Source organism: Vibrio nigripulchritudo, from assembly GCF_027924785.1.
Classification (GTDB): Bacteria; Pseudomonadota; Gammaproteobacteria; order Enterobacterales; family Vibrionaceae; genus Vibrio; species Vibrio nigripulchritudo.
The window spans coordinates 1-115,343 of sequence record NZ_AP027050.1 but is presented as its reverse complement, the minus strand read 5'-3'; the positions used below and the strand labels follow the sequence as shown (position 1 = coordinate 115,343).

95 protein-coding genes and 1 pseudogene (1 of these 96 running past the window's edge) are annotated in these 115,343 nt (G+C 46.5%); 44 read left to right on the top strand and 52 right to left on the bottom strand.

Going from position 1 to position 115,343, the window contains the following annotated elements:
* The 5 genes and pseudogenes from QMG91_RS18840 to QMG91_RS18820 form a co-directional block, all read left to right on the top strand.
* Window positions 1–59, top strand: a pseudogene (locus QMG91_RS18840) (1-acyl-sn-glycerol-3-phosphate acyltransferase); its annotated part reaches 532 nt to the left of the window's first position; the annotation flags it as partial.
* 1 nt (window position 60) lies between these two features.
* Window positions 61–750, top strand: a complete 690-nt coding sequence (locus QMG91_RS18835; RefSeq protein ID WP_052703979.1) for a hypothetical protein — start codon at window positions 61–63, stop codon at window positions 748–750.
* Between the two features lie 145 nt (window positions 751–895).
* A complete protein-coding gene (locus QMG91_RS18830) occupies window positions 896–1,519 on the top strand; it encodes an esterase/lipase family protein (RefSeq protein ID WP_281831458.1) in 624 nt (207 codons plus the stop codon).
* 152 nt (window positions 1,520–1,671) lie between these two features.
* Window positions 1,672–2,748: a hypothetical protein gene (locus tag QMG91_RS18825; RefSeq protein WP_281831456.1), complete on the top strand. Its 1,077-nt coding sequence runs from the start codon at window positions 1,672–1,674 to the stop codon at window positions 2,746–2,748.
* Complete coding sequence (locus tag QMG91_RS18820) at window positions 2,745–4,646, top strand: DUF3857 domain-containing transglutaminase family protein (RefSeq protein WP_281831454.1); 1,902 nt, start codon at window positions 2,745–2,747, stop codon at window positions 4,644–4,646. The genes QMG91_RS18825 and QMG91_RS18820 overlap by 4 nt, the downstream gene beginning before the upstream one ends.
* 66 nt (window positions 4,647–4,712) lie before the next feature.
* Here QMG91_RS18820 and QMG91_RS18815 read toward each other — a convergent pair whose 3' ends face one another.
* Window positions 4,713–5,522: a S1 family peptidase gene (locus QMG91_RS18815; RefSeq protein ID WP_281831453.1), complete on the bottom strand. Its 810-nt coding sequence runs from the start codon at window positions 5,520–5,522 to the stop codon at window positions 4,713–4,715.
* 426 nt (window positions 5,523–5,948) lie between these two features.
* Between QMG91_RS18815 and QMG91_RS18810 the strand changes: the two genes are divergently transcribed.
* The 3 genes from QMG91_RS18810 to QMG91_RS18800 all read left to right on the top strand — a co-directional run bounded on the left by QMG91_RS18810 (window position 5,949) and on the right by QMG91_RS18800 (window position 10,584).
* Window positions 5,949–7,715 (top strand): flavin monoamine oxidase family protein, encoded by a 1,767-nt coding sequence (locus QMG91_RS18810; protein WP_281831451.1) that lies wholly within the window; start codon window positions 5,949–5,951, stop codon window positions 7,713–7,715.
* Window positions 7,716–7,808: 93 nt separating this feature from the next.
* Entirely contained in the window at window positions 7,809–9,617 is a 1,809-nt protein-coding gene (locus QMG91_RS18805; protein ID WP_281831449.1) for an alpha-keto acid decarboxylase family protein, read from the top strand.
* A gap of 19 nt (window positions 9,618–9,636) precedes the next feature.
* Window positions 9,637–10,584: a hypothetical protein gene (locus tag QMG91_RS18800; RefSeq protein WP_281831447.1), complete on the top strand. Its 948-nt coding sequence runs from the start codon at window positions 9,637–9,639 to the stop codon at window positions 10,582–10,584.
* Between the two features lie 89 nt (window positions 10,585–10,673).
* Here the strand turns inward: QMG91_RS18800 and QMG91_RS18795 are convergent, their stop codons facing one another.
* Window positions 10,674–11,432, bottom strand: a complete 759-nt coding sequence (locus QMG91_RS18795) for a GntR family transcriptional regulator (RefSeq protein ID WP_281831445.1) — start codon at window positions 11,430–11,432, stop codon at window positions 10,674–10,676.
* Window positions 11,433–12,317 carry a glucosamine kinase nucleotide-binding domain-containing protein gene (locus tag QMG91_RS18790; protein WP_281831444.1) on the bottom strand — a complete coding sequence of 295 codons (885 nt, stop codon included), beginning with the start codon at window positions 12,315–12,317 and terminating at the stop codon, window positions 11,433–11,435.
* Window positions 12,318–12,582: 265 nt separating this feature from the next.
* Between QMG91_RS18790 and QMG91_RS18785 the strand changes: the two genes are divergently transcribed.
* The 4 genes from QMG91_RS18785 to QMG91_RS18770 all read left to right on the top strand — a co-directional run bounded on the left by QMG91_RS18785 (window position 12,583) and on the right by QMG91_RS18770 (window position 16,836).
* Window positions 12,583–13,803 (top strand): extracellular solute-binding protein, encoded by a 1,221-nt coding sequence (locus QMG91_RS18785; RefSeq protein ID WP_045962747.1) that lies wholly within the window; start codon window positions 12,583–12,585, stop codon window positions 13,801–13,803.
* A gap of 137 nt (window positions 13,804–13,940) precedes the next feature.
* Window positions 13,941–15,029 carry an ABC transporter ATP-binding protein gene (locus QMG91_RS18780; RefSeq protein ID WP_281831441.1) on the top strand — a complete coding sequence of 363 codons (1,089 nt, stop codon included), beginning with the start codon at window positions 13,941–13,943 and terminating at the stop codon, window positions 15,027–15,029.
* 10 nt (window positions 15,030–15,039) lie between these two features.
* Window positions 15,040–15,993: a carbohydrate ABC transporter permease gene (locus QMG91_RS18775; RefSeq protein WP_022560595.1), complete on the top strand. Its 954-nt coding sequence runs from the start codon at window positions 15,040–15,042 to the stop codon at window positions 15,991–15,993.
* A gap of 9 nt (window positions 15,994–16,002) precedes the next feature.
* Window positions 16,003–16,836 (top strand): carbohydrate ABC transporter permease, encoded by an 834-nt coding sequence (locus QMG91_RS18770; protein WP_223098982.1) that lies wholly within the window; start codon window positions 16,003–16,005, stop codon window positions 16,834–16,836.
* Between the two features lie 157 nt (window positions 16,837–16,993).
* Here QMG91_RS18770 and murQ read toward each other — a convergent pair whose 3' ends face one another.
* A complete protein-coding gene (murQ, locus tag QMG91_RS18765; protein ID WP_281831438.1) occupies window positions 16,994–17,908 on the bottom strand; it encodes an N-acetylmuramic acid 6-phosphate etherase in 915 nt (304 codons plus the stop codon).
* A gap of 228 nt (window positions 17,909–18,136) precedes the next feature.
* Here murQ and QMG91_RS18760 point away from each other — a divergent pair, with 228 nt between their 5' ends.
* The 5 genes from QMG91_RS18760 to QMG91_RS18740 all read left to right on the top strand — a co-directional run bounded on the left by QMG91_RS18760 (window position 18,137) and on the right by QMG91_RS18740 (window position 23,279).
* Window positions 18,137–18,988 (top strand): SIS domain-containing protein, encoded by an 852-nt coding sequence (locus tag QMG91_RS18760; protein WP_281831436.1) that lies wholly within the window; start codon window positions 18,137–18,139, stop codon window positions 18,986–18,988.
* A 205-nt stretch (window positions 18,989–19,193) separates the two neighbouring features.
* Window positions 19,194–20,336, top strand: a complete 1,143-nt coding sequence (locus tag QMG91_RS18755; protein ID WP_004408055.1) for an ABC transporter substrate-binding protein — start codon at window positions 19,194–19,196, stop codon at window positions 20,334–20,336.
* 64 nt (window positions 20,337–20,400) lie between these two features.
* Complete coding sequence (locus QMG91_RS18750) at window positions 20,401–21,459, top strand: FecCD family ABC transporter permease (protein WP_281831434.1); 1,059 nt, start codon at window positions 20,401–20,403, stop codon at window positions 21,457–21,459.
* A complete protein-coding gene (locus QMG91_RS18745) occupies window positions 21,456–22,226 on the top strand; it encodes an ABC transporter ATP-binding protein (RefSeq protein ID WP_281831432.1) in 771 nt (256 codons plus the stop codon). The genes QMG91_RS18750 and QMG91_RS18745 overlap by 4 nt, the downstream gene beginning before the upstream one ends.
* 276 nt (window positions 22,227–22,502) lie before the next feature.
* Window positions 22,503–23,279 (top strand): hypothetical protein, encoded by a 777-nt coding sequence (locus QMG91_RS18740; protein WP_281831431.1) that lies wholly within the window; start codon window positions 22,503–22,505, stop codon window positions 23,277–23,279.
* A 101-nt stretch (window positions 23,280–23,380) separates the two neighbouring features.
* Here QMG91_RS18740 and QMG91_RS18735 read toward each other — a convergent pair whose 3' ends face one another.
* Together QMG91_RS18735 and nfsA are read right to left on the bottom strand one after the other, a co-directional pair.
* Window positions 23,381–24,595 carry an MFS transporter gene (locus QMG91_RS18735; protein ID WP_281831430.1) on the bottom strand — a complete coding sequence of 405 codons (1,215 nt, stop codon included), beginning with the start codon at window positions 24,593–24,595 and terminating at the stop codon, window positions 23,381–23,383.
* Between the two features lie 82 nt (window positions 24,596–24,677).
* Window positions 24,678–25,400, bottom strand: coding sequence for an oxygen-insensitive NADPH nitroreductase (gene nfsA / locus QMG91_RS18730; protein WP_281831428.1), 723 nt, complete (start codon window positions 25,398–25,400; stop codon window positions 24,678–24,680).
* Between the two features lie 205 nt (window positions 25,401–25,605).
* Between nfsA and QMG91_RS18725 the strand changes: the two genes are divergently transcribed.
* On the top strand, window positions 25,606–26,016 hold the full coding sequence (locus tag QMG91_RS18725) for a DUF4893 domain-containing protein (RefSeq protein WP_281831426.1): 411 nt from the start codon (window positions 25,606–25,608) through the stop codon (window positions 26,014–26,016).
* Between the two features lie 32 nt (window positions 26,017–26,048).
* Here the strand turns inward: QMG91_RS18725 and QMG91_RS18720 are convergent, their stop codons facing one another.
* The gene (locus QMG91_RS18720) at window positions 26,049–27,647 is read right to left on the bottom strand and encodes an MFS transporter (protein ID WP_038125001.1); all 1,599 of its coding nucleotides are present in this window, start codon (window positions 27,645–27,647) and stop codon (window positions 26,049–26,051) included.
* A gap of 244 nt (window positions 27,648–27,891) precedes the next feature.
* On the opposite strand from QMG91_RS18720, the gene QMG91_RS18715 reads away from it, so the two are divergent.
* The 3 genes from QMG91_RS18715 to QMG91_RS18705 all read left to right on the top strand — a co-directional run bounded on the left by QMG91_RS18715 (window position 27,892) and on the right by QMG91_RS18705 (window position 30,446).
* Window positions 27,892–28,548 carry an alpha/beta hydrolase gene (locus QMG91_RS18715; RefSeq protein ID WP_281831425.1) on the top strand — a complete coding sequence of 219 codons (657 nt, stop codon included), beginning with the start codon at window positions 27,892–27,894 and terminating at the stop codon, window positions 28,546–28,548.
* Window positions 28,549–28,749: 201 nt separating this feature from the next.
* Window positions 28,750–29,820 (top strand): SGNH/GDSL hydrolase family protein, encoded by a 1,071-nt coding sequence (locus tag QMG91_RS18710; protein WP_281831423.1) that lies wholly within the window; start codon window positions 28,750–28,752, stop codon window positions 29,818–29,820.
* Window positions 29,821–29,900: 80 nt separating this feature from the next.
* Complete coding sequence (locus QMG91_RS18705) at window positions 29,901–30,446, top strand: hypothetical protein (protein ID WP_281831421.1); 546 nt, start codon at window positions 29,901–29,903, stop codon at window positions 30,444–30,446.
* A 45-nt stretch (window positions 30,447–30,491) separates the two neighbouring features.
* Here QMG91_RS18705 and QMG91_RS18700 read toward each other — a convergent pair whose 3' ends face one another.
* Window positions 30,492–31,637: an alpha/beta hydrolase gene (locus QMG91_RS18700; protein ID WP_281831420.1), complete on the bottom strand. Its 1,146-nt coding sequence runs from the start codon at window positions 31,635–31,637 to the stop codon at window positions 30,492–30,494.
* An 84-nt stretch (window positions 31,638–31,721) separates the two neighbouring features.
* Window positions 31,722–32,753 carry a helix-turn-helix domain-containing protein gene (locus tag QMG91_RS18695; protein WP_281831418.1) on the bottom strand — a complete coding sequence of 344 codons (1,032 nt, stop codon included), beginning with the start codon at window positions 32,751–32,753 and terminating at the stop codon, window positions 31,722–31,724.
* Window positions 32,754–33,200: 447 nt separating this feature from the next.
* On the opposite strand from QMG91_RS18695, the gene QMG91_RS18690 reads away from it, so the two are divergent.
* The 6 genes from QMG91_RS18690 to QMG91_RS18665 all read left to right on the top strand — a co-directional run bounded on the left by QMG91_RS18690 (window position 33,201) and on the right by QMG91_RS18665 (window position 39,631).
* Window positions 33,201–34,214, top strand: coding sequence for a TRAP transporter substrate-binding protein (locus tag QMG91_RS18690; protein WP_281831417.1), 1,014 nt, complete (start codon window positions 33,201–33,203; stop codon window positions 34,212–34,214).
* A 57-nt stretch (window positions 34,215–34,271) separates the two neighbouring features.
* The gene (locus tag QMG91_RS18685; protein WP_022608114.1) at window positions 34,272–34,829 is read left to right on the top strand and encodes a TRAP transporter small permease subunit; all 558 of its coding nucleotides are present in this window, start codon (window positions 34,272–34,274) and stop codon (window positions 34,827–34,829) included.
* A 2-nt stretch (window positions 34,830–34,831) separates the two neighbouring features.
* Entirely contained in the window at window positions 34,832–36,139 is a 1,308-nt protein-coding gene (locus tag QMG91_RS18680; protein WP_281831416.1) for a TRAP transporter large permease, read from the top strand.
* 15 nt (window positions 36,140–36,154) lie between these two features.
* Window positions 36,155–37,177: an aminoglycoside phosphotransferase family protein gene (locus tag QMG91_RS18675; RefSeq protein ID WP_281831414.1), complete on the top strand. Its 1,023-nt coding sequence runs from the start codon at window positions 36,155–36,157 to the stop codon at window positions 37,175–37,177.
* Complete coding sequence (gene eno, locus QMG91_RS18670) at window positions 37,164–38,477, top strand: phosphopyruvate hydratase (RefSeq protein ID WP_281831412.1); 1,314 nt, start codon at window positions 37,164–37,166, stop codon at window positions 38,475–38,477. Before QMG91_RS18675 ends, eno begins: the two co-directional genes overlap by 14 nt.
* 152 nt (window positions 38,478–38,629) lie before the next feature.
* On the top strand, window positions 38,630–39,631 hold the full coding sequence (locus tag QMG91_RS18665; protein ID WP_281831411.1) for a LacI family DNA-binding transcriptional regulator: 1,002 nt from the start codon (window positions 38,630–38,632) through the stop codon (window positions 39,629–39,631).
* A 77-nt stretch (window positions 39,632–39,708) separates the two neighbouring features.
* Here the strand turns inward: QMG91_RS18665 and QMG91_RS18660 are convergent, their stop codons facing one another.
* The 6 genes from QMG91_RS18660 to QMG91_RS18635 form a co-directional block, all read right to left on the bottom strand.
* A complete protein-coding gene (locus QMG91_RS18660) occupies window positions 39,709–40,461 on the bottom strand; it encodes an SDR family NAD(P)-dependent oxidoreductase (protein ID WP_022592016.1) in 753 nt (250 codons plus the stop codon).
* A gap of 42 nt (window positions 40,462–40,503) precedes the next feature.
* Window positions 40,504–42,285 carry an IlvD/Edd family dehydratase gene (locus QMG91_RS18655; protein ID WP_281831410.1) on the bottom strand — a complete coding sequence of 594 codons (1,782 nt, stop codon included), beginning with the start codon at window positions 42,283–42,285 and terminating at the stop codon, window positions 40,504–40,506.
* Window positions 42,282–43,142 (bottom strand): fumarylacetoacetate hydrolase family protein, encoded by an 861-nt coding sequence (locus tag QMG91_RS18650; protein ID WP_281831408.1) that lies wholly within the window; start codon window positions 43,140–43,142, stop codon window positions 42,282–42,284. Before QMG91_RS18650 ends, QMG91_RS18655 begins: the two co-directional genes overlap by 4 nt.
* 337 nt (window positions 43,143–43,479) lie before the next feature.
* Window positions 43,480–43,908, bottom strand: coding sequence for a redox-sensitive transcriptional activator SoxR (soxR, locus tag QMG91_RS18645; protein ID WP_022600036.1), 429 nt, complete (start codon window positions 43,906–43,908; stop codon window positions 43,480–43,482).
* A gap of 49 nt (window positions 43,909–43,957) precedes the next feature.
* The gene (locus QMG91_RS18640) at window positions 43,958–45,808 is read right to left on the bottom strand and encodes a hypothetical protein (protein ID WP_281831406.1); all 1,851 of its coding nucleotides are present in this window, start codon (window positions 45,806–45,808) and stop codon (window positions 43,958–43,960) included.
* A 136-nt stretch (window positions 45,809–45,944) separates the two neighbouring features.
* Window positions 45,945–46,601 (bottom strand): hypothetical protein, encoded by a 657-nt coding sequence (locus QMG91_RS18635; RefSeq protein ID WP_281831405.1) that lies wholly within the window; start codon window positions 46,599–46,601, stop codon window positions 45,945–45,947.
* Between the two features lie 299 nt (window positions 46,602–46,900).
* On the opposite strand from QMG91_RS18635, the gene QMG91_RS18630 reads away from it, so the two are divergent.
* The gene (locus QMG91_RS18630; RefSeq protein ID WP_281831403.1) at window positions 46,901–48,100 is read left to right on the top strand and encodes an MFS transporter; all 1,200 of its coding nucleotides are present in this window, start codon (window positions 46,901–46,903) and stop codon (window positions 48,098–48,100) included.
* Between the two features lie 36 nt (window positions 48,101–48,136).
* On the opposite strand, the gene QMG91_RS18625 is transcribed toward QMG91_RS18630, so the two are convergent.
* Together QMG91_RS18625 and QMG91_RS18620 are read right to left on the bottom strand one after the other, a co-directional pair.
* The gene (locus QMG91_RS18625) at window positions 48,137–48,790 is read right to left on the bottom strand and encodes a flavin reductase family protein (protein ID WP_281831401.1); all 654 of its coding nucleotides are present in this window, start codon (window positions 48,788–48,790) and stop codon (window positions 48,137–48,139) included.
* 90 nt (window positions 48,791–48,880) lie between these two features.
* Entirely contained in the window at window positions 48,881–49,366 is a 486-nt protein-coding gene (locus tag QMG91_RS18620; protein ID WP_022592010.1) for a fasciclin domain-containing protein, read from the bottom strand.
* Between the two features lie 168 nt (window positions 49,367–49,534).
* Between QMG91_RS18620 and QMG91_RS18615 the strand changes: the two genes are divergently transcribed.
* From QMG91_RS18615 to QMG91_RS18605, 3 genes are all read left to right on the top strand, one after another.
* Window positions 49,535–49,840, top strand: a complete 306-nt coding sequence (locus QMG91_RS18615; RefSeq protein ID WP_004404575.1) for a DUF6482 family protein — start codon at window positions 49,535–49,537, stop codon at window positions 49,838–49,840.
* A gap of 134 nt (window positions 49,841–49,974) precedes the next feature.
* Window positions 49,975–50,325: a transcriptional regulator gene (locus QMG91_RS18610; protein WP_004404577.1), complete on the top strand. Its 351-nt coding sequence runs from the start codon at window positions 49,975–49,977 to the stop codon at window positions 50,323–50,325.
* Window positions 50,326–50,554: 229 nt separating this feature from the next.
* Entirely contained in the window at window positions 50,555–51,808 is a 1,254-nt protein-coding gene (locus QMG91_RS18605; RefSeq protein ID WP_281831400.1) for an SGNH/GDSL hydrolase family protein, read from the top strand.
* A 24-nt stretch (window positions 51,809–51,832) separates the two neighbouring features.
* Here QMG91_RS18605 and QMG91_RS18600 read toward each other — a convergent pair whose 3' ends face one another.
* Window positions 51,833–52,687, bottom strand: coding sequence for a LysR family transcriptional regulator (locus QMG91_RS18600; protein ID WP_281831398.1), 855 nt, complete (start codon window positions 52,685–52,687; stop codon window positions 51,833–51,835).
* A gap of 118 nt (window positions 52,688–52,805) precedes the next feature.
* Between QMG91_RS18600 and QMG91_RS18595 the strand changes: the two genes are divergently transcribed.
* Entirely contained in the window at window positions 52,806–53,459 is a 654-nt protein-coding gene (locus QMG91_RS18595) for an FMN-dependent NADH-azoreductase (RefSeq protein ID WP_281831396.1), read from the top strand.
* A gap of 74 nt (window positions 53,460–53,533) precedes the next feature.
* Here the strand turns inward: QMG91_RS18595 and yghU are convergent, their stop codons facing one another.
* Both yghU and QMG91_RS18585 read right to left on the bottom strand, forming a co-directional pair.
* Window positions 53,534–54,394, bottom strand: coding sequence for a glutathione-dependent disulfide-bond oxidoreductase (yghU, locus tag QMG91_RS18590; protein ID WP_004404589.1), 861 nt, complete (start codon window positions 54,392–54,394; stop codon window positions 53,534–53,536).
* Window positions 54,395–54,830: 436 nt separating this feature from the next.
* Window positions 54,831–55,724 carry an alpha/beta hydrolase gene (locus tag QMG91_RS18585; protein WP_281831395.1) on the bottom strand — a complete coding sequence of 298 codons (894 nt, stop codon included), beginning with the start codon at window positions 55,722–55,724 and terminating at the stop codon, window positions 54,831–54,833.
* Window positions 55,725–55,830: 106 nt separating this feature from the next.
* Between QMG91_RS18585 and QMG91_RS18580 the strand changes: the two genes are divergently transcribed.
* The gene (locus QMG91_RS18580) at window positions 55,831–56,727 is read left to right on the top strand and encodes a LysR family transcriptional regulator (protein WP_281831394.1); all 897 of its coding nucleotides are present in this window, start codon (window positions 55,831–55,833) and stop codon (window positions 56,725–56,727) included.
* 59 nt (window positions 56,728–56,786) lie between these two features.
* Here QMG91_RS18580 and QMG91_RS18575 read toward each other — a convergent pair whose 3' ends face one another.
* Window positions 56,787–58,547 carry a diflavin oxidoreductase gene (locus QMG91_RS18575; RefSeq protein ID WP_022592004.1) on the bottom strand — a complete coding sequence of 587 codons (1,761 nt, stop codon included), beginning with the start codon at window positions 58,545–58,547 and terminating at the stop codon, window positions 56,787–56,789.
* Window positions 58,548–58,577: 30 nt separating this feature from the next.
* Complete coding sequence (locus QMG91_RS18570) at window positions 58,578–64,034, bottom strand: glutamate synthase-related protein (RefSeq protein ID WP_281831392.1); 5,457 nt, start codon at window positions 64,032–64,034, stop codon at window positions 58,578–58,580.
* Window positions 64,035–64,550: 516 nt separating this feature from the next.
* Here QMG91_RS18570 and QMG91_RS18565 point away from each other — a divergent pair.
* Window positions 64,551–65,258 (top strand): DUF445 domain-containing protein, encoded by a 708-nt coding sequence (locus tag QMG91_RS18565; RefSeq protein ID WP_281831390.1) that lies wholly within the window; start codon window positions 64,551–64,553, stop codon window positions 65,256–65,258.
* A 66-nt stretch (window positions 65,259–65,324) separates the two neighbouring features.
* Here QMG91_RS18565 and QMG91_RS18560 read toward each other — a convergent pair whose 3' ends face one another.
* Window positions 65,325–65,810: an Lrp/AsnC family transcriptional regulator gene (locus QMG91_RS18560; protein WP_004404597.1), complete on the bottom strand. Its 486-nt coding sequence runs from the start codon at window positions 65,808–65,810 to the stop codon at window positions 65,325–65,327.
* A 700-nt stretch (window positions 65,811–66,510) separates the two neighbouring features.
* Between QMG91_RS18560 and QMG91_RS18555 the strand changes: the two genes are divergently transcribed.
* On the top strand, window positions 66,511–68,151 hold the full coding sequence (locus tag QMG91_RS18555; RefSeq protein WP_022606521.1) for a GGDEF domain-containing protein: 1,641 nt from the start codon (window positions 66,511–66,513) through the stop codon (window positions 68,149–68,151).
* Window positions 68,152–68,184: 33 nt separating this feature from the next.
* Here the strand turns inward: QMG91_RS18555 and QMG91_RS18550 are convergent, their stop codons facing one another.
* From QMG91_RS18550 to QMG91_RS18530, 5 genes are all read right to left on the bottom strand, one after another.
* On the bottom strand, window positions 68,185–68,418 hold the full coding sequence (locus QMG91_RS18550; RefSeq protein WP_223098886.1) for a hypothetical protein: 234 nt from the start codon (window positions 68,416–68,418) through the stop codon (window positions 68,185–68,187).
* 296 nt (window positions 68,419–68,714) lie between these two features.
* Window positions 68,715–70,202, bottom strand: a complete 1,488-nt coding sequence (gene putP / locus QMG91_RS18545; RefSeq protein ID WP_281832662.1) for a sodium/proline symporter PutP — start codon at window positions 70,200–70,202, stop codon at window positions 68,715–68,717.
* 89 nt (window positions 70,203–70,291) lie between these two features.
* Complete coding sequence (locus tag QMG91_RS18540) at window positions 70,292–70,990, bottom strand: 1-pyrroline-5-carboxylate dehydrogenase (protein ID WP_281831388.1); 699 nt, start codon at window positions 70,988–70,990, stop codon at window positions 70,292–70,294.
* An 11-nt stretch (window positions 70,991–71,001) separates the two neighbouring features.
* On the bottom strand, window positions 71,002–74,124 hold the full coding sequence (gene putA / locus QMG91_RS18535) for a bifunctional proline dehydrogenase/L-glutamate gamma-semialdehyde dehydrogenase PutA (protein ID WP_281831387.1): 3,123 nt from the start codon (window positions 74,122–74,124) through the stop codon (window positions 71,002–71,004).
* 296 nt (window positions 74,125–74,420) lie between these two features.
* A complete protein-coding gene (locus tag QMG91_RS18530) occupies window positions 74,421–75,215 on the bottom strand; it encodes an AraC family transcriptional regulator (RefSeq protein WP_004404613.1) in 795 nt (264 codons plus the stop codon).
* Between the two features lie 419 nt (window positions 75,216–75,634).
* Between QMG91_RS18530 and QMG91_RS18525 the strand changes: the two genes are divergently transcribed.
* Both QMG91_RS18525 and QMG91_RS18520 read left to right on the top strand, forming a co-directional pair.
* Complete coding sequence (locus QMG91_RS18525; protein ID WP_281831386.1) at window positions 75,635–76,738, top strand: PEGA domain-containing protein; 1,104 nt, start codon at window positions 75,635–75,637, stop codon at window positions 76,736–76,738.
* Between the two features lie 130 nt (window positions 76,739–76,868).
* A complete protein-coding gene (locus QMG91_RS18520) occupies window positions 76,869–78,692 on the top strand; it encodes an SUMF1/EgtB/PvdO family nonheme iron enzyme (protein WP_281831385.1) in 1,824 nt (607 codons plus the stop codon).
* A 77-nt stretch (window positions 78,693–78,769) separates the two neighbouring features.
* Here the strand turns inward: QMG91_RS18520 and QMG91_RS18515 are convergent, their stop codons facing one another.
* Genes QMG91_RS18515 through QMG91_RS18500 form a run of 4 tightly spaced genes read right to left on the bottom strand, consistent with a single transcriptional unit; the run spans window position 78,770 to window position 82,282 of the window.
* Window positions 78,770–79,642, bottom strand: a complete 873-nt coding sequence (locus tag QMG91_RS18515) for a metal ABC transporter permease (RefSeq protein WP_281831384.1) — start codon at window positions 79,640–79,642, stop codon at window positions 78,770–78,772.
* Window positions 79,642–80,517, bottom strand: coding sequence for a metal ABC transporter permease (locus QMG91_RS18510; protein ID WP_269190034.1), 876 nt, complete (start codon window positions 80,515–80,517; stop codon window positions 79,642–79,644). Before QMG91_RS18510 ends, QMG91_RS18515 begins: the two co-directional genes overlap by 1 nt.
* A 2-nt stretch (window positions 80,518–80,519) precedes the next feature.
* Window positions 80,520–81,404, bottom strand: coding sequence for a metal ABC transporter ATP-binding protein (locus QMG91_RS18505; protein WP_004404620.1), 885 nt, complete (start codon window positions 81,402–81,404; stop codon window positions 80,520–80,522).
* Window positions 81,401–82,282, bottom strand: a complete 882-nt coding sequence (locus QMG91_RS18500; protein ID WP_004404621.1) for a metal ABC transporter substrate-binding protein — start codon at window positions 82,280–82,282, stop codon at window positions 81,401–81,403. Before QMG91_RS18500 ends, QMG91_RS18505 begins: the two co-directional genes overlap by 4 nt.
* Window positions 82,283–82,741: 459 nt before the next feature.
* Here QMG91_RS18500 and QMG91_RS18495 point away from each other — a divergent pair, with 459 nt between their 5' ends.
* A complete protein-coding gene (locus QMG91_RS18495) occupies window positions 82,742–83,446 on the top strand; it encodes a helix-turn-helix transcriptional regulator (protein ID WP_022560554.1) in 705 nt (234 codons plus the stop codon).
* A 1,074-nt stretch (window positions 83,447–84,520) separates the two neighbouring features.
* Window positions 84,521–85,282 carry a heparin lyase I family protein gene (locus QMG91_RS18490; RefSeq protein WP_004404626.1) on the top strand — a complete coding sequence of 254 codons (762 nt, stop codon included), beginning with the start codon at window positions 84,521–84,523 and terminating at the stop codon, window positions 85,280–85,282.
* Between the two features lie 76 nt (window positions 85,283–85,358).
* On the opposite strand, the gene pdxH is transcribed toward QMG91_RS18490, so the two are convergent.
* Window positions 85,359–85,997 carry a pyridoxamine 5'-phosphate oxidase gene (gene pdxH / locus QMG91_RS18485; RefSeq protein WP_004404628.1) on the bottom strand — a complete coding sequence of 213 codons (639 nt, stop codon included), beginning with the start codon at window positions 85,995–85,997 and terminating at the stop codon, window positions 85,359–85,361.
* Window positions 85,998–86,343: 346 nt separating this feature from the next.
* On the opposite strand from pdxH, the gene QMG91_RS18480 reads away from it, so the two are divergent.
* The 4 genes from QMG91_RS18480 to QMG91_RS18465 all read left to right on the top strand — a co-directional run bounded on the left by QMG91_RS18480 (window position 86,344) and on the right by QMG91_RS18465 (window position 92,547).
* Window positions 86,344–87,735, top strand: a complete 1,392-nt coding sequence (locus QMG91_RS18480; protein WP_004404631.1) for an HlyD family type I secretion periplasmic adaptor subunit — start codon at window positions 86,344–86,346, stop codon at window positions 87,733–87,735.
* A 112-nt stretch (window positions 87,736–87,847) separates the two neighbouring features.
* Window positions 87,848–88,501: a transglutaminase-like cysteine peptidase gene (locus QMG91_RS18475; protein ID WP_404819622.1), complete on the top strand. Its 654-nt coding sequence runs from the start codon at window positions 87,848–87,850 to the stop codon at window positions 88,499–88,501.
* 5 nt (window positions 88,502–88,506) lie between these two features.
* Window positions 88,507–90,417 carry a bifunctional diguanylate cyclase/phosphodiesterase gene (locus tag QMG91_RS18470; protein WP_281831379.1) on the top strand — a complete coding sequence of 637 codons (1,911 nt, stop codon included), beginning with the start codon at window positions 88,507–88,509 and terminating at the stop codon, window positions 90,415–90,417.
* An 18-nt stretch (window positions 90,418–90,435) separates the two neighbouring features.
* Entirely contained in the window at window positions 90,436–92,547 is a 2,112-nt protein-coding gene (locus QMG91_RS18465) for a type I secretion system permease/ATPase (protein ID WP_022560551.1), read from the top strand.
* 59 nt (window positions 92,548–92,606) lie between these two features.
* Here the strand turns inward: QMG91_RS18465 and QMG91_RS18460 are convergent, their stop codons facing one another.
* Entirely contained in the window at window positions 92,607–93,566 is a 960-nt protein-coding gene (locus QMG91_RS18460) for an NAD(P)-dependent alcohol dehydrogenase (protein WP_281831376.1), read from the bottom strand.
* A 128-nt stretch (window positions 93,567–93,694) separates the two neighbouring features.
* On the opposite strand from QMG91_RS18460, the gene QMG91_RS18455 reads away from it, so the two are divergent.
* Window positions 93,695–94,588 carry an AraC family transcriptional regulator gene (locus tag QMG91_RS18455; protein ID WP_281831374.1) on the top strand — a complete coding sequence of 298 codons (894 nt, stop codon included), beginning with the start codon at window positions 93,695–93,697 and terminating at the stop codon, window positions 94,586–94,588.
* 59 nt (window positions 94,589–94,647) lie between these two features.
* Here the strand turns inward: QMG91_RS18455 and QMG91_RS18450 are convergent, their stop codons facing one another.
* The 18 genes from QMG91_RS18450 to QMG91_RS18365 all read right to left on the bottom strand — a co-directional run bounded on the left by QMG91_RS18450 (window position 94,648) and on the right by QMG91_RS18365 (window position 115,343).
* Entirely contained in the window at window positions 94,648–95,685 is a 1,038-nt protein-coding gene (locus QMG91_RS18450; protein WP_281831372.1) for a porin, read from the bottom strand.
* 206 nt (window positions 95,686–95,891) lie between these two features.
* Window positions 95,892–96,236, bottom strand: coding sequence for a DUF1294 domain-containing protein (locus QMG91_RS18445; protein ID WP_022560547.1), 345 nt, complete (start codon window positions 96,234–96,236; stop codon window positions 95,892–95,894).
* Window positions 96,237–96,289: 53 nt separating this feature from the next.
* Window positions 96,290–97,954, bottom strand: a complete 1,665-nt coding sequence (locus QMG91_RS18440; protein WP_022591990.1) for a DUF342 domain-containing protein — start codon at window positions 97,952–97,954, stop codon at window positions 96,290–96,292.
* A 278-nt stretch (window positions 97,955–98,232) separates the two neighbouring features.
* The gene (locus QMG91_RS18435; protein WP_281831370.1) at window positions 98,233–99,903 is read right to left on the bottom strand and encodes an ATP-binding SpoIIE family protein phosphatase; all 1,671 of its coding nucleotides are present in this window, start codon (window positions 99,901–99,903) and stop codon (window positions 98,233–98,235) included.
* 21 nt (window positions 99,904–99,924) lie between these two features.
* Window positions 99,925–100,224 (bottom strand): STAS domain-containing protein, encoded by a 300-nt coding sequence (locus QMG91_RS18430; RefSeq protein WP_004403952.1) that lies wholly within the window; start codon window positions 100,222–100,224, stop codon window positions 99,925–99,927.
* An 11-nt stretch (window positions 100,225–100,235) separates the two neighbouring features.
* Window positions 100,236–101,405: a methyl-accepting chemotaxis protein gene (locus QMG91_RS18425; protein ID WP_004403953.1), complete on the bottom strand. Its 1,170-nt coding sequence runs from the start codon at window positions 101,403–101,405 to the stop codon at window positions 100,236–100,238.
* A 29-nt stretch (window positions 101,406–101,434) separates the two neighbouring features.
* Entirely contained in the window at window positions 101,435–102,478 is a 1,044-nt protein-coding gene (locus QMG91_RS18420; RefSeq protein WP_004403954.1) for a protein-glutamate methylesterase/protein-glutamine glutaminase, read from the bottom strand.
* Window positions 102,478–103,122, bottom strand: a complete 645-nt coding sequence (locus tag QMG91_RS18415; RefSeq protein ID WP_004403955.1) for a chemotaxis protein CheD — start codon at window positions 103,120–103,122, stop codon at window positions 102,478–102,480. The genes QMG91_RS18420 and QMG91_RS18415 overlap by 1 nt, the downstream gene beginning before the upstream one ends.
* 7 nt (window positions 103,123–103,129) lie before the next feature.
* Window positions 103,130–103,990 carry a CheR family methyltransferase gene (locus QMG91_RS18410; protein ID WP_022560542.1) on the bottom strand — a complete coding sequence of 287 codons (861 nt, stop codon included), beginning with the start codon at window positions 103,988–103,990 and terminating at the stop codon, window positions 103,130–103,132.
* The gene (aer2, locus tag QMG91_RS18405) at window positions 103,975–106,779 is read right to left on the bottom strand and encodes an aerotaxis transducer Aer2 (RefSeq protein ID WP_281831367.1); all 2,805 of its coding nucleotides are present in this window, start codon (window positions 106,777–106,779) and stop codon (window positions 103,975–103,977) included. The genes QMG91_RS18410 and aer2 overlap by 16 nt, the downstream gene beginning before the upstream one ends.
* Window positions 106,780–106,790: 11 nt before the next feature.
* The gene (locus tag QMG91_RS18400) at window positions 106,791–107,255 is read right to left on the bottom strand and encodes a chemotaxis protein CheW (RefSeq protein ID WP_004403958.1); all 465 of its coding nucleotides are present in this window, start codon (window positions 107,253–107,255) and stop codon (window positions 106,791–106,793) included.
* A 3-nt stretch (window positions 107,256–107,258) separates the two neighbouring features.
* Window positions 107,259–107,762, bottom strand: a complete 504-nt coding sequence (locus tag QMG91_RS18395; RefSeq protein ID WP_281831366.1) for a chemotaxis protein CheW — start codon at window positions 107,760–107,762, stop codon at window positions 107,259–107,261.
* 9 nt (window positions 107,763–107,771) lie between these two features.
* On the bottom strand, window positions 107,772–109,877 hold the full coding sequence (locus tag QMG91_RS18390) for a chemotaxis protein CheA (RefSeq protein WP_281831364.1): 2,106 nt from the start codon (window positions 109,875–109,877) through the stop codon (window positions 107,772–107,774).
* A gap of 47 nt (window positions 109,878–109,924) precedes the next feature.
* Window positions 109,925–110,284, bottom strand: coding sequence for a response regulator (locus QMG91_RS18385; RefSeq protein WP_004403961.1), 360 nt, complete (start codon window positions 110,282–110,284; stop codon window positions 109,925–109,927).
* A gap of 18 nt (window positions 110,285–110,302) precedes the next feature.
* Window positions 110,303–110,566, bottom strand: a complete 264-nt coding sequence (locus QMG91_RS18380) for an STAS domain-containing protein (RefSeq protein ID WP_281831362.1) — start codon at window positions 110,564–110,566, stop codon at window positions 110,303–110,305.
* Window positions 110,567–110,985: 419 nt separating this feature from the next.
* Window positions 110,986–113,016: a tRNA(Met) cytidine acetyltransferase TmcA gene (locus QMG91_RS18375; protein WP_281831360.1), complete on the bottom strand. Its 2,031-nt coding sequence runs from the start codon at window positions 113,014–113,016 to the stop codon at window positions 110,986–110,988.
* Between the two features lie 128 nt (window positions 113,017–113,144).
* Window positions 113,145–114,119, bottom strand: coding sequence for a ParB/RepB/Spo0J family partition protein (locus QMG91_RS18370; protein ID WP_004403966.1), 975 nt, complete (start codon window positions 114,117–114,119; stop codon window positions 113,145–113,147).
* A 3-nt stretch (window positions 114,120–114,122) separates the two neighbouring features.
* Window positions 114,123–115,343, bottom strand: coding sequence for a ParA family protein (locus QMG91_RS18365; protein ID WP_004403967.1), 1,221 nt, complete (start codon window positions 115,341–115,343; stop codon window positions 114,123–114,125).

The window sequence follows — 115,343 nt, the reverse complement described above, 5'->3', positions numbered from 1 at the left end:
GTGCCACAACCGATCGCATTAGCCTTCAAAAGCACGTTCAGCAACTGGCGGAGCAATAACATGTCGACACCATCAGATCACTCAAAAACTAGCCGATTGAAGCACCCACTTAGCCAACGTGCGTCGGCTCTGGTCATTGCCATCAGCATTGTGTTTATGATTTCAGGCGTGGTGAATCAGGGATTCAGTCGCTTTACCTTTGCAATCCCATTTGCCATCACCTTTATTTTTGCCATTCGTCAGTTTAGTCACTTAACCAAAGCCGTTATCACCGTTCCTACACTGCTGGTAATGCTGACACTCAGCTTAAACCAAGGCAAAAGCAAACTCTTTTACCCCTGGATAGGGAACGGATTCATCGCATCTTGCGGCTGGTCCATTGTAGAAGATTCAAGCTCTCCGTGGGGTTCAAACATCCTCTCACTTGAGCATGAAAGTGAATTTATTAATGGGCAAGAAGGTAGGAAGGTTCGCCCACTTCCATGCGGAAGCATTCTTGTTCTGGAGGAAGTGAAGGTCAGGCATCCCGAGCTGAGTGAACTTTATTACCCGGTGTTTGCGACCAGCAAAGGAGAGAAAGTGACCTTTTCTCACTGGGCATTTAACAAAGCAATGAAGAGCAACACACTCATTAACGACGGCATTAATGTCGAGAACGGTTTTCAGTCTAAGTGGTCGTTATACCTTGGGAAACTGATGATGTGGCCAATGATACCGCTGATACCATTGTGGGTCATTCTGCCCTTTTAGAGTTTGGTGACTTTCTAAGCGATCACAGATTTGATACCCAATCTGAAGCATAATATTACGGTCAATATGTATTAACTCATCTGTCTAAATTCTTAGGCTGAATAGCGTCAGAGACAGAGAGAAAGCTGGAGTACAGGAGGCAACAATGAAAATTATCATCCTACATGGTTTATACATGCACGGCGTCGTCATGCAGCCACTAAGTCAGAGGCTAAAAACTCTGGGTTACGATACGCAAGTGATCAGTTATAACTCGGTGTCCATTGATGAAGATAAATTGTTCGCCTCTATTGATTCTGCCATTGATGAAAGTGAGATAAACGTTCTTGTCGGGCATAGCCTTGGGGGTGTGGTCATCAAAAACTATCTCGCTTCGCGTCACCCTTCTTCTAACCTGATTTCTCACGTCATAGCCGTTGGTTCTCCGCTTAAAGGCGCATCCATAATCTGTCGAATTCAGGAACTGGGGCTGGGTGCGGTGCTAGGTAATGCACCGGAATTTGGGTTGAAGAAACACCACGATGTCTGGTCACACCCACAAAAGCTGGGCAGCATTGCCGGAACCATACCACTCGGCATGCGACCACTTCTGCTAATGGACAACGAAACACTGTCTGATGGCACTGTGACTGTGGAAGAAACCAAAATAGACGGAATGACGGATCATCTGGAAACCAAATCCAGCCACACCAGCATGATTTACAGCCAATATATTCCCAACCAAATAGATCACTTTATTCGACAAGATCAGTTTCGGCATATTCACTAATATCAAGTGATCAGATATGCCCATATTCAATTGACTTCCTTGATGTTGAGAAGTCAATCAGGGATATGAGAGGATTTATCGGGAATCTCTTGATCAACAGTGATGTAAGGCTTAATTTTGTCAGCTAGAAACTATGGACGGACACGCTGATCATGCAGGAAATTAGTGGTACCCTTTCCGAAGAAAATTCCGATATTTCTCCAGAAATTGAAAACACCCCCAAAATAACCATACGAGCGCCAAGAAAACCTATTTGGGAATTTTTTCTGGCGTTCAGTACCTTAGGTCTTTACTCCAATATTTGGCTGTGTCGCAGAGCCAAAGAATTAAACCTATTATCTCAATCTAAATTTATCCCATGGCTTTGGCTGTTGGTTCCGTTTTTCGCTCTTGCCCAAATTTTCGCGTTTAAAAAGTTTGGCGAAACTCTGGAGACGTTTGAGCAGGATGATAAAGCGAAAAAAAGTCGAAACCGTTACTTTCTAGGGTGTTGCGGTTTTGTCTTTTCGACCATGTATTACTCAATATCTTCCAATTGGTCGATTGCCTTATGGATTGATTTTGCAGTTTATATCACTTTTTCCCTTTCATTTATGTTCATTGCCAACCGATTTAACGAGGTTCGGAAAGAACTGAGTCATGTCGAGTTCAAAGGAAAAAGTGGCTATTCACCTTTTGAATGGGTGATTGTCGCTATTTTTTTCCCTCTGATATTTGCAGGGTTCTCATATACCGCAATAAGCCCACTGTTTATTGAACAGCATGAAAGTTACGCAAACAGGGAAAAGTACACGATTGAAAATGAAGAATTCGTTCTGACCTTTCAGGGTGACAACTGGCACCGTGTTGAGGTAGGCACTTTCAGTGATGGCAGCGCACTGGCAGAATTCTCGAACTCGGTCCCCGATTCGTACTTCTTACTATTCAAAAATAATGAAATTGAAGATATGAATGAGCATCTTCAATTTCGTCGAGACTGGATAAAGGAAAATATAAAACAACTCAAGTGTACAGAAAGACGCAGTTTCGTCCGTCCGACGCTTCACGTCAAAACTCAACTCAAATGCCATGGAACCATGTCTCTTGATCCTTCTACGGCACTTATCACCGTCATTCAGACACCGAATAACAACTACGAGTTAATTGGATTTATCTCGGCTCGTAAAAACACCTATCGCGAGTCAGTTCGCTCATTCGAAACAATGGCATGGGAGTTTACTACTCAATGAAACGACACACCCTCCCATTAATTACGGCACTAGTAATGAGCTCTTCTCATGTATATAGCGCCGATAATATATCTTGGTCTTTGAGTAATGCTGGCTTAGAGAAAAACATGGCACTACTGACAGGTGAAGCCAAGCCAACAGAAATGACTCAGCTGTTACTTCAAACTGACTTCAAAGTTGAATCAGATATCGTCACTATGACGAGAAAGACGGTCAATTATTTTCCGCGATTTGTTGACGCTGAAAACTACGGCTCACGAAGTATTTACTACAACCCAAATTATCAGAGTTTAAAGATAATCTCAGCGGCATCCATTTCTCCGAGTGGAGAATCGAAGCAGCTCGATCCTTCACATGTCCAGATACTGGATACCAGCGAATACAATACATTCAGCAGTGAAAAAGAGGTGGTACTGGCAATTCCAGGGTTGGTTGAGGGAAGTTTATCCGTTCTGGAATACGAACTGGTTACCACTAAATCGCGGATGGAGTCAGACTGGTCAGAAGAACTCTTCACGCAAAGAACTTACCCAATTCAGCAATACACGTTAGATGTCACATGGGAAGAAGACTCCCCAGTTAACTGGATTGCTGATACTGATTCTGTCACCTGCTCAGCAAGCACAGGTTCACTTAAGTGCAGTGGAACCGACTTGCCAACCTACGTTTCGGATGAGCAGTCTTTTTGGCGAGATCATATAGACAGAATTTCTCTTGGCGAGTTTGAAAACTGGAATCAGGTGATTATTAAAGGTCTGCTCACAATGGAGAAGGCTAATCTGGACACTCGAGGGCTTGAACCACTCACAGAAGACATCCTGAAAGGGCAGTCTACAGTGGAAGAAAAAATTGCAGCTATCCTCGACTTCGTTTCACGCGACATTCGTTATGTGTCGCGGTCAGAATATGGCAACGCCATGACTCCTCACACCATAGCCGAGACCATTGAGAATCGATTTGGTGACTGCAAAGATAAGTCCGTTCTGCTTAAAGCACTGTTGGAAAAAATTGGATTAAAAACCAACCTTGTACTTGTTTCAACTCAGCGAACCGACCAGAGCAAACTGCTGATCCCGACCATGAACACTTATAACCATGTGGTCGTCTGCTTCAAATTAGACGGTAAAGAGTACTGCATAGACCCGACAGATACACAAACTCACTGGCGATACACGCCGTCCTGGATTCAGAATAAAGTCATTCTCCCGTTAGACCCCGGTTACATCCCTCATACAATGGAGGAAAGTCGTTATCGTTGGAAATTCGATACGCACACCGACATCACTTTTAATGACCAGGGCGGGCAGGAAGAGGTTCAGACACGCACGTATTGGGGCGAGTATGCCGCTTACTTCCGTTCAAAGATCTATGAAATGAATGATGAAGAGCGACAAAGCTCTTTATTGGAGCAGTATCAGGACGTTGTTTCCGACCTTGGAGATCCAGCGTTTAAATTTGAGCATATTGATGCAATGGAAGAAAAAGTAGTTATCTCATCTGAAGCTACTCTTGCTCCATTTCTGGAAGTGGGTCAAGCGCTGAATTACAACGAAAATGACGCCTGGATTCGAAGTGAACTATCGGACCTGAAGTTGAGTAACGAGCACTACGATGAAGCCTTTCCTGGTGTAAAGGTCGTTTCCGAGTTTTCTTATGATACTAAAGGGCTCTGGACAATAACGGACTTGCCACCGACTCTCCATTTCGATCATAAGTTCGGCACGCTCAAGCGCACGATCGAAAAAATTTCGGAAAACAAAATTCAAGTGCGCACCATTCTGGAGATGCCGTCGCAATCTATTAAAGTGGCTGAAATAAGTCAGTTCAACACGTTAATTGACATCTATTCACGACAGTCTCTGATTCACTTTAACGGGTCACCACAAACAGAAAACTGATCCTAGATAGCTACGCCACTCTAAATAAGCCTCCGAAACAACCATCGTTGCTTCGGAGGTTTTTGCTTACTTGTTAGCGGCCACCGTTGAATTTATCCAGCCAACAAATTTAGGGACATCGGCGTAAATCCCATACATATTTGGTTTGGCGCAGCTAATTCCAAAGCTTACAATTCCGAGTTGTACAAGTTTATCACCGTCTCTTAATATTAGTGGTCCACCGCTATCACCTGTGCATGTATCTTTTAGTCCAGCACCTGTTGAGTCTCCCGCGCAAAAGTTTGTGACACCAATATTGGTTTCATTCAGCGCCTCATGAGAATCGATACATGTTTTATTAGAAACATATTCAATTGAAACCTCATTGAGCTTTGAGGGTTTAAGGTTACCTATCACTTCGGTGCCCAAGCCAGCGACATCCAGTGACGTTCCTGGCGCTACGTATTGCTCTAACGGTAGGTTTGGTAGGGTGATAGTTTCAACCCCAGCGATTACCTTATCAATCTTAAGCAAAGCGACATCATGGGAATTGAACCCCTTACTGTTATAGCTAGGGTGTACGATAATTTTGGTCACATTGACCACGTTTTCGGGCTCATCAGTGTAGTTGTTTGGGCTAAATTTGATTCTAATGCTTTTTGGATCGCGCACCCTATCCACACAATGAGCCGCTGTCAGCATAAAATTGTTACCAATGTAGCTGGCGCCACATCGACTGTGACTGGCTCCTTCGCTATTCCCAATTATTTGCCCGAAAAACTTCCAGTTGTTGTAGTCCGCTTTGGTTCCGCCAATGATTCTGGCGTCTCTCGCTTCGAGCGTTCCAGAAGCCAGTATCGCACCCAAAACCAGTGCCGACGTTGAAAGATAATTCATGATTAATCCTCATTTTATAAAATTCAGCCGAAAGATACGGTTATGCCCTCCAGAAAAGAATTCAAAAATGACAATTTATGAACCGCGGTAAAAGAGAATCGTCAGGAATGAAAATGAATATCAAATTTTGAACCCGTGTTTTCCAGACTAATCACAACCCTTCGCAAGTAACATTTCCGTCAACAAGCCGAGAGAAAATAATACGTACTCACCATTAAATTCATGCCACAACACTCATCTTTTATTGAATATTTTTTCCTTTAAAAACAATGAGTATTGATGACCAAATTGACGCTAACAATTGATAGAGAAGAAATTAAAACAATATGCATTTCAATAAATTGCATATGCACATAAAGCGATTACTCTTTAAGTGTTGAAAAATTGTAAAGACGCTGTTTGTGTACATTAATAAAGGAATAGAAAATGACTAAAACACTCGATGATGCCTACCATGGATTACTGCCATTCGATCAGGACCAAATAAGCCAAGCCTACTTGAGCTATCTGCAAAATGGACTTCCAACCAGTCAAGCTCAAGCTAAAAACATCCTGATAGTCGGTTGTGGAATCTCCGGTATGGTCTCAGCTACTCTGTTACGTCAGGCAGGTCATAACGTCACCATAGTTGAAGCGAATACCCGAGTTGGTGGACGAGTGAAAACTTTCCGCAATACCAATGAAAAGACCTATTTTGAAGACTCGAATTTGACAGGCGAAGCAGGTGCCATGCGTATCCCTGATATGCACAAGCTGGTGCAGTATCTGATTGATCAGACGGGTGTAGACAAACAACTGTTTTTGAATAAAACCGTCTCTAAAGCTGATGCCACATCTGAGCAAATCGACAATCCTGATCGTGATGAAAACGGAGACATCATCCTCCCACCTTCAACAGGTAAAAACTTTCTGCACGTTAACTATCGCCATGTTTTGCGCAAAGACTACGACGCCGAAGGCGCAGACGTTAACGCACTTCTGAACTACAACCTGGAAGACAATGAGAATACTCAGGCGAGCGTTTTATTGGACAATGCAATTAGTGAACTCACCAAGATGGTAGAAGAAGATCCAAAAACCGCCTGGGCATACATCATCGATACCTATGGTGAGTATTCGATGCGTCGATACTTGCTGGAATACGTAGAAAACAGCGAGCACTATTCTGAAAATGCCATTGAAATGATTGGCGTGATCGAGAACCTAGCGTCTCGCATGTCCTACTCCTTCATCCAGAGCTTTATCGAACTTGCCATCATCAAACCCGATACCGCATTCTGGCTGATCAAGGGCGGAACAGATCTGTTTACCACAGCTTACTATGAGCAAAACAACCTAGCTGACGTAACTCTAAGCAACCAGACCCTGACTGACCTTTATCTTGATGAAAATACGGGCAAAGTGCGCATTCATACTTCTGTGTCTGAGGCGATTGCTTCGCGCGAAGAGCAAGACAAAAATGTTCAGGCGGATCTGGCACAGCGAGAGTGGGATGAAGTCGTGGTCACCGTTCCGTTCCCAAGCTTCCGTACCGTTCACGTATGGCCAGAATTCAGCCAGCGCAAACGTCAGGCTATCCGCGAGCTGCATTACGACGCAGCCACCAAAGTACTGCTTGAATTCCGTGAGCGATTCTGGGAAACCGAAAACGACATTTACGGTGGCGGTTCCTGCACCGACTTAATCAACCGCTTTATGTACTACCCAAGCGAGCGCATGGGTTCAACTGGCGGTGGAGTCATGTTGGTGAGCTATTCCTGGGCTGATGATGCCCGTAAGTGGGATTCCATGCCTCACTATGAGCGCTTCTGTTATGCGCTTGAGAATGTCGCCATTACCCACGCAGTTCACGCCCCTGACGCCAGCTACGAAGAGCGTTTGATTGCCCAGCAAAAGATCAAAGATCTGTGTGTATTTGACCCTGAGAAATACGTCGACGACCAAGACAACATCGTAGGAGCCGCAACCGTAAGCTGGATGCAGAACCCTTATGCGTTCGGTGAAGCCGCCATCTATTACCCCGGACAGCTTGAGTTGTTCCACAAATCCATCATCGCCAGCGAGTGGCAAGGAAAAGCGCACTTTGCCGGTGAGCATGCGTCACTCAAACATGCATGGATAGAAGGGGCAATCGAATCGGCGGTAAATGCGGCGTTGCTGGTGAATGAAAACCCACTTCCAACACTTTCCTAACCCCTTGTTATAAAACACTTCTAATAAGCCATGGCTACTCCGTAGCCATGGTAAAGGTCTTTTGACCTCATGTTGGCTAAAAAAGGAATAATGATGAGCACACAACAAGTCACGGTCGCCCAGTATCTAAAAATCCGTCTGGAAGAGCTGGGTTGTGAACATATCTTTGGCGTCGCTGGCAACTACAGCGCCCCCTTTCTGAACACCATCGAAGAAGATCCTGAATCGACGATTCAGATATCAGGCAATACCAACGAAATCAATGCCGGGCACTGTGCCGACGGTTATGCCAGAGTAAGCGGCAAAATTGCCCCTGTCGGAGTCACATACGGTGTAGGGGCATTCAGCCTGCTCAACCCAGTGGCTGGTTCCTACGTTGAACACAACCGAGTGTTAGTTCTCAATGGCGCACCCACCTACTCTGATCAAAAACGTCAGCGAGTTGAAGGGATTCTTTACTCTCACATGACAGGTGATGAGAAAAGTAACATTGATGCCTATCGCTCGGTTACGGTTGCGGCGGAGCAAATTAGAAATGCTTCACAAGCGCCTGCCAAGATAGACACCGTTCTCACAGCGATTATTTCTGAAGGTCGCCCAGGGTATCTTGAAGTGTATGAAGATGTCTGGCGTAAGTCCTGCGATGCGCCCGTTTCTAACCTAGATTCAGAGCCTCATCAGGGAGACGAAAGTGAAACCGACAAGGCAGTGACTGCAACCCTAGACATGATAAAGCAGCGAGGCACACCCATCTTCTGGGCTGGAATCGAGCTTCAGCGTCAGCAGCTACAAAGCGATTTTCAGTCTCTGGTCGAAACCACTAACAACCCTTTTGTTACCAGCATCCTGGCGAAATCTGTACTGCCTGAAAGCCACGAGCTGTTCCGCGGTGTTTACAACGGAAACGCCACCCCAGAGAGCACAAAAGCCCTGTTCAACAACGCAGGGTGTCGTATCGCGCTTGGAGTCTGGAACACCAGTAAAAACCTTGGTGGAACCTCTTCCTGGTCGGCTGGCATGGTAATGGCGAACAACGAAGGTGTGAAAGTCGGACACCACATTGACAGTGTAGGCCAGGAAGTCGGAACTCAGTACTTCCCTAATGTCGTGCTGAAAGATTTTATTGCCAAACTGAATGCAAAAATCGCAGACATGGAGTACCAACGCTATCAGCCTACAATGACTCTGCTGATGGAAAAAGTGCCGCAAGACTGCACGCAACCTCTCAGCTACGACAGCTTCTTTAGCGTCATTGATGACTATTTGACTGACGAACACCGTGTTGTCGTTGATGCTGGGTTCCCACTATTGGGCGCACAGAACTTACGCATCAATCAGGCAGACGGATTTGTCAGTGCGGCAGCATGGCTGTCTATTGGCTATTCTGTACCCGCTTCGCTGGGTGTGAAATTCGCCGATCAGAGCAAACGTCCTCTTGTGTTTGTGGGAGACGGTGCTTTCCAAGAGACCTGTCAGTCTGTATCCGGGCACAACTACTACAAAACAAACAACGTGGTATTCGTGCTGGACAACGGGATTTACGGTATCGAGCAGATGTTGGTGAACCCGAACCCATTCCGCTCCGAAGACGAAAAAGTTCACTACGAATCTCGCCCGCAACAAAATGATGTGTACAAGTACAACCGCTTAAACAAGTGGAATTACGAAAAAATCGTCGAGATGGTTGGTGGTCGTGGTGCCGTGGTCAGCACTCATGATGAACTTCGAAATGCTCTCACGGAAGTGGACCAGCACCCAGAAGATAACTTTGTTATCCGAGTCATGCTAAGCGAAACCAATATCCCTCACTCCATCGCTTATCGCACTCAGTCGCTTGGCGAAGATGAGCAGCCAGACAGTGTTCCTGTGGTGATCACCGAGCAAACGGACCCAAATAATTAAATCGAATGAAGGAATCATTATGAAAACCATGTTCCAATTTTTGCTGCGCTTGATTGTGATCGCGGTAATCGCCCCATTGTCGTTTCAGGTTATGGCATCGGATCACCGCAGCCCGCTTGATCCACCAGAAATCTGGAGAGAAGAAGCTCGCTTAACTGACCTGTTCTTCTGGAAAGAAGAAGACCATTACATTATGGCGCTGACCTTCTTCCGCGACGTTGATAGAACGGAAAATCCCGACTTTAGCGAACTGACTTACTACATCCACTGGGATCTGGACGCGGATGTAAAATTCGACAGCGAATTCGATAACATGCTTTACGGGGGTACGGTTGAAAACAGCGAGAACATCAAAGAAGACGCCACCATCAGCTTTAAAATGAACGACGACTTAACCCTCAAATCGTGGGAATCAGAAGGCTTAAAAAATCGGGAAGGTATTGAAGTGTTTACCGGGTTGCGAGCGGATCCGTTTATTTTCCCGCTCACAAAGGGATACAACGTGATGGGTTTTGTGGTCAAAATTCCAGTCAGTTCATTCCCGGAGGATCAACGCATCTTCACCCTTTGGGCAAACTCCATTCTTGGCGACAGTCATCCCCATCAGGTGGATCACGCTGGTCGAGCGCTGCGAACCTTTCAACCTCGCATGCAGAAGCTGAATTTTCTTCCACCGCATTTGCACGTTGAGTGGATCAAAACTCAGCCTACGTACAGCAACTCCAACACCGAAGGTATTCGCCCGTTCGATTACCACCCCGATGTGGTGATTTACGATTCAAGTCGACCAGCTAAATACCCGAATGGTCGCTATATCGAAGACGATTTGATCCCGACATTGTGTGAAGCTTCAGACTGTGTCACCTATGAACGAACCATCATTTTTGGTGGCTGGCCAAGACGCACAACGCCGTTCAAACCTTTCTTGTCAGACTTCCCGTACCTGGCGGAACCGTATGAGAAGTAGAAGCTTTTGCTGAATGGTAAGATTTAAAAATGTCAGAGCCAAATCATTTGGCTCTGACATTTTTTATTCGTGCGCGTCTTTGGGAAAGGTTAAGAACTTTGAAGATTTAACTCCGCAACGAAGTCATACGCATCGCCGCGATAAATGGATTTGGTGAGTTCCACGACCGAGCCCGAAGCCAGATAAGATACTCGGGTAACCTGCAACCCAGCCACACCTTCATTCACTTCCAGCAGTTGTGCATCTTCTTCATTCAGGTTGGATGCCATGATGTGCTGAATTGCTCGCACGGGTTTTTGGTCGAGTTCGTCGAGCACCGCGTAAAGCGAGTGCTGTACTTTCATAGGGTCATTCAGAATGGATTGAGGTAATACCGCCCGTTCTATTGCCATTGGTTGTCCATCAGCAAAACGTAGGCGTTCTAAACGCACAACGGACTCCGAAGGGCTGATGCCCAGCGTCATGATTTCTTCTGGTGAGGGTTTCACAACTTGCCGAGATAACCAGACTGAACTGACTTTCATCCCCCGACCTGCCATATCTTCCGTAAATGACGTCAGGCGAGAAAGCGACTGTTCCACGCGCGTCATTCGCTCTGCTACCACGGTGCCGGCTCCCTGACGCTGATCCAGATATCCGTCCTCGACCAAAGGGGCAAACGCTTTTCTTACTGTGACTCGTGAAAGACCGGTGATCTTTGCAATTTCACGTTCTGACGGCAGTTGAGTACCGGGAGGTAATGATCGATCCAGAATCGCACGCTCCAACACCTTCTTCAGTTGCAGGTAACGAAGCCCACCACTTTCAGTCAGCCAGTTGGAAGGATCTAGGACATCCGAAACGTTCATTCAAAGTGCTCCCGTCGAGGTATTCAAGGTTATAGAGGTTATCCCATCCAGAACATTTCCTTTGGGCTCTGCAAATATGGCTTGATAAGACTCAGGCATAAGAGACTGATAAAAAGCGGCTAAACCACCGTTCATACATAGGTTCCCTGTTTTTTGCGCATTCAGAAACTCAAGGATTTCAACCAGCCTTGAAACAGAGGAACACACCAGCTGCCGTGCGACCGGATCCCCCTTCTGATAGGCGGACACAATGTCGGATGCAAACTCGGCGCAGTCTTTAGGAGAAGCCTGAAGGGAGAAGTTCACCAATTTCCGAATTTGGCTGTCAAATTTCGCAAACGTCTCATCAACCAAAGGGCTGGAAGGTAACATACCGTCGTGAACATTTGCAACATAGCGCATAAGGACTTTCCCTAGTGCCGCGCCACTGCAATCGTCAGAAAGAAACAGCCCCCAGCCACCAACACGCTGATATGCACCATTCTGCTGCGACAGAAAAAACGACCCAGTCCCAATGCTTGCAACAACGCCATCTTCATCACCGAGAGCCCCTTTTAAGGTGGCTTCAAGATCGGAACAAATCACCACCTGAGCAAAATTCAGGGATTCTCGCAGCTCTCCAACCCGATCACTGCTTTCAGCTCCCGCAAGGGCAAGCCCGATGATATCCCCTTTGCTTTGATTAAGTGCACGCCCGGCTTCAGCATAAGCTTGAGAAATACCTTCCATGATATTTTGTCTTGCGACTTCAAAATTAGTCGCCACATTTGCTGAGCCCGTCTGCACCTGACTCAGTACGCGACCACTCTGGTCTGATAACCGCACAATGCATTTCGTACCACCACCATCGACGGCAATAACAAAGGGGGAATCCAGGTCGTGCATATTGCTCCTTCCAGTCAGATTTTCTCAAGATACGACTTGAGCATTTGTAATACCTATAACAATACCAAATATGATGTTTAACACACTTTTTACGCCAAATCGATCAATAAATAGACAAATGGTATTTTAAAGGTATTATCAAAAACAGAGTAAAGGGAGTCAAATTTGCGCGTACGTATTGGTAAAGCCGTCACAAACGTAGCGCAGTTGGATGAAAGAAAACCGGCTAGTCGCTGAATTAGCTGTCTGAACAAGGAAGTAGAAAATGAATCGATCAAAATTGACTACTCGCACCATTCTTGCTGCCGCTGCCCTGTTGTGCAGTGCTTCCACTTTTGCCAAAGCTGAGCTCGATTTCTGGAGCTGGCGACAAGAAGACGCCAAAGCCTACAACGAGATCATCGCAGCATTTGAAAAGTCCAACCCGGATATTTCAATCAACTACACCGCCCATGAAGCGAAGAGCTACGCCACCGTATTAACCACGGCGCTCACGGGCGGAGCAGGACCCGACATTATCCACACCCGAGCCTACGGGGCATTTGAAAGTGTTGCCGCACCCGGTTACCTCGAACCATTAAATGGCAAAGTGGATCTTTCCGGCTTCTCCAAGGACGAACTGTTAGGTGTAACACTCCGCTCTGATGGCAAGGTGTATTCCGTACCTATGGCATCGCAGACCATTCTTGTTTACTACAACGCGGATTTGCTGGCGGCTCAGAAGATTACCCCACCCACCACCTGGGATGAGTTTGTCGCAGCAGCTAAGAAACTAAAAAGCTCGGGCATCATGCCTTTAGCCAACGGCACTAAAGACGGATGGACGGTGGAAGTCATGTCGGGCGCGTTTATGCCTAACTTTTACGGTGAATCGTTTTTTGGCGAAGTGACCGCAGGTTCGACAGACTTTGAAGATGCGCGTTACGTCGGTGCTATGGAGAAATTCGGCGAATTGAGAGAGTTCCTGCCTCAGGGTCATGAGGGTGTCGACTACGCGACTATGAAGCAGTTATTTACGTCTGGAGCTGCAGCTATGTTCGTTGGTGGTTCTTGGGAGATCGCTGGCTTTAGAAAAGCGGGAATCAATTTCGACATCATGCCAGGACCAGCAGCGAAAGCGGGGGGTTCCCAAATGGTCGCAACCTGGCTCGATGGTGGCTACGCGGTTAACTCTGGCTCTGAAAACAAAGAAGCAGCACTCAAATTTGCCCGCTTCCTGGCGACGCAGGAATTCGGACAAATGCTTACCGACAAACTGGCCAATGTTGCCGCAGTAGACGGCGCAGTGTCTTCTGATCCAATGCTGGCGAAAATCTCTGAGTTTCATGGCAGCGCAACGCCATACATCATGCTGGTAGGTTATCGCTTTAAGAAACCAACAGGCTCCACACTGCTACAAAATGGTTTGCAGGAACTGATGGCAGGTAAGAAATCTGCGGCTGCCGTGGCAAAAGAAGTGTCTGACGGCATTAAAGCGTCGAAGTAATAAGAACTAAACAAAAAAATAAGAACCTAGTCCGGCTTTCCACGCAGTTGATGCAGATGAAAAACACTCATCATGTCGCTGGAAAGTCAGACTCGTTTTCTAAAGGATTTATTTAGCTTTGCTGTAAGGAGAAATGAGTGGCAGGTATTGAGTTGCGCAGTGTGAAAAAGCGCTTTGGTGATGTTGAAGTCATTCCGGGGGCAAACCTCAGCATCAAAGACAACGAGTTTGTGGTATTTGTAGGACCTTCAGGCTGCGGAAAATCCACTCTATTACGCCTTCTGGCAGGGTTAGAAGATCTTACGGACGGTGCGATTGAAATCGATGGCGACCGAGTCGATCACCTTCCTCCGTCAAAACGCGGGCTGGCAATGGTATTCCAGACCTACGCACTCTACCCGCACATGACGGTTTATCAGAACATGTCTTACGCGCTGAAAGTGGCAAAAGCCCCCAAAGCAGAGATAGACCAGAAGGTTCGGCAAGCCGCAGAGATTTTGCAGTTAACCGACTACCTCGACCGCAAACCCAAAGCGCTCTCGGGCGGGCAACGTCAGCGAGTAGCCATTGGTCGAGCGATTGTTCGCAACCCGAAAGTGTTTCTGTTTGACGAACCCCTGTCTAATCTGGATGCCAAGCTGCGCGTGCAAATGCGCATCGAGATAACCAAGCTTCATAAACGCCTAAATGCCACCATGATATACGTGACCCACGATCAGGTTGAAGCCATGACCATGGCAGACAAAATTGTGGTTCTTAAAGATGGCGTTATCGAGCAGGTGGGTCCCCCATTAGAACTTTATAAAAAGCCCAACAACCGATTTGTTGCCGGGTTTATTGGTTCACCAGCCATGAATTTCTTTCCTGCGGAGATCGTGGGCAAAACCGATAGTGGAGTAACGTTAAAGCTGGAAGGCTGTGACGATACCATTCCGTTTCCGTGCTCCGACCCAAGCTCTCTCACATCGGGGGATAAAGTCACGTTTGGTGTCAGGCCAGAGCACGTTGTGCTGGAAGGGCAATCCGACGGTCAGGTAAGCGGCGAAGTGTATGCAGTGGAAAGGCTCGGCGGAGAAACCTACTTGTATGCCATGTCGCCGACGGGGCAAGATATCACGGTTCATGCACCCGGCGATCAAGAGTTTGAGGTTGGCGAAACCATAAAAATCGGATTCCTGATCGAAAACTGCCACCTGTTTGGCTCCGACGACAACGCGGTGCGATAAGGGGGAGTTCATGAAAGAAGACGATCTCGTTATAAAGCGCGAAATAGCGCGGCGTAAACGTAATCGCAGGCTCTGGCTTGCGTTCTTACTTTTTCCTCCTGCGGCGATTCTGTTTGTGTTCGTTTTTCTGCCAATGGGATCGGCGCTGTGGTACAGCGTTTACGACTGGAATGGTCTGATACGAGGAGAGTTTGTCGGCCTTCAAAATTTCAAAGACGTACTGCTCGATCCGAATCGCAACTGGTATCTGTTTAATGCGTTAAAGAACAATGTGATTGTGTTTGTCACTCTGATGATCATTCAGAATGGCATCGCTTTGATCCTCGCACTTCTGCTGGCACGCGATCCAAAAGGCGGGCGGTTTTATCAGGTGGTGTTTTTCCTGCCTGTGATTCTTTCCACCGTCATTATTGGTTTCCAGTGGAAAATGTTCCTTAACCCGTTTTTTGGTCTGATAAACAAAGGGCTGAATTTCATCGGACTCAACGAGTGGGCATTGCCCTGGCTGGGTCTAACGGAAACCGCCTTGCCCTCTATGTTACTGGTCAATGCCTGGGCCTGGGTCGGTTTTCCGACTCTGGTATTTCTTGCAGCCATTCACCGTATCCCCAAAGATTTTATTGAAGCCGCTCGACTGGATGGTGCGAGTGAATGGCAGATCGCCAAAGACATTATCTGGCCTCTGATGGCACCTGCGGTCACCATTATTGTGGTGCTGACATTTATTGGCTCGTTTAACTGGTTCGAACTGCCATTCATCATGTCTGGGCTGGAAGGCTCTCCTTCCTATTCAACTGACATGCTGGGGCTGCTTTTCTACCGAACAGCATTTGGCTCGGTAAGCGCTGGTGGCACGGAATTTGGAGCAGGGTCTGCACTCGCGGTGCTGATCTTTATTTTTATCTTTGTCTTCTCAATCATCGCGACCAAGTTACTGACGGCGCGTGAAGTTAAGATGGATTAGGAGGCAGAAATGAAACAGGCAAATACAAGTTCGCTCGAACAATGGCTTATTCATATCTTTCTGGGTGCAGGTGCACTCATCATGCTGTACCCGATATTAATGATGGTTCTATCAGGGTTCAAAACCAATCCGGAGATTTTTTCTACGCCATTTTCTCTGCCGAACAGCTTTAATCTGGATAACTTCAATGTCATCTGGAACGAAACGGATGTACCCAGATACTTCCTCAACTCCATCATTGTGACGCTGCTTTCGGTCGTTTTCCTCTTAACCACTGGAACCATGGCCGCGTATGCGATTGCTCGCTACCGATTCAGTGGCTCTTTGATGGTATCTCTGTTCTTTTTATCCGGGCTGATGCTGCCACTTAGGCTGGCAATTATCCCACTGTTTATCCAGCTCAAATATCTTGGATTGGTGGACAGCTTAGTCGGGCTGATCTGCATCTACACGGCAATGAGTTTGCCCGCCACCGTGTTTATTCTTACCGGGTTCTTGCGAACGCTCCCTAAAGATTTGGAAGACAGTGCACGTATAGATGGTGCAAGTGAACTGAGGATCATGATTCAGATTATGGTGCCATTGATTTCACCTGCGTTGGTGATTGCTGGTATCTACAACGCGGTTCCCATCTGGAATGACTTCTTCTTTCCGCTTATTTTCATTCAATCGCCAGAATGGAAAACACTGGCACAAGGCTTAACCGCATTCTTTGGCGAATACTCAATCAACTATGGCGTTCTTTATGCCGGATTAACGCTTGCGGCATTGCCGATGATCGTCATATTTATCGTCCAGTCACGTCGCTTTATCGCTGGCATGACAGCAGGCGCGATTAAGTAGCCACCTAAATCAGATTACTTTCAAAACAAAAGAAAACGCTCTTGAATCATCAAGAGCGTTAGCTATTTCATTCCTATATGAGGGGGAGGAGGGTGAATGAGTTAGCTTAATAATTTCATGTCTATCTTATGGTTTTAATTCTTAAATCGGGTTCGTATTAAAAACTCTGCTGTGCCTCCAATGCGGAACGAATGAAGCCGTTATGCTCTTTGAGACGCGATTTCGCCTGTTCTGCATCCAGCCCTGCGAGAATCATAAAGATGGCGGTTTTGCATTGACGACCACACTGCTCAAGCGCCTGACTGGCTTCCTCCGCCGAAACCCCAGTCGCCTCTATAACAATATTGATTTGCCTTTGAACCAGCTTGGCATTGTTGGCTTCAACATTGACCATCAGGTTTCCAAACACTTTTCCACTGCGAATCATTGCTCCTGTGGTGAGCATGTTCAGCACCAGTTTTTGTGCCGTCCCCGCTTTCATTCGCGATGACCCCGTGACGACTTCAGGTCCTACAATGGGCGTGATTGCGATGTCGGCAACGTCTGCCATTGCACTCGCCGCATTGCAGGAAATCGATACCGTGGTCGCACCCAATTCATTCGCGTAGTCCAGACCGCTAAGCACGTAGGGTGTCTGACCGCTTGCTGCGATACCCACGACCACATCCCGATTGCTCAGTTTAATTTGCATCAAATCTTGTTTGCCCATGCTTACGTTATCTTCCGCATTTTCGACTGCATTCAGTATTGCCTGACGACCTCCAGCTATCACTCCTACCACCAAATCTGGTGAGGTGCCATAGGTTGGTGGGCACTCGCTTGCATCTAAAATACCTAGCCGACCAGACGTTCCCGCTCCGGTATAAATCAACCGCCCATTATTCGCCAGCGCGTTTGTAATGGCGTCCACCGCTTCCGCGATTTGTGGCAAAACATCCTTCACTGCCAGTGCTACTTTTTGATCCTCATTGTTGATGACCTTTAACATTTCGAGAGTGGATAGTGTGTCAATCTCGGCACTGTTCGGGTTGCGGCTTTCCGTCGTTAAGCGGATTAACTCGTCGCGGTTCATTCCTTGTTCTCAGCATCCTAAATTCGACCCAATTTTATTGAATAAAATATTCAACCATAGTGATAAAAATCACAATAAAGGTTATTCTTTGTACAGCTAAACATTGGAATAATTGACAAGCTTTTCAGCCAAAACGCCTTTCATACTTAGATTATTTGCCAGTATTCATTACATTAGATTGGCGGTCATTATTTCTTAGTTGGAATAATTTATTAGGAATTTTTTGTTATGTCCGTTATCCATCGAATCGTCGCCAGACGCACTCAGCTTTCTCAAAGTGGACGTCTGGTTGGAGACTGGATTATTGAAAATTCAGAAAAGGCAGCATCACTCACCAGCCAGGAACTCGCGGCGCAGGTAAACGTTAGCCAGTCGAGCATCGTTAAGTTTACTCAGCGAATTGGATACAAAGGGTACAGCGCATTCAAACTGGCTTTGAATGAAGAAATTGTGCGCAAACAGGCGCTGGGGCAAACGCCCCTACACAGTAATATTCTGGCAGATGACCCTTTAGCCGTTAGTGCTCAGAAACTCGTTAAAACCAAGACAGACGCGATGTTTCAGACCACTAATGCGTTGTCTTATGAAGCTTGTTATCAGGCAGTGAAATGGCTCGATGAAGCCCGACGGGTGCAAGTGGTAGGGATTGGCGTTTCTGCGCTAACCGCCAAAGACCTGAGTTATAAACTGCTCAAGCTCGGCATTACCACTCTGGTAGAGCAAGATAGCCACGTGCAGATTGCGGTAGCAAGAACCCTAACTTCTGAGGATGTGCAAATCGCTATCTCATTTTCAGGCGACAGAAAAGAAATTCTGGTTGCCGCTGAAGCTGCCAAAGAACAAGGCGCAAAAGTCATCGCCATTACCTCCCCGCGAAAAAGCCACCTTCGCGACACGGCGGATATTATCTTTGACACCATCGCCGATGAAACTCGTCATCGAAGCTCGTCCATCGCTTCACGCACTGCGCAAAACGTTATCACAGACTTACTGTTCATTACGCTATTACAGCAAAGGGACGAACAGGCTCGTGAACTGTTCAGTGATATAGGGACTGATATTAATCAGATTCTTACTTAGCCTAAACGCTGGAAAAAGTTTATCTAACCTTCTGTCTCACTACACAATGAGTAACATTCCTTAAATTCAACCTAAAGTTTATAATTCTATCACTTGCAAATAATAATCATTATCATGTAGTTTAATTAGTGTACATGGAACGCTAACCCGTATGTAAAAGAAAAGACACGGTTAGTGGGTTTATTTTTCTAAAAGGAAATGAAACATGATTACGGATAATCGCACCCTGACTCGCGTCTTCAAAACGCTGATCGTTACCTTCTGCCTTTCCATATTTTCTGTCTCGGCACAGCCCATAGAAGTGGTCGACCTTGCAGGTCGCTCTGTCACTATTCCAAAGGTGCCGAAGAAAATCATTCTGGGTGAAGGAAGGATGATGTATACCCTTGCACTGCTTGAGAAAGGCAACCCATTTGAGCGAGTAGTCGGCTGGAAAGACGACTTGATGAAATGGGATCCAGATGCATACCGAGCCTATCTCAGTAAGTTCCCTCAGGCTGAAAACATCACCAATTTAGGAAGTCCTTACGCTAACGATTTCAGCATAGAAAAGGTCATCACCCTGAATGCGGATCTTATGATTCTGAATTTAGGAAACCTGCTGAAAGCAAAAGAGACCGGGCTGATAGAGAAGCTTGAAAAGGTTGGCGTTCAGGTCATCTTTGTCGATTTTCGGCAGCGTCCGACTCAGAATACAGTGCCAAGCATTTACCTTTTAGGGCAGGCTCTTGGCAGAGTGAATGAAGCCAACCAGTTCATCAATTACTATCAGAAACACATGAAGATGGTTTACGGTCGTGTCGTCTCCAAAAAAGAGGAAGACAAACCCATCGTATTCATTGATAGAGCCGCTGGCTTTAACCCAGATAAGTGTTGCTCGACATTCGGCAGCGCCAACCTAGGTAGATTGGTCGATGAAGCAGGTGGCATTAACTGGGGATCGCGTAAATTTTCTGGCTTTAGCGGCAAAGTAAACCCAGAAGCGATCTTCGCCGAAGATCCAGATGTGATTATCGGTACAGGGGCAAACTGGTCAGAAGCCAAGCCCGACACCGCAGCCGTGCTATTTGGCTATGAGGCGACGAAAGAAAAAGCCCAGCAAAGGTTGAAAAAACTGTCTGAACGTAAAGGCTGGCCAACCCTTTCTTCTGTCAAAAACAAGAAATTCTATTCTGTTTATCACCAGTTCTATAACAGCCCTTATCACTTTGTCGCTTTACTGACCTTCGCAAAATGGTTCTACCCAAATGACTTTAAGGATGTTGACCCTGAGAAGATATTTGTCGAGCTGCACGATAAGTTTCTACCTATAGATTACAGTGGCGTATTTTGGGCAGAGCTTCACTGATATAAAGGTTTGGGTAACCTGTTCGATGCAGAGTTACCCAAACTTCTGACAATTGAGGCTGAATATGGAAGTCATCCACTCTCAATCAATTTCGCAAAGTTACTTATCGCGGATAAGAAGCAAGTACTGGATACTGCTGACACTGAGCATACTTCTTACACTGTCTGTCGCAATAGATGTGAGTGTCGGACCCGGCAAGTTTGCTTTTCAGGTGGTTCTGGAAACCCTTCTGGATAGAACGGCGCATGGCGTTCAGTTGGAAGTGATCATCTGGGATTACCGACTCCCTGTTGCTCTAACCGCCATCATCGTTGGAGCCATGCTCGGGATAGCTGGCGCTCTGATGCAAACCATTCTGAACAACCCACTGGCGGAGCCTTTTACTTTAGGGGTTTCATCCGCAGCCAGCTTCGGGGCTGCTGTCGCTATTGTGATAGGTGCATCCGTCTTTCCTGTGGCAAAAGACATGCTCGTGACTATCAATGCTTTTGTGTTTGCACTTTCTACCTGTGCCGTACTGCTGGTGTTAACCAGAATCAAAGGTGTAGGGACTCAGTCCATGGTGTTGTTTGGTATTGCCATCTTCTTTACCTTCAGCGCCCTGCTCTCAATGCTGGAATACAACGCCTCTGAATCTCAGCTGCAACGCATCATTTTCTGGATGATGGGCTCACTCTCAAGGGCAAGTTGGGAAAAAATCGGTTTGGGCGTATTGCTTCTGGTTATAGTGATTCCATTCTGCCTTAGCCGAACGTGGAAGCTCACATCACTGCGCTTAGGCGAGGAAAGTGCCAAAAGCATGGGGATAAACGTTAGCCGACTGCGCATTGAAATCCTGATTTGCATTTCACTACTGGCTGCCACCGCGGTTTCGTTTGTTGGCACTGTTGGGTTTGTCGGTTTGGTGGGTCCTCACATTGCCAGACTACTGGTAGGGGAAGATCAGCGGTTCTTCCTGCCTTTGTCTGCCATCATTGGTGCACTGGTATTATCCATCACCTCTACTGTCAGTAAATCCATTACGCCAGGTGTGATCTATCCAATCGGCATCATTACCGCTCTCATTGGTGTTCCGGTGTTCTTATCGATTATCTTCTCGACAAGAAAGGAGAGGCTGTCATGAGCCTGATTATTGATGGTATTTCGGTGGCGTATGGTGCGACGAAAGTACTCCATAACTTAACTACCCACCCGATTCAACAAGGGAGTTTTGTTGGGTTAATCGGTCCGAATGCATCTGGGAAATCGACCCTGTTTAAGACCATAACTGGCATTAAGAAAGCCGACGAGGGCAAGATTGTTTTCAATGATCAGTCTTTGTCTGAGATGACGATAGGAGAGCGTGCTAAACACATCGCTTACTTACCTCAGTCCTACGAATGCAATGCCGCACTCACCGTATTTGAAAGCATATTGTTGGCGCTAAAGCACAATGCCAAGTGGCGTGTTACTTCGGAAGATCTTGTTCTGGTGGAGCAGATTTTAAATGAGCTGGGTATTTCCCATCTTTCAGATAAAGACCTGTCCGAAGTGAGTGGCGGTCAGAAACAAATCGCAGCAGTTGCAAGAACCTTAGTTCGAAAACCCAACATTGTTCTGCTGGACGAGCCGACCAGCGCTTTGGATCTTCACCATCAGCTTTCCATTATGACGATGGTGAAAAAGAAAGCCGTTGAGGAAAACTTTACCGTTATCGCAGCACTTCACGACCTCAATCTGGCGGCAGAATTTTGCGACGAACTCATCCTACTGCGAAACGGAAATCTGGTTGCGCAGGGTGCGCCTGAAATGATTTTGTCTCTGAAGGAATTAGGGCAGACCTACAAAGTCCATACCCAACTGGAGAAAACCCAAAGGGAATCTTTGTATGTTGATGCGCGGCTTTCTTAGTTTACTCGTTAGAGAGTGTGTCTCAAATTAAAATGGATAAAATTTATATTGAGGTTTGCTAAATATAAAAAATATGAAACAGCGCTCATTTTAGGCGAAATTTAATTCAAGATTAACCTCCGTAGCGATAGGATGCCATGCTCGGAGGCTTTTTTTATAAATTAGCGATAATATATTGAATATTAACGTATTACTGCCGGTATTCTGGTCTAAATAATAACAAAACACATTATAGCCTTCGAATTTCAAATCAATCTTAATTAAGGACTTTAGGACATGAAAAAGTTGGCTCTCTTGATCTCCAGCGCTTTGTTAGTGACAGCTTGCGGAGGAGGCGGCAGTGGTGATGGGAACTCTTCAACAGGTGGCGGTTCAGCTAACCTTACTAAGGTAACAAACGATAGCGCACGCGGCATGAGCGGCAGTGCTAAAACCGTAGATCCAGCAGCCGCAAGAGGCGTGGTCAATAACTTTGGTTCAAATGGCAACCAAGGCGTTTCTCAAGTAGCTAAAGCCGCATTTTATGGTATGCGTGCCGCCTCTCAATCTGAAACCTATCCTTGTTATCAACGCAATGGCAAAATTGTGACAACTGTAGAGCAACAAAATGATAAAAGTGTAGTGTCACTTTCAATCCAGAGATGTAGCCTTTCAGATGATCTAAATATCTTTGCTAACGGCAAATTTGGTATGGTTGTTCAGGATGGAGCATTCACTATTGATGGCAATTTCGTATTACATGACGAAAACAAAGCCGAAAATCTTCTTGTCCTAAACCCACTAAACTTTGCATTTAACTCAAATACTGGCATCGTTTTCTCTTCCACTATTACTGCAGATAGCAATACTCACAATGTCACATTTACCCAATCGGTCATAAGTGAATCAAGCTCTAACATTACTACCTCTCTAAAAATTGAAGGTGCAGACAGCACTTGGGTAGAAGTAGTTCGTGTCGCTGATGTCTTCGGCACAGAAACAAGTTGTGAAGTCACACAAAGTGCAGGGCTTAGCCTGACCAAAGAAGATGGCTGTTCACTACTGCGTCTATAACGCGGTTTAGACCAGACAAAAAGCCCAAATTGCTCCTACAATTTGGGCTTTAATTTACATTGTAAATCTAACTTTTGGAAAGCTTAAAAATCCGCCTGCCTTTAGCTTTCAACCCGAAAATGCTTTGCGCTGGATTCCTTCATCGCCAGTAACGGCGCTGCGATACATAGAACTCCACACCCAATCAGCACAACATTGGCTCCAAACGCTTCGGTTAATGGTGCAATCAGCATCAATCCCATTGGAGCGAACCCGTAAGAACATAAGAAATCAATGGATGAAACCCGAGCGAGCTTCTCTTTAGGGATCTCTTTTTGTAGAGAAGAGAACCAGATGACATTAAAGATTTCGATGCCAATACCAGCCAATAAATAAGCAGCGATAGGGAAATAAATACTGTGACCAAGCAGCAGGCTCAAAGGCACCAAACCGTAAACGGCTAACCCCACCAGCGCCCACCAGCCTTGTGGTACAAAGTTTCTGTAGCCAAGGATTACAGCCCCCAGTAACCCACCTAACGCGTATGCGGTCATGGAATAGGTCAGCAGGCTGGAATCACCAAACTCCGACTTAGAAATGATGGGCAGCATAACATTGGTCGCGGAATACCCTGCCGCGATCACGATGGTGAGCGATGCAAGACTTACGATAAACCAAGGGTGTTGCTTCACTTCAACCAAAGCTTCTTGCATATCTGTCAGCATGGTTTTTGGTGAATAGCTGGTCACCGATATCTGCGATTTTCCCTGAGCCACCCAAGGTGGCAACAGTGCGCTTAAGAGCCAGCAAACGCCAAGCAACGCAAAACCACTGTAAAATCCAGTGGCGATTGCCAATGCAGTGACCCCTGCTGGACCTAATAGGGTCACAATACGAATCGACAAACTCATGGCAGCATTGGCAGATTGAAGGTGCTGACTTTCGATGACTCTTGGGACTAAGGCTTGAAAGGCAGGTCTGCAAGCGCCCTGACCAAAACCTGATAGGGTCGCGCCAAGTAACAAGAGTGCGGTATCACTTACCTCTACTGCTGGCAGCGAAAGTGCCATCAATAAGATACCAGAAAACGCAATGAGGCTGGCGTACAACACCACTTGTCGGGAAGAAAACCGGTCTGCAAACACTCCGCCTAGTAAAACACCGACAAGAAACCCGCCCGTTCGAAATGCCAGCGCAAATCCGAGTAAAGTGGCGGACAGCATTTCTAAGGTCATCCCATACCCTAGAAGAAAAGGCAGCCCCCAGGTAGCAAAGCCGGAAGAAGTACTGCCTAACCATAATCGAAGGAACGGTGGATGTTTTGCAACAGTGATCAATGGAACAACCTCATATCAATAGTTAGCTTATGCCCCCAGTGATACAACCGATAAATCGAACATTAATCAACCATTGTTACTTTTACTTGAGCGCAAGCCCCTTACCGTTCAGATATCCCTTGATATGCGGGCGAGACTCGCCTGACAGCTTGCCTGTAATCTGCTCTGACCAAGTGACGTTTTTATTGTTCCCAGAGCGACTGGCGTAATAGCTCAGCATAGTCTGATCGTATTCGTCGACCATGGCTTTGTTTAAAGGCTGGTAATGATTTTCGTGGACGATGACATCTGGGCTTAACCTTGGTTTAACTTCCGGATCCTGATCAGGATGACCAATACACATCCCAAATAGCACAGCCGTATGAGGAGGAAGTTTTAGCAACGCATCCACTTCCTGAGCGCAATTTCGAAGCCCGCCAATATAGACGCCTCCCAATCCCATCGATTCCGCTGCCAGTAGGCAGTTTTGTGCCATGATCCCCGCGTCCACAGCCCCTATCAGGGTAAGCTCCGTGTATTCAGGTTTCACTTTATCGTTCATTTCAACATGGCGATTAAAGTCGATACAGAAGACCAAAAACTCAGGTGCAGTGGCTACGTATTTTTGACCACCTGAATATTCCACCAAAGCGTGTCTTTTATCGGGGTCAGTCACTCGGATAATTGAGTTTACCTGCAACAAACTGGACGACGAGGCAGCAATTCCTGCCTTGATGATGGTATCCAGTTGCTCCTCGCTAACTGATTTTTCTTTGAATGCACGAATAGAACGATGAGAAAGAATGGTATCGATAGTGGAGTTCATAAGCAGTCCGTATTTGCTGAGAAAATTCAGGAAGTTCTGTTATAAGTAAAATTCAGGCGGATGTCGACAGAGCCCATCGCAAACCGAAGACAAGTATCACAGAATACATTTATGCGCACTCACACGCATAATGAGCCGTCACCCATTTCAAAGCCCAAAAACAGAATGCAGTATTCTCGGCAACCTTTTGAATTGAGAGAACATAATGAAATTAATCACTTCAATGATAGCTCTGACTGCCATCACAACCAGCACATTTTCCTTTGCTGATGAGAAGAGCGCCAATCAAGATCTGGTCGGCAACTACGCCTGCGCTTTTACCCAATATTCAGGGGATGAGACCTATGCGTACCCAGATTTTAAGTGCAAGATTATCGAAAAAGACGGAGTGCTCACGTTAGAAAAGCTCAGTGGTTCGCAGCGTATCAAAGGCGTTGTCACCCCTACAGCTACAGGCTTTGAGTTTGAAGGCACATACTTCTGCCCATGGGGCGATTGTACTCATGACGTATATGGCGAGTTCCAGACTCAAAAGAAAGGGGAATTTGCAGGCTCTGTTCATCGCTCGACGGACCCAAGTGACTTCACCGACGTCGATCTCCGACGCACCAAATAGTCGTGTTTTCGCGGTCTCCCCGAGATCGCGATTTAACCAGTCATTTCCAAAGTACTGCGCGCAATTCCGCGGATAACTTTACTCTCTTCCGGGCTAGCACCATTTAGCAACGCCTTATAAATCAGCGCATTGATTCGCGTCTTCTTAAGCATGAAGAAATCATGCAGTGAATGCGCAATTTCCAACCGCCTTTGTGGATACTGATTGATCAATTCCCCCAGCAGCTCGCCAGATTGCTTGGGGTATGCGAGGGCAATGTTGATTGCTACATCGTTCGCTTTAAGCGATGACCCTTCTAACGCGGTTCTGAACAACACACCTGGGTCCGTTGGGTTTTGCCCTAACGCGGCTATGAGGAGTTTGAGTTCTGGGTCTGCAATGTCGGTGTACTTAAAGTCCAGCATCGGGTCTAGCTCTGCTGTGCCCGTGGGAATAGGCTGAACATTAACTTGATACTGGCTGACCGACTCCAGTGTATCGGTACGCATAAACAACTTGCGAAACAACAGGAAGAAAAACACAAACAAATGAATGACAATCAGGTAGTAGTAAAGCCAGACAATCGAAAACTGGCTCATCAGATAACCCGCAATAATCGGTCCCATCACACCACCAACACCCAACAAGATTTGCATGGTACTGGTTGCTGGCATGGCTTCTTTTGGCTCGATATGATCGAACACCTGAGTCACGGCAAGCGGAAACAGAGCAACACCTGAACCACCCGATACCCAGAACAACACGGCAAGCATTTCGATAGGCATAGGGAAATAGTTTTCCATGATGATCAGCGTATTACTGATCACACCCATGAACATCAGCCCGGAAGCGACCACACGTTTATCGTAGCGATCCGCCAGCCAGCCAGTGGGGAACTGGGTCAGCAACCCACCCACCTGATAAGAACCCAATATCAACGACAGCCAGATCCCCGAAATGCCTTTTCCATAAGCGTATAGCGAAATCAGCGACACACTTGCGGCATTGATTAAGCCCGCACAAAAGCAGGAAAGCGTGCCTGATGGCGAATAATTCCATAGCTTTTTGATGGTCAGCGGGGCACTCTTTTCAGGCAACTCCGGCATGGGCAGGCGACTCATAGACATAATGATCAACGCAATACAAAGAAAGACAGAAATAATGCCGAAAATCCGAGGGTCCTGCGCCCCCGAAAACGCAATCAGAAAAGGTGCCGTACCAAAACCAATCGCGAAACAAATCTGGTAAGTCCCATACACTCGCCCACGGTTACTTCGGTCACTTAATACATTGAGCCAGCTTTCCAGCGTAATAAAACTGGTGACATAGCAAAATCCAGAGATCATCCGCAGAGCCGAAGTAAGCTTAATATCACTGGTATAACTGTGCATCACAGACACAATTGCCAGTGTCGCAGCCATAGAAGCAAAAGCGCGAATATGCCCTACCCGCAATACCGCTTTAGAACCAAATAACCCCGCACAGATAGCGCCTGCAGCGAACATACTCATTGCCAGACCGATATCCGACGAGTCGAAGCCACCATCTTTTAAGCGAATCGGCAGCATAATAAAGAACAGGTTGTGGCTAATCGCAAAGGCAAAAATAGCGAACAGTATTGGGCGTATACGAATGAAGATGTTGGTTCTCATGGGCACTCTGGTCTTTTCAGGCAATGAGTCGCTTGGGAAATTAGTGATTAAAATATCAACTACAAACATACCATAGCTCAAAATTTATCCACCCCCAATATTATGGAAATGCCTGCCAGAAGTGACGAAGTTAGCTCTAATCTCAACTACGAGAGGTGTGTGGGTGTTCCTAAAAACCGAGTTCGCAATCGAAGCGATTTGGCGGTAAGGTGAGCCCAACCAAAAACAGACAATGGACACGACAATGCTACGCTACGTTGAAGTAGAACCCTCATCAGAGGCAACAGCAAGCGTCATCTGGCTGCATGGACTAGGCTCAAATGGTCACGACTTTGAGGCTATCCTGCCAGAATTAAAACTGCCCGAAGACGCGCCTGTTCGCTTTATTTTTCCTCATTCGCCTTCGATTCCAGTCACCATTAACGGTGGTATGGTCATGCCTGCGTGGTACGACATTCTTGAAATGGGTGCAGGCAGAAAACTGAATGCGCAACAGTTGATTGATTCGGCAGATCAGGTGATTGAATTAGTCAGGCAGGAACGAAGCAGAGGCATCGCATCCGATCGTATTATTCTTGCGGGCTTCTCCCAAGGTGGAGCAGTGGCTTATCAGGCAGCATTGAGTTATGACGAACCACTTGCGGGATTACTGGCACTTTCTACCTATTTCCCGACGTCAGATTCCATTGAATACTCCGATGCCAACAAGCAAATCCCAATTGAGATTATGCATGGCAGTTACGATCCAGTCGTGCTCCCAGCCATGGGGGAAGATGCAAAAAAAGACCTGACAGAAGCAGGTTATCAGCCTAACTGGCGCACCTACCCGATGGAGCATCAGGTGTGCATGCCGCAAATCAAAGATATTGCTGAGTGGCTCACCCATACACTGAAACTCTGACTCAATGAATCATGCGGGGAGTCGCATTCTCGCCGCATGATATTCTTCTAAATCCTTTGTCGCTTTTCTGCTCACTTTTCAATCAAAATGCAATCAAGTGCATATTTTCAACAAAAGACCACAACATTCACTAATCCTTAATTGAATCACATCATCGCTCTATTTATTTTTTTGTAATTCAATAATTAAAGGATAGTTGCTATGTATAAAAAACTCGGCTTACTGGCATATCTTATCAGCAGCCAGGCTTTCGCTCAAATCGATTCCGCTACCCATTACGCCATCAATTATGAAGGCAGAAGTGTAAAAGATTACGCAGCGGGCACAGTACAATTCAACTTCCCGGGCAGCGCCCTCAAAACCCGTTTCACAGGTACAACGCTGGCCATCCACCTGAAAGGCAAAGGCGACCATTTTGATGTGTTGGTTGATGGGAAACTGACTACAAAGATCCTGACGAATGCGGGAACAGCCACTCAAAAATTTGAGCTGTTTACCAGTGCTGAACCTAAAACTGTGGTGGTTGAAGTCGTGAAACGCACCGAAAACTACGATGCCATGACTGAAATTGTCTCTCTGGAGCATGATGGTTATCTGGAAGGCGTTTGGGAAAACCAGCCGCATATTCTGTTTATTGGCGACTCCATCAGTGCGGGCTTTGCCAGTGAATCGACCAAGCGAGACTGCACCTGGGACGAGATTTACAACACCTCAAATGCGCGTCTGGCTTTTCCACATCAAACCGGAGACATCCTAGATTCCAGCATTACACAGGTCTCTCTTTCTGGTTTGGGGTTGATCCGAAACTGGGATGGTAATCAGTCTTTCCACGACCTGACTTACTACGCAGACAAATCTGCCGCCATTTTCGGATCGGGCACTCAATACGAAGACAAACACCCGGATTTGATTGTGATTGAGGTAGGAACCAACGACTTCAGCACCGATCCGAAGCCGCACGAACCCTGGGCAAACATCGATGAAGTGAAAACCGCATGGGTAGAACGCATGGTGGAGTTCACTCAGCAGCTTAAATACCGCTATGACGACGCCAATATCGTCTACATGCCACGCCCAGCCTACCCATACGACTACATTGTCCCTGCAACTCACGAAGCCATGGATATTTTGAAAGGCAAAGGCGTTACCGGTCTTTATAGCCACACGTTTGTGTCACCACTGGAAGCCTGTATCTGGCACCCGACTGAAGCAGAGCATAAAGACATCGCAACAAAGTTAGCCACCTTTATTCAGCAGAATAAGTTGCTGTAACCGATATCCCCCCGTGAAGAGGGTAAAGCTTTACCCTCTTCCAAGACTCTTACATTTAACAATAACAATGGAAAAACAATATGGCATGGCTGAAATCTAACAAAGAACTGTTAGGTCTATTTGTCGCGATAGGCGGCTTTCTGTTTGGTCTGTACCAGTACTACTCGGCGCAGGTCTGGAAAGGAACAGAATTTGCTGCAAAGCAGGTCGAACTACTGAGTTCTGACCCTAAAATTTCAATCGCATCCCGGGCGCTTGAATGGAATAACCGAAAATTTAGAGTTCCTGAAAAGATGGACGTCGAAATCAAGGAAGAATTTTTCCAACACGACCCTGAGAAACTCGCGTCAGCCCTTATTCCTCATAGCGAGAAGAAAGAGTTTGAGAATACAGACATTTTCTATCTCGATGTTTATGATCATTACTTCAACTACTTAGAACGTGTGAATCATTATCTCAGCCAGGGCATGTTTTCTATTGATGATATCGAACCCATTTGCTATCGAGCTACCTTACTCACCGAGGCAAATAATCTCGAATACCACAAAATTAAAGCCTATCTAGACTTCTACAACTTTACTGATGTGATTGAACTGATTGAGCGATGTCAAGAAGCATCCAGTTAGAACCTTTTGAATACAAAGAAATGGGGCGCTTGCCCCATTTCTGCTTTACGGCTTGCTAACAACGGTTACGCCATCAATATCAGGAAAGACCAGTTCCCCGCCTTCCAACTGATTCAAGAAGAAACTCACCATGCTCTCTTTTACCGCTCGGTGCATTGTGTCGGGTTCTACTGCACTTGGGTATCCGATTATCCAGCGATTCTGATCGGTAAAATCGTTGTGCTGGCTGTTTGCAATGGTCAGCAAATGGCTTTCTGCCTGATTGGCATTATAGGCGTTACCAAGTTGGGCAAACTGATCACCAGATTCCAGAAGCAACAACGGTTTGTTCAAAGGATGATTGGCAATATTACCTAGCAGCATTCCGTCCATATTGGCTGCCGCCTGACACACTGATAACCTCTGACAAGCATTCATTGCTGCACTTCCCCCTAGGCTGTATCCCAACATACCCACTTTTGATACGTCCACTTCATAGTCGAGACGCCATTGATTCCACAGTAGCCACTGGTACACCGTCAGCACATCCTGACTTATCTGGGGAACCACAACCTGATCAAAATAGGCTCTGCCCTCTGGCTCAGACACATTGTCTTTGCCCGGTGGTAGATAGACACTCGCTGTTTTTCCATTTTCAAAGGTGGTGATGCCCGAAAGATAAGTATGATTAATGGCGACGACAACGAACCCCTGACTCGTCAGCTCTTCTAACAACTCCGTGTTGTCAGCTTCAAACAGACCAAACCCATGGGAATAAAACAATATCGGCCAACCCGCCCCATCGTTATCTGCCACTTCGGCATTGCTTATCGACCAAGACAACATCGAGGACAGTTCGTGCTGCAAAGGATGAATAGGAGCATCAGCAGGACGCTGACTCTCCAGATAAGCCACCTGATTGCCCCATTTATCGAAATAACCCTGATAATTCCGACTTTCTGAATCGGTAGGGTAATACACCTTTATGTGCATTTTTCTCGACTCTCCTGGCACAGGGCTTACCGTATCTCTTCGGTAATCTATGACATCGAATGACTTAATTCCAACCGCATGTTCACCACTGGGAGAAGGGTAAACGTGGATGCCGTCCTTTTTGGTGTCATCAATAGGTAATGTGAGGTCGTCATCGCACGCCGTTAGCAACGGTGAAAATGCAGCAAGAAGTAAAATGCTTTGTTTTGAAAATGCCATACAGCTCTCCTTAGTTGAGAGCCATAGGTTGGTTTCGAGAGAAGAAATCGTCGTCCGACTGGCGCAACTGGACGTGCGAATTGGCTAATTCATACTGTTCAGAGCGGCTTTGAACTGGGTCGGCGTTTTATCCTGATATTTTTTGAACGCAGCGTTAAAAGTCGATTTTGAGTTAAACCCTGCCTCCAAAGCTAGATCTAAAATCGGTTTGTGGGGCTGATTTTTCATTAATTCGCAAACGTAATTCACCCGTCGACGATTCACCAATTCATAAAACTTCACCCCCATATGCTGATTAAGAACTTGGGAAAGAAGGTAAGATTTAACACCCAACCTATCAGCCAGCGACTGAAGGTTGAGATCCGGGTCGGTAAACATGCGTTGAGTATCCAGTAGGTTTAGAACCTGCTTTTCTAGCGCGATATTCACTTCATCAAGTTGCGGGCTGCTTGGCCCTGTTGGCACGTCCAGTTTGTCGAATTCAAGAAGCTGTGGATTCAGCAACAACAGATAAGTCACACCGAACATGATCAGGCTCATCAGTAAGTATGGCAAAGGGAGCTCGGTGTCGAACACAATCTGAATTGGTGTGGTCGCTATCGCCAGAAGCAAGCTTACGCAGATCCCCCAGAGTAAGCGGAGGTTTTCCTGACTGAGATTGGCAAGGAAATCTTCTTGTTTTACCTGATAGTGATAAACCGTAAAAAACGCCGCGGCGGTATAAACCACGTAAAGCGCCAAAAACCCATACCCTGCTAGGATATGCCGTTGTGTCAGGGCTGTACTATGAGGGTCAAAGAGAAAATCCGTGACCGACAGGTTGATCAGAACCCAAGGAAGAAAATAGAGAAAGATATGGAATTTGGAAGGAGGAGCCTTTAAGCAGGTTCGAATAAAAACATAGAACAGAATCGCATACAAAACGCCCCAGCAAGCATTGATTCGGTGCGATATCCATTGCTCTTCCTGAGCGAGCAACATGCCAAGATCTGCAGCAAGTACAATGTGAATCACCATCAACAGCCAAAACCCCGAATGCTGTCGCGATTTTTGGTACAAAAAACCAGCGAGTACCAAAGATTGAATAAACCCCGCCAATAAGATCGCTGTAATCATTTCTTCTGTCCTTAAAAAGCACTGCAACCCGCCATAGATTATCGTTAATCCGTTTAAATTAGATTAACACTCATTTTGTGATGAGCCCCCGCTTTCTTTCATCTTCTTCAAAAGCTCATCTGGGCATCTAAAGTGTTGCCGTCACTCTGGAAGATTTCAAGCTCCACCGTTTTTATCAATCTGATTAATATAGAAATATTAAAGAAAAATAAAGAACCTGAGCCAGTAAGACAATAGCTTATCTCCTTGCGTCTTTATCCCCCACCGCCATGGAATGTGAGCAAAAAACGCACAGAAAATATTGAAATGTTCACGTGAACATGATTTTATGAACAAGAATCATGACAATTTTATCAGTACCGATAAAACGAACGCTTCTTTTGCAAATACGCCTCTTTAAAAGGTGAAAGAAGTTAAGGATAACAATACAGAATCAAGGATAAGGACATGAAAAAACTGTTTATTGCCTTGTTAGCTGCGGTATCGCTAACAATAACTGGGCACGTTTCTGCTGAAAAAAAATACTCATTCGTTTTCCAGTCAAGTGATCCGGCTGGCAACCCTACTTTTGAAATTGAAAAAGCCTGGGCTGAGTCTGTAAACAAAGCCACCAACGGTCAGATATCCATCGAGATGCTTCCGGTTGATTCGGTAGTCAAATACAACGAAACCCACGACGCAATCGCAGCGGGTATTCTTGACGGTCACATTACCGCTACTGGTTACATTTCAGGGAAAGATCCGGCTTTCGCGCTTATCGGTAACACGGTTGGTGCGTGGTCATCACCTTACGAAATGCTGCGATACATTAATTACGGTGGCGGCAAGGAACTGCTTAACGAGCTTCTGAATTCTTACGGCGTTCATATGATTGGCGCGACGTCGGGCGGTCTTGAAGCCTTTGTTTCGACCAAGCCACTTTCAGGCGTTGCTGACCTGAAAGGTCTGAAGTTACGTGCGCCAGAAGGGTTGGTTCAGGAAGTATTTGCTGCCGCTGGCGCAGCGCCGGTGAACCTTCCGGGTTCTGAAGTCTTCACTTCACTGGATAAAAAAGTCATTGATGCTGCCGACTACACGGTCTTTTCAGCGAACCACTCGTCAGGTATGCATGACATCGCCAAGCACCCTGTATACCCCGGCTTCCACTCTTTGCCTCTGATCGAAGTCTCCATCACGAAGAAAACCTGGGACAAGCTACCTGAGCATCTCAAAGTCGCGCTAGAGCTTTCTGTTGATCACCTTGCTCTGGACATGACATCTCAACTATTCATGAAGGATTTGGCTGCGGTCTCCGATGCGAAAGCCAAAGGTGTCACCATTCATGACTGGTCTCAGGAAGAACGCGCTAAATTCCGTGCGATTGCAAAAGATCAGTGGAAGAAAGTAGCGAAACGTAGCCCAGCAGCACAGAAAGTGTATGACAGCATTCTTGCGTACCTAACATCTCAGGGTTTGTTGTAGTTCAGGAAATGGACTCGCTTCGGCGGGTCCAGTTCACCTGTGATATGGAGAGTATGAATGTCTAAGTTAAACTCCTCAGCATTAAATCGGAATGACGTAGAAAAACCGTCTAAAGAAGTTCCAGAAGATGCGATGGCAAAGCAGGTTCGTAAAATTGGGCTGCCTTTCGCGATCCTGTTTCTGGCAACTACAGCGATTCTGATTTTTGAGGTGATCATGCGTTATGTCTTTTCTATGCCCACCATCTGGGTACATGAAACGGCAGTGTTTTTATGTGCCATCAACTTCCTGTTTGGTGGCTTGTACGTCGCGGCAAAGAATGCGCACATCCGAATCGTTCTTCTTTACGATTGGGTGCCCAACAAAGTTCGCCGAATTCTCGATGTGATCATATACGGAGTGTGCTGCGCGGTAACCGCGTCATTCAGTTGGGCACTTTGGCCAACGGTAGTGAAATCTGTCACCACGCCTGCTGGCGATTTTCGTTTGATTACTAGTGGTAGTGCGTGGAACCCGCCCTATCCCGCACTGCTCAGGATTTTCCTGTTTGTGGTTCTGATCGCTCTTTCGATTCAGTTCTTCATTTTCACCATTAATAAAATTCGGGGGAAATAAGTATGTTTGATCTTCAAGCCCTCGGAATTGAGTACACCACTGCCTTAATGTTCGGAAGCTTATTGCTATTGCTGGTAACCGGATTACCGCTGGCATTTGTCACGCTTTTGGTGGCATTGGTGTTTACTCTTGGGTGGTTCGGTCCCATGGCTATCCCTTTGATAACCAGCCGTATCTTCTCGTTTGTGTCTTCATTTGTGTTTGTTTCTGTCCCCATGTTTGTTCTGATGGCCGCCATACTCGATCGCTCCGGCATAGCCCGCGATCTGTTTGATGCCATGAAAATAGTCGGGGGAAGAATTCGTGGTGGTGTCGCCGTACAAACGATTTTTGTCGCGGTAATTCTCGCGGCAATGAGCGGCATTATTGGCGGGGAAATCGTCCTTCTCGGCATGATCGCTTTGCCTCAAATGCTGCGACTCGGGTACGACAGAAAACTGGCTATCGGTGTCGTGTGTGCTGGTGGTTCACTCGGAACCATGGTTCCTCCTTCCATCGTTCTGATCATTTACGGGCTCATTGCCAACGTGTCGGTCGGCGATCTGTTCACGGCGGCATTTGTACCCGGATTTATGTTGGCGTCTTTCTATGTCACCTACGTATTGTTCAGGGCATACACCAACAAGGATATGGCGCCGGTCATTCAGCAAGACGAAATGTCTTTGTCTGAAAAGTTAGGAAAATTCAAAAGCCTGATCCTGCCATTCGCGGTTGTCTTTGTGGTACTTGGCTCGATTTACGGTGGGGTCGCGTCGGTGACAGAAGCCTCTGCGGTAGGTGTATTTGGCGTGCTGCTTTCGACCGTGGTTCGCGGAGAGTTCAGTTGGAAGATGTTAAAAGAAGCCGCTCTTCAGACACTTTCGACGACAGGCATGATCGTTTGGATAGGCATCGGAGCCAGCGCGCTGGTTGGGGTGTTTAACCTGATGGGGGGTATTCGGTTTGTCTCTGCACTGGTTTCGGGCGTTTCAGACAACCCGCTCATTGTTCTGCTGTTTATGATGGCGATTCTGTTTGTGCTGGGCATGTTTCTGGATTGGGTGGGGATTGCTCTGCTTACCATGCCTATCTTTGTTCCCATCATTACTCAGTTAGGTTACGACCCGGTATGGTTTGGCGTGCTTTTTGCCATGAACATGCAGGTCTCCTTCCTGTCGCCTCCCTTCGGACCCGCGGCGTTTTATCTTAAAAGTGTGGTATCGGATGACATATCGCTCGGTGAGATATTCCGGTCGATGGCACCGTTTATTGCATTACAGATTCTTGCGGTTGGATTATTGATCGCATTCCCCGGAATCACAGGTCGATAATAAGGAAAACGCACAATGACCGAAGAGAACAAGGTTCAATTTGAACAAGAATGCAAAAACATACTGGTTGAGCTTGGGTTAGCTCAACTGAGCGAAATCAGAAAAATTCAGCCATTAACAGGGGGGGTGTCTTCCGACATCGCCCTGGTTGAGACCAATCGTGGCAAATATTGCGTTAAGTGCTCGTTAGAGCAACTGCGTGTGACGCAGAACTGGCAGGCACCGACTCACCGAAACCAGACGGAATATCAATGGCTTTCTTATGTTGCGGGTTTTATGCCTCAGTCTGTTCCTACCCTGTATGGTCAAAGTCAGTCAGGTAATGGCTTTGCGATGGAGTTTTGCCCGCCGGACAGATTCATCAACTGGAAAGACGAGTTGATGGCTGGAAAAGTGGATATCGAGTTTGCTGCCAGTGTTGGTCAGTGTCTGGGAGAAATCCACCAGCGATCGTCTGTTGATAAGCCCGATTTTCCGTATCAGGATGACTTCTATTCACTCCGGCTGTCGCCGTATCTGGAGTCGCTTGAAGCCCTATACCCCGAGTACGCAGCGACTATTAACGGCATTCGCCTGTCGCTTTATCAATCCAGGTTGGTTCTGGTTCATGGGGACGTCAGCCCCAAGAACATCTTAAAAGGTCCTAATGGTCCTATGTTGCTGGACGCAGAATGTGCGGTAACCAGCGACCCCACTTTTGATGTCGCGTTTTGCCTCAATCACCTGATCAACAAGTGGTTAATGGGCATCGCAGACCGAGATGCGTTAAAGCGTTCGATAGAGCAGCTCTGGCTTCACTATTCTGCCTTTGTTCAGTGGGAAAGCTCAGCGAGTCTGGAGTCCAGGGTCTGCGCGCTACTTCCCTGCCTGATTCTGGCGAGGGCAGACGGAAAATCGCCACTGGAGTATCACACCGACACTTCAAAAGTCACTGCACGCCGAGTGGCACATTCACTGTTTAACTTCTCCTTCACTCAATTAAAAGATGTGTTGGAGCATATCGAAGCGGAGTTTATAACCAATCATGAAAGCAGATAACATTCGTCAGATCCGGGGTCGCCGTGTCTGGGATTCTCGCGGAGCACCGACGGTAGAAGTCGAAGTCGAACTGGAAAGCGGAGCAACGGGTCGTGCTATCGCGCCCGCAGGTGCATCAAGAGGGATGAGAGAAGCCGTCGACCTGCGGGACGGAGGCAGCGTATTAAAAGGGCTGGATGTGCAAAACGCGCTGCGCTCAGTTCAGTCTCATATTGCGCCTGCTCTGACGGGAAAGAATGTCTTTGAACAAAACAGTATCGACCAGACACTTATTGATCTTGATGGCACTGGTAATATGGCAAAGCTGGGAGGCAACGCGACAATTGCTACCTCACTCGCGGTCATACATGCCGCTGCAGCACAAAGCCAACGCCCATTGTGGAAGCACCTTTCAGAAACCTACAAGACCAGGCCCAATATTCCGTTACCCGAAATTCAGATTTTTGGTGGCGGCGCACACGCAGGCAGACGGGTCGACATACAAGACTTTATGGTCATGGTTCCCGGTGCAAATAGCTTCTCGGAAGCGCTGGAAATCACTGCCGAAATCTATCATGCAGCAGGCAAAATCCTCGCCGATAAAGGCAAGCTTCAAGGAGTTGCTGATGAGGGAGGATGGTGGCCAGCGTTTGATTCCAACGAAGAAGCACTGGAAACACTGGTTCAGGCTATCGAGAAAGCAGGGCAGAAACCCGGAGATAAAGTCATTATCTCTCTGGATGTCGCTGCCTCTGAGTTCTATTCCAACGGACAGTATCAACTGGCGTTAGAGGATAGAAGCCTCGACCGGGATGAAATGATAGAGCTACTCGAAGACTGGGTTAAAAAATACCCTATCGCGTCCATCGAAGACCCATTAGCCGAAGATGACAAACAGGGCATGGTTGAGTTTACTCGCCAGTTCGGTGAACAACTGCAAATCATTGGAGACGATTATCTTGTCACCAACCCAGCCTTGGTTAAACAGGCGATTGCAGACAAAGCGTGCAACGCCGTTCTGGTTAAGGTGAATCAAATTGGGACAGTGTCTCAGGCGATAGAAACTTGTCAGATTGCCCTTCAATCAGGTTGGCGTCCTGTTGTTTCAGCGAGATCTGGAGAAACCGAGGATCTGTCCATTGTTGATTTGTCGGTCGGTCTGGGTGCTGGGCAACTAAAAGTAGGATCGTTCTCCCGCTCTGAGCGGATGGCAAAGTGGAATGAATGTTTAAGAATTGAGGAACAACTGGCAGGGTCTGCTTCCGGATTTGTAAGAGGAATGCCGCTCGCAAACACGTGGTGGGGAGAAGGCAAGAAATAAGGTATGATTTCGGTTTTTAAGGTGCCACTCAGCACCTTATACCCATCACAGTAAGTCAATGTTCAGAAATAGTTAACCAGCTAAAATGAGCAACAACTTACTGCGATGGGTATTAAGATATCGAATATCCGAAACACAAGGAACTCGCAGCATTGAACAAGCGTGTGACGATAAAAAGTATCGCTAACGAACTCGGCATCTCTCATATGACGGTGTCCAGAGCGCTGGCTGACAGCCCGAAGGTTAAGCCAGACACCAAAAAGCTGATTCAGGAAAAAGCGGCGGAAATGGGCTACATCCCGAATCAGGCCGCCGTTTCAATCCGTGGAGGCCGTTCGGGTGTGGTTGGGCTTCTTATCCCAAACATCGAGAACGAGTTCTATGCTGCCATTGCCAATCAGATGTCGATCGAGTGCGCTCGTCACAACCTGCAGTTAATGATTGGCTTAACTCAGGATGACCCTCAGGAAGAAGTCAGCGCCATCACGCGTTTACTGAAGCACAGTGCCATGTCTGTCGTCATGGTACCTACTCCAAACGGAAGTGAAAATGCGGCTAGGCTACTCAGCGATGTCGATACTATTCAGCTGATCCGAACTCGCCAGAATATTGGTGAATCAGCAGAAATAGTGGTGAATGAATCGAACGCCTTTGAAGAGGCGGTAGTCACGTTGACAAAAGCGGGTTGCCAAAACATCGCATACATTGGTGGTCCTGGCGATCTCAGTACTGGACGGATACGTCTGGAATCCACTCAATCTGCTTTAACAAAGCAAAACCTGCCTTTACATAAACACCTGACTAAACTTGGTGCACCCTCTTTTGAATTAGGGCTGCAAGCCATGAACGAACTTCTTGAAATGGAAGAAACCCCTGATGCAGTCATTACCGCGGGCTTTGAGATATCAAACGGAGCACTGACTGCGTGCTTGGAGAAAGGCGTTTGTTTGCCTGAGTCGATGAGGTTTGTCGGTTATGGCGATCCTTCCTGGTATCAATGGGTAAATTCAGGCATCTCTACCATCAGTATTTCGATGCAGGACATCGTTGATCAGTGCATGACGTTGTTGATCGATTATCAGTCTGGTCAGCGAATAAAATCCCAGTCAACAGTGTACGTTGAGGCCAGCTTGGTTCGTCGCCATAGCGCCTAGCTTTTTATGATTTAAATACCGTAAGGGTGCGATTGTATTCGCACCCTTTTTAGATTTTGAATGAGAGTCGGTTGATCCTAATAGGTCGTTCTTCCCCCGGACATATCAAACGTCGCGCCAGTTGAGTAAGAGCATTCTTCCGAGCTTAGCCACGCCACCATTGCGGCGATCTCTTCGACACTGCCCATTCGACCCATAGGAATTTTCGCCAGCATATAGTCGATTTGTTCTTGCGTAACGTCTGCCAACATTTCAGTCTTGATTACCGCTGGCGTAATGGCATTCACCGTGATGTTACTGGTTGCCAGCTCTTTCCCCAAACTCTTGGTAAGCGCCAGCACCGCAGCTTTAGAAACAGAGTACGCAGAGGCATTGGGGTTGCCTTCTTTCCCTGCTACCGACGCGATATTCACTATTCTCCCGTATTGGTTACTTTCCATGTGAGGCACAATGGCGCGGCAGGTATGGAACACCCCATCCAGATTGACGCTCTGAACCTGTCGCCATACATCAAGCGGGTAATTGGTTAGGGTGGTATTGATTCCAGCAACCCCGGCACTGTTTACCAGAATACTGATTTTGCCGAATTGATTGACGACATCCTGCGCTGCCTGGCTGACTTGCTCGTAGTTGCTGACATCCACCACGTGTGTGCTGACATCGCCTTCATTACCTAACGCTTCTTTGGCTTGTTCCAGGTCTTTGTCATTGATGTCCCAGAGCGCTACTTTCGCCCCTGAACTTAGCAGCTTTTTCGCGACAGCCAGACCCATCCCTCGCCCGCCTCCGGTAATAACTGCACATTGGTCTTGCAGATCAAACTTGTTCATTGATGTATCCTTTCCTTCAATTTTTTTGGTCATTTCGGCTGCCTAATGGTTTTCTCTGGGCAGCCCTTTTTGTGCGATTTTTTGATATTTCACAGCAGGCTTAAGCACCATGCCTTCGTCCAGCTGAGCCACCATTCCTCGTTGAATTTCCTGCCACGGTGTCTGGTGCGCCGGATAGGGATACCCACCTTGCTTTGCCAACGCAATTCGCCTTTGCTCTAACACTTCTTCATCAACCAGCATGTCTGCACTGCCACGGTCTAAATCAATACGAATTCTGTCGCCCGTTTGCAGGAGAGCCAATCCACCTCCTACCGCAGCTTCGGGAGAGGCATTTAAAATGGAAGGCGAACCCGATGTGCCTGACTGTCGCCCGTCACCAATGCACGGAAGTGAATGGATTCCCTGTGAAAGCAAATGCGCAGGTGGATGCATGTTGACCACTTCTGCCGCACCGGGATAACCGATAGGACCTGCGCCCCGCATCACTAAGATGGCGTTTTCGTCCATTTCTTTGATGGATTCAGACTCCAGCTTCTGGTGGTAATCTTCCGGACCATCAAAAACGTAGGCTTTTCCTTCAAACGCGTTGGGGTCGTCTGGATTGCTTAAATAGCGCTGGCGAAACTCATCCGAAATCACCGATGTTTTCATCATGGCGCTATTGAACAGATTCCCTTTTAGGTTGATGAATCCAGCAGATGAAAGGATTGGGTTGTCGATAGGGTGAATGACCTCATAGTTTTTGACATGACAGGACTGACAAAGCTCGCCTATCGATTGCCCGCTCACCGTTAAGGCATCAGGATTGGGTAAGCGATCCATCTTTAACAGCTCGGAAATAACTGCCGGCACACCGCCCGCATGGTAAAAGTCTTCTCCTAAAAACTGCCCTGCTGGTTGAACATTACAAAGCAAAGGGATGTCGTAACCGACACGTTGCCAGTCATCGTTAGTCAGTTCTATGCCGCAATGGCGGGCAACGGCATTGAGGTGGATGGGCGCATTAGATGACCCACCAATGGCCGAGTTGACCGCGATTGCGTTTTCAAAAGCGGCTTTGGTCATGACATCGCAAGGTTTAATGTCTTGCTCCACCAGTTCAACAATTCGCTGACCCGTGTTGTACGCCATCTGCCCGCGCTGACGGTACGGGGCGGGAATCGCAGCCGATCCAGATAGCTGCATCCCCAGCGCTTCAGCCAGTGAATTCATGGTGCTGGCTGTGCCCATAGTGTTGCAATAACCCACAGACGGGACAGATGCCGTTGCCATGTCCATAAATTCTTCATAATCAATTTCTCCGGTTGCCAGTTTTTCTCTTGCTGTCCAGATGACGGTGCCAGTACCTGCGCGTTTTCCTTCATGCCAGCCATTAAGCATTGGACCGACACTTAACGCGATTGCGGGAATGTTCACCGTCGCCGCTGCCATTAGCAGCGCTGGCGTGGTTTTGTCGCAACCAATGGTGAGCACCACACCATCCAGTGGATAGCCATATAAAGATTCCACCAGACCGAGATACGCGAGGTTTCTGTCGAGTGAAGCTGTGGGGCGCTTACTGGTTTCCTGAATTGGATGCACCGGAAATTCCAAACAAATACCACCCGCTGCCACGATACCTTCCCGCACTCTCTTAGCTAGCTCAACATGGTGTCGATTGCAGGGAGAGAGGTCAGAACCAGTTTGAGCGATCCCGATAATGGGTTTACCGGACTGAAGTTCTTCTCGCGTTAAACCATAGTTCAGGCAATGACCAAGATGCAGAGCCGTCATCCCCGGGTCGTCACTGTTGTTAAACCATTGCTGAGAACGAAGCTTCATTGTGAATACCAGTCACTCAAAGGGATGACGGTCTGGCTTTGTTCTCCCAACCCTTTTATACCAAGGGTAACGACATCACCAATATTCAAATACTGCGGTGGCTTCATACCTGCACCCACCCCCGGTGGTGTTCCGGTGCAGATAAGATCACCCGGCTCCAAACGAATAAATTCAGACAAGTAGCTGACGATGGTCGCGATATCGAAAATCATGGTGTTGGTATTACCCGTTTGTTTACGCTCACCGTTTACGTCCAGCCACATCGAAAGCTCCCGAGCGTTACCCACTTCATCGCCAGTAACAATCATGGGACCTGTCGGGCAGAAATGGGGGAAACCCTTCCCTTTTGCCCATTGACCACTTCTTTCCAATTGCCAAGCACGTTCGGAAACGTCATTCACTAAGGTATAACCCAATACATGGTCCAGTGCGTTTTCTTTGCTGATATTCAGTGCGGTTGTGCCAATCACAACACCTAGCTCCACTTCCCAGTCCAGCTTGGTCATTTTCGGTGAATAGAGAATCGGGTCATTCGGAGCGCAAAACGTGCCGGAAGATTTATTAAACAGGACGGGCTCCGCCGGAATATCCATTCCCGCTTCTGCTGCGTGATCGGAATAGTTTAGCCCTATGCAGTAAATGTTGTTTGGCTGGGTCATCGGAGTGCCGATTCTTGCTCCATCCATTGATACTTCAGGGAGTGCAGACAAATCTGCATTGGCTAATCGATGTTTAACTTCGCTCAGGGTGTTCGGCGTATAGTCATGAATAATAGAAGACACGTCACGTGCAATTCCTTTTTCATCCAAAGCACAGGGAACTTCTTGTCCTTTGTCTCCAATTCTTAGTAATTTCATTAACTCAGCGTCTCCTTATTTAGCTGTTCTCACAAAGGGAAATCTGGCTCCGAGATAGAAACTCACAAACCATCAGAAGGAGCCAGACTTCGCCCTTTTATCCTCATCGGCAAACTTTTGATTCGTGCGCATTCACAAATTCAATCTTAAACTCACCATTAAATGTTCACGTGAACATTATTACTAACAAAAATATCACCAGTCAAGAATTAATCGTTCATAAAATCAGCAAAACGAGAGCTTGCTGACCGATTGAGAAAAGTGCTAAGCAGGAAAAATAAAGGTGTGAGATGAATATTTAACAGACGATAACAGAGAAAGCGACCAGCCAAAAAACTTATTTTGTTAGCCAGCTCTCCCCTTGATGATCTTGACCGTACTGGTCTTGAGGGTTTCGGAGTGCGCAGGTTTCCAGCGACAAACATCCGCAGCCAATGCACCCACCAAGATCGTTCTGCAGTGCTTGCAAGCTTCGTATTTTTCGATCCAGCATCTCGTGCCAGGTGCTTGCCATTTCTTCCCACTGCTTTTTGCTGGGAGCCTGATGTTTGGGTAAATGTTCTAGCGCCTGCGAAATGTCTTCTAAAGACAGCCCAACCTGCTGAGCGGCTTTGATCACTGCAATTCGACGAAGCACACTACGATGAAACCGTCGCTGATTACCGGGGTTACGCCAGCTGGATATCAGCCCTTTTTGCTCATAAAAGTGAATCGCTGAGACTTTCACCCCAGCCCTTTTCGCCACTTCCCCGACTCCGATATCCATATTTGATTTCTCACCCATTAGTGTGCTTACAGTGTTTTACTGCTTGCAATCAGTATATATAAACGGCCCCCGAGTCGCTTGAACGATTGTCATATTGAGCAGCCATATTGACTCCTTGACCGCTTGAATCCTCTGAGTAGGCACCAATAGCAAGTACATTACCGTCAGATGATATCGATACTGAACTACCAAATTCGTCACCGCTGTCAGGATTAGAGGCTTTAATGTATGCGTGCTGGCTCCAAATACCAGACTCAAAACGGAAGAGATACGCTGCTCCCGAATTACTTGCTCTAACGCTATTTTGTAGGTCAGAGTTCACTCCATACGCTTCAGAGTTCTCTCCCCTGGCACCGACAACTAACGTGTTGCCATCTGAAGAAAGTGATACTGCACTAAACAAATGACCGGGACCAGTATTTGAAGCTTTAATGTAAGCTTGTTGCGTCCAATCACTATCTTCTAAACGATAAAGGTAAACGGCCCCAGAATCACCAACTCTATGATCTTCATCCTGATTTGAATTTATTCCAGTAGCGAGGGAGTCCTCAAGCAGAGCTCCGACAGCCAACGTTTTTCCATCGGACGACAGTGAAAGGAAGCGACCAAACCCGTCGTTAGTACCAGTATTGGAAGCTTTAATGTAAGCCTGTTGGGTCCAGATGTTCTGTTCAAATTGATACAGATAAACCGCCCCAGAATAAGGTGCGTTATAGTCAGATTGGGTATCAGAGTTGACCCCGGTACCACTGGAATCCTCCTTTCCAGCGCCTACTGCTAGTGTATTGCCATCAGCAGACAACGATACTGCAAATCCAAACCATTCATCCCACCAAGTATTTGACGCTTTAACGTAAGCTTGTTGAACCCAACCTCCCCCGTTATTGCGAAAAACATAAACCGCCCCAGCTCCAGATGCTCGATTATCATTTTGCAGACCCGAGTTAACACCTTTACCACTTGAAGCTTCTTCATGTGCACCTACAGCCAAAGTATTGCCATCAGATGACAATGAAACAGAATAACCAAATTCATCATCCTTCTCAGCGTTAGAAGCTTTAAGGTAAGCTTGCTGACTCCATCTTCCTCCATCAAAATGGTAAAGGTAAACTGCCCCAGCATTCCGAGCACTATTGTCGTTTTGCAGACTAGAATTAACCCCGAGACCCGCGGAATCTTCACCTGACGCACCAACAGCTAGCGTATTACCATCAGACGATAGTGACACAGAGAAACCAAACTTATCTCCACTGTCCGTATTTGACGCTTTGATGTAAGCCTGCTGAGCCCATTTTCCTTCGGCAAAGCGATAAACATACACTGCTCCCGCTCCCGAATCACTTGCGGAATTATCATCTTGCCCGTCTGAGTTTATCCCTTTGCCATTCGACTCTTCAAAAGGCGCTGATACTGCAAGCGTCTTACCATCTGCCGATAACGAGACTGAATACCCAAAATAATCTCTGCTACCTGTATTTGAAGCTTTTACATGCTGGGTCATATACCTAAAGTTATCTGGTGTAAGAGATTTTTCATTTGAAAATTGAGAGCCTTTCGAATTGATTGCTCTAACAAAATACGTAGAAGTTAAATTATTAATAACACCGGCATTTGGTACAGTAACACTGAGCTCAGACGTCCTTACTAACTCATGACAAGAGTTAGGTTTGGATTCATCTTTTAAACACAAACTATAAGTTGTCGCCCCTGAAGCTTTGTCCCAGTCAAATATCATCTTGCTTGGGAGAGCTGTAATATCTAACAGATTAAATGCCGAGGGCGCAGATTGGGAGCTTGGTTGGGTTGAAGATGAGCCTCCCCCACAACCTTTCATCATCAATACAGCAGGCAATACCAATAAGTATTTACCGTACTTTCTATTAAATTTTCTATTAATCACTATCTATTCAATTCTTTAGGAACTTGGTATTTCAACTGACGTAAACGTAAATACATTTACGTCCTATCTAGCCTTAGTTTGACCCCTTGAGTATTTATTCTTTGCTCATAAACAAGGTGCTAATTCTTTATAAGATCTAATTTGATTTTGCTGGGTTGTGGTACCCCCCGGAGTTCGGATAAATATCAACAAATCCTGACGAATTTGGTTGGTAAGTAGCTCTCACTCTAAAAGGTGTGTTAGGTGTGATTTTACTGAGGTCTCTAAAAGTATAACCGTTTTCCCATTCCGATCTTTTTATCGCTAAGGTTAAAGCATTTCCATTCAGCGCCGCAAAAATAGGGGTCATTTTAGTCGTTATAGTTTTGGGACCGTTAACGTCAGTGTGTCCAATGCCATTTTGAGTGACACCTGGTACGTTAGCTAAAGATTCACCTGCACCCGGTTTTTTGAAATAACTGGCACTCAAAGAAATATCATTGTGGTAGGTCCCGTCTCCATCTACGTCAAAATAAACTTCCCAAGCGTACTCCAATTCGTTGTCACTCTTACCTGCATTATTTACCTTGATATTTTTTGGTGGTGATAACAATTCAAACGTTACTTTTATCATGCAATCATTAACACCAATACGCGTTTCCTTGATATCAGCAACACTATGACTTGCCACGTTATCAGCAAAACTATCAACATAGATAATTTCCTGGGGTTCAGGGCATTGTGAAGAAAAGCCATACTTATTTTCAGAACTGCCTGAATCACTGCCACCACAACCGATCAAAGCTGCTGACATTGTCATTACTATAATATTTTTTTTCATGTCAAAAATTTAAGAGCCAAAAGATTAAAGCTGGTCAGTATACCGAAATGCGACGTATTTTCATTTCTATGTTTTCGAAACTTATGCTTCGTCACTAAAGATTTCAATAACTCTCTTGAAGAACATTTAATGCTTTAAAGATCAAATTAATAAGGTGGTAACTGACTACCTAATTATTTTTCCTCCACTTTTTTCAAAAAAGCGCTTTACCTCAACTTAACTTGAGGTTTTAGAGTAGCACGCAACAATTTCAAATTCACGGAGGAAAAACAATGAGAAATAAAACCCTTCCTTACTTGGCTGGTCGGTTTTTTGATGGCATTTCGTCAGGACTTTTTATGATGGCACTGCCTTGGATTATTCTTTCAGAACCTGATATGGGTACATTTGTGGCAATGACAGCGTTAGTCTGTACAACGACCTCATTCTTGGCGACCCCTTTCTTTTCAACACTGATTGATCGTCATTCTCGCAAGGGGATTCTGGTTATCATTCAGGCGATTCAGGCATCAACCGCGGCGCTGGTCTGTATCGCTTACAGTTTCGGTTTAGGCTCACACTGGCTGTTAGCTGCAGCTCAGTTGATTTTTTGGGTGTCCAGTAATCTGGCTTGGGTAACCAATAATGCTTTTACTCAGGAAAACTACGAATCTCATGAGTATGCCTCCATCTCTGGCTATCAGGAGATCATACTTCAGGGCACCACGTTAGGGGCTGGCGCACTGGGTGTTATCTTGCTAGAAAGATGGGGAATGTGGGAGTTTTCGCTGTTCGCAGCCATCGCATCAGGCATCGCGACTGTCGCTTACCTTGCCACTCCTTACATTAGAAAGCTGCGTAAAACCCAGAAGCGTTCTTTTGCCGCTCAGCTAACAGAAAGTGTGTCCATATTCCGTGTTGCCCCCCGTTTTTACGCGTTTATTATGCTTTCTTGCCTGTCTTATCCAATCCTGACTTTCTTAGGAAAACTGGTTCCAATCTGGTTTGCAGAAGCTGGGATTTCAGGTGACTGGCTGGCGGCATACAACATCAGCTTTGGCTTAGGCTCTCTGTTTACAGGTTTTCTGGTCAGCCGTGTTTTGGGGCAGTTTTCACATCAGTCCATCATGCAGTATTCCATGTTTATCGTAGCTTCGATGCTGTTCGGCATGGCGTTGTACGACAGTCCTCTCTACTTGGTGCTGTTCACGCTAGGGTTTGGATTCTTCAATGCTCTGAACCGCATCGCGCGAACCAATTGGTTACACCATACTGTGGAAGTGTCGCAGCGTGGTCGGGTCGATGGAGGGTTGGTGCTGTTTTCAACACTTGTTCAGTCGTTAAGTTACACCCTGATTGCGGTGCTGTCTCATTACGACATTACTCGATGGGGTTTTGTGATTGCGGCAGTATTGGTTCTTGTCGCCGCTGTCTTGATGAATGTACTGAACAGCAACGACCAGTTTGACCAGCGCGCTGTTCCACAAAGTTAAAAATCTGATGGGGTGCCCAAGCGCCCCGCTTTCCATTTATTTGCCAGATGTATCTAATTCTCTTGGCAACGTTTCTGGTTTGGCATAGCTTAGGCGAGATAACCGTTCTGCAATGTGGTAGCTGTCTAATCCTGAAACAGCGACCAGGTCCAAAGTGCCCAAGTCGATATAGCCGTCTTGCATAACGGCTTGCCCTTCAACACGAATCTCTTGCACTTCACCTATCACTAACTCGGTTTGGTTAACGCTCATGGTAGTGTGCTCGCGCAAAACCATACCAATCTGCATCGGGCTTTCCTTTACATAAGGAGCTTTGATGACTTCACTCAACTCCGGGGTCAGCCCCACTTTTTCAAACTCCGACTCTTCTTTTCGATATCGAGCTGACGTCTGGTGAGCCTGCTGATAAACCTCGCGACACACGGAATTGATGGTGTAATGACCCGTTTCTACTATGTTTTCGAGAGTATGGCGAGACACGCTATGAGGGCGAACGATCATTCCAAGCAAAGGAGGGTTAGCACCAAGATGAAACACGGAACTCACGATGGACAAATTGTGCTGACCATTGTTATCAATGGTGCCAATCAGGTTTGCGCTTTTGTAACCAGATAATGAGTTGATAAAACTCGCTCGAAAGCGATCTTCCATCTCTCCTATGTCTGACTTCGAATACCCTTTTTTTGCCATCTTTTGCCTCCAAGATAAAACACGTAAAGCAGCACTTGGGTATAAGCAAGTGCTGCTATTTCAGATTTGCCGCTCGTTACTTGTTACTAGCTACTTGGGGATAATGACCGAGTCGATTACGTGAATCACTCCATTGCTGGCTTTCACGTCTGTCATCAGCACTTTCGCGTTATCCACCATGACATTACCGTTCTGAGTATTAATGGCAATGTCCTGTCCTTGTACGGTTGACGCACCTTTCAGGTTCACTACATCGGAAGCCATCACCTTGCCTGGTACCACATGGTAAGTTAACACCGCTACCAACTTGTCTTTGTTCTCGGGTTTTAGCAGCATTTCTACTGTCCCTTCTGGCAATTTCGCGAACGCCTCATCGGTTGGGGCAAACACGGTAAATGGTCCATCGCCTTTAAGCGTATCAACCAGACCGCCAGCTTTAACCGCTGCGACCAGCGTGTTGAATGAACCGTTGCTTGCGGCAACGTCTACAATGTCTTTCTTTGCTCCATGGTGCCCAGCATTGACTGAAAACGCAGCAATAACCAGCGAGATGGTGACTAACATTTTTTTGAACATAATCGTGTCCTATTTTCGATGGATGACGTGACCAGAAGGTGTCTGGTTTTTGCCTTTACGCTGCCCATCTTCAATAAGATCATTGAAAAAGAATTCTCTGAACATCGATTCCATTCTTGATGAACCGAATGCGCTTAACGCTCGTAGTAGGGCAAAAAGGAGAATTTTATGAAGATGCCAATCAGCAAACTAGAGAAGTACTTTTCAGTCGACAAACTGGTTGTTCATTCACTGGATATGTCGCTGTATCAACTATCCGCTGTTATTGACGGAGAGGAGTGGTTCATCACCGAAGAAGACGGGCAACTTATCAGAGCCTGGTCGGTTGTCGACATTCAAAGGCGCTACCGCAACGTTGAGGCAAAAGAGAAAGTGCTCAGACAAGAAAGTGCCTACGATGAAATGGTTGGATGTCCAGACAAGGTAACGTCAAATATGTTCGAGGTCCCGATTGGAGACAACAAGCTCTACTAATTTGCATTCCTCTGGGCAAAACATCACATTCTGACAGTGCTCGAAACTGAGCCTGACTTTTCTCACTTAGCTTTGACATGCAGTTTGCGTCATTCGGCACAATTTTGGCGCACACTCACTAATCGGGAAAGGCTATGGAGTTTACTCAACAGGATCGTGAAGCGCTGTATCAGGTCTGGATGTCCCAGAAGGCTAAAATGCGCATGACTCAAATGGAAATCACCAAAAGGCTTGGCATCAGCCAGATAGAGTTCTCAGAATTACTGCGGGGCAGCGCGAAGCTCGAACCTGCGTTTGTGGAAAAGTTTTGCGCCCATCTTCATGTCGATGCAAAAGCGATCATCCCATCATTAAAAGAAATCAGTGCGACTGAAGGTCACGTCGTCTACCTGCAAAGCCGAATTACTGTAGACGGCGAGATCAAACGAACCTACGTCGACGGCAATCAAGTGATCGTCGAATACGCTCATACTCTGAATGATTAAATCCCCACTCTGAAACATTCCCTTGGTCAGCAAGGGATTAAACCTCTGCTCTACTTTTCTCTGCTCTCCAAAAAAACAAAACGAACAAAAATCACCCACAAAATGAGCCAAAACATAAATATTTTCAATTTTTGATCATGGATTTATCAGTTAGTTGATTTCGCTTCCGTTTCTTCTAACAAAATTAGAGTAAAAACACTATTTCCATAATCAATGATAAAGAGTATCTATGCTCAGTTACCTACTACCTATTGTTACAAGCTTAGGGGCAGTTCAGCCATTTACATCGCTAATGGATTTAGACACAACACTGGCGAACACCTCCTCCATTTCAGAACAGGTTTACTACCTTTTCAACCGAGAAAAATCCACTTATGTGCGCTGCTGGTATCGTACTAGCCACGCGATAGAAGAGGTCGGAACGGATTGGGAATGGGCTTTAAATGAAAATGGTGACTACCTAAAACTTGACGGTTATTGGTGGTCGGCTGTTCAGCATAAAAATATGTTCTACACCGACACCCCACAATCCTATATTCAGGAACGTTGCGAGCAAACTTTGGGAGTGACTCACAATAACGCAGACATCACTTTTTATGCCGCAGACAACCAACTGTCGTACAACCACACCATCTGGTCTAACGATTATGTTATGCAGGCAAGTGCTTTAAATAAAGTGGTGGTGCTTGGTGACAGCTTGTCCGACACAGGCAACATTTTTAACGCCTCTCAATGGCAGTTCCCAAATCCTCATTCCTGGTTTATGGGCCACTTTTCCAATGGATTTATCTGGGCAGAATATTTGGCAAAGGCGAAAAATCTGCCAGTCTACAACTGGTCAGTCGGCGGGGCGGCTGGCTCCAATCAATATCTGTTGCTGACAGGGGTGAATGAACAGGTGACTTCTTTCCTGACTTACATGGAAGAAGCCAAAAACTACAGAATTGAAAATACTCTGTTTACTTTGGAATTCGGTTTAAACGACTTTATGAATTACGGTCGAGAAGTCACCGACGTTAAAGCGGACTTCAGTCGCGCTATGGTCCGGTTGACCGATGCGGGAGCAAAACACCTTGTTCTACTCACTCTTCCTGATGCCACCAAAGCTCCGCAGTTCAAATACAGTACTGAAGGTGAAATAGCGGTGATTCGCAAGAAGGTTATAGAATTCAATGCCTTTATCGAAGAGCAGGCAGCAGCTTATAAGAGTAAAGGAATTAACATCACCCTGCTCGATGGCTACAGCTTGTTTGAGGATCTCACGTCAAACCCTGAGAAGCATGGGTTTGTGAATACCACGGAACCTTGTCTGAACCTGGACCGAAGTGCAGCTCAAGACTATCTTTACAGTCACGACATCACAAACCAATGCGCCGAGATTGGATCTGACAACTATGTATTTTGGGACGTAACCCACCCAACAACCGCGGTACACAAATATCTGGCGGGAAAAGTGCTCGAAGCTGAAAAAACAGCGCTTTAATTGCTAGGGTCTGTTGGAGCGGGTTTACGCCCGCTCCTTAAACTGTTCCTGAAACCAGTCGACACAGTACTTCACCAAGTGCTTGTCGCGGCTGTGAGGCGATACCCTGAGGTAGTAACTGTAACCTTCAAATGAAGGCAGATCTTGTCTTTGCGTTAACCAATTCTGCTTTCGTGCCATCTCACTGAGTACATCACTCACCAACGCCACTCCCTGCCCCGCAAGGGCGGCTTGCAGTACATATTGCTCCTGATTGAACTTGCGTATGACAATTTCTTGATCAGAAAAATGCGTCTGCCAGGGCACGTTAGGAATAAATGACTCGTCTTCCCACTCGGTCACAAACAGAGTATTGGGTAACGTTTCTGACTTAGCGGGGGCATAACACCCTAACCGCTCTGTACCCAGAAGAATCTCTCCATCTTCAATGGTTCCCGGTAATCCGTAGCGAACCGCAATATCAACACGACGCTCATGATTGAAATCCACCAGTCTGTCACTGGCACAAATTTCCACCTCTAAATTCGGACGTTTTGTATTTAACGTCGGTAGCCTTGGTGCTAGCCATAAAGCCGCAAAAGACGTACAGCAAGAAATGCTCACCCTATTTGCAGGCTGCTGAATGTCCAGCAGGGTTTCCTCAAGCTGTGAAAATACGTTTCGAGTGGTCGTCGCGAGTTTCTTTCCTTCGTGGGTAAGTGCGACCGACCGGATTTTCCGCTCAAACAGCTCGACGCCAAGGTGCGACTCCAGATTTTTGATCTGATGGGAAACTGCCGTCGGCGTGACATTCAATATCGAAGCGGCATGTTTAAAACTGCCATATTCCGCGGCGATGGCAAAAGTGCGCAGATAATTAAGCGGAGGAAGCGACTTCATCTCAAACCTTATAATTAAGTTTTATTCATCTATAAGATGCTTTTTCTCGTTTGTCAAAAATCAGTCGTAAAGGCAAAAATGATCTCACGAAATAAGGGTCACAATACAAGGATTCGTTATGATCACTTTGCTACAAATCGACGCCAGCCCAAGGCAGTTTTCTCCTGAGCCACAACCTCACCAGTCGGTTTCGCGCCGGATAGCCCATCACTTTGTGTCTGAGATAAAAAAGAGTACAAACGTTAAAAACCTGATAGTTAGAGATTTAGCTGTCAGTCCACCTCCTTTTATCGATATTGGCTGGATATCGGAAAGTTTTTCTGATGAGAAGAAGAACGACCAAACATCATCCCTTGATATATCCGACGAATTAATCGCAGAGGTTGAAGCTGCCGACATCATTGTTATCTCTTCCCCGATGTACAACTACGGTATGCCTGCGGTTTTGAAAGCGTGGTTTGATCAAGTCATTAGGGTAAATAAAACTTTTTCATTCGATAGCGAAAAAGAACCGCCTATTGAACCTATTTTATCGGGCAAGATTGTTATCTTGTGTACTTCTAGTGGTGAATACAGTTTTGGGAAAGGTGAAAGCCAAGCTCACAAGAATCATCTGGGTGCCCATATCGAGCAACTGAGCCCTTACTTAGGAGCCGATCACTTTCATGAAATCGCAAGTGAGTATCAGGAGTTCAAAGACGAAAGGCACGCTCAGTCTCTGGAAAATGCGATAAAAAAAGCAAAAGCACTGGCACACCAATACGCCAAGTAAAACAAGAAAGCCCCAGTTACAAAAACTGGGGCTTGATGATGCTTCTAAAAAGTTCTGCGCGGTGCGACAGTGCTTTACTGAGGCTTCTTAGCCAACACTTCATCAATGTCTGACGCGGAATGACGCTCTGGGACTTGCTCCCACTCTTCTCCCCAGGAACGATTCACTGTGCGACCACGCTGTACTGCCGGGCGCGCTTCAATTTCTTTCGCCCAACGCTGCAGGTTTTTGTAGCTGCTGACGTCCAAAAACTCAGCCGCATCATACAAGCTGCCTAACACAAGGTTACCGTACCAAGGCCAGGTTGCGATGTCTGCAATGCTGTACTCGTCTCCACCCAGGAATCGGCTTTCAGCCAGTCGCTTATCCAGCACATCTAGCTGACGTTTAGCTTCCATTGTGAATCGGTTGATTGGGTATTCAAACTTCTCTGGTGCGTAAGAATAGAAATGCCCGAATCCACCGCCCAGATACGGGGCAGAGCCCTGTAGCCAGAATAACCAGTTAAGAGTCACTGCTCTGCCCTGTGCATCTTGCGGGATCAATTGACCAAATTTTTCTGCCAGATAAAGCAGGATGTTTCCTGATTCGAACACGTTCACAGGCTCTTCACCAGAACGGTCGACCAGAGCCGGGATTTTAGAGTTCGGGTTAACACCGACAAATCCAGAACCAAACTGGTCGCCATCACCAATTTTGATGATGTGCGCATCGTATTCTGCTTCGGTAACCCCTAAAGCCAGTAATTCTTCCAGCATGATTGTGGCTTTCTGACCATTAGGTGTCCCCATTGAATACAGCTGTAGCGGGTGCTTGCCAACTGGTAGCTCTTGTTCATGTCTTGCACCGGAATCTGGTCGGTTGATGCTTGCCCACTGACCGCCGTTTTCGGCATCCATAGTCCAGACTTTAGGTGGTGTGTATTCGTTTGCCATTGTTATTCCTTATCAGTATTTTTTGCACGTCTGTACCCAAGTAACTTCAACATGCTTAGGTATACATTAGTTACTATCTGGTCATTATTCTGAGTTAAAACCCCTGAATCAACTTTTTATTAGAACGATCGGTTATTTATAAGATACTGTCAGTAATAATAAAAATATAAGCCAGCAATCTTGTAGGCTGAATTTATACGATGGTCCATATATCCCAGATCCATAAAAGCAATGAAAAAATGGATACTCAAAAACACCATGTCATTGAAATCTTGGATCTATTGAGAAGCCGAAACACCGATCTGAAAAATCATCCTTGTGGTTCGAGCGGGTGAGAAGTTTCACTAAATTGTAGACCCAAGTTACAGGAAGTTCCTTTGGGCATTATGAAAATAAATCGAATCCAGCGACGTTGCACCACTGGATTCGCAAAAGATTAGGCGAAGTGTTGAGCGATTCTGTCTACCGCTTGGTCGACGTATTCCGCCACATCATAAAGCCCGATATGGTTAGACCCTTGGATAACGACCAATTCAGCACCTCCTCCTGTAGCCGCCAGCATTTGCTCGCTTTCGTACGCTGAATCGGCTTCTGAACCCACAATCATCAGAAGTGGTGTTGGCGCAAGCCTTTCTGCGATATCGAGCGCAGAGAAATTCACCAGGCTGGCAAATGACCAAGGGAGAAACTTGCTCTCATATTGACCTTTTTGCCCGCGAGGGGTCATGTAGTACTCATAAAACTCACGAAAGAGCCTTGGCATATCCGAACTGTCATTTTCAGGGGCATGAGGGAGGTAAGAAACGTAACCCGTATGCAGATACGTTTCACGCGCCAGATTCCCAATCTTAAGCACATCCAGCACACCATCTCGACCCATAACCGAGTGGTAAAAGCCTCGGTGGTCAAAGTAAGCACTCACGGTTGCCACCGCTTTGATTCTGCGATCGGTCGCAGCACAAAAACTCAAATATCCACCACCAGAGCAGACTCCCAGTCCGTAGATATTATCGTTCTGTACTTGATCGTGCAGGCTCAGAAAAGTGACCGCATTCGAGATATCTTCTGACTTGATATAAGGGTTTTCGTGGAATCTTGGTTCACCTTCACTGGCTCCAAAACTTGCGTGATCGAATGTGAGTGTCACAAACCCTTTTGAAGCTAGTCGAGTTGCGTAGTGGTCAACCGTTTGTTCTTTCACACCAGCCTGAGGTGCTGCAATCACAATCGCCGGAAAGTCGCTTGCCCCATTGGAAGGAATAAACAAGTGAGCCGCAATTCGGTTGCCATTGCTAAAAAAGTGAGTTTCTTTCTTGGTGTACGTCATCATTATCTGCCTTTTATAAATTGAGTGGTTGGCTTGTGAGCCAGTGACTACATCTTAAAAACAGATTGATTTATGATATATACATCAACATAAAACCTACTGTTACCAAATGAACAACAATATATCTCTTCTTGATGTAAAGGCGTTCGTCGCCGTGGTTACCGAAGGCAGCTTTACGAAAGCGGCTGAAGAACTAGGGTCGTCCAAAGCTCATGTTTCACGACAGCTGAGTCAGCTTGAAAAAGCATTGGGTGTTCAACTGCTTATTCGGACAACCCGAACCCTTAAGCTGACTGAGCCCGGTGAACGTTTTTATTCCACCAGCCAGAGCGCTTTGGCAGAGATTGATAAAGCCGCCTCGGATGCAGTGGAAATGAACACCTCAGTGTCGGGAAAAATTCGAATCAACAGTCTTGGGGGCGCTTTTGGGGAAGAGTACCTTTCTCAGGTCGTTGCTGAATTTGCTGCCGCTTACCCGGACATTCATATCGATGTTTCTTTTGATAGCAAACAGGTCAGCCTAATGGATGACCCATTCGATTTGATCATCCGTTCTGGCGAGCTTCCCGACTCTCGAATGGTGTCCAGACACTTGATGGACATGGAAATTGGTCTGTTTTGCTCACCAGCTTATCTGAAAGGTGCAGCGCCAATCCTCCACCCCAGAGATCTGAAATCCCATAAGTGTTTAACCGGTACAGTTGATAAATGGTCTCTGGTCAATATCAGCGAAGAGGTGTTCTCTCTTCACATTGAACCTGCTGCCCGCTGTGCAAACAGCCGGGTGCTATTAAATTACGCGGTAAATGGCATGGGTATATGCCGGCTGCCGAGCTTATATACCTTGGAACACCTGGAAAATAAGCAGCTGGTGAGGGCGATAGAAGGCTGGCACATCCCGCCTATTCCAATCCATCTTCTGTACACCAAAAACCGCTATCAACCTGAAAGGCTAAGATGTTTTATCCAGTTTCTGTGTGAGTGGTTCAGAAAACTCGGCAAATAAAAAAGCCATGGAGACCCTAAAGACTCCATGGCTTCTGACTGTTTAAAGCAGAGCGCTACTTAGTACACATCACGTACGTAACGTTTCTGTTTCTTAAGCTGATTCACATAAGCTTCCGCTTCTTCTTTCGACTTGTTACCGTGAACTTCAATCACCTCGTGAAGGGCTTTATCCACGTCTTTCGCCATATAGTAGGCATCGCCACAAACGAAGAAGTAACCGCCGCGCTCCAGCCATGCAAACAGCTCTGCACCACCTTCTCGCATCTTATCCTGTACATAGACTTTTTCTGCCTGATCACGTGAGAAAGCTAAGTCTAACTTGGTAAGCACTCCCTTACTTTGCAGCGCTTCCAGCTCTTCCTGGTAGATGAAATCGGTTGAGCTGTTTCTGTCGCCGAAGATCAGCCAGTTGTCACCCGGAGACGCCTGAACTTCGCGCTCTTCCAGGAAAGAACGGAAAGGAGCAATACCCGTACCCGGACCAACCATGATCATTGGTGCTTTGTCATCCTCTGGAACCGCGAAGTTCTTATTCGGAGCAAAGTAGCACGGCACGACGTCGCCTTCCTCAACCAAATCCGCCAGCCAGGTAGAACACGTACCGTTGTATGCACGATCACCGTTTTGGTAACGCACGCTGCCAATGGTCAGGTGCACTTCGTCTTCATGCTTGTTCAGGCTGGAAGAAATCGAGTAAGCACGCGGTGCAATAGGTTTAAGCAGAGACAGGATCTCTGCCAGAGACAGAGTTACACTTGGGTACTGACGAAGCAGATCCAAGATGTCTTTACCCCACAAGAAGTCATTCAGATCTTTGCTGTCTTCGTTGCCAATAAGCGTGATCAGTTTATGGTCACTGGCACTTTCCGCCAGAGCCTTAACAAACTCTTTAGATGGAGTACGAATATCCAGATGACGAGTGAAAATCTCACGCAGACTGAAGTTTTCGCCATTCCAGGACGGTTTTTCATCACCCGAGAACTTAAAGTGTTCAAGGAACGCTTGCACCAGCTCAGGCTGGTTCTGAGGGATTACATTGAGCGCGTCACCAGCTTTATAGAACTCACCGCTGCCTTCCAGAGAAATCTCGTAGTGAACGATTTCTTTACTGGAGCCTTCTTTGTTTAGCACACGCTTGTTTTTCAACGTTGCCTGAAGTGGGTTCTTACGGCTGTACTTCGACTTAGCCTTTGGGGCAGAGCCTCCCTGAGGGGCACCTGCTTCGCCATCATCACCTTTGTCAGCGATGCCCGGCAGTGTGGCAATCATCCACTCTTCCGCTGGCTGTTCAAAGTCGATATCACAATCTACACGTGCAGTGACTCGGGTCGCGCCTAGTTCTTCTAAGCGTTCATCCCAAAGTTTACCCGCCAGACAGAATTCATCGTAGCTGGTGTCGCCAAGCGCGAGTACTGAGAAGAAGGTGCCATCGAGTTTCGGCGCATGTTCATCAGACATGGTCTGCCAGAGTGACTCTGCGTTGTCTGGCATTTCACCTTCACCATAAGTACTGGTGACAATAAGGATGCGGGAGGACTTGACGAAGATTTGCGGATCCACATCGTCCATATCGTAAACCGTCGCTGTCATGCCGTATTCTTTGGCTTTTTCAGCAGTATCGTAGGCAACAGCTTCCGCGTTACCTGTTTGAGAACCATAAAGAACGGTCAGCGCTTTCACCTGTGGTTTGGATTCCGCATGTACTACGGATTCTTCTTTCACCAACAGGCGAGAATGCAGACCAGAGAAGAAGCCCGCCAACCAGGTCTTCTGATCGTCGTTAAACGGAATGTCTTGAGGCAAATAAGGTACTTTCATTTTTCTTCCTACTATGAAATCTAGCCTTCCCTAGGCTGTTTGGGCTTCTAATTGTTCTTGAGATTTTTGTTGTTCGATGTCGTCTCGAATCACGTCTGCAAATACGTGGCAGTACAAAGTTGCCATACGTAAAGAAACAGCTTCGATGTCTTTCATCTGCTCACTAATGTCTTGCTCACGTGCCAAGATCCAAACAGTGGTTCCTCTCGAATGGGTATCCCATACGTCGCGGCGAGCGAGAGACGTTTTGTAATCCTGTACGCGTTTTGCAGCGAGCAACACCGCAAGTTCTTCATCGCGATAGTTCGAAATCGCTTCTTTCACATCCTTGAGAAGCATATCCAGCAATTTCTTATCACGAAGTTCGAACAAGCGCTTAACGGCACGGGACTGTTCAACGTCACCTTCATATTGACCTTTCACAAGTTGGTGAGCGCGATGCAGCACACCACTTTGTGTCAACAGGTTACAAATCAGGGGTGTATCCATATCACCGTATTGAGGGCTTAAACCTCTAGATAACGGTTGATTGTCTTCATAAGCAAAGTGAACTTCTTCGATTAAGCGGTTCGCTTCGCCCTGAATCAACTCTTCCAGCATCTTCTTACGCGGGTGCGTAGAAAGAATGCTATCTGGGTGCTGGCTTTGAGTAAGCGCCAGTGGCAGTACCAACGTAAACAAGGTACGGCTGGTTGCCCAATCTGCCAGAATCGCTTTTGCAGTTTCTGACTGAGTAAACTTAACGTGTTGCTCTAAGTGCCATTTCAGCGCCTCTTCATAGCCTTCATTATGTTCAATCAGAGGCAGAGCAAGTACGGAGTCTTTACTGCAACGGTTCGCAAACGCGCCATCCACATCGTATTGATAAGCGACACCACCAGACATACCGTTACCAAAACCTTTGCCGTAGCTGCCAAGGTTAATCACAGAGCCGTTGGTCATGTATTCACAACAGAAATCACCTACGCCTTCGACAACCGCAACAGCACCGGAGTTACGCACAGCGAATCGGTCGCCCGCTTCACCCTGAATAAATGCCTGACCACCCGTTGCGCCGAACAGGGCAAAGTTACCAATCAGAACATTGTTGCCTGCTGAAAGCTGCTTGCTTCCTGGTGTACGCACCACAATGTGACCACCACTGGAGCCTTTACCGACGCCATCGTTACAGGTACCCACATGCTCCATCACAAGACCGGAGTTGTTGAATGCACCGTAACTCTGACCCGCGCTACCGTGAGTGCGAACCACGACAGATTCGGCATCAAGGAAGCGTCGACCATTACCAGCCGTGAAGACAGCCGGGTGATTCTCGCCGACATTCTGGTAGTTAAGAGCGCGTTCAATGTCGATGGATAGCTGACCACCCGTCGACTTGTTACGGTTGTTCAGTTTTGTGCCAGACAGTTCGATATTCAGAAGTTCTGAATCGAAGTAGTCGCCCAGCAGTTTTTCGATATAAGCATCATCAGGTGTGAAGTCCGCTTCCAGATACACAGGGTGTGCCACTCGAACATGTTCTACTTCGCGAAGCAGACCTGTTACATCTAAGCGACCAACAATACTGTGGTGGTTGGCAAGATGAAGCAATTCAGTTTTACCGCGGATTTCGCGCAGGCTCTGGAAACCAAGGTTTGCCAGAATTTCACGCACTTCATGCGCAACGTTCTGGAAGTACTGCGCAAGCGCACGAGGGTCGCCCTGGTAAAGCTCTGGGTTCGTCGTAAGACCAGCAGGACACTTGATATTACAGTTCTTCGCCATCACACATTTCAGCATCATCAGCGCGGTTGTACCGAACTCGAATGAGTCCCCGCCCATGATGGCTGATTTGATCACGTCCATACCCGTTTGGTGAGCGTTGGAGCAGCGAAGCGTGACTTTATCGCGCAAGCCGTTTTCGCTTAGTGACTGGTGAACTTCAGCAATACCAATTTCCGCGGCACGACCGGTGTTCTTCAAACTGGTCACCGCAGCGGCACCTGTACCACCAGTATTACCCGCAACGTTAATCACGTCGGCACCCGCTTTGGCAACACCAACAGCGATGGTGCCAATGCCTTCAGAAGACACCAGTTTAACGATGACTCGAACACGAGCGGCTTTCGCATCGTGGATAAGCTGACCCAAATCTTCGATGGAGTAAGTATCATGGTGTGGCGGTGGGCTCACAAGCTCGACGCCCGGTGTACCACCACGCGCAGCGGCGATTTCCACGGTTACTTTTGGAGAAGGTAATTGACCACCCTCACCCGGCTTCGCACCCTGAGCGATCTTAATTTCGATCTCTTCAAGCTGTGGATCCGCTAAGTAGCCAACCCAAACACCAAATCGACCAGAAGCAAACTGCTTGATCTTGCTCGACTTAATGCTGTTAAAACGAGTTGAATGTTCACCACCCTCACCGGAGTTACTCATGGCACCGGCGATGTTTGTTCCTTGTGCTACGGCAATGTGAGCGTTGGAGTTCAACGCACCGTGACTCATCGCACCAGAGGCAAAGGTCGGCGTAATCACATGAGCAGGCTCGACTTCATCAAGAGAAATCGGAGCATTGGCTTTTTTGATGCTTGCCAGGAACTGAGCGTACTTCTCAGTCAGCACCACATCGACTTTGTCGGCATGCAATGACAGTTGCTCGACATTCTCGCCCCAGCCATTTTGCAGCGCTTCTGCAAGTAGCGCAGTACGCTCCGTGTTATCAAGTGTGATGGTAAACGCACGATCCGTTTGGGACTGGTTTTCTATCGTAATGCCGCCCCACAGATAGTTGACGTTGCCGTCCAGATGGAAGCGGTCAAGTAAATGTGCAAACTCTTCTACCGTGCTCGCTGCTGAGAAATTTAATGGCAATAACAGAATGTCACGCAGAGCCGCTGGGCGTTCTTCACGTTCACTGTAAAGGTTGTCGATGAACGAACGATACGAAGGCGTGACTTCAAATTCATCAATTTGCTCGGGTGTACGCTTTTCATAGCCTTTGTCTTTATAGGCGATGTCTTCGCTGGCGAACTGATTGGTTTTGTCCATTGCCAGTTCAGCCTGATCCGCGTAAGTCACAGGTTCTTGAGTCATATTGATGTACTCGCGAACCGCGGTATTACCGAAGCTGTGACCCGCACCATCCTGACGTTCTTTAAACAAGCCAAGAAGCGGGATCTGGTTTTCTTCATTAATCGCCAGAGCCTTGAAGTGCCACTTCGCTGAGCTCCATGCCAAATCATCAAAACGAGCACCACCGACTGGCGAGCTGATGTTCGGGAAGTAGTCTTTCAGGCAATCTGAATCGGAGTCTAGGAAGTTGGATTCGAAGAATTCACCGCCGATGTAGCTCTCTGCAGTACAGAGACCAAATTTACCCATGGTCTTCATGAGTGACTTTTCAACGGCTTTCTGGAAGTTCTTCAACCCGGCTTCAACCGTCTGGTTGTTGGATAAGGTTTGCGCTCTGTAGAAAACAGAAATTGGGCACACTGCCGACGCACCAAAACCAAGCAAACAGGCAATATCGTGGCTACTTGCTGCCTGACCTGTCAGGTAAACGATACTGGTATTAAAACGTAAGCCTTGCTTGATCAATCTTTGGTTGGCAGCCGCCACCATAAGAATCGCAGGCAGAGCCGCTTTGTCTTTTCCGATGTTTTTGTCAGTCAGAAGCACGATGCCACAGCGACGACGCGCTGCTTCTTCAATCTCGTCACAAAGCGCCACAATGGCTTCTTCCACACGCTTAGCGTTGTCTTCACGGCTATTAAGCGTCGGGCTATAAAGCGCGTCGAAGGTTGCGACTTCAATGCGATCCTGATTTTGAATCTGTTCCAGTTGCTGAGGTTGCAGAACTGGCGATTGCAAAACAAGCTGAACCGTATCTTGAGGGCTGAATCCCGGTTTAGCACCCAGAGCAACACGCAGGGTCATACCATCGGATTCACGCAAGGAATCAAGTGGTGGATTGGTTACCTGAGCGAAGCGCTGGCTGAAGTACTTGGACATGCCGCCTTCTTCATCGGTCAGCACGTTTGGTGCCAGACCAAAACCCATCGCAGAGATTTTTTCTGCGCCGTTTTCGATCATTGGATCGAGGAAGAATTTGAAGCTTTCCTGGTTCAGTGAGTACGCCACATGACGGCTGTAGGTACTAAAATTGGTGTTTTCCTGAATCGATGAAACATCAACTGGGTCTATATCACCCAACGTCATTTTTGCAGACGCGAGCAACGCAGAGTAGTTGCGCTCTTTTGCCAGTGTTTCAAGAATTTCTTTGGTTTCGTAACTCTTACCAGTGGAGTGGTCGAAGTAAATCATACCACCAGCCTGAATACGACCGTAACGAACGACATCTTCAGGTGGGAAATCGATCTGACCTGATTCACTCATTACCGCAAGGTAGCGATCTGTTTCGACACTACGTAATGGACGCAGCCCCAAGCGGTCCAGACGAGCACCTACTTTTTCGCCATCAGAGAAAATAAGGGCCGCAGGACCATCGTTTTTCTCTTCTGACAGGCTGAAATACTCCAGCATGTCACGGACTTCCTGAGAGATGGATTCGTCGTTTTCCCATGCAGGAGGCATCATCGCCAACACCGCTGTTACGATGTCCATGCGATCTTCAATTACACGGCGAGCAAGAGTTTGGTCCAGACGTGCGGAATCCGACTGTCCTTTCGGGAAAATGACTTTTTTGTGCTGTTGACGCGCGATCGCGTCTTCACTTAGGCGGTTTTTCTTGTCGGTATTCAATTCACCATTGTGCGCCATACGACGAAATGGCTGAGCCATCATCGTTGCTGGGGCGGTGTTGGTGGAGAAACGGGTATGAAAAAACAGGGTAGTAACGTGGTGCTCCGGGTGCGTTAGATCCGCAAAATACGGCACCACCTCGCCTGAATTTAAGCGACCTTTGTAAACCTGAGTTCGAGAACTCATTGAAAGCGGGTAAAACCCTTCCAGCTCAGGCGCAGTAAAGCCAACAGATTCAAGTTCAGACAACGCTGCATTAATCTGGTCTTCGAAAGCTTGGGCGTCAGGCTGGCTGTCGCCTCTTAGAAAAACCACTTGTTGAATCGTTTGTTGTACTTTTTGTGAGGCATTATTCACTGCCTCTGGGTTGACCGGCACTTCGCGCCACAATTCAACCTTTAAAGAATACTTGTATAGTGTTTCCAGAATGAGTGCTTTCGCGTTCTCAAACTGGATAGAGTCGAAAGGAAAAAAGAAGTTCGCGACGCCAAACTCCCCTTTTTCAAGGGTTGGCTCGTTTAACAGAAAACGGTAAAAGTTGACAGACAGGTCAATATTGACACCAGCGCCATCACCAATACCTTCGGCATTCATACCACCTCGATGGGGTATGGTACACAAAGCTTCGTGAGCTAGGGCAAGGAGTTGGTGAGTCTGCTCACCGGTTTTATCCGTGATAAAACCCACCCCACAGCTTGAGTGTTCATGCTCGCGATCATACAGCGAGCGAGATTCCTGATTCATTCGATCATTTCCTTGATTGCTTGCAGCTAAATACTCTGCAGGTCCTTTGGCATGTAATGTATGGAACGCCGTCTTTCGAAATTATTGCCAGATAAATGTTGGGTCAGTATTTGTAGAAATTTTCTGCTGTGTTTTTGCTTACTTATGTAGGTTTACTACAACATATAAACCGTGCTTCACATCAAAACTCTACAAAGTACTGCATAAATCAGCATGAAAGTTTATTCGTTCCAGAGTGCCGCAGCCTTTGTCCAGTGCAATGTGAGTTAACCATCCTGTTTAACTCACACAAATAGAAATGATAATAATTATCATGCGTAGTGCAGTATGGCAAGTTTTCTGTGATTGAGATCGCTAAAAAATTCTTAACCAAATAACGTGCTTTTAGATGAATGAGTATGCGTTTCCCTTGAATTTATGGCATTTTTTCGTAAGTTATCTTTCATCATAGAAGCATTCCCTTTTTGTTGGTTATTGCTAAAATCCCGTTAATTTTTTACATCAGACAAGAAAATCATGAATAAAAGTTTTGTCACTAATGTATTAGCTCTTGCCTTGCTGGCAGCGGGCTACTTTCTAGAAAATCAAATCGCTTTGTATGCAGGTATGTTTGCTTTTTCAGGCGCCATTACTAACTGGCTTGCCGTTCATATGTTGTTTGAAAAGGTCCCTGGGCTCTATGGTTCTGGTGTCATTCCTGCGAGATTTGAAGAGTTTAAATCTGCAATCAAACATTTGATGATGGCGGAGTTTTTCACCAGCGAGAACATTGACCGTTTTCTAAACAAAGAAATGTCTGGTGGACAGGCACTGGAACTTCAGCCCGTTATCGAGTCCATCGATTTTGAACCAACCTTTGATTCCCTTGTTGAAGTCATCGCAAACTCGCAGTTTGGCGGCATGTTGGCTATGTTTGGAGGCACGGATGCGCTGCAACCTTTGAAGCAGCCGTTTGTCGAGAAGATGAAACAATCCGTTGTGCAAATAAGCCAAAGCGACGCTGTTAAGCAAGCTCTAAAGGCTGAGATAGAAAAACCGGGCATGATGGATGAAATTCAACAAAACATTGAAAACATCATCGATCAACGCTTAAACGAGCTGACACCTCAGTTGGTCAAGACAATGGTGCAGGAAATGATTAAGCAGCATTTAGGCTGGTTGGTAGTATGGGGCGGTGTTTTTGGCGGTCTGATTGGCGTCGCATCCGCCTTTCTTACCCTATAAAAAGCAAAAACCCAAGCTGGCTCGCTTGGGTTTGTCTCTTTGTTCCGTAACACAGCTTAGTCTGTATTACAGCATAGTAATTAGGTCTGGATTGACACCAAATCCAGACTTGTGTTCTTCAATCACCACTTCACTGCGAGTCTGAATCACCCCTGGCAAGGTTCCCAGTTTTGTCGACATGAAATCCTGATAGGCTTTCATGTCTTTTACCCGAACTTTTATCATGGTGTCAAAATCTCCCGACAGGGAGTAGCACTCTTCAATTTCAGGCATTAATTCAACGGCTTTGGCAAACTTTTCAAATATCGAAAAGCTCGTCTGATCTAAACGTATGTGTATGAAAACCTGCACATCCAGCCCGAGACGCTCTGGGCAAAGTTCAGCATGGTAGCCTTTAATGTATCCTTCCTTTTCCAACCGTTTCACTCTGTCTGAGCAAGGTGATGTCGTCAGATGCACTTGCTTCGCAAGCTCTACCATAGAGATGCGCCCTTTCAGGTGTAGGATACGAAGTATTTCCAAATCAATTTTATCCAACGATGAATGCGGCATAACAACTCTCTATCAATAATTACAATCCATTAACAGCAAGTATCACTGAGAATTTACCGGTATCCAAGGGGATTTCACTTTGTGATACCAAAATCACCATACGGTATCACTTTTTGACGTTTTTATTACTAGAGCGTGACTAGGAGAGTGAGAGCGTTTTATCGGAGGGCAGATAAAAAAAGAGCCAACCGCAATAAGTGCGATTGGCTGATAGATAGTGTGAACAAATAATATTCACTAACAACGTCAGTTGGCTAGGTGACCCTCGGCTTTAAAAGGGTCACGTATATAAAAGCAAAAGTGATGCCAACTTTTTTCAGCGAAAATACGCCTGATTTTGTATAAAAAGCTGTCAAATATGCAATTCTGTACGAATCCTAATTGCAAAATGCAAAAACCAGATTGCATAGTGAGAAAATCTTGCACTATTGATAAGGTTATTTTTATGAAACGTGCAAATAGATAAAAACGGCCAGCGTTCGGTTAAGAGGCTGAATTAGTTTTGAAATCTTTGGCAACTTAAACGTTTTATAAATTACATCGAAATCGAAGATAAACGTGATAACACTCTCAAAGTTAACTTCGTTATTAAGGAAATACTGAATTTCATAGCCAGAGTTGCATGGTCACTATGGTTCATATTGATACAACAGATTACAATCGGCGAATTCTTGAATTAAGATCACGTTAGTCATTTCGAATGAGCCTTACGACGACCCGTTTTTTTACCTATCTGTCTGCCATGATCTGCTCAGCTGGATCGGTAGAGACCGTTGTAGCGCAAGAAACCATTAATGTCGGTTTGCGTTGGGTTCATCAATTTCAATTTGCTGGTTATTACGCGGCTATAGATCAGGGCTATTACGCGGAAAAAGGTTTTCACGTCAATCTTGTGCAGGGCTCTCCAAATCACGACGTGAGTGATGAAGTTCTTGCGGGTACGCTGGACTTTGGAATAGCGAATGGCGAGCTAGTACTTCAACGTCTTCGTGGAGAACCTCTTGTCGCGATTGCAGCGACCTTTCAGTACTCCCCTTCTGTGCTGGTTTCTTTGTCATCATCAGGTATTCGAAGCCCGAAAGATCTTGAAGGCAAAACCATCATGACCGTCAGTGGTGAGATGTATCCGTCATACCTTTCCATGCTCTCAAGTGTCGGGGTTGACGTTTCTAGCATTCGAATTCAGAAAACTTCGTTTGATATTCAGGATTTGGTCAACGGTCGAGTGGATGCGTTCAACGCCTACTTACCTAACGAGCCTTATTTACTGAAAAAACAGAATATCGACTTCACGGTTCTCAACCCACGAGCTTATGGCGTCGATTTTTACAGTGACTTTATCTTTACCCGAGAATCTCTGGTTGAGGAAAACCCTGAACTGGTTGACGAATTCCGTGAAGCGACCTTAAGAGGCTGGCGGTATGCTCTCGATAATCCCGAAGAAATCATTCAACTCATAAAAGCGAAATACAACAGCGAAAAGAGTCTGGATGAACTGAGGTATGAAGCGCTAGCCATATCAAACCTAGTAAGATCCAACCTGGTTGATATTGGCTACATCAACGAAACACGTGTTGAGAAAATGGCGTCAATTCTGATTCAGGAGAATCTCGCCCATGACCTCTACCATCTGGACGGGTTGGTTTATCGCGCAGAGAAAGAACAAATCGCAGATGCAAAGAAACAGGTGTTCTGGTTATCGTTTGTGCTTATCTCTCTGACAGGTGTTTGTACGATTTTGATTTTGCTTATGCGACGTCTCAAGCAAGAAATGATTGGTCGACGAAAAGTAGAAAAACAGCTTCGTCACCTGGCATCCGTCGATCCACTCACCAGCCTTTACAACCGCCGCATGTTTGCCAGTTTGCTCGAAAAAGCCACAAACAGTGCCAACCGGACTCATACTCCCTACTGTTTAGTGATTCTGGATATCGACCTGTTTAAGGGTATAAATGACCAATACGGTCATAGCACGGGCGACAGAGTCATCATGGGCGTTGCCGATACGATCCGAACCGTGGCTCGTGGCTGTGATGTATGCGCTCGTTTTGGCGGGGAAGAATTCATCATCTTATTGCCAGATACCAAGCTTGATGGCGCAAAAATCTTTGCTTCCAGATTGAAAGATCAGGTTGGTATGAAAACTTTCCATCCAGAAGATGAAAACGTATTTAGCGTAACCTGTTCATTTGGTGTCGTGGAGTGGGAATTAGGGATAAGTATCGACGAACTGATTTCCCGGGCCGACGATGCACTTTACGAAGCCAAGCGCTCGGGTAGAAATCGAATATGCACGCACATCAGTGAGAAAAGCAAAAAGAAAACTTGTGCTGAAGCATAAAGATGTTCCTCAGCACTGAGCTTTTAATACAATTTACGCAATACTTGTCTCTTTAATCTCTGTCGTAACAGGCTGCTCACGATACTCGTGATTGCATACTCGACAGTAAAGCCTCTGTTCCATTTTATGGTAATGTTCACCATTAAAAACCTGAAACATCAATTGATTAGCCTTCTCCAACAGCGTTGTACATTGTGGTGTGGTTTTGCACATAATGGCTTTATGATGGGTCTTCTTTTCACACGCTTCACAATATACCTTAGGCATTTCCGGATTCCTTTTCGCTCTTCGGGTGGTCATTATTAGACCAAACCTATCTACTATTATTAATTTTGAAATTAATATTTGTGGCGAACCTAACAAATTTAACGAACTTAACACTACACGGACACAATCAGTGTGCGTGGTGTCATAGATATTATCTTTGGATTCAACGAAATAGAGGATCTAAAACTATGACCTTTTATAAGATATGGTTATATTCAGAGGTCCTTAATCACGCCCAAACAATAAAAAACGCCCTCCAAAATGGAGGGCGTTTTCGTTAACTGCATGATTTTTAGTTAATCAAGCTCTTTGAGCTGTTTTTCAAACTCTGCGTGCTGAGCTTTTACTTCATCAGAAGGTTCACCAGTTAGCTTACTCACCGCTACAATCGCGATAGTTGAGAAGATGATACCCGGTACGATTTCGTACACGTCAAACCAACCGCCAGACAGTTGCTTCCATACCACAATAGTAATACCACCCACTAGGATACCTGCAAGCGCACCATTGCGATTCATGCCTGCCCAGAACAGGCTAAGAACGATGGCAGGACCAAACGCCGCACCGAAACCTGCCCAAGCGTAAGACACCAACCCAAGAACAGAACTGTCTGGGTTCATCGCCAGGAACAATGCAATCAATGAAAGCAGAATGACCGCAGCACGACCTACCGTTACCACTTGTTCAGGCGTCGCATCTTTGTTGAAGACTTGCTTGTAGAAATCTTCTGCCAACGCTGAAGAAGAGACGAGCAACTGAGAATCCGCAGTACTCATGATGGCTGCCAGAATAGCCGCCAGCAAGATACCGGCAATCACTGGATGGAACATAGCATTCACAAGTAGCATGAAGATTTTCTCTCCATCAGCTAAGTTGCTGCCCTGACCATTCAGATACACCAGTCCAACCACACCGACCAGCATGGCACCGACCATTGACAGACCAGACCATACGACAGCAATGCGGCGCGCAGCTGTCAGATCTTTGTTGCTTCGGGATGCCTTGAATCGAGCCAGAATATGCGGCTGACCAAAGTAACCCAAGCCCCATGCAACCAGAGAGATGATTGCAATGGCGGTCAGTGGTTCACCTTTTGAGTCATTCCAGAGTGTTAGCAACTCTGGGTTAATGGTTTCCAGATCAGTAACCAGTTGACCAAATCCACCATTCATTGCTGCAATTGGAACGATCATCAGTGCCGCTGCCATCAGCAGACCTTGCACCAGATCCGTCCAGGATACCGCAAGAAAACCACCGAATAGTGTGTAGGAAACCACACATACTGTTCCGATCACTACCGCTGTGGTGTAATCCAATCCAAAGACCGTTTCAAACAGTTTTCCGCCCGCAACCAAGCCGGAGCTGGTATAGAAAAGGAAGAACAAAAGGATAAAGAAAGCAGAGATTGTCTGAATCAGTTTGGAATTGTCATGAAAACGACGTGACAGGAACTCAGGTAATGTCAGAGCGTCAGTCGTAATACTGTACGTGCGAAGGCGCTTAGCATTAATCAGCCAGTTTGCCCAAGTACCCACCAGCAAGCCACCAGCTAGCCAGAACGCTTCAATACCCGCCGCATAAGCATAACCTGGCAAGCCAAGCAGCAGCCAGCCACTCATATCTGAAGCGCCAGCAGACAGAGCCGCAGGCCAAGGACCAAGCGAACGGCCTCCCAGGAAGTAATCACTGGAACTGGACGTACGCTTATAAGCGATAACACCGATTGCAAGCATCAAAATGAGATACGCAATAAAGGTACCGGTAATAGCAAAGCTATTCTCGATCATATAAAACTCCTCGTTTTATTGTTTTTCTTCCATGTGACCCTTCTCCGATTAAATTAATCACCAGAAAAGGGTCGGCATGAGATTGGCTAGTGGCCGTCGTTACCCAGCTCAAGCAAGGTCGCGTTTCCGCCTACTGCCGTAATGTTGATGGTGCGCGTTCGCTCAGTCACGAAGCGCAGAACAAGGAAGGGATCTAAGGACGTCGGTAAACCGACAAGATCCGTTTCACTAATGAACGAAACGATGGCACCGCTTCGCTCGGAAAGACTTCTGTTCAAAAGAATTTCCTGTTGTGGAGAACCGGCATAACCCAGTGAGCGAACATCGCTCTCTAAGATTTCCTGCGCAGATTCTCTCGGTATAGTTTGCAAAATATTGGCTGGCAATGTTGCCGAAGACACAGCCTGACTTATCGCCTGAGTCAGGGCGTCATCATCAGAGCTCAGAACCACTGTGTTGCCTGCTAACAACGCGCAAACCAACTGTGCCACAATGGCTTGACGCGCACCTTGCGATGCTTCGTCCTGAATCAACAAACTCACTCCACGACCCGCGGTGTAAAGCTCATTCGTTTCACCAGTGGGTCCTGGCATTAGCTGGGCATTTTCCAGTAGCCCTTCACCTTGCTCAAGGTGATAACGAAACACTGGCTCAAGACCCAGTTCGGTTTGCGCCAGTTCCTGCTTGAGTGACAGAACCGCAGCACTGCGTTGTTCGTAGCTGGTCAGATTCCAGTTTTCCCATGCAGAGTAAGCATCTGAAAAACAAGTGACTTGATGTACCATATCGGTTCTCCTTATGCGTAAACGGCTTGAGTGAATCGGATCAGGTAGTGAGGACCACCTGCTTTCGGACCAGTGCCAGACAGACCTTGCCCGCCAAATGGCTGAACCCCTACCACCGCACCGACCTGATCGCGGTTGATGTAGCAGTTACCCACACGTGCATGCTTTTCAATCCAGCGATAAGTGGTTTCATTGCGGCTATGAACGCCCATTGTTAAACCAAAACCTGTATCGTTGATTTGCTTAACCACATCGGCTAGCTGATTAGCTTTGAAACGAATGATATGCAGAACCGGGCCAAACTTTTCTTTTTCCAGCACAGAGATATCGCTGATTTCGAACGCAGAAGGCGCAACAAAGTCTCCATTGGCACACGCGTGGGAAAGTTCAGCCTGAGCGATCAGCTTTTGGCTGCTGCTCATTTTCTCAATGTGTTCCAGCAAATTCGTCTTCGCTGTTTCATCGATCACCGGACCGACATCGGTTTTGTGAAGGTATGGCAGACCAACATCCAGCTGAGCCATCGCCCCCTGAATCAGAGCAACGATTCGATCGGCGATGTCTTCCTGAACGTAAAGAACACGTAGTGCAGAACAACGCTGACCCGCGGATGCAAACGCCGAACGCATTACATCACGGACGACTTGCTCTGGCAGGGCAGTACTGTCAACAATCATCGCGTTCTGACCGCCTGTTTCAGCAATGAAAGGAACTGGAGCTGATTCTCGGCTAGCCAGAGTCGCATTAATGCGCTGAGCCGTTTCTGTCGAACCTGTAAATGCCACACCTGCAATCGCGGGGTGGGACGTCAAGGCACTACCAATTTCACGACCGATGCCCGGAAGAAGCTGAATCACACCTGCTGGGAACCCCGCTTCTTGCATCAACTCAATGGCTTTAACTGCAATCAAGCTGGTTTGTTCTGCAGGTTTTGCAACAACCGTATTACCGGCAACCAGTGCGGCTGTTACCTGCCCGAGGAATATCGCCAGTGGGAAGTTCCACGGACTGATACATACAAATACTCCACGACCTTCACGAGTCACTTGCTTGGTCGAACCATCAAACGCCGTAATACTGGTTGGTGTAGTCAGTTCATTGGCGTTGTTGGCGTAGAAACGACAGAAATCAACTGCTTCACGAACTTCATCGATGCTGTCATGAATCGTCTTACCTGCTTCGTGGTGACAAATCGCCACCAGCTCAGCCAAATCACGCTCCATTAGGTCAGCCAATGTGTTGAGGTAAGCGCCGCGAGCTTGTGTGCTCTGGCTCTTCCAACTTTCAACATTTGCTGCAGCAACGTCTAGTGCTTCGGAAACATGATCAAGGGTTGCAAAAGCAATTTGTCCGACTTGTTTGGTGCGATCGTATGGAGCAGTCACAGAGGTAGGATGAATGCCATCCTTGATCATGCTTTCGAAACGGCTTTCACCATTGATAATCGGGGCACCCTGCCATTGGCGCTGATCAAATGAATGCACCGCCTTTTCAAAGGCTTCGGCTTCACTTTCAATATCAATATTCACGCCAATCGAGTTTGCGCGATCTTCAAAAATTGCGCCGGGAAGCGGAATCTTGGTGTTATTCAGAGTTGGGAATGCCAGCAAAGAATCAACCGGGTGGTGCGTTAAGGTTTCAACCGGGCAGCGTGCATCCACCAAACGGTGAACAAAGGAGCTGTTTGCACCGTTCTCTAACAAGCGACGAACCAAGTAAGGCAGCAGGTCTTTATGGCTACCCACTGGCGCATAGATACGCACCGACTGACCGTAAGCCGCCATTGCGTGCTCGTATAACGCATCGCCCATGCCGTGCAGGCGCTGAAACTCGAAGTCTTTATGCTGAGCCATCACGGCGATAGCCGTAACGGTATGAGCGTTGTGGCTGGCAAACTGAGGGAAAATGTTGCCACGTACTTCCTCACTAAGAAGGAAACGGGCACAAGCCAGGTAAGCAACATCCGTTGCTTCTTTGCGGGTATAAACTGGGTAGTTATCGTAGCCACCTTGCTGTGACCATTTGATTTCGCTGTCCCAGTAAGCCCCTTTCACCAAACGAAGTGGGATCAAGTCACCCTGCTCTTTTGCCAACCCATTTAGCCAGACCAACACCGGAAGCGCGCGTTTTGAATATGCCTGAACAACCAGACCAAACTTACGCCAGCCTTTTACCGTTTCGCTGCGATAGAGTTTTTCAAACAGACGAAGAGATAGCTCAAGACGATCAGCCTCTTCAGCATCAATTGTAATGGCGACATCCAGCTCGCGAGCACGTTCAAGCAGCTTGAGAACAGTGGAATACATTTCATCCATTACACGTTCAAAGTTTGCCACTTCGTAACGTGGATGAAGAGCAGAAAGCTTAATCGAGACTGATGGCGCTGGGCTGGTTTCTAAGCCGTATTTGTCGCGACCCACTGCCTCGATAGCCATGATGTAATCTTTGAAATATTTGTTTGCGTCTGCTTCTGTCAGCGCTGCTTCACCCAACATATCAAAAGAGTAGGTGTAGCCTTTGTCGCGCATCTTGCGACCGTTTTTCTGCGCTTCAGAAATAGTGCGACCCAAAACAAACTGGTGTCCCATGATTTTCATTGCCTGATGCATGGCTTTACGAATCACAGGCTCTGAAAGCTTGTTGACCAGGCTGTTAACTGCCTGAGTTGGAGATTTGCTGTCTGAATCTTTAAGACCAACCACTTTGCCGGTTAACATCAATCCCCAGGTCGAGGCGTTAACAAACACAGAGTCAGAATTCTTAAGGTGAGATTTCCAATCCGCAACGCTTAGCTTGTCGCGAATAAGAGCATCCGCCGTCGCCGAGTCAGGAATACGCATCAAGGCTTCTGCCAGACACATCAGTAAGATGCCTTCCTGAGTGTCTAAGCTGTATTCCAGAAGAAGCGCATCAATCATTTGTACCGCTTCTTTGTCTGCACGAATCGCGTTAATCAATGCTGTCGTTTTTTCTTCTGTAGCACGCTTTTCGTCGTCAGAAGGCTGAGCTAATGGGATTAATTGCTCTAGCCATTGGGTTTCTTCCACCATATACAATGGCGAGATCAGTGACCAAAGTCGGTCAAGCGGCTGCTCAACGAACTCTTTCGTCAACACATCTGTTGCTGTAAACATGCGTTTTCCTCAATCTCATGCCCGAACAAAATATCGGGTTCATCCACAATGGGTAGCAGTGTATTTTGAGCTTGAGCGAGATACTTGTCAAAAACTCCGGCTTTTTTGGCAAAAAGTCGGATTTTTAACAAAGTAAAAACATGATCACAGGAAAATCGCGACAGTTTATGCAATATTATGCAATTAACAATGTGGATTTTTAACGTTTCGTTACATTCATAGCCAATTGATTTCTCATCCTATTTCCAGTTATCTAACTCTTTGTTGAACAAGAAAAATTGGTATACAAGTAGGGATTAAGGCTTGTTAAGCAAACGCTTTTTGTAGACTGAGGGGGATATTCCCTGAAGACGTGAGAAGGTGTGAGTAAAAGTACTTTGCCCCGAAAATCCAGTGAGCTCTGCGATGTGACCAAGGCTTAAATTCCCCTGCTCAATCAGATTTTTCGCCGTATCAATACGCTTGCCAAGCACATATTGGTGAGGTGTTATGCCCGTTTGCTCTTTAAACAACATATGAAACTGACTTTCGCCTAAAAACACACTGCCAGCCAGTTGTGCTACAGAAATTTTGTGGCTCAAGTGCTGTTCAATATATCGGTCTACTGCATCCATATCCAATCGGGCATCTTTCTGTAATGCCTGAAAAGACTTTAGATGGCGCTGAAGTAAGGCAACAACCGTGTCATTACACGCTCGGCTCAACAGCTCATCCTCTGGGCTATTGCGCATCTCGGTAACAAGCATTGCAATCAGTTGCTGTATCTGGTTATCGAGCTGGAAATAGATGTCTTTCTTTCCAAGCTCATTGAGTTTGTTCAATATAAGCGGGTCGTGTTCGGTCATTAACGGCATATTCAGTACAAGAATGTCTGATTTGCCAATTCCTCCGAATGCATGTTGGGAAGACGCGGTAACCACACAACCCTGTCCGGGTCCGATGAAATTTCCGACACCCGCTACATCGAATTCTGCCTGACCATTTAACCCGATAACGATCTGGGTATATTCATGATCATGGTTATTCATTTCACTTGGAAGAGTGATCAGTTCGGCTGGCTTTGGACCACCGTGAATGTTGTTATACTTCATGGCAACACCGGAAATTCAGAGTCTTACGCTGATTGCGTGGGAATGAAAGCGGAAGCAAGATCACAACAACCAACACAACATAAGAATGCAGTGTACCCGCGGGCTTTAACTTGAGTCAAAAAAGGTTACATTTCACGGAACAATGATCAAGTGCACATAAATTACGGTCAATGCTTGCTCAATCCACTTTAATCGCATTTTTTTATATCAAAACTAAGAAAATTGTGAAATTCTCAAAGACGGGTTAGACTTTTTAGAGTTCAATAAGTTGGACGACATGAGTCTTTACTCATTAGCTCAAAAAACTTAATGGCTAGGCGGTTTTGAAACGTATCGATAAATACAGCTTCACCTCGCCAAAATACTACCCCTATCAGAGCAATAGGGTGGCTTACGAAATGATTATCATGCAGGGACTTATGATCAAACGTCGAATCCCAGCGCTTTTGCTTGCGCTTACCCCAGTTTGGCTACCAACCACTTTACAGGCTGAAGAGATTCAAAGCGTTGATTTGGTGGCAGAAATCGATGAGAAAATTACCCAGAATCAAGCCAAAATTGATTCGGTTGATGACGAACACGCCAGCGAAGCCAAAACGCTTTCCCAACTCAAGCAACAATCTGAGCAACTGAAACGTGAATACACCGAACTGGTTGCAAAACGAAACCGTGCGAAAAGCGCCCTCGATAAACAATTCACTCGTTTGGTTGAAGAACCTGATATCGACTTGTCAGGGTTCCAGAAACAATATCAGGAATCCTGGACTGCGGTTAAAGACAACCAGAAAGAGCAACTGAGCCAGCAGCATCTTGTGAGCGAGAGCGAAATGCGCTTGTCTCAACTGCAACAGCAGCAAGCTCACCTCAATGCTGCAAACCAGAATTTACAAGAATCGCGTGTAGAAGCCCGAGTTAAACGACTGGCAGCCGAACTTCGCGAGAGTGCAGTTCTTGAAACCAGCTACAAAACGACTTGTTCTGCGAGCATGACACTGCGTGACTGTGCTAATCGCGGTAAACATCTGACCAAGCAAAAAGCCGTTAACACGTTTAAGTCCCGCTTAGTTGATCAGCTAACTGAATCCAACATCGCAAAGCAGAACCTTCAGGGTGTCCAGTTAAACATTCATGTTCAGGACAGTCAGATTATTAAAAGTGGCTTCTCTGGTGACGACAGCTACTTCACCAATATGCAAGCTCAGCTTCGGGCAAAACCAGAAGCAACAGCCGCGTGTAAACTGCTTGGTGTTGCCAACCGTTACTGTTACACAGAAGCCAAAGTGACATCTAAATCGAATACCGATAAAAGCTGGGCAAACATTACCGTTCGCTCCGATCAATACGATGACGACGTGACAGTGAATGGTGTGCGTTACGGCAGCACACCTGTCGAATTGGTGCTGCCTGCAGGTCGCCACCAAATTACGGTTTCAAAAGAAGGTTTTGAAACATACAATCGTCAGATCACAATCAATGGTAACGACACCATTTGGGTGAAACTTCGCCCCGAAAAACATGGGTAACGCCAAGGTTGTTACTGGTTACTGACTTTTATAACGAGCATTTTTCATCGCCATTTTGTTTGCATCAAAGCACTTTGATCGCGGCAAAATGGCGCTTTAGTACAGCAAACAACACGAATTAGAACTGAACATGAGACAAGGATTACCAGCGCTTTTGTTGGCTCTTTCACCGAGCCTGATGCCATTTTCAGCAACAGCTGAGAGTTTGGATATCGCAAGCATTTCAGAGGCAATTAGTTCGAAGAAGGCTGAAATCCAGTCTACCGTGAGTCAGCAAACGGATATTCAGGCAACAATACGACGGCTCAATGCGGAGTTAGACCAGGCAGAGAAGGAAGCTTCTACGCTGGAAAACACGCGTGTAAAAGCCAAACAGGCGCTTGAAAGGCAATACGCTCAAATGCTGGAAGACCCTGATCTGGATCTTTCTTCAAGCCAGAAAGCGTATCAGGATGCCTGGGCTCGCTTGAAACAGAATCAGCAAAACCAACTGGATATTCAGCACGACATTCAAGAACAGCGTATTAAGCTTTCTTCCACCAAAGCTGAAGGCGTAAAGTTAGACGCTGAGCTGCTGGGTTTGGAAGACAGCCACTACCGACTTCGTGCACAGCGCCTTCAAGGCGAATTGACTCGCCAGACGTCTCAGACGGTATCTTATGTTCATAATTGTGCTCAGGACGCCACCCTTGCTCAGTGTAAGGAGCAGTCAACCGGGCTTGCTCTGCAAAAAGCAGTGAACCTTTTCCAGTCTGCGCTCATCGACAACACCACAGAAAATGATCTGGTGAAGCAACATGTCCAGCAGGCAACACTGAACATTCATGTTGTTAACCATCAGCCAGTCAGAACCGGGTTTATTGATGGCGGACAGTTTCAGGCTAAGCTGGAAGTTGCCGTTGAATCACGCCCTTCTCAAAATGCTGCATGCCGACTTTTGGATATTGATTCCGCATACTGTTTCGATCCTAGCGAAAAGCAGGAAATGTCGAGCCCTCAGAAAGAGGTTCGTTGGGTAACACTGACAGTGCGTTCAAACCAGTATGATGACCGTGTCCTAATCAACGGCGTGAGCTATGGAACGACTCCGGTCGACATCATGCTGCCTACTGGTGCGCACACCGTCAGCGTAGTGAAAGATGGTTTCCGTTCGTTCAATCGCGATATGACTTTACGTCAGGATGGCACGCTGCGCGCCGTTCTGGTAGAAAAAGCTAACGTTCCTCGCTCTGGTAAAGCTTTTGCTGACCAACTGAGTGCTAACCAGTCCGCCCCTCAAATGGTCGTTGTCGGTGCTGGAAAGTATTTCATCGGGAAAGGTGGCGAGCAGCAGGTTAACCTCGCTAAAGCCTACTCAATTTCAGCGACGCCAATCACCGTGAAGCAGTTTGCCACCTTCGTTAATGACACTGGGTACAAAACCTCTGCTGAAAAAAATCAGACCTGTTCTACTATGGAAAACAGCGTAGAACTTTCAGTAAAAGGAAACTTCTGGCGTCAGCCTGGTTTCAAGCAAAGCGATATGTCGCCAGTGGTTTGCCTGAGTCGCAAAGACGCGCAAGCCTACACCAAATGGCTAAGTCAGAAAACGGGCTATCAGTACCGCCTTCCAACGGAGCAAGAGTGGGAAATCGCGGCACGCGCAGGTTCGTCTGCTTCTTACTGGTGGGGTAACGAATTCGGTAGCGGCAAAGCCAATACCGGCTGGGGTGGAACCAAATGGTCCAATACCAGTAGCTCTCCAGTAAACACGTTCAGACCTAATGCACTGGGTTTATACGACATGGTGGGCAATGTCTGGGAGTGGACTGGCAGCCGTTTCGGCAGTGCGAAAGGTGGAGCCTGGAGCTTTGCCCCGGCGAAAGCCGCCGCTCATGAAACACTGGAGGTTTCTCCAAATGCCACTACCAACTATATTGGTTTTCGAATCGTAAGGCAGCTAGACAAAAGCTAGCTTCTACAGAATTGAAAAGGGCTCCCAACTTGGGAGCCCTTTTTTGTACCATTCATCTTGAGATCTAGGAACTAATTCTATTCACGGCACTCTGTCTGTGCCACGGTTGAGGGTTTAACCTTTCCCAAGTGTGTTTTCACCTTTGAGTAGGTAAGCGCAACAATAAAGCACGTCGCCTGAACCAATACGATACAAGCACTGGTTGCTCCATCGATATGGAAACTGATCAAGGTGCCTGCCAAAGTAGAACCAATAGAAACTGACAACGCAATCCAGAGCATGGTGCTGAACTTTCTGGTTAAGACGAAGGCGGTGATCCCTGGTGCGACTAGCATAGCAACCACCATAATCACGCCTACAGCTTGTATCGTGGCGACAATGGTCAATGCAAGCATAACCAAGAGCGCATAGTGAAGAAGGGTCACTGGGAGCCCCACAACGCGCGCATGGCTCTTGTCAAAGCAGTAGAGCAGGAAGTCATGACGAAAAATAAGCATGACACAGAAAACCGCCACAGAGATGATCACTGTTTGCCAGAATTCAAAGTCGTTAATACCAAGCATGTTACCGAAGAGAATATGCAACAAATGCTGTTCGGTTTCGATTTTGGCAAACATAACTAAACCAAGCGCAAACATGCCAGAGAACACAATCCCCATCACGGTGTCTTCTTTTACCCGACTGTTCTCTTTGATGTATCCCGTTAGCAAAGCACACAGCAAACCGGACACAAAGGCTCCGATTGGCAAAGCAATACCAACGACATAAGCAACCACGATACCGGGCAAAACGGCGTGAGAGATTGCGTCTCCCATTAGTGACCAGCCTTTTAAAACTAGATAGCAGGACAAAACTGCACACACGCCACCAACGGCGAGACCAGCCCACAAAGCTCGCATCATAAACGGGTACTGGAAGGGTTCAATAACCCAGCTGATTAAGGCTTCCATTACGCGTCCCTCGCCACTTTACCGGCGTTTCCCAAGCGATTCAGCGCGGCAACACGATCCGAAAACAAGCCGTATTTCGGTGCAAATAAGAAAGCAAGCAGGAACAAAACAGTTTGGATAAGAACAATGATGCCACCCGTTGTACCATCCAGGAAGTAACTGATGTACGCCCCCAGACCGCTGCTTAGCAAACCAATACTTGTTGCAATAACCAGTAACCAGCCAAAGCGATCAGTAAGCAGGTAAGCCGTTGCACCTGGAGTAATCACCATGGCGATCACCAAAACGGCACCAACCGTCTGAAGAGACGCAACGGTACAGGCACTCAACAGAGTGAAGAATAAGATTTTCAGTTTTACTGGCGAAAGACCCACTGCAGACGCTTGTGTTTCATCAAAGAACACCAGCATGAGGTCTTTCCAGAGAACGCCAAGCACTATCAGAGACACAACAGAAATGATGACGATCTGGTACAGGTCTTCGGGACCAATACTCAGAATATTGCCGAAAATGATGGACTGGACGTTAATTGAAGTCGGGTTAAGTGAAATTAACAGCAAACCCGCTGCAAAGAAGGTGGTGAAAATGAAACCAATGATCGCGTCCTCTTTCAGGTGAGAAAGCGATTTCAGAGCCGCAATACTGATGGAAGCAAGAAAGCCAGAAAAGAAAGCGCCCACGGCGTATGGCAACCCAAGAGCATACGCTCCGGCAACACCCGGAACCACCGAGTGAGACAAAGCATCACCGATCAGTGACCAGCCTTTTAACATCAGGAAAGCAGAGAGGAATGCACACACAGCACCGACGATTGCGCTAGCGAAAATCGCATTGAGCATGTACTGGTAGCTGAGTGGCTCTAACAAGTATTCCAGCATTATTTGTCCGCCTGATGTTGTGCTTCACTGATCAGTGTAGAGTCGTGTCGACCCGTTCCGTAGAACACTGCGGGTTTTTCGTGATCCGAGATAATGGTAACCGCACGACGATCTTCATCGTTATGTAGCTCTTCACCCGGAATACCAACGTGTTTCAGTACGCCACCAAACGTGGCTTCCAGGTTTTGCTGAGTGAAAGTCACATCCAGGGAACCTGCTGCAATAACGGTACGATTGATAAACACCACTTCATTACAATAGTCTGGAATGCTCCCGAGGTTATGGGTAGACACTAAAATCAGGTGGCCTTCAGCTCGCAGCTCTCTTAAAAGCTGCATGATGGCATTTTCAGTGGTGAAGTCGACACCCGTAAACGGTTCATCGAGAAGAATGGTTTTGCTTTCCTGAGCCAAAGCCCGTGCAAGAAAGACTCGTTTTTTCTGCCCGCCAGACAATTCGCCAATCTGCCTTTTTGCCAGTTGAGAAATGCCCATTCGGTCCATGGCATCCGCGACTTTTTGTTTGTCGGTTTTGCTTGGGCGACGCAGAAAATTCATAAAGCCGTAGCGACCTTGCATCACTACATCTTCAACTAATACCGGGAAATCCCAGTCTATGTCTTCACTTTGTGGTACATACGCCACTAAGTTGCTCTTCAGGGCTTTGTTTATCGTCATTCCAGATACACAAATGTCACCTGAAGAGAGCTTCACTAAGCCCATAATGCTTTTAAAAAGGGTCGATTTACCGCCGCCATTGATCCCGACGAGGGCACATATAGTGCCCCCATCAAGAGAAAAGTTGACGTGGTTTATCGCTGTGAAGCCGTTGTTGTATGTCACACCAACGTTGGATACTTCTAAGCTGGCCGACATCGAACTCATAACGCAAAGCCATCCGCTACTGTTTGGGTGGTTACTTTAAGAAGGTCCAGATAGGTAGGTACTGGTCCATCCTGCTTAGACAGGGAATCTACGTATAGCACACCGCCATACTTAGCATTAGTTTCCCTTACAACCTGTTTTGCAGGTTTATCAGAGATTGTACTCTCACTGAACACAACTGGAATCTGATTTTCACGAATTTTGTCAATTAGAGACTTAACTTGCTTAGGAGTTCCTTGCTGATCAGCATTGATCGGCCACAGGTACGCTTCTTTTAAGCCGTAGTCTTTCGCCAGGTAGCTGAATGCACCTTCACTAGTCACCAACCAACGTTTGTCTGCTGGGATGGCATCCATACGCGCACGAATCGGAGCATCAAGTTGTTTAACTTGGTCAGCGTAAGCTTTTGCGTTCTTGTTGTAAGTGTCTGCATTCTCAGGATCATGCTTAACTAACGCAGAACGGATGTTCTCGATGTAGATAAGTGCGTTGCTGGTAGACATCCAAGCGTGAGGATTCGGTTTACCCTGATAAGGGCCTTCATAGATTGAAAGCGGTGCAATGCCTTCCGTTAGCGTTACAGAAGGTACGCCGCTGATGTTACTGAAGAAGCGCTCGAACCAGCGTTCCAGATTCATACCATTCCACATGACCAGATCAGCAGATTGCGCTTTAACAATATCTTTTGGGGTGGGTTGGTAATCGTGAATTTCGGCGCCAGGTTTGGTAATAGAAACCACTTCAGCTGCATCGCCAGCCACGTTCTGTGCCATGTCTTGAATGATGGTGAACGTCGTTACTACTTTCAACTTTGCAACTGCCAAACCTGGCACTAATAAAAGGCTACATAATCCCAACCGGGCTAAAACTTGTTTCATTATATCGTCCTGAGTTAATAAGTTGGCAAGAATCGTAAATGATAATTATTATCATTTCAATAAAAACTAGGAAATTTACTTGCCCTAAATCTCCAAAATCACGTGCTTCAGATGAATAATAATACGAAATTTGTCGAATCTAATCAGATTTTCCTTCAAAAGGGGGGAATTCCCCCCTTTTTCCGAAAAAAAACCTGTTTTATCTTAACTGTCATAGAGTTAGCTGCAGTCCAGTGCAGTTACCTCTTGATATCGCTAAGGTATCGTTATGATCACTTAGACCCTGAAGTTGATCATAACCTCTTCTACACGTCGACAAGATGTATCTTGTGTTAGCCAGCTCCCTCAAGCTGGCTTTTTTTTAAACGAGTTCACTTGAACATATAACATGCGCTGTCTTCTTAATTATGAGACTGATATGATTATTGACAAGTAACGCAGTACAACAGAGCGAATATCGTGCCCAACACAACTCTCTTATCTATTATCGATCAAATTCCGGGATGTTGGGGCTGCAAAGACACAAACTCAGTTTTTGTTTACGCCAATAAAGCGTTTGGCAATCTGATAGGGTTAGACAATCATCTCGACTGCATAGGTAAGTCCGATTTTGATATCTCCAGCCCTTCTACTTTGTGTGCTACCGATTTCCGAAGGCAGGACGTCTATGTCATGGAAACCAAGCAAACCCTCAAGATCCTCGATATCCACCCCTACCCCGACGGAAAATGGCGCGCCCACATTTTTACTAAAACCCCTTGGTTCAACGAGAACAATGAAATCGTTGGCGTTATTTTCCACGGACAAGAACTTGAAGACACCGCCATTCTGGAGGTTGGACACTGGATTTGCAGAGCGACAGGTCAAAGCCTGAAACGAGACCTCTACTCAAGCACTCTTTGCAGTACGCCTAAAAAAATCAACCAACGAGAATCGCAGGTTCTTTTCTTCTTGCTATACGGAAAAAAACCTCAGTTCATCGCAAACGCCATGAACATTTCTGTGAAAACGGTAGAAGGACACGTTGCCAGATTGCGAAACAAATTTGGGGCAAGTACAAAAAACGAGCTGATTGAACTCGCTTTAGATGAGGGGTTTGGTTCAGTGATTCCTGAAAGTTTACTTAAACATCAGATATCGGTTGTACTGAGCCACAACATTTGACTCGATAGATAAACGCTTTTCCTTTACATCCGTCCTTCCACTTGGCGAATAAGCTACAAAACAAATCATCTAAATTCATTGATAGAGCCAATAAATCATTTTATTACATAACGTTATATTGCCAATTAAACCAGAAATCAGAAAGGCACTTAAATATTTAGAACTGAATATGAAATTTTTAAGATATTGTGTATTCAAAATGTAACCATCAATACACATTTAGAAAAACCATCTCACTAGGCTCATACACGTTATTATTTGGCTCTTCACTCCGATCATATTCCAACTCCTCTTACACATTCATTTACAAACACGAAACATTTAAACGTCGTTTTTCCTTCACTTAATGGTTTAAAAATACCGTATTGGAGCTCATTTCAATCTGAACCGCGTAAATGTAATAAATATTTACACTTCACAGCTAAAGTCTCAGTAATTACACATAACCCCTTACCACATATAAAGTTAACTTTGACAATTGAGCCTTTTTTGAAAGTTAAAATCTAAGCAAAAATGGGCAAAACCTTTAATTTTGAGCTGATATTTAAAGTTTGAACTTTTAATATAAAACCAGTTTCTCTTTAATTAAAAAAAAATTTAAAATCAACACCTTAAAAGACAAAAGCCACTAAAATCACATACTATTCAACTTTTATTTTAGGGTAGTAAATAATTTTATGGAATGAAGATCAAATCTTTGTTTTCAATTTTGTACAAATATCATTCTGAGCCATTTAGAAATTTTTCCACTCAAAAAGAAACTTTAATATTCTCGGTGTAGGCAAGAGTGGAACGCGACAATGGTTCCGAACTTTTTGTAATAACTTTAGAGATACAAATTAATTATTGGATTGTTATCGCCACATATAAAAAACCGTAAATAGATAGTTTTTAAAATCAATAAACTTTAACTTTTTAATATTATTGGATTTATAAAAACAAAATACAGACTTTAGCATTTAGAAATCTGTTTTTTCTATTAAACAATTATTTTTCTTCGAGAAATAAGAAGGGTTCTTATGTCGCAAAACTTTGAAATTCAATCGTATTTCTTTTTATTAGTAGGTGAAAATTATGAGAGCTTTAACACTTCTTCTAGCAGGCTTTGCGTTTTCGGTAAGTGCACAACCAGTAAACATGTGGAGAGTCGTATACGATCAGTTGGACTTAGGTGGTCTTAAAACCCCGAATGAGAAAGTTCACATTGAATGTAGCTTCGATTTACTTTCAGTTAACTTAATGAGATACCACGAAACAACCACAATGAAACTGAACAAAGCGCCTAACCGTAAGCGCTGTGAGTTCGCAATACAAGATGTCGTTAAGCGTGATACCCCGTTTAAATTTTCCTTTGATTTCAAGACTAACGACAACTTTGCACACTACAACCGCTGGCACAGCTACTTCCAGCTTCACTCAAGACCAGATCAAGGTGAAGCGTGGCGCTGCCCAATCATGGCTCTGGAGTCTGTGAACGGAACCTTGAGAATGTATAACCGCTGGGACGAAGACCGTATTTCAACAACAACCAACGGTACTTGTGGTAACACTGGTAACTCAATTGAATACAGAAAACTATTCAGCGATTACTACTACGAGCCAAACACCTGGTACACCATTGAGCTAAGCGGTGAGCTTTCTTACGATAAAGACGCTTGTCTGACAGTTAAAATTAACGACGAAGTTATGTCAGACGTATGTGGTCCCAATACGTACAACGATGTAAACAAACCTTACATCAAGTTTGGTATCTACAAGCCAACGGGCTGGGAAACCGATAACGAAGAAATCGAGTTGAACATCAAGAATGTTAAGTACTACGAGCTAGCAAACTAAGTCACATTCTTTCAAAAAAACGCCACACTCTAAGCAGTGTGGCGTTTTTGTATAGAATTTTTAAAAAATGCCGATTCTATGGTGCGAGGCGATCAATGTCCCAATGCTGTTCGTCTTCTTTAGTAAACAAGAAACGATCGTGAAGTCGGTGTTCACCTCCCTGCCAGAATTCCATACTTTCAGGTTTCACTCTGAAACCTCCCCAGAAAGTCGGGACAGGAATTTCCCCTTCTTCAAATTGCTTTTTTAATTCCATGTATTTACTGAGCAGCATGCTTCGCGCTGAAAGACGGCTACTTTGCTTACTCGCAATTGCCGCAATCTGGCTTTCTTTTGGGCGAGAAGAAAAGTATTTCATGTTTTCCATAGCACTCAACTTGTGAGCAATTCCAGTCACATGAACTTGCCTTTCCAGAGGGTGCCACGGGAAGTGAAGGCTGATCTTGCTATGATTTTCCAGGTGCTGGGCTTTACGGCTACCTAAATTGGTATAAAAAACAAAGCCATCTTTGTCGACACTTTTTAGCAAAACGATGCGTTGAAATGGCATACCATTCTCGTCTACCGTCGCCACCGTCATCGCCGTTGGGTCAGTCAGCTTGGCATCAACAGCTTGCTGCAACCAAAAATTAAACTGCTCGATAGGGTCTGCCTTGAGATCTCGGCGTCTCAGCCCGCCCTTGGTGTATTCGCGACGAATATCTGAAAGTTCCATTTCTACTCCTTCTGGTTTTCGACGATTTTGCGCTTAAGGTTATGGGAACTCAAGTCATTTACGTTTTTCCGCCAAAAAAGTGGCAATGTTCCCCTTAATATTTCCACCAGCGGCAATTAATGGTCCTAATTTTGGCAATTTTTCTTAGAAAAGGTAAAGAAGTGAAGCTAATGCACGCCACATTTTGATTATAATTAAATGAACAACTTAACAATTTATTAATCCGATAATAAGATTCAGAAGCATAAGCACGAAAATTGCTTCAAGATAATAAAGACATTGTTCTGTAGAGGTCACACACCTCTTTACCCTTTAATTTACGTCTATTCCGTTGCAAGGAAACTTCATGGACACTAAGAGCCTCAAAAAACTGGACTCAAAAGAGTTGGACTACGTGGACGACAAAACGGCAGCATTGCTGTTGAACACGCCGAGTAGTGCAAGGATTTTGTTGTGGGTCGTGGTACTGTTTTTTGCCATCGCCATCGGATGGGCTGCGTGGGCACACATAGATAAGGTCACGGTCGGGCAAGGCAAGGTCATCCCTTCTTCACAATTGCAGGTTGTTCAGAACCTGGAAGGCGGGCTGGTGAAAAAGATTCTGGTTCATGAAGGTGAACTGGTTGAAAAAGGTCAGCAACTCCTGCTGATTGATGACACACGTTTCCGTTCTGACTTCAGAGAAAGAGAACAACAAGTCACTAACCTGACGGCGAGTGTGTTGCAGCTTTCGGCTTCCATTGCCAGCATTAAGATCCGTGAAGACCTGGATCCCGATAACTGGAGAGACAGTGTAGTCATCGAAACAGATAAGCTGATTTTCCCAGAACAACTAACAGAAAACGATCCACAACTTGTTGAGCGTCAGTATGCCGAATACACGCAAGATCTCAATAATCTGAAAAACCAGGTTTCTCTACTGGACCAGCAAGTAAAGCAGAAGCAACAAGACTTAGTCGAAATCAAAGCCCGTGTCGACAACCTAAAGCGCAGCTATGATTTTGCCCAAAAAGAACTCGACATCACTAAGCCGCTCGCCAATGAAGGTATCGTCCCTCGTATTGAGCTGCTAAAACTCGAAAGACAACTGAACGACACAGGTCGAGAACTGACATCGACCGAACTTAAAGTACCCGTTCTGACTTCTGCAATCCGTGAAGCCATTCTCAGCCGAATCGATGCTGCTTTGAAGTTCCGTTCCGAGCAACAGGAAAAACTCAATCAGGCACAGGATAAACTGTCTTCTCTGACGGAATCGACGGTGGGTCTGGAAGATCGTGTAAACCGTACTATTGTGGTTTCACCAGTGACGGGAACCATCAAAAAACTTCACACCAATACGGTTGGTGGTGTTATTCAGCCAGGCATGGATCTGGTTGAAATCGTTCCAACTGAAGACACCCTTTTAGTAGAAGCGAAAATCGCCCCTCAGGACATTGCCTTTTTAAGACCAGGTCTGCCTGCTATCGTTAAATTCAGTGCTTATGATTTTACTCGTTATGGCGGACTGGAGGGAATTCTGGAACACATCAGTGCTGACACCATTCAGGACGAGGAAGGCAATAGCTTTTACCTTGTTCGTGTTCGCACATTGCAAGACAGTTTTGGTCACTCAGAGCAGCTTCCGATCATTCCGGGGATGACTACCTCGGTCGATATTATTACAGGCAAGCGCTCTGTTCTGGATTATTTATTGAAACCTATCTCACGCGCCCAGCAAACGGCTTTGCGTGAATAATTGGGGGAGAAACACATGAGTGTTCTTCGGAGAAACCGCCCATCTACATTTGGTTCAGTTTGTTTTTAACTGAGTTTTATCGCTGATGGTCTTCAACCGATTAAAGGCAGGCATGCTTCTGGCGTGCTTGCTGTCACTTTCTTTTACCTCAGGCGCGCTCAATAAAAAAGAGCAGCGCTGGGTGGAAGCTGTGCGCGGGACTTACGGGGATCGCGCCGCTAAACGTGTTTCGGCATGGCGAGAAGGCATTGCAGACTTCCACACGCTCAAAGAGAGCCAACAGCTTGAAGCCGTGAACAATTTCTTCAATCAGATGTACTTTGTTGACGACATCAAGCTATGGGGTCGAAAGGACTACTGGGCGACTCCTCTTGAGTTTTTGGGGAGTGCTGCTGGTGACTGTGAAGATTTCACAATTGCAAAATATTTCTCTCTGCTTGAGTTAGGTGTCCCAGACAAGAAATTACGGTTAGTGTACGTTAAAGCCATTGAATTAAATCAGTTTCACATGGTTTTAGCGTACTATCGTACACCAAGCTCGCAGCCTTTGATTTTGGATAACTTGATTCCAGATATCAAACCCGCTTCTAAACGCCGCGACTTATTACCTATTTACAGCTTTAACGGTAAAAACCTATGGCTGATGAAAGAAAAAGCCAGCGGTAAGTTAGCAGGAAAATCGTCTCGCCTGAGCCTATGGAATGATTTGCGCTCTCGCGAACAAACTTTGAAGTTGAATAAACCCATTATTAATTATGATGAGTAAGCACCATGACTTTATATAGACAGCTAGTCGCATGGATGTTGGCAGTATTTCTGCTGTTGATGACCTCGGTATTCGCCATCGAGTTCAATATCATGCGTAACTTCCTAGAGCAACAACAGCGCTCCGAAGTGAACAATACCATCAATACGGTGGGGCTTGCCCTTGCACCTTATCTTGAAAATCAGGATGAAGTCGCAGTGGAGTCCGTTATTAACGCCCTGTTTGATGGCAGTTCCTATTCCGCTGTCCGACTCATCTTTTTAAGTAATGACAAAGAAATTGTCCGTACTTACCCCATCAAAAACCACGATATCCCGGACTGGTTTACCAACTTAGATTTATTTCGAACCATTCACGACCGGCGGGTGGTCACCAGTGGCTGGCTTCAGCTGGCAGAAGTTGAAATCATCAGTCACCCTGGTGATGCGTACTTTCAGCTCTGGCAGGCTCTAACCAGCTTAGTCACCTTATTTACAGGAATCTTCATTATTGGTGTGGTGGTGATTTCTGCGGTGGTAAGGCGAGCACTGAAACCTCTGACACTCATCATTCAGAAAATGGAAGAAGTGGCGAACAACCACTTTGGAGAACCTCTTGAACGTCCACGTACTCGCGATCTGATTGCCGTAGTTGACGGCATCAATGCCATGTCGGCGCAAGTGGAGAAAAGCTTTAAAGCTCAGGCTCGTGAAGCGCAACAATTGCGTGAACGCGCGTACATGGACCCTGTGTCTCAGTTGGGTAACCGTTCCTTCTTTATTGGTCAGCTAAACACCTGGCTGAATGAGTCCGCAATTGGCGGTGTGGCGATCTTACAGGCCACCTTCATCAAAGATGCCTACGACGACGAAGGTTACGAGGTAGGTGACAGTTTAGTGAAAGAACTGGCAGCTTTGCTCAAGGCGACCACTTCTTCTCCTGATGTTACGCTGGCTCGTATCAACACTGCAGAGTTTGGCTTCATCTTGCCAAACCTTGAAGAGAGCGAACTGCGCATGGTGTCTGAAAGCATCATGAATTACACCCAGGACATTCGACCAGATCCTACCGGAACGGCGCCAGCCGCTGCTTTCTTAGGCGTGGTTTACAACGAAAATCGTAAGAACACTACCGAAATACTGTCGCTGGTGGATAACGCCCTGTCTAAAGCCCACGCTCACCCTGATAAGCCATATGGTCTGGTTACGGATAAGCAAAACCACGTACTTCTGGGTAAACAGCAATGGCGCACTCTGGTGGAAGAAGCCATCGGTAATCAATGGGTGGAGTTCAAACTTCAGAATGCGAACACCACCACTGGCGCGACATATCACCGAGAAGTCTTCTCTGCGATTGAGAAAAATGGTGAACGCTTTACCGCAAACCAATATCTGTTCGCGCTGGAGCAACTGAACGCGGGTCATATTTTTGACCAATTCGTTATCACCTCCATGCTCGACAAACTGCGCTCACGTGAGCTGACGGATACCTTGGCTATCAACCTGACCGTGAGCAGTGTCAGCGAACCTAGTTTCATCCGCTGGTTAACCAAAATCCTGACGAAGAATCAGGCATTGGTGAACAAACTGCACTTTGAAATCCCAGAGTCCTGCTTTATCAACCACCAGCACCATACTGCGCTGATCTGTCACGCGATACGCAGTGCAGGGGCCGATTTTGGTGTCGATAACTACGGGCGACATTTCCATTCTTTGGAGTACATCAACGAATTCAGACCGGCTTACGTTAAATTGGATTATCTGTACACCCATCAGATAGATGATGAGAAGCAGAAGTATACACTCACTTCCATCTCGCGTACGGCGCACAACCTTGGCATTAAGACCATCGCATCGCGGGTAGAAACTCAGGCACAGTTGGACTTCCTATCTGAGCACTTTATTGAAGCATTCCAAGGCTTCATTGTTGATAAATAAGTTTTAAGGTCTATCAGGATGCAAGATCCTTTACTGAACTCCCTGGTGTACATCAGCCGATACTATGGGATGTCGAATTCGCCTGAGGCACTTGTCAGCGGTTTACCCTTAGCCGATGGTAAGCTGACGCCTTTTCTTTTTCCTCGCTCTGCTGAGCGGGCGGGCTTGGTTGCCAGAGAAAACCGTACAGAATTTGAAGCAATTCCAGAGCTGGTTCTGCCTGCAGTATTACTTCTTCGTGGTGGAGACGCCTGCGTACTGGTGAGCGTAAACAGTGAAACGCAAGAAGCAGAAGTCGTCACCGCAGATTCTCATTTGATGCCTATCTCGCTGCCTCTTGATGAACTGAAACAGCAGTACATCGGTCGCTATTTTCTGGTGAAAAAGCAGTTCCGTTACGACGAACGCTCACCTGAAATACTCAAACCAAGAGATGGTCACTGGTTCTGGAGCACGCTTCTGGAATCGAAACACATCTACCGAGACGTGTTGATCGCCTCGATTCTGATCAATGTGTTTGCGATTGCCGCCCCTATGTTTACCCGCCTGGTGTACGACAAAGTCGTCCCAAACCTCGCGTTTGAATCTTTGTGGGTGCTGGCATCCGGAATATTTGTGGTTTTCCTTTTCGATTTTTTACTCAAATTGCTGCGAAGTTACTTTATCGACGTGGCGGGTAAAAAATCGGATGTCCTGATTTCATCCAAGCTGTTCAGCAAGGTCATGGGCATCCGCATGGAGTCACGTCCGGCTTCGGTTGGCGCTTTTGCCAGACACTTGCAGGAGTTTGAGTCAATTAGAGAATTCTTTACGTCGGCAACCGTCTCTTCTCTGATTGATCTGCCGTTCGCCCTACTCTTCCTGGTCGTCATCTGGCTGGTGGCGGGGAATCTGGTTATCGTTCCTATTGTGGGTATTCTGATTCTGATCATCCATTCGATGCTGATTCAGGGACCATTAAGAAAAAGCATTGAAGAGGGCTCTCGCCTCGCTTCGCAAAAATACGCCAACCTGATTGAGAGTCTGGCGGGCTTGGAGACGGTAAAAGTCTTTGGTGCGCAAAGCCAGTTCCAATACCGTTGGGAAGAAGCGGTTGCGCACATGGCAAACTGGAATATTAAGAGCCGCCGCATCACCGATTCTATCCAGAATGCTGCTGGGTTTATTCAGCAGACATCGAATGTCGGCATGATCATTGTCGGGGTTTACCTGATTGCCGAAGGCGACCTGACCATGGGTGGATTGATCGCTGCCACCATGCTGAGCGGGCGTGCAGTAGGTCCTTTGGTTCAACTTTCATTGTTGTCCACTCGCTACAATCAGGCCAAATCGTCAATGACGATTATTGAGCAGGTCATGTCAATGCCAGACGAGCAGGAAGAAGGAAAGCGCTACATCCACCGCCCTATTGTTCAGGGAAAAATCGAACTGGATCGCGTCACCTTCAATTACCCGGACTCAGAACTTGCTGCCGTGCGGGATGTGTCCATCACCATAAATCCCGGAGAAAAAGTCGCCATTATCGGGCGTATTGGTTCAGGAAAAACGACCATTGAACGTCTGATTATGGGCTTGTACCAGCCGACACAAGGCAATGTGCGTATTGATGAGACTGATATAGCTCAGCTTCACCATGTGGATGTAAGACGCAATATAGGCTGTGTACCACAAGACATCACTCTGTTTTACGGTTCTATTCGCGACAACATTACTCTGGGACAACCTTTGGTAGACGACCGAGAGGTGCTGGATGCTGCCAACCGAGGCGGTGTAACGGTATTTACTCAGCAGGACCCGGCTGGACTGGAACGTCAGGTCGGAGAAGGCGGGATTTTACTTTCTGGTGGTCAGCGTCAGTCTGTAGCGATTGCCCGTGCGTTCATAGGTCGTCCTCCTGTTTTGCTGATGGATGAACCAACCAGCTCAATGGATAACCGCTCAGAGATGCACATTAAGCATCAGCTATTGAGTTTGAAGAAGAGTGAAACCCTTATCCTTATTACCCATAAAACCTCAATGCTGGACGTGGTTGATCGGGTAATTGTGATGGAAAAAGGGGCAGTTATTGCTGATGGACCAAAAGAACAAGTACTCAACAACCTTAAGCAGGGTCGGGTACGCGCTTCATAAACTCCTTAGATTCAAACAACGCCCTCGATACAGAGGGCGTTTTTTATGCTCAAACTGTCTCAAGATACCCTAACCACAACGCACCCTGTTTTGTGCCCTTTTTCGACATATTGATGTGCTGCAACCAAATCGTCCAAGTCATACACAGAATCGATCACCGGAACCAAATTTCCAGTTTCAACCAACCGTTTCAGATAGTTCATGTCACTCTGAGTTTCTATCGCCAGCCCAGCCACCATCTGACGTTGACCAAACAGTTTCAAAATCATCATGCGAGCAAAATCGGACACGCCACCAGCAGCAGATATCCATATGCCTTTTTCAGTAAGCAAGTGCTCACATTCTGCATATTTCAAACTCCCATGGGTGTCATAAACCACATCAAATCGTTCATTCATTTCACTGACTGGTGCTTTTGAGTAATCCCAGGTCCTCTTTGCACCAAGCTGTAGCAGCAGTTCACGTTTATCGTCTCGACAAATGGCAATTACTTCAGCCCCTTTGTATCTGGCTAGCTGAACCCCATAGCAGCCAAGTGCTCCACCTGCGCCATTAATCAGAACTCTTTGCCCCGCCTTAAGCTCAATTTTATGATGCAGAAAATACAGCGAAGCGGTCGCCCCAAAAGGAATCGCGGCAGCTTGTTCGAAGGTCAGACCATTTGGAATCTTGGCGATGGCAGCGGATTCATCCAGCACAAGAAATTCAGCATTCGCCCCCATACCGGTTCCTGTTCCTCCGAAAACCCGCTCTCCAATAGCAAAGTTTTTCACCTGATTTCCTGTCGCCACAATTTCTCCGGAAAACTCAGTACCAAGTATCTGCCGCTTAGGTGTTATCAATCCATTGAAAAGCCGCACTGCAAATGGGTCGGCTTGTCGCATATGGATATCCGCAGCCGACACCGATGTTGCCCGAACCCGAATTTTAATCTGGGTGTTACCCACTTCTGGTTCTTCAACATTGGCAACGTTAAGCACGTCTGGCGAACCATACGCCTGATATATCATGGCTTTCATTGACCACTCTCCCAATCTTTAGTGTTTTTCTACTCTAATAATTTGTCTAAAGAAGGACTTGATAATTTGTGCGGTGGTGCGTAATTTTTGAACTCAACTTATAGGTGTACCCATAGCAGATATTGAATATGACGTCCTTAGTTGAGCAAATAAATGAGCTGGTTGAACACATCGAATTGCACCTTGGTGATGATATGGACATCGCTGATCTTGCAAAGCAGATGCAGCTTTCTCCGTGGCACTTCCAACGCACTTTCAAAAGTTTGGTAGGTGATACGTTAGGTGGCTATGTCCGGGGGAGGCGTCTTTCTTACGCTGCCAAACAGTTATTAGACACCGATATTGGCATTCTGGAGATAGCTCTGGACACGGGCTTTAATTCTCATGAAGCGTTTAGTCGATCGTTCAAAACCTATTTTGGTCTTTCACCAAAAGTATTTCGCGTTCAGAAGCCCAAAGTCCTGCTTCAGGAAAAGCCTGTTCTTACTCAGGAACTCGTCACCCACCTGCGTCAAGGAATCGCTCTGAATCCAGCCATTGTCTCTCGCCCTGCCACCTTGTTGGTGGGGTTTCAGAGTCAAATCCCATCACCATTTATGTTTCAGGAAAGCTACTGTGACCTCCTGGAAGCCCCCTGGATGCAGCTTTTGGAGCGTCGCCAAGAGATTCCAAACAAGGTGGAGGATACCTACCTGGGGCTGACGATTAGCGATTCAGGGCTATTTACCGAAGAGGAGGTGACTTACTTGTCGGCAATGAAAGTGACCTCATTTGAGCGCATACCGGATGGTATGGTTACCTATGAATTATCAGAGCAAATGGTCGCGATATTTGAGGTAGAGGAAGTCTCGGAAGATTCTGTAAACAAGACCATGGATTACATCTACGGCTATTGGTTACCCAATTCAGAATACCAGAGAGCGGAAGGTCAGGATTATGAGCTGTTTGAAGGGCTTAAGAACTTCACATTGCCTGACATGACATCGAAATACGTCATTCCGGTGAAACCCAGACAAAAATGAAAAACCCCGCCACAAGGGCGGGGTGAAAACTCTAAAAGTAGAAAAGGCAGTGGTAACTTTTAGAATTTAACTTCTAGACCTGCTGCATAACCCAGCTCAGTCTTAATCTTGTCTCCAGCTTTGTCTTTCGCATCAGCGTGACCAAGCTCTGCATATACTTTCACGTTGCTGTGAAGTTTATGAGAAACGTTCGCGTAGAAGTTATGTACTTTACCTTCTACTGGACCTTTTGCGTCACCGTATTCGTAACCACCAGCTAGAGTCGTTTTCTCATCCAACTTGTAAGTTGTAGCAAGCTTAGCTATGTTGATTGTCGCGTCTTTTAGCTTATTCACTTTAACGTTGCTCGTTACTTTAGTTGTAGAGTAAGAAGCAGCAACAGTGATCGCGTCAAACGTACCTTTTACCTGACCGTGAACAGTGTTTGATTTTAGGTCTTGCACACTTGCTACTGTTGATTTGTTATTAACAGTAGTTGTCGCATCAGCCCCAAGTTTAACCTGTTGGAAGTATAAAGCTGTTTCGAAGTTACCAAACTTGTAGCCACCCGCAACGTCAAATGCTTTAGTATCAGTTTTGGTGCTTACGTTTTCTTTGACTTTAGTAGCAGTTAGGTCTGCATAAGAACCACCAACCCAAGCGTTACCAAAAGTACCTTTGTACTTAACAACGTTGTCGCCAGAGCCAACACCTAGAGTTGTAATTTCATCTTCAAAGAAGTTCAGACCGAATTCAATTGCTTGACCGATACCAGCGCTATCAAACGTTGTAGTTTGACGACCTGCCGTAAACGTACCGAATTGGTTATGTTGTAAACCCACGTACAACTCATCGTTTTCAACATTTTTGCTTTCGAATTTGAATGCCGCTTTACCGATAGCGTTTAGTTCTTCGTTTACTGTCACTGTAGTTGTAGCAAACAGGTCACCATCGTCTAGGCGGAAGTTACCTTTTGAATCTTTAGCACGCTCTTTTTTGTACTGAACTTCAGCTGCACCACCAAGCTCTAGCTTAACGCCATCCTTGTTGTAGATTTCTGCTGCGTTTACTGACGTTGCTGCAAGAGTTACAGCAACAGCAAGAATTGTCTTTTTCATATCATTCATCCACTGCTAATTATTTTTAACTGCAAAATAATTCATTTGCGGAATGAGTATCTTCACTAAAAAGATCGTTATCAATAGACCCTTACGTCAGCTTACATCTTTAAAACCAATAACTTACAATGCTTACGCTTGAAACATTTTGTTGCATAAGCTGGGTGTAAAAAAGACACAAAGAAAAGCAACTTAACGCATATAACTTAACTGACCGACAACCAAATCCAGTACCCTATTGCCGAAAATGTGGCGACCCAGTGAAAGAAAACGATAGTAAACAGCACTCGATAAAAAGACGCCTTCTGCGTTTTATGACGAAGCAAACTTCTCCCAGCTAGCGCACCGGGCCAGCCTCCGATAACGGCAAGAAAGTGAAGCGTTCGCTCTTTCACTCTCCAGTTACCACGTGAAGCCTGATATTTGTCCCAGCCATAGAAAAGAAACGTTATTACGCTTAGTGCAACTGACGCCACTAACCACAAAAAGGATTGATGGCTATAAAATAGAAAGGCAGATAATAGAACCCAATACAGGATCGACAGCTTCACAGTGCCCCCTTGAAAATAGCTGGATGGAATGAATTTTAGGTAAATAGGATAGGTTAGCTGCCCATTAGCGGAGCAAAGCTGATCTCATAATGGTTGTAAGACAATACGGAAGGTCCGTGTTCACGTCGGGTAACAACGGTATCATCACCAAACTTAACGGTAACACGGGTATACACTTTGTTTTTTATCGTTATGGTATTGGCGGTCAGCATCTGCTCAAATTCAAGCTCTACAGCATCCAGTTTCTTCTTGGTTCGGCTAAGCAGATCGTTGTTCTTTTGTTTAAGCGTCGCGACGTTATCGACCATCTCCTGAGTACGCTCTGCTTTAGGCGTTTTAGACAGCTCCAGTTCGGCGCGAACCACCTTCATGGTGTCTTCCTGAACCTTCTTATAACTCTCTTTCAGCCTTTCAATACCGTCTTTGTACTTCTTGTAGCGAGCACAAGCTTCTACGGTGGTGACCGAATCCCCTTCAACACCAAGATTGACACAGGTAATTTTGCCGCCGACTTGTGTATCACCGCCACTCAAGGTGCCTTGTTTACCGTTCGCATCAGAAACCGTCAGATCTCCTCCGCAGCGAACGTCATTTTGTAAACTGTGGATGGCAAATGTCACGTCATCGTGCGCCTGTATGGTCGCGTACTGTGCGTATTTACTGGTAATAGACCCACCAGAACGAACAACACAGGCGTTTTCCTCGCCTTCTGCGATAGGACGACCAATAATGCCTTTCGCGGCGGTAATGTCACCATGCGCCTGAACGTCGGCAGATTCAATAAAGCCGCCAACCGTAATTGAGCCGGTCGCCAAAACTTTCATACCAGGTTCGATGTCGCCAGTGATCACCACACAGCCTTTGAATTTTATGTGACCCGTAGACACGTCCACTTTGCTTAAACACAAAGCATTATCCACTTCGACAGTAGACCCTTTTTTCATCATCGGCATACCAGAGACGGCAGCACGCAGCAAATTAGGATCGTCTTTGCAAATGTAGGTGCCTTTGCCTTCACGCAAAAGTTTGTCGTTACCCGGTTTAGGTGGGATCACTTTGCCGCATACGGTGAAACCTGGTTTACCTTTGGTTGCAGGCTTACGCCGCATAAGTTCTTCATTTTCTGCCACGGTAATGGTTTCACCGAGGTTACGCATGTCAACTTTATGGGTAACGGAATTGATTTCCTGAGGTCTCAGAACGCGTGCATTAATGTCTGGGAAGAGTGGAGTGAATTCGGCGTCTTTTCCTTCTACGGGCATCTTGCCTTGGGCAACCGCCTGTGAAAACTCCTGACCGGGCGGCACTTTGTGGCTCATCGCCAGTACTTTTTTCAGCGCAAGCTTGTTGATCCCTTTGGTTACTTTTGCCAGAGAAAGCGCTTCGACAATTTCACTGCCTCGCAATGCGCGACCACCCTGAGCACCAGTCACAACCATTCGGGCGATCATATCGTTATCTTCAAGCACAACACTAACTGAAGCATTCTTGCGAAATGCAATGTTCACACCCTGAAACGCTTCTTTTTTGGTTTTTCTGGCAGCGGAAATGAAACTTTTGACGGCGCTGTCGTCGAGGAAGAAAGAGGCAGCTCCCAAGCTTTCGATGGCATGATCAAGCCCAAGCTCACCAAAATCGGACTCTACCGTCACATCGGTGGGCATTTGCGCTATGACAAACTGATCGTCATCTGAAAGTCGGATGAACTCTTTCCACATACTCCATTACTCAAAAATAAGACTCCATTTCTGGAATGAGTGTAACGAATTTGCCCAAAGGTTTAACAAAAAAATGCTCAAATTCCGGCGATGGTCACTAATACAAGTACGCATTTATCGCCATAATGAGAATATTTACTATTAAGCTCATAACATTAATGACATTTTTCATGTTAAATGCACAATTTTAAGTCACATCAGCCATACAATGGAGTTTAGAAAAAGCATCTGGCTGGTTTATGGTAAATCCACGTTATATTAGCAGCTCAGATAAAATGTTAATTTTCAGTGAATTGGTATACCGCTTTTACCCTTTTTCCGCAGTTTGAATACTCTAAGGACTCACAAAGCTCAGAGACCAAAACAATGCCGCGTCCATAGCTGTTTTCATCGGATACCATATTCAACTCGTGGTAGTTAAAACCTTCCCCAGTATGCTCGATTGTCATCGCCAGTTGATTGATTTCAGGCAAGTATTCCAGATCCAAGGTTAACACCGCATCATCACTGAGGTCTTGCAAGCGTTCCTCACGAAGCTGGTAGTAAGTAAAGAAGCCTTCTTCATCGTTCTTGAGATTGGAATCCAGCCCAAGAAGCCCATGCTCAATGGCATTAGCAAACAACTCAGACAACACCGAACAGACCAAGTCCAGATTCGGTCCACCGCTGACAATACCGGAAATGTAATGCCTGACCTCAGCCATCACAGTCACGCCACTTAATACGTCTTTCGGGAAGCTTAAGCGCGTGTTCAGCGGTACTCTGCCTACAAACGGCAGTTCGGCATCTGGCGTTTGCCCCGCTTCATTGTGGATAGGGAACGTCATGGTCAGGATAGACAGATCATCGTCTTTGCTCTTATGAGAAAAGACATTCACTGCCTCATACAGTGAAGGAATAATCGCGTTCGGTTCACAAGCGTTGAGCACATCTTTAAGGCGGTCTTCGCCAAACTGCTCCCCTGTTGGATTCGCCGCTTCAGTCACACCATCGGTGTAACACACAATCTGCTGCCCCTGTTCCATACGCAAATGCACCATATTGGTTTCGAACTCATCAGCGCTCAGAACACCCAAAGGCATGTGGGCAGACGTCAGGTTATTGATGATTTTGCCCTCTGAATCCAGTATGTAGCTGTCTGGCAATCCACCGCCCCACCACGTAACATCGACTCCATTGGCGCTGATCTCAAACACATTGGCCGCAACCATCATGCCCAGAGGCAGAAAGCGTACGAGTGCTGTATTGATCTCTTCGAGAATTTCACCAAGCGACATGCCCTTCGCAGCCATGGAGAAAAACGCCCTTGTCGCCGGAATGGTTGAAATAGCAGCAGGTAAGCCGTGCCCCGTCGCATCGGCAATCATGACATAAACCCCGCCTTGTGGTCGGTTTGCCACAACGATAAGGTCTCCGTTAAATACAGTAGAAGGGTTAGAAATGTACTCAATACCATCGATATTTTTGTACATGTCTTCAGCAAGGTTAGTAAAGATAGATTCGGAAATCGCGTAGTCGTACTTCACCTGTTCGCGGAACTTGCTCAACTCATCGCGCTGTTTACTCACTTCATTGTGCATTTTGGCGATGCGATAGTGCGCCTGAACTTTGGCAAGTAAGGTGCTTCGACCAACCGGTTTCAGGATGAAATCGTCCCCATAAAAAAGGCACCGACCAAAGGAATCGCGGTCATCCAGCACCGTCAGGAAAATGATCGGCATGTGCACATTCGGGAACTCGGCACGGATCTCTTTTGCAGTAGTAAAGCCATCTTTCACGGGCATCATGACGTCCATCAGGATGACGTCCGGCAGGGCTTCGGCTTCTTTGAGCGCGTCTACCACCCCTTCCCCGTTCTCAAACAAAGTGATGTCCTCTGCAATGCTGGTCAGCATATATCGGAACATTTCTCGGTTGGTTTTCTGATCATCGACTATCAGTATTCGCATAACCTAGCCCTCCTGAATTCGTTATTCGATTGAAAACTTCTTATCAAATCTCGAGATCAGCAGAATTTTCTTCACTTGCGGCATACTGTTGGTGATCACGATTTCTCCGTCTTTCTGATTCAGATACTTGTGCATATTGAGCAACATTCCCAACCCTGCACTGTCGATGTAGTCGACTTTGCGAAAATCAACCACAAAGCGATACCCTTTCTGTTCGCAGTAACTTTGACGAAACTCGTGTACCAGATTAAAGCCAAATGCACCTTCGACAGAAATCACAACACGTCGTTGGTTGTTATCTATTTCAGCAGTTACAGACATAGTTCTTCTCCCTAGAATAATTCAACTTCACCTTCATCAATCCCAGATTGCTGCGCCGCCGCTTCACCACGGTTTTGCGCGTTGGATTTCAGTTCTTCGATACCCTGAACCAAATCTGAAAGCTCTATTTCACCTTGATTAAATTTGTTCATTAGCCCAACCATTTCTTCTATGGCGTTGGTACTTCGCTGGGCATGTTCCCCCTGCTGAACAACGATGTCGGCAAACTGCAAAGCACGGATCCCGTTGCTCACCTGATCAGCCAGTTCGCGCCCCATCCCCTGGATCTTGTCGATCTCCTCTTTGATTTCCACATTCACCTGTTGCACGCCCTGCAACATGTCTTCAACCTGATCTTTTGAGTCGATCGCTACCGTCATATCAATAGATGCGATCTCACCCACCGTGACGTTGGCTTCTTTGATCGTGCCCTGAGCGATGGTGATCTCTTTCTGAATTTGCCCGTTGAGATCTTCTGCCTTCAGCGACAGGTTACGCACCTCCTGCGCAACCACCGCAAAGCCTCGACCCGCATCCCCGGCTCGCGCTGCCTCAATCGCGGCGTTCAATGCAAGCAGGTTGGTTTGCTCTGACAGCCCCTGAACCTGATCAAGCAGGCGAAATACATTGTCTAATTTGGACGACATATCATGAATGCTGTGGACCGCTGTGATACTTTTCTCGGAGACGGTAATCAGAATTTCGATGTACTCAGCAAATATCTTTTCGGTTCTTGGAAGCACTTGTGTGAGGCTGTATTTACTGTCCTGATTCGCCAGAAGGTTATTCACTAACTGGGAAGAAACATCACTCTGACGCTGTGAGACATCCTGCAAGCCAAAAAAGCTGTCATTCAATGTCACAACGGATTCGTCCATTACCCCTCGCTGCTTATTCAGGCTTTCCTGAATATGCGGAAGCTCTTCGTCAATCAACGACTGGACCGCTTGAAGATGAGCCTGATTGTCTCCGGACACGTCCACCTTCATTTCTACTTTCGGCGCTTCAGCTGCAGGGGCTTTTTGTGAGGATTTAATCAACACCCAGGGCGACGCTGCCACCAGCACAGCCAAGCCGACCACCCACATTGATGTCACTTCCATCACAATGAAGCTGAGACCAACGACCTGGAGACCCAAAATGAGCCACCAGGTCGTTAAGAATTTGGTTATTTTCTGCATTATTATTAACCTCTTAAGTTCAGAAGCGCTTAGGTCGAAAACAAGGTGTCACAAATCAACCTTGGTACTCTGTTGAGCGATACCACTTTCTCAACCGCCCCGACTTCTACCGCGACACGTGGCATTCCCCAAACCACTGAAGATTGCTCATCCTGCGCAATCGTAAATGCTCCGGCATTTTTCATATTCAGCATGCCTTCAGCTCCATCCTGCCCCATTCCGGTAAGGATGACGCCAATAGCCCGATCACCAAGCGTCTCAGCCACAGCATCAAACATGACGTCTACCGAGGGTTTGTGCCGGTTAACGGGAGGACGATCGTCCAGCTCGCAATACAAACATCCGCCACGTTTCACTATCACCATATGCTTGTCACCCGGTGCTACGTAGGCACAGCCATTGACCAGAGGAGCAGAGTCCACCGCCAGATCCCGCACTGTTATTTCGCTCGCCGCGTCCAGACGTTGAGCGAAAGAAGGCGTAAACATGGCACTGATATGCTGAGTAATCACGATAGGAGGAAGGTTGGATGGCAATGCTGATAACACGGAGCGGACCGCTTCGGTGCCTCCTGTTGACGCACCGATGGCAATCAGGTCGAACTGTTTGCTCTTTTGCTTCACTTTCGCCTGCTTTTCCGCCTGCTGACTGCTATGCCCCTGCTTGACGTTTGCCCCCGCCGCCATTTTGATTTTGGCGTTCACCATCTGTTTGTAGTGAATCATTTCAGCGGTGTTTTCCACGGCAGGTTTGGGGAAGTAGTCCACGGCACCAATTTCCAGAGCCTCCAGCGTTATGTCTGCTCCGTGCTGGGTAAGCGTGGAAATCATGACGACGGGCATCGGACGCAGTCGCATAAGATTTTTAAGGAACTGGACGCCATTCATTTTGGGCATTTCAATGTCCAGCGTCAGCACATCCGGATTATGCTGCTTGATCAGATCCCGAGCTTCGTAAGGGTTTTCCGCCGTTGCCACCACGGTAAGTTGAGGATCCGATTCGACGATCTCGGTCAGCAGTGCTCTGAATACTGGGGAGTCATCAACGATCATTACTTTTAATTTATTATTCATCAGAATAGCTCCGCATCATCATCGTGTGGACGGTGGCTCTCAATATCCAGTTCTTTGGCGTATGCCGCTTCTCGGCGTTTCACTTTATCCACTTCAGTAAAGCGAATGCGCTTCACCCACGCCTGACCGCTCAGAGGATCGAACATGACTTTTCTGGGAATCATGCCCCCCAGATCCTGCGCATCGATCTCAAACCCTTCCTGTCTGGCGTAATTAAGAGCAAATTCTATGTTCTTGTCCCCTATCAGTGCCGTCTTTCCCATCATCTGTGCGCCACCAAACAGCTTAAGGCGAATTCGCTCTCTTACTGCTCCTCCTGCCAATAACTGGTTGATCAACATTTCCATTGCGTTATTGCCATAGCGCGAAGCGGTTGAAATGATTTCTGTCGGGTGCCAGTGCTCAATTTCGTATTTGCTGTCAAAGGGCAACAGAAAGTGGTTCATTCCTCCAACGAAGGCATGTGGGTCCCACATGCATGCAGCAATGCACGAACCCAGTCCGGTGCAAATCACTTCAGGCTCACGGCTGGTATACACGCCGCCGGGCAGTACTTTCACCATGTGCACTTTCTTTTGTTGGTGATAAAAGCGTGCAAACTGCTGGTTCGTCTGATCGGGCTTTTTTGCCTGAAGTTGCTTCATTCCTGCCTCACTGTTTAACGTATATGGTGTGTCCAAGATGCCGGAAGAGATCAGTACAATTTCCAACACTCTCGGAGTGACCAATAAACAACACACCATCGTCGGCAAGATGTTCGTAGAATCGTCGGATGAGCGTCTCTTGAGTGGGCTTGTCGAAATAGATCATGACGTTGCGGCAAGAGATGACATCAAATTGTTGATTCATGGGCCAATCAGCCAATAAATTCAGCTGGTTGAAAGTAAGATGTTGCTGTAACTGACGTTTTATTTTTATATTTCCGGTCATGCGACCTTTTCCCTTCACAAATGCCCCTTTGAGGTATTCGCTTGGGATTGTTTTTATGGCTTCGTCGCTGTATACCCCTTTGCGGGCATGCGCCAACACGTTGGTATCCAGATCCGTGGCAAGCACTCTCACGGTATCAATGCGATCAAAAACCTGCATTTTTTGTAGCATGGCAAGGTAACTGTAGGGTTCTTCCCCTGTTGAGCACCCCGCTGACCAAATTTTTAATTGTGTTTTTCGTTCACTGAACCACTTTGGAATCATGACGTTTTCAAGGTATTCAAAATGATGGTATTCCCTGAAAAAGTGCGTTTTATTGGTGGTCAGGTTGTTGATAAAATTTACTCGCTCGGAATCGCTGCTTTCCAGTAACTCCCGATACTGACTGAACCGTTGAAAGCCATGTTCACGCAGCAAACGGCTGATTCGCCCATAAACCATGGCTTTCTTTTTGTCCGACAGGTATATCCCCACACTCTTATGGACAAAATATTGAATGTATTTAAAGTCCTGTTCCGTTAGTTCAAATTCTCTGCCTTCTAGCGGACTTTGTGGTTCAGCCTGGCTTAGAACTCTTCCCATTCGTCGCCGTCCTCACTCAACTGTATCCCTGAGTTAACAGCTTGGCTTGGCGGTGCGATCGGAGCCGGCGCATTACGAATTTCACTGATGTTGCTTGCTGGTTTCGCACTTCCACTGTTGTCTCGTTTGGATATGGTTTGCACATTGTTGTCGGTGGTAAAGAAATTCATCAGGTTAAGCAGCTCTTTCCCTTCGTCTTTCAAAGACTGACTGGCTGCTGAGGTTTCTTCTACCAGTGATGCATTCTGCTGGGTCATCTCATCCATAGTGGCGACGGCTCGGCTGATTTCATCAATACCTGTCGCCTGCTCCTGGCTGGATTGCGCTATCTGTGTGATGAGTTCGGATACTTTAGCCACGGCATCCACAATCTCATTCAAGGTTTCGCCCGATTCATCCACTAAACGGGAACCCTCATCGACTTTCTCAACGCTGTCGTTAATCAGCCCTTTGATCTCTTTCGCTGCGGCGGCACTGCGCTGTGCCAGATTACGGACTTCACCTGCCACAACGGCGAATCCACGTCCCTGCTCTCCGGCTCTGGCCGCCTCTACTGCGGCGTTCAGTGCCAGTAAGTTGGTCTGGAATGCAATTTCATCAATCACACCGATGATGTCGGATATCTTCTTACTTGCACTGTTAATCTCAGCCATTGCTGCAACAGCCTGACCGACCACTTCTCCGCCTTTGCCTGCTTTCTTCGCAGCATCATCGGATAAGTCATTTGCCCCTTTCGCGTTTTCAGCGTTTTGTCGGACGGTGGTTGTCATCTCTTCCATGCTGGCCGCGGTTTGTTCCAGATTCGAAGCCTGAGCTTCTACACGCTGACTCAAATCATTATTGCCTTCAGCGATTTCTGTCGAAGCCGTAGCAACGCGAGCAGAAGAAGTAGTGATTTGCTCTACCATATTGCGAAGATTCACAATCGAGGTGTTCACCGCTTCTGCCAGACGCCCGAACTCCCCTTCATTATCGTCCGACATATTAGAGTTCAAGTTGCCATCTGCCACCTGACTCATTACGTCGATGCACTGACCAAGAGGTGCAACAATGGCATCCAGCAAGTTGTTAATCCCGTCACCCAGTTCAGACATAAAGCCACTGTAAGCACTGGTATCAATACGCTCTTTCAAATCACCATTAATGGCTTTTTGAATCAGTGACTCAACCTGTCGCTGACCGTCTTGCTGTTCCGTAATGTCTTCCCACTGAAGCGCGGGGCCCATGTAATTGCCTTCCGCATCCCGCATCGCAATACAGGTGAGGTTAAACTCCAGTACCCCGACTTTAATATCAGAGGAGAAAGGCAGGTTATCCGGATTGGAAATGATGCCTCGCTGATGAGCCGGGTTCTTATGGAAGACATCAATGTTCTGTCCGATCAATTTGCTGGCATCAAAACCGGGCAGCACTTTTTTCAGATCGCTTTCGCGGCTAGACAAGAGCTTGTGAAGAGCCGGATTCAAATATTGAATGATGCCGTTTTGGTCGGCCATCATTAGGTTCGTCGTCATGCCTTCAACTGCCGATGCCAGACGCCCAATCTCAGCTTCTTTAGCTCGCTCTTCCGTCACATCTTTCCACTCGAGAGTGTTCCCGACATAGTTACCCTCGGCATCTCTGATCGCAGCAACGTTCAGTTCTATCTTGAGATCGGCGATGGTGATATCGGTCTGGTAAGGTAAGTTATTTGGGTTATCCAGCATCTTGCGCTGGTGGGCTGGGTCTTTATGGAAACCGTCAATGCATCGCCCCATCAGCCACTCTTCCGATGCCGTAAAGTCGTGCCATACGGTTCGCATCGTCGCTTCGTGCTTTTTAAACAGGTCTAGGGTTTCCTGATTGGCATAGGTAATCAGGAAGTCTCGGTCAATCATCACCATGGCTGTTTGCGCCTGATGCACCGCGGCACTCAGTCTGGCAATCTCAGTGGCTTGCTTTCTCTGCTCTGTGACATCACTCCATTCCAGCGTGTTGCCAATGTAGTTCCCCTGGGAGTCTCTGATGGCAGCGACATTCAGTTCGATTTTTAGGTCTGCAATATCAATGTCGGTGCTGTACGGCAAGTTGGCAGGATTATCCAGTAGCTTACGCTGATGGCTTGGGTCCTGATGGAAACCATCAATACAGCGCCCCATCAGCCAGTCTTCTCGTGCAGAAAAGTCCGGCCATACGGTTCTGAACTTGGCTTCGTGCTTTTTGAAGAGTGCCATGGTTTCGCCATTGGCATAGGTGATTTCAAAATCCCGATTGATCATGACCATGGCTGTCTGAGCTTGGTCGACCGCCGATTGCAGCCTCGATATGTTGGATTCCTGTACACGTTTTTCGGTTACATCTTCCCACTCAAGGGTATTGCCCGTGTAATTGCCTTTGCTGTCTCGAATGGCGCCCACGTTCAGTTCCAGCAATACACCTTTAACATCGATGGTGGTGGTGTAAGGCATATTGTTAGGGTCAGCCAGCATCTGTCTCTGGTGAGAAGGATTGGTATGGAAGCCGTCAATGCAGTTCCCAATCAGAAAGTCTTCATTAGCCTGGAAGTTTGGCCAAACCGTCTGGAACAATTGTTCATGTAATTGGAGCAGTTCCAGCGACCGTTTGTTTACGTAGGTAATATTAAAGTCGCGATCTATCATCATTAACGCGGTTTGCGCCGTATTCAGAGCAGACAGCAGTTGCTCTGTACTGACGGCTCCCGCAGCGGAGTTAGTCTCGCCCATCAGGCTATCTTGGGAGGGAGCTTCAAACTGCTCCGCGCTTTTTGTTTTTCTATTCCAAAATGACATCGCTTCACCTCTCACATGAGCGCTTTTTCTTCTGATAAGTTATTGAGCTCTGCGACATTAAATAGAGCTTCCAGGTTAATGAGAATCACATGCCCTTCATTGGCTGGCACAATGCCGACGATGAAGTTCTTGTCCACTGTTAGCGACATATTGGGCGCTGGTTTTATGTCGTCGGTATCGAGTGCATACACTTCCGACACCGCGTCCACAATGATGCCAAGTGGCTGTCCATGTGTATCATTCAAAACAATCACAACAGTGGTTGCGTTAATCACGGCAGGTTCTAGCTGAAAACGTTTTCTCAAATCCACAATCGGGACATATTCCCCACGGATTTCCAGCACACCATTAAGGTAGCTAGGCGCATTGGGCACAGTTCTCACCTTGCTCCAGCCACGCACTTCTTTCACATCCAGAATGGGAACGGCATATTCTTCTTCGTTTAAAATAAAACTCAGGAATTCTTGTACTGCCATGACTCACCCTGCCTTTAAAATCGTTTCCATGTTGAGCAGCTCATCAGTATCCAGTAAGGACATCACCTGCTCTTCCACATTCAGTAGCCCCACGGTGAATGGTGTCACCACCGAATCCCCTAATGCGGGCGTCAGCTCTTTATCCCCCTGGCTGACCACATCGGAGACCGCGTCTACCACAAGCCCCATCAGACGTTCGCTTTCTCCACTCGCACAACGAAGCACCAGCACCACGGTTGTTGGCAGGTACGCACAATCACCAATGCCAAACCGGACTCTCAAATCGATGACGGGAACGATCATGCCTCTAAGGTTAATCACACCTTTGACAAAGTCCGGAGAACGGGGGATCGGAGTCGGACGCTCCCATACGCGGATTTCTTCAACATCGCGTATGTCGATTCCATATAGTTCGCCGGCCAGACAAAAACTCAAGAAATCGGCGTTTTCACTGATTTCGCTGTCTGCGATGTTTTCCCCTTCCACAACTTGAAGTGCTTCGCTCACGGTTGCTCCCTAGGCTGCGATGCCGCCCTTGCTGTCTGACTGCCGATTCAGAAATGAAGTAATCAGACCTTGAATATCCAGTATCAGAGACACAGAGCCGTCACCTAATATCGTCGCTCCTGATATGCCTGCCACTTTGCTGTAATTAGACTCCAGACTCTTAATCACCACTTGTTGCTGATCCAAAAGCTCGTCTATCAATAACCCGACACGATTCCCTGCCGCCTCGACCAAGCACAGAATGCGCCCTTCGAGTTCTCCGCTTTCTCCCATCTCAAATTCTTCGTGCAGTCGGAGTACGGGAATGTTTTCCTCTCGCAGGCGGTACAACTCAACCCCACCGGCAGCGTGCTTAACGCACTGGGTATCTATCTGAATGGATTCAATGATGGTAAGTAGCGGAATAACGTAAACTTCGCCAGCCACTTTGACGAGCTGACCGTCCAGAATGGCTAACGTGAGAGGTAAGCTGATGGTGAATGTACTTCCGGTGCCTAGCTGAGATTCCACTTCGATATGTCCGCCCAGCTCTTCGATGTTTCTTCTCACCACGTCCATACCGACGCCGCGACCTGAAATATCCGAGACTTCTTCTGCGGTAGAAAAACCGGGCGCAAAAATCAAATTAACGATCTGCTTATCGGTCATTTCTTCTCGACGTGCATCAGGTGGCAACACGCCTTTGTCCTGTGCTTTTTTCCATAATTTGTCACAGTTGATGCCAGCACCATCATCTTTCACTTCGATGATAATGGAGCCCCCCTGATGGAACGCATTAAGCTCGATGACACCCATTTCTGGCTTGCCATTTTCACGTCGTTCATCCGGCAATTCGAGACCATGGTCAATGCCATTTCTGACTAAGTGAACAAGCGGGTCAACGATTCGTTCCAGAACGGTTTTGTCGAGCTCCGTGTTCTCCCCTTTGATTTGCAAATCCACCTGTTTGCCAAGACGACCAGACAGATCCCGAACTAGACGAGGGAAACGGCTGAAAGCAAAACTCATTGGCAACATGCGAATATTGAGGACGTTTTCCTGCAGGTCTTTGCTGTTTTGAAGTAACTGGTCGAGACCGGATTTGAGCTTCTCTAGCTTATCCACGGTAAAGTCGTTTCCGATTTCCGTCAGCATGGACTGAGTGATGACCAGTTCACCCACCAAGTTGATCAGGCTGTCGACTTTGTCGATGTCGACCCGAATGGAACTTACACTCGACTCTGACTTCGCGGGCTTTCCTGCTGCTGCGGGCTTTTTGTTGTCTTTTGGTTTTGTTTCTGGAACAGGCACCGCGGCACTTTGTGGTTGTGGCTCTTGCGGTACTGTTTCTGTTTGTTCAGTTTCAGATGATGGCTGCGCAACGTTCTCTCCTTCGGTTTGTTCGCGCTGCACGTCTAAATCACATTGGTCTTCCACCCATTCAAATATTTCTCGAATGTCTTCTTCTGCCACTTCACCAGAGATTTTCATGCGCCAGCTCAGATAGCACAGCTCCGGCTCTAGTTCGCTCAGTTCCGGTAAATTCGCCATGTTACAGACGATGTCGCAATCTGGGTCCAGCTCTTTAACTTCCCCAATAATACGAAGCGGGTCATTACCGCTGAAGAACAAATCTGTATGGGGAATAAAGGAAACCAGCCATTTGGCGGTATCGGAGCCATTGCCGGAATCAAGGGCTTCAACTTGTTCTGAAGGTGGAGCAGAGGAATCGGCGTTGGTGTCGCCTTGTGTGTCTAGTAGTGCAGCCAGTGCTTTATTGACTTCATCTTTGAGCGCGGATTCTACTTCCGTTTCATTTTCATAGCCTTCAAGCATCTCGGTGATGCAGTCGCCACTTTTCAATAGTATGTCGACACTGTGGCGGGTTAACGTCATTTGACCGTTTCGGACTTCGTCCAGATAGGCCTCAACATTGTGTGTGAACTCGCTGATATCCAGCAAATTAAAAGTGGCAGCGCCTCCCTTTATTGAATGCGCCGCTCGAAATATCGTATTGATGGTTTCCAGATCAACGTTATCCGGATCCAAATCCAGCAATACGGTTTCTAGCACTTCTAAGTTTTCACGACACTCTTCGTAAAACATCTTACGAAGTTGGTTCATGTCTAAAGCCATGGGTCACCTACCTGTAATCTGCCTAGCGGCTCTGCCGGAACGAACGCTTAAATCACGCGTTTCAATGTTTTTAATAATGTTTCAGGGTTAAATGGTTTAACCAGCCACCCTGTTGCACCAGCAGATTTCCCTTCCTGTTTTTTCTCCATACTGGTTTCCGTTGTCAGCATCAGGATAGGGATAAATTTATATTGAGGATTGCCACGAATGGCACGTACCAGCTCAAATCCGCCCATCACGGGCATGTTCACGTCCGATATCACAACATCGAACTTGGTCATCTTCGCTTTTTTAAGGGCATCACTTCCGTCGTTAGCCGTTTCGACCTCATAGCCAGCGTCTTTTAAAGTGTGGCTAACCATTTGACGGATCGATACAGAGTCATCGACAGCGAGAATCTTAGTCATAAAAGTCCCCTCAATTCCTTAATTTTCAAACACACTTTGTAAGTCGAGTAACTTAATACTTTCCTGAAATTCATCAGAAGCATTGATAAGTTTTATCTCGGTGTTTGCCTGCTTGGCGCTAAAGAAAAGAGATGCCAACGCCTGCAAACCTGCAGCGTCAACTCTGACTACGGAGGAGGCATCAATCATCAGCTCTTCATTAGTGTCGAGCCACTGTTGATACTCGTTTTTGATATTCAGGACGTTACCAATCTCTAAGGATTCTTCTAATTGACATTCCATATGTCCATCCCTGCGACCTAGCCATTAGCGGAGTTGACGTATAAATTGAGTGTAGGAGGGATTCTTTGATTATCAACAATAAAAATGTCAGAACAGCTCAGTTGGAACTGCTACCTGATGAGCTACAAATAAAAAATTGAAGTGAAGAAATTCACATTGATGAGATTAAAGTCTCTTAAAAAACAACCTTATAAATCGATTACACAAATTCATTTCGATTGTCGACATTTATATCAATTCAGCTCAAAAAGGCTGTTATTGTGCAGCATATTTTTTACATTGTTTTGAGATAGTGGTCTGAAATAAATATCAAATGTTATTGAATTTACACTGTAAATTTCAGATTGGGATTCGAAGCACTAAATGCTGATAGATGGGGAAAATGACTCATTTACTTAAATTGAAAGAGAGACTCGTTTTTAGTCAAATTTACAGTGTAAATTCACCAAGATTTCAGCCACTTGTTCGCGGATATATTTCTCTAGCGACTTTCTCCCAGAAAAACCGAAACCAGCAACCACTTCGGACCAGCTTTGCTGTTGCAGGAATTTGGCAACAAGCGGATAAGCTGCCTCCCCATAGCCAGACTGTAGAGTCATCATTGTCAGCTTTGCCAACAGTACAGCAGAAGATTCTGCACCATTTCCACCTTGAGCGTAACGCTGAAGCATTTGCAGTTCATGCGCATTTAATAAGTTCGAAGGCAGAGAAAAGGTTTGTACCAAGGGTTCGACAATCCAGGGTTCGATGGTTTTCAGTTCGCCTGAAAGCTGGGAGAAAAAGTTGGCCTCCCAATACTGTTTCGCAACGCAGTACCAATCGCTGGTTTTTAGTGTTCGCACCATGATCACCGAGTGAGCACCACTTGCTTGATCTCGACTGCTCCCCACTCGTAAAGGAAGATACCCACATGCTAACCAGAACTGCAGCAACTCTTTTGTCGCACCGAAGCTGGTGGACAAATAAGTCACCTCACTTTCTAGTGCTTCTTCCAGCTTATCCAGCAGGACTTTACCCACTCCCTTTCTTTGCAAAATGGGATGAACAGCAATACGCATAACACGTACACTGGATTCTTTGGCAGCATCATCGACCCCTAAATGATTCGCCAGGCTAGACGGAACAAGATGCCCTTTTGGACGACGCTTTCCTGTCACAATGCCGTCGATAACGTCAGAAGATAAATCCCCTTCCCTCACTGTAGATAAGCAGCCAACCAATTGTTTGCCTTGCCATGCCATCCACAAATCGGTGGATGAATCGCTTAGTAACTGAAACAGGTCATTGGGTGAAGTTTGATAATGCGCATTGACCAACAATCCAAAGCATCGCATCAGCAAGCTTTTATCTCGGGTCAGAGCCTTTTTGTCGATGCGCTTAAGTACCACTTCCTCAAGAGTTGAATCTACTTCTTCTATTTCGGCATCAAGTAAGAAGGCGTCAAATAGCCACCTTTCTAGTGGATCATCCTCTGCCCAACGAATGGGTTGATTGAGATGCAGAGACTGCCAGCCAGACCGATTTTCCTGCAACCACTTAGTGAATTTAAGAGTGAAGCCGCGCCCGCATCCTTCATAGCCATGCACCGTGGTTGAAAATACCATGCGATGGTAGTGCTCTGTCATAGCAATCAACATCGGTACCGGAATCGCAGAAGCTTCGTCCACAATGAGTAAGTCGCATTCGGGCTTAGTTAAAAGCAACTCATCGGGTGCGATGTACCGCAGAGTACTCCCCTCGCTTTCAATCAGAAAACCGGAAGTACCTGGACCATGCCCAAGCATTTGATTGGCGTGTTCAAACACAGGAACGACAGCCTTGGTTGCAGGTGCAGTGACGACTATTGTCATCTTTCGCGAACGCATCAATTCGGCAGACGCCATTCCCAGAGAGGAAGACTTCCCTCGCCCTCGGTCAGCAGTCATCACTAGGGGGCGTTTTCTTCGACCAGAAACCACTTTGGTGATGGCTTTTATGGCGGCTAGCTGATCAGTAAATAAGGCGTCGACTTTTTCGGATGTTCTGATGGGTAAAGCAGACAAGGCCTTATCTTGCTCGATACAGATTTCACCATCTAGATGGGATGCCAGCCACTCACTTCCACCGTCTTTATTCAGATGTTTTCGGTTGAGTAATATTACTATCCCGCCACCAACCACAGTTCCGCATGCGGCCGCAAAGCTATTAGCGTCAAAACCAGATGCACAGTCGTATATCAGCAGAGTCAGTTCCGTGCCCAGTACTTTGGTGCCGAACTGATGATTCTTAGTTGGGATGTTTTGCCATTCTTCCCCGCCCAACTTCAGTGACCGATTTGGCGATTCGACGTCGATAAATTCACGGACTAGCGCCTGACACCAACTCTCTTCCCCCACCAATTCGACCAAAAATCGATGGCGGTTGTGCTTTGCGATTTGAGATAGCTGTACTAGAAAATCAGAGTGCGCCACAAAAGGAAGGCTCCAGAAAAAACGACCAGAAAGAATGGTAGCAGTTAAAGTAAATTCAGCTCAAGGGGATGAGCACATTGGCGGGAAGCAAAACAATAAAAAAGCCGCATCGCTGCGGCTTTTATGGCTTAAGAAAGCTTTTGTTTCAGGAAAGCGAGTATGTCTTCCATGGTTTGGTCATCCACTTTCTTCATATTCAGGGACAAAGCATTTCCCTTGCGGGCGTAACTGACACGTCCTTTAATAAAGTCGACTTTCTCTGCACCAGAGGCTTTTTTACTTGGTGCCAGTTCTTCAATCCAGGCTTCGAGCTGCTCGGTCACTTCTTTAGTAATCCGGCTCACGCCTTGAGTACTGGTGTTTTCCCAAACATACCCATTCTTACTGTGGCATTTTTTCAGCAGAGATTTCTGCTGCCCCTCAGTGAGCTGGAAGAACTGCTTGTGCAGTTTCACTATGGTCGGACGCCCCAGATCACCAACATTGGGATAAGCTCGAAGTAGCTCAAGTGGCAAAGCAGCCGCTTTCAGCGCTCCACTGACCAACGCTTCGCTGCATTGGAAAATGGTAGCCAGAGCTTTTTGGTCTTCTGCTTCTCCGTTATCCAGCTTTGCCTGCATCTCACGACCACGTTCATATAAAGAAAGCGGTTTATGTGCGTTTGCCACATCAGACAGGAACTTCGCATGTTCTGTCTCAATGTTCTCAGCCACGTAAATCAGGAAGTCTTTCTTCGCCAAGATACAGGACATACGGCGACGACTGCCGTCCAGTACTTCAATTTTTCCGTCTTTAGTGCGACGACCAACGGCTGGGTACTGCTGACCACGTTCTTCCAGCGTAGTCAGAATATCGGACAAAGCGTGCTGGTTCAGGAAAGACTGCTCACGGGCGTTTTGTTCAAATACAACCGTATCTGTAGCCACTTTATCGGCTGCAACTTTAACCAACTCAAAAGAAACCAGTTCCTGCCCTGCCACGGCAAGCTCAATAAACTGGGCTTTGTCTTTTGCGGCTGTCTGCGCTTCTTGCGGTGAGGTCGCACGGCGTTTGTTGGCTTTGCCAAACAGTTTTGCGTTTAATTCTGAAGTTTTCATTGCCATAGATTAAGACTCCTGATTGAGTGACGACCAGTGACCATGCAACACACGCTCAAGCTCTAATGCGCTCTTCTGAACGGCATCCTGAGCGGTAAGAAGGGTCTTTTTACCCCCTTCGAAATCCCCGACCGTGAGATCAAAGACCGTGCTGTAGGTATCTGCGCAGGTTTCAAATGCACGGCTTCGAGGTATCGTCGCCATCATCACTTGTTCACCCAATAGGTAATTCATTTCGGTTAATACAGAGACTTGTTTTTTATTGTCATCTTCAAACATGGTAGGCATTAAGCGCACAAACTCAAGCCCCTTCCAGTCTTCCGGGAACATTTCGTATACCGTTGGAAGGTGCTGGAAAAAGTTAACCGTTGATGCCCAGTCCAGTCGTTTCGCGGCACAAGGGATAAGCAGTGCGTTAGATGCATACATGGCATTCCACACTAGGGGATCGACGTGCGGACCTGTATCAATCATCACAATATCGAATTCGCTGGCAATCTTATCGATCAGCTTTTCTTTCAACAGACGAACGATATCCAGAGACGCATCCTGAGACAGGCTTTGCCACGCTTCCGCGTTAAACATCGCATCTTCAGGAAATGCAGAAATGGTTTTCAGGTTCGGATATTGGGTGGATAGCAAGACGTTCTTGTTGAGGAATTCCGTATCAACCTCTACCCCATCCGGCACATTGTCCAACATGATATCGACAGCAGAATAGATGTTGTCGTGCTCACTGACACTGATTTGCGGGTTCAGAAACAGACGCAAAGAGCCTTGTGGGTCAAGGTCAATCAGACAGATGCGGTAACGCTTATCCAGGTTCAGCGCCAGGCAAGCGGCTAAGTGCACGGCCGTCATTGATTTGCCCGTACCGCCCTTCTGGTTCTGAACGTTGATGATCCATGGCTTGTTGTCGCCATTTTTCTTACGTTCATGAAATTTCGGTACGCCAGCCGCATCCATTAGCATGTGAGCTTCTTGCAAAGAAATGGAGTAATGGTTGGCATTGTTCTTTGTAAATTGGTGCCCTTGCTCTTCCAACTTGCCGATTGCATCGTCCAGTTTACGACGTGTTAAACCCGAGCGCGTCTCCATTAATGCCTTTGACATAGGAGGAAAATGTTCATCGCTGCGTTCTTCTAAGACTATTTCAATACGATCAGCTTGAACTTGTTGAGTCTGATCCGCCAACTCAACTAAATTTTCTATTGTTTTTTCTCGTTTCAT

What these genes read in the sequence shown, in the direction of transcription:
- QMG91_RS18835 (WP_052703979.1), top strand. Translation starts at nt 61, where the DNA reads ATGTCGACACCATCAGATCACTCAAAAACTAGCCGATTGAAGCACCCA.
- QMG91_RS18830 (WP_281831458.1), top strand. Translation starts at nt 896, where the DNA reads ATGAAAATTATCATCCTACATGGTTTATACATGCACGGCGTCGTCATG.
- QMG91_RS18825 (WP_281831456.1), top strand. Translation starts at nt 1,672, where the DNA reads ATGCAGGAAATTAGTGGTACCCTTTCCGAAGAAAATTCCGATATTTCT.
- QMG91_RS18820 (WP_281831454.1), top strand. Translation starts at nt 2,745, where the DNA reads ATGAAACGACACACCCTCCCATTAATTACGGCACTAGTAATGAGCTCT.
- QMG91_RS18815 (WP_281831453.1), bottom strand. Translation starts at nt 5,522, where the DNA reads ATGAATTATCTTTCAACGTCGGCACTGGTTTTGGGTGCGATACTGGCT.
- QMG91_RS18810 (WP_281831451.1), top strand. Translation starts at nt 5,949, where the DNA reads ATGACTAAAACACTCGATGATGCCTACCATGGATTACTGCCATTCGAT.
- QMG91_RS18805 (WP_281831449.1), top strand. Translation starts at nt 7,809, where the DNA reads ATGAGCACACAACAAGTCACGGTCGCCCAGTATCTAAAAATCCGTCTG.
- QMG91_RS18800 (WP_281831447.1), top strand. Translation starts at nt 9,637, where the DNA reads ATGAAAACCATGTTCCAATTTTTGCTGCGCTTGATTGTGATCGCGGTA.
- QMG91_RS18795 (WP_281831445.1), bottom strand. Translation starts at nt 11,432, where the DNA reads ATGAACGTTTCGGATGTCCTAGATCCTTCCAACTGGCTGACTGAAAGT.
- QMG91_RS18790 (WP_281831444.1), bottom strand. Translation starts at nt 12,317, where the DNA reads ATGCACGACCTGGATTCCCCCTTTGTTATTGCCGTCGATGGTGGTGGT.
- QMG91_RS18785 (WP_045962747.1), top strand. Translation starts at nt 12,583, where the DNA reads ATGAATCGATCAAAATTGACTACTCGCACCATTCTTGCTGCCGCTGCC.
- QMG91_RS18775 (WP_022560595.1), top strand. Translation starts at nt 15,040, where the DNA reads ATGAAAGAAGACGATCTCGTTATAAAGCGCGAAATAGCGCGGCGTAAA.
- QMG91_RS18770 (WP_223098982.1), top strand. Translation starts at nt 16,003, where the DNA reads ATGAAACAGGCAAATACAAGTTCGCTCGAACAATGGCTTATTCATATC.
- murQ (WP_281831438.1), bottom strand. Translation starts at nt 17,908, where the DNA reads ATGAACCGCGACGAGTTAATCCGCTTAACGACGGAAAGCCGCAACCCG.
- QMG91_RS18760 (WP_281831436.1), top strand. Translation starts at nt 18,137, where the DNA reads ATGTCCGTTATCCATCGAATCGTCGCCAGACGCACTCAGCTTTCTCAA.
- QMG91_RS18755 (WP_004408055.1), top strand. Translation starts at nt 19,194, where the DNA reads ATGATTACGGATAATCGCACCCTGACTCGCGTCTTCAAAACGCTGATC.
- QMG91_RS18750 (WP_281831434.1), top strand. Translation starts at nt 20,401, where the DNA reads ATGGAAGTCATCCACTCTCAATCAATTTCGCAAAGTTACTTATCGCGG.
- QMG91_RS18745 (WP_281831432.1), top strand. Translation starts at nt 21,456, where the DNA reads ATGAGCCTGATTATTGATGGTATTTCGGTGGCGTATGGTGCGACGAAA.
- QMG91_RS18740 (WP_281831431.1), top strand. Translation starts at nt 22,503, where the DNA reads ATGAAAAAGTTGGCTCTCTTGATCTCCAGCGCTTTGTTAGTGACAGCT.
- nfsA (WP_281831428.1), bottom strand. Translation starts at nt 25,400, where the DNA reads ATGAACTCCACTATCGATACCATTCTTTCTCATCGTTCTATTCGTGCA.
- QMG91_RS18725 (WP_281831426.1), top strand. Translation starts at nt 25,606, where the DNA reads ATGAAATTAATCACTTCAATGATAGCTCTGACTGCCATCACAACCAGC.
- QMG91_RS18720 (WP_038125001.1), bottom strand. Translation starts at nt 27,647, where the DNA reads ATGAGAACCAACATCTTCATTCGTATACGCCCAATACTGTTCGCTATT.
- QMG91_RS18715 (WP_281831425.1), top strand. Translation starts at nt 27,892, where the DNA reads ATGCTACGCTACGTTGAAGTAGAACCCTCATCAGAGGCAACAGCAAGC.
- QMG91_RS18710 (WP_281831423.1), top strand. Translation starts at nt 28,750, where the DNA reads ATGTATAAAAAACTCGGCTTACTGGCATATCTTATCAGCAGCCAGGCT.
- QMG91_RS18705 (WP_281831421.1), top strand. Translation starts at nt 29,901, where the DNA reads ATGGCATGGCTGAAATCTAACAAAGAACTGTTAGGTCTATTTGTCGCG.
- QMG91_RS18700 (WP_281831420.1), bottom strand. Translation starts at nt 31,637, where the DNA reads ATGGCATTTTCAAAACAAAGCATTTTACTTCTTGCTGCATTTTCACCG.
- QMG91_RS18695 (WP_281831418.1), bottom strand. Translation starts at nt 32,753, where the DNA reads ATGATTACAGCGATCTTATTGGCGGGGTTTATTCAATCTTTGGTACTC.
- QMG91_RS18690 (WP_281831417.1), top strand. Translation starts at nt 33,201, where the DNA reads ATGAAAAAACTGTTTATTGCCTTGTTAGCTGCGGTATCGCTAACAATA.
- QMG91_RS18685 (WP_022608114.1), top strand. Translation starts at nt 34,272, where the DNA reads ATGTCTAAGTTAAACTCCTCAGCATTAAATCGGAATGACGTAGAAAAA.
- QMG91_RS18680 (WP_281831416.1), top strand. Translation starts at nt 34,832, where the DNA reads ATGTTTGATCTTCAAGCCCTCGGAATTGAGTACACCACTGCCTTAATG.
- QMG91_RS18675 (WP_281831414.1), top strand. Translation starts at nt 36,155, where the DNA reads ATGACCGAAGAGAACAAGGTTCAATTTGAACAAGAATGCAAAAACATA.
- eno (WP_281831412.1), top strand. Translation starts at nt 37,164, where the DNA reads ATGAAAGCAGATAACATTCGTCAGATCCGGGGTCGCCGTGTCTGGGAT.
- QMG91_RS18660 (WP_022592016.1), bottom strand. Translation starts at nt 40,461, where the DNA reads ATGAACAAGTTTGATCTGCAAGACCAATGTGCAGTTATTACCGGAGGC.
- QMG91_RS18655 (WP_281831410.1), bottom strand. Translation starts at nt 42,285, where the DNA reads ATGAAGCTTCGTTCTCAGCAATGGTTTAACAACAGTGACGACCCGGGG.
- QMG91_RS18650 (WP_281831408.1), bottom strand. Translation starts at nt 43,142, where the DNA reads ATGAAATTACTAAGAATTGGAGACAAAGGACAAGAAGTTCCCTGTGCT.
- soxR (WP_022600036.1), bottom strand. Translation starts at nt 43,908, where the DNA reads ATGGATATCGGAGTCGGGGAAGTGGCGAAAAGGGCTGGGGTGAAAGTC.
- QMG91_RS18635 (WP_281831405.1), bottom strand. Translation starts at nt 46,601, where the DNA reads ATGTCAGCAGCTTTGATCGGTTGTGGTGGCAGTGATTCAGGCAGTTCT.
- QMG91_RS18630 (WP_281831403.1), top strand. Translation starts at nt 46,901, where the DNA reads ATGAGAAATAAAACCCTTCCTTACTTGGCTGGTCGGTTTTTTGATGGC.
- QMG91_RS18625 (WP_281831401.1), bottom strand. Translation starts at nt 48,790, where the DNA reads ATGGCAAAAAAAGGGTATTCGAAGTCAGACATAGGAGAGATGGAAGAT.
- QMG91_RS18620 (WP_022592010.1), bottom strand. Translation starts at nt 49,366, where the DNA reads ATGTTCAAAAAAATGTTAGTCACCATCTCGCTGGTTATTGCTGCGTTT.
- QMG91_RS18615 (WP_004404575.1), top strand. Translation starts at nt 49,535, where the DNA reads ATGAAGATGCCAATCAGCAAACTAGAGAAGTACTTTTCAGTCGACAAA.
- QMG91_RS18610 (WP_004404577.1), top strand. Translation starts at nt 49,975, where the DNA reads ATGGAGTTTACTCAACAGGATCGTGAAGCGCTGTATCAGGTCTGGATG.
- QMG91_RS18605 (WP_281831400.1), top strand. Translation starts at nt 50,555, where the DNA reads ATGCTCAGTTACCTACTACCTATTGTTACAAGCTTAGGGGCAGTTCAG.
- QMG91_RS18600 (WP_281831398.1), bottom strand. Translation starts at nt 52,687, where the DNA reads ATGAAGTCGCTTCCTCCGCTTAATTATCTGCGCACTTTTGCCATCGCC.
- QMG91_RS18595 (WP_281831396.1), top strand. Translation starts at nt 52,806, where the DNA reads ATGATCACTTTGCTACAAATCGACGCCAGCCCAAGGCAGTTTTCTCCT.
- yghU (WP_004404589.1), bottom strand. Translation starts at nt 54,394, where the DNA reads ATGGCAAACGAATACACACCACCTAAAGTCTGGACTATGGATGCCGAA.
- QMG91_RS18585 (WP_281831395.1), bottom strand. Translation starts at nt 55,724, where the DNA reads ATGATGACGTACACCAAGAAAGAAACTCACTTTTTTAGCAATGGCAAC.
- QMG91_RS18580 (WP_281831394.1), top strand. Translation starts at nt 55,831, where the DNA reads ATGAACAACAATATATCTCTTCTTGATGTAAAGGCGTTCGTCGCCGTG.
- QMG91_RS18575 (WP_022592004.1), bottom strand. Translation starts at nt 58,547, where the DNA reads ATGAAAGTACCTTATTTGCCTCAAGACATTCCGTTTAACGACGATCAG.
- QMG91_RS18570 (WP_281831392.1), bottom strand. Translation starts at nt 64,034, where the DNA reads ATGAATCAGGAATCTCGCTCGCTGTATGATCGCGAGCATGAACACTCA.
- QMG91_RS18565 (WP_281831390.1), top strand. Translation starts at nt 64,551, where the DNA reads ATGAATAAAAGTTTTGTCACTAATGTATTAGCTCTTGCCTTGCTGGCA.
- QMG91_RS18560 (WP_004404597.1), bottom strand. Translation starts at nt 65,810, where the DNA reads ATGCCGCATTCATCGTTGGATAAAATTGATTTGGAAATACTTCGTATC.
- QMG91_RS18555 (WP_022606521.1), top strand. Translation starts at nt 66,511, where the DNA reads ATGAGCCTTACGACGACCCGTTTTTTTACCTATCTGTCTGCCATGATC.
- QMG91_RS18550 (WP_223098886.1), bottom strand. Translation starts at nt 68,418, where the DNA reads ATGCCTAAGGTATATTGTGAAGCGTGTGAAAAGAAGACCCATCATAAA.
- QMG91_RS18540 (WP_281831388.1), bottom strand. Translation starts at nt 70,990, where the DNA reads ATGGTACATCAAGTCACTTGTTTTTCAGATGCTTACTCTGCATGGGAA.
- putA (WP_281831387.1), bottom strand. Translation starts at nt 74,124, where the DNA reads ATGTTTACAGCAACAGATGTGTTGACGAAAGAGTTCGTTGAGCAGCCG.
- QMG91_RS18530 (WP_004404613.1), bottom strand. Translation starts at nt 75,215, where the DNA reads ATGAAGTATAACAACATTCACGGTGGTCCAAAGCCAGCCGAACTGATC.
- QMG91_RS18525 (WP_281831386.1), top strand. Translation starts at nt 75,635, where the DNA reads ATGATCAAACGTCGAATCCCAGCGCTTTTGCTTGCGCTTACCCCAGTT.
- QMG91_RS18520 (WP_281831385.1), top strand. Translation starts at nt 76,869, where the DNA reads ATGAGACAAGGATTACCAGCGCTTTTGTTGGCTCTTTCACCGAGCCTG.
- QMG91_RS18515 (WP_281831384.1), bottom strand. Translation starts at nt 79,642, where the DNA reads ATGGAAGCCTTAATCAGCTGGGTTATTGAACCCTTCCAGTACCCGTTT.
- QMG91_RS18505 (WP_004404620.1), bottom strand. Translation starts at nt 81,404, where the DNA reads ATGAGTTCGATGTCGGCCAGCTTAGAAGTATCCAACGTTGGTGTGACA.
- QMG91_RS18500 (WP_004404621.1), bottom strand. Translation starts at nt 82,282, where the DNA reads ATGAAACAAGTTTTAGCCCGGTTGGGATTATGTAGCCTTTTATTAGTG.
- QMG91_RS18490 (WP_004404626.1), top strand. Translation starts at nt 84,521, where the DNA reads ATGAGAGCTTTAACACTTCTTCTAGCAGGCTTTGCGTTTTCGGTAAGT.
- pdxH (WP_004404628.1), bottom strand. Translation starts at nt 85,997, where the DNA reads ATGGAACTTTCAGATATTCGTCGCGAATACACCAAGGGCGGGCTGAGA.
- QMG91_RS18480 (WP_004404631.1), top strand. Translation starts at nt 86,344, where the DNA reads ATGGACACTAAGAGCCTCAAAAAACTGGACTCAAAAGAGTTGGACTAC.
- QMG91_RS18475 (WP_404819622.1), top strand. Translation starts at nt 87,848, where the DNA reads ATGCTTCTGGCGTGCTTGCTGTCACTTTCTTTTACCTCAGGCGCGCTC.
- QMG91_RS18470 (WP_281831379.1), top strand. Translation starts at nt 88,507, where the DNA reads ATGACTTTATATAGACAGCTAGTCGCATGGATGTTGGCAGTATTTCTG.
- QMG91_RS18465 (WP_022560551.1), top strand. Translation starts at nt 90,436, where the DNA reads ATGCAAGATCCTTTACTGAACTCCCTGGTGTACATCAGCCGATACTAT.
- QMG91_RS18460 (WP_281831376.1), bottom strand. Translation starts at nt 93,566, where the DNA reads ATGAAAGCCATGATATATCAGGCGTATGGTTCGCCAGACGTGCTTAAC.
- QMG91_RS18455 (WP_281831374.1), top strand. Translation starts at nt 93,695, where the DNA reads ATGACGTCCTTAGTTGAGCAAATAAATGAGCTGGTTGAACACATCGAA.
- QMG91_RS18450 (WP_281831372.1), bottom strand. Translation starts at nt 95,685, where the DNA reads ATGAAAAAGACAATTCTTGCTGTTGCTGTAACTCTTGCAGCAACGTCA.
- QMG91_RS18440 (WP_022591990.1), bottom strand. Translation starts at nt 97,954, where the DNA reads ATGTGGAAAGAGTTCATCCGACTTTCAGATGACGATCAGTTTGTCATA.
- QMG91_RS18435 (WP_281831370.1), bottom strand. Translation starts at nt 99,903, where the DNA reads ATGCGAATACTGATAGTCGATGATCAGAAAACCAACCGAGAAATGTTC.
- QMG91_RS18430 (WP_004403952.1), bottom strand. Translation starts at nt 100,224, where the DNA reads ATGTCTGTAACTGCTGAAATAGATAACAACCAACGACGTGTTGTGATT.
- QMG91_RS18425 (WP_004403953.1), bottom strand. Translation starts at nt 101,405, where the DNA reads ATGCAGAAAATAACCAAATTCTTAACGACCTGGTGGCTCATTTTGGGT.
- QMG91_RS18420 (WP_004403954.1), bottom strand. Translation starts at nt 102,478, where the DNA reads ATGAATAATAAATTAAAAGTAATGATCGTTGATGACTCCCCAGTATTC.
- QMG91_RS18415 (WP_004403955.1), bottom strand. Translation starts at nt 103,122, where the DNA reads ATGAAGCAACTTCAGGCAAAAAAGCCCGATCAGACGAACCAGCAGTTT.
- QMG91_RS18410 (WP_022560542.1), bottom strand. Translation starts at nt 103,990, where the DNA reads ATGGGAAGAGTTCTAAGCCAGGCTGAACCACAAAGTCCGCTAGAAGGC.
- aer2 (WP_281831367.1), bottom strand. Translation starts at nt 106,779, where the DNA reads ATGTCATTTTGGAATAGAAAAACAAAAAGCGCGGAGCAGTTTGAAGCT.
- QMG91_RS18400 (WP_004403958.1), bottom strand. Translation starts at nt 107,255, where the DNA reads ATGGCAGTACAAGAATTCCTGAGTTTTATTTTAAACGAAGAAGAATAT.
- QMG91_RS18390 (WP_281831364.1), bottom strand. Translation starts at nt 109,877, where the DNA reads ATGGCTTTAGACATGAACCAACTTCGTAAGATGTTTTACGAAGAGTGT.
- QMG91_RS18385 (WP_004403961.1), bottom strand. Translation starts at nt 110,284, where the DNA reads ATGACTAAGATTCTCGCTGTCGATGACTCTGTATCGATCCGTCAAATG.
- QMG91_RS18380 (WP_281831362.1), bottom strand. Translation starts at nt 110,566, where the DNA reads ATGGAATGTCAATTAGAAGAATCCTTAGAGATTGGTAACGTCCTGAAT.
- QMG91_RS18370 (WP_004403966.1), bottom strand. Translation starts at nt 114,119, where the DNA reads ATGGCAATGAAAACTTCAGAATTAAACGCAAAACTGTTTGGCAAAGCC.
- QMG91_RS18365 (WP_004403967.1), bottom strand. Translation starts at nt 115,343, where the DNA reads ATGAAACGAGAAAAAACAATAGAAAATTTAGTTGAGTTGGCGGATCAG.